Origin of the sequence: Nonomuraea mangrovi, assembly GCF_042681425.1 — a bacterium.
In the GTDB taxonomy this organism is placed as follows: Bacteria; Actinomycetota; Actinomycetes; order Streptosporangiales; family Streptosporangiaceae; genus Nonomuraea; species Nonomuraea mangrovi.
Genome location: NZ_JBHUFV010000036.1, coordinates 1 through 114,150 on the forward strand (window position 1 = coordinate 1; position 114,150 = coordinate 114,150).

Below are 114,150 nucleotides of genomic sequence, written 5' to 3' on the forward strand. Positions count from 1 at the left end.
GAAGGGCGTGTCGGGCGTCTGGAAGGACCTCACCGACAACGTCAACTCGATGGCCAACAACCTGACCTACCAGGTGCGCAACATCGCCCAGGTCACCACCGCCGTCGCCAACGGCGACCTCACCCGCAAGATCGACGTCGACGCCCAGGGCGAGATCCTCGAGCTCAAGTCGACGATGAACACGATGGTGGACCAGCTGTCGTCCTTCGCCTCCGAGGTCACCCGTGTCGCCCGCGAGGTCGGCACCGAGGGACAGCTCGGCGGCCAGGCCCAGGTGCGCGGCGTGTCGGGAGTGTGGAAGGACCTCACGGACAACGTCAACTTCATGGCCAACAACCTGACCAACCAGGTGCGCCAGATCGCCGCCGTCTCCACCGCCGTCGCCCAGGGCAACCTCACCAAGAAGATCACCGTCGACGCCCAGGGCGAGATCCTCCAGCTCAAGGACACCCTCAACACGATGGTGGACCAGCTGTCCTCGTTCGCCGACGAGGTCACCCGCGTCGCCCGCGAGGTCGGCACCGAAGGACAGCTCGGCGGCCAGGCCAGGGTGCAGGGCGTGTCGGGCGTCTGGAAGGACCTCACCGACAACGTCAACTTCATGGCCAACAACCTGACCTACCAGGTGCGCAACATCGCCGAGGTCACGACGTCCGTCGCCAACGGCGACCTGACCCGCAAGATCGACGTCGACGCCCAGGGCGAGATCCTGGCGCTGAAGACCACCATCAACAAGATGGTCGACCAGCTGTCCTCCTTCGCCGACGAGGTCACCCGCGTCGCCCGCGAGGTCGGCACCCAAGGACAGCTCGGCGGCCAGGCGCGGGTCGAAGGCCTCGAAGGCACGTGGAAGCGCCTGACCGAGAGCGTCAACGAGCTGGCCGGCAACCTCACCACGCAGGTCCGCGCCATCGCCACCGTGACGAGCGCCGTCGCACAGGGCGACCTGACCCGGTCGATCGCCGTGGAGGCGCAGGGCGAGCTGGCAGAGCTCAAGGACAACGTCAACTTCATGGTGGCCAACCTGCGCGAGACCACGCAGGCCAACCAGGAGCAGGACTGGCTGAAGTCCAACCTGGCCCGCATCTCGCGCCTCATGCAGGGCCACCGCGACCTCATGGAGGTCGCCAAGCTGATCATGAGCGAGCTGACGCCGCTCGTCTCCGCCCGCTACGGCGCCTTCTACGGCGTCGACACCAGCGGCGAGGAGCACGACCTCATCCTCATCGGCGGCTACGGCGTACGGCCCGACCGCTCGCCGCGCCAGCGCTTCGCCTCGGGAGAGGGCATCGTCGGCCAGGCCGCGATCGAGGGCAGGCCGATCGTCCTCGACGACGTGCCCGCCGGGTTCATCACCATCGACAGCGGGCTCAGTCAGTCCACCCCCGCCCAGATCGTGGTGCTGCCGATCCTGTTCGAGAGCCGCGTGCTCGGCGTGCTGGAGCTGGCCTCCTTCACCAAGTTCGGCGAGGTGCACCTCGACTTCCTGACCCAGCTCGTCGAGACCATCGGTGTGACGATGAACACCATCATCGCCAACTCCCGCACCGAGGACCTGCTGAAGGAGTCGCAGCGCCTGACCCGCGAGCTGCAGGAACGCTCGGACGAGCTCCAGCGCCAGCAGGAGGAGCTGCGCCGGTCCAACTCCGAGCTGGAGGAGAAGGCGGGGCTGCTGGCCAAGCAGAACCGCGCCATCGAGATCCAGAACTTCCAGATCGAGCAGGCCCGCCGGACGCTGGAGGAGCGCGCCGAGCAGCTCGCCGTCTCCTCGCGCTACAAGTCCGAGTTCCTCGCGAACATGTCGCACGAGCTGCGCACCCCGCTCAACAGCCTGCTCGTGCTGGCCAAGCTGCTGACCGAGAACGCCGAGGGCAACCTCACCTCCCAGCAGGTCGAGTTCGCCCGCACGATCCACGGCGCGGGCTCGGCGCTGCTGCAGCTGATCAACGACATGCTCGACCTGTCCAAGGTCGAGGCGGGGCGCATGGACATCCATCCCGCCCAGCTGTCGCTGCCCAAGCTGGTCGACTACGTCGAGGCCGCCTTCGCCCCGCTCGCCCAGGACAAGGGCCTCGCGTTCATCATCGAGGTCGATCCCCGGGTGCCGCAAGAGCTGCGCACCGACGAGCAACGCCTGCAGCAGGTGCTGCGCAACCTACTGTCCAACGCGGTCAAGTTCACCCCGAAGGGCGAGGTACGGCTGCGCGTCGTGCCCGCCCCGCACGAGGTCGACTACGACGACGACACGCTGCGCTCGGCCAACGACCTGATCGCCTTCCAGGTGGTCGACACCGGCATCGGCATCGCGCCCGACAAACTGGAGATCATCTTCGAGGCGTTCCGCCAGGCCGACGGCACCACCAGCCGCAAGTACGGCGGCACGGGCCTCGGCCTGTCGATCTGCCGCGAGATCGCCAGGCTCCTCGGCGGCGAGATCCACGTCGACAGCGAGCTGGGCTCGGGCAGCACGTTCACCCTCTACATGCCGACCGACTACGCGGGCCCGCTGGTCGCCCGTGACGGAGGGGCCGCCCGCAGGCAGGTGCTGACCATGCAGGTCGAGCAGCAGAGCCCGATGGTCGTGCCCGAGCCGCCCATGCCGCTCGACCTGCCGCTGCCCGAGGTGGTCCAGTCGTCCAACGGGAACCAGTGGCAGGGCGACGACCCGCTCAACGGCGCCAAGATCCTCATCGTCGACGACGACATCCGCAACGTGTTCGCGTTGACCAGCGTGCTGGAGCGGCACGGCTCCACGGTCGTCTACGCGGAGAACGGGCGCGAGGGCATCGAGCAACTCGAACGCAACGAGGACGTGGCCCTCGTCCTCATGGACATCATGATGCCGGAGATGGACGGTTGGGCCACGACGTCGGCCATCCGCCGCATGCCGCAGTTCGCCGATCTGCCGATCATCGCGCTGACCGCCAAGGTCATGCGGGGCGACCGGGAGAAGAGCATCGCCTCAGGCGCCTCGGACTACGTGCCCAAGCCGGTCGACGTCGACCAGCTGCTCGAACGGCTGCGTGGCTGGCTCAGCCGCGGGCGGGTGTCCGACTCGGCGGAAGAGGCGTAACACATGGCAGACCGAGCCAAGATCCTCCTGGTCGACGACCGTGAGGAGAACCTCATCGCCCTGGAGGCGATCCTCAGCTCGCTCGACCTGACGCCGGTGCGCGCCAAGTCGGGCGAGGAGGCGCTCAAGGCGCTGCTGGGCACCGAATTCGCGCTGATCCTGCTCGATGTGCGGATGCCCGGCATGGATGGGTTCGAGACCGCCGCCCACATCAAGCGGCGGGAGCGCACCCGCAACATCCCGATCATCTTCCTGACCGTCGTGGACAGCGCCCCCGACTACGCCTTCCGCGGTTATGCCGCGGGCGCCGTCGACTACCTCACCAAACCGTTCGACCCGTGGGTGCTCAGGGCGAAGGTGTCGGTGTTCGTCGAGCTCTACAACATGCACAAGCGGCTGACCGAGCAGGCCTCGCTCCTGCGGGAACGGCTGGCGGGCGAGCTGCCGCCGGGCAGCAGCACGGCCCAGGCGGCCGTGCTGCCGGAGCTGTCGCGGCGGCTGACGGCCGTGGAGGACGAGCTCGACCGGGTGCGCGAACTGGCCAAGAAGTCGGCCGACCCCTCGCTCGCCGCACCCCTGTCGGACCTGTCCGACCGCGTGTCCCACCTCCGGGCCGGCTTCGACGCGCTGGGCTGACCGCCGAGGCCCCCTCGGCGCGTCCGGCTCCCCCGACCTCTTGGGGGAGCCCCCGGGCAGCTCGCCGACCTGCCGCGACCGCGTACCACCATGCTGCTTCTCTGATCGCTCAGGTCCATGGCCGGCGGTCACTGTCCGGACGCAGCGAAGGTGACAGCAGGACCTGCGCCCGATCTGGGCACCATCACTTCGACGGGCGTCGAAAGTCCGGCTGGCGCAGCCCTTCGAGCGGCTCGGCGGCGAACGTACCGGCTCCTCGGGGCTTGGCCTGTCGATTGTGGCGGCCGTGGCCGCCGCCCACGGCGGCCGGCTCGCCCTGCTTGCCCGGCCGGAGGGCGGCCTACGCGTGTCGATCGCCCTTCCGGCCGCGAAGGTGCCGGTGAGGGCGTGAGGATCTTGGTGGTCGAAGACGACGACGCCCTCGCCGAGGTCGTCGCCGAAGGGCTACGCGACCAGGGGATGGCCGTTGACCTGGCCTACGACGGGCTCACCGCCGTCGCCAAGCTGGACCTCACCGCGTATGACGTGGTGCTCCTGGACCGGGACCTCCCCCAGCCTGCACGGCGACACCCTGTGCCAGATGATTACCGACCGGGCGGACCGGCCGATGGTGCTGATGCTGACTGCGGCCAGTGCGCCCGGCGACCGGGTCAGCGGGTTGACCCTGGGCGCGGACGACTATCTTGCCAAGCCCTTCCACTTCCCGGAGCTGATCCTGCGCATCCAGGCGCTGTGCCCGCCGCAAACCGGACGCGCGACCCCGCATGCTGCACGTGGCCGGGATCGCGCTGGACCCGGTACGCCGCACCGCCGTTCGCGACGGGCGGCAACTTGACCTCTCAGTGAAGGAGTTCGCCGTGCTCGAGGCGCTGCTGCGGGCAAGCCCGGGCTTCCTGAGCACCGAAACCCTGCTCGAGCAGGTATGGGACGAAAACGCCGACAGTTTCACCAACACCGTGACGGTCACGGTGGGCAGGCTGCGGCGCAAGCTCGGCGACCCGCCGCTCATTGCGACGGCTCGAGGAGTCGGCTACCGGATCACTTGATCAACGACCTGCGGCGGTACCTGGGCGAACCGGACCGGCCGACGCACGGATCTCGGCAGAAGCGCGCATCGGCCAACCGAGGTCATCTCGGCCGCGGTTCATGGAGGGTGGCTCGATGCCCGCTGCAGCACCACACCTACCTCCGCTCTTGACGAATCAAATGAACGAATTTTTAATTCGTTTATGGGGCGTATCGCGGGCGTTACGGCCGCCGAAACGCGCGAGCGGTTGTTGCACGCGGCCGCCGACGTCTTCGCCCAGCGCGGGTACGACGGCACGCGGGTGGCCGACATCGCCGCGGCCGCGGGGGTGAGCAACGGCGCGCTGTACGCACACTTCGGTTCCAAGGCCGAGCTGCTCGTGGCCGCGCTGCGCGCGCACGGCCCGCGGCTGCTCGCCGACCTGCTCGCCGCCGATCCCGACCGGTCCATCACCGACCTGCTCCTCGTCATCGGCCGCCGGCTCCCCCGCCGCCGCGACGCCCACGGCTACCTCATCGTCGAAGCGCTGGTGGCGGCCCGTCGCGACGAGGACGTCGCCCTGCCGATGCGCGACTACGTCGGCGAACGCGCCGACTGGCTCTCGGGACTCGTCCACGTCGCCCAGACCGGTGGCGAACTCGACCCCGCGCTGTCACCGAACGCGCTCGCCCACTTCTGCCTCCTGCTCGCGATAGGCAGCGCCCTCGTCCCGCCCGACCTGCACGCGGTCGACGACGAGGAGTGGACCGCGTTGCTCACCCGCGTCGTGGCCGCCCTCGCCCCTGCCGACACCACAGCACAGAGGGGAGCACCGCAATGAAAGTGAAGATCGATCCCGGACGATGCCAGGGGCACGGCCGCTGCTACGACCTCGCGCCCAGTCTGTTCGGCGAGGACGAGGAGGGCTACGGCAAGGTCGTCGGCGACGGCGTCGTGCCCCCGGGCGAGGAGCAGCCGGCGCGGCTGGCCGTGTCCAACTGTCCTGAGAGAGCCATCGAGATCCTCTAGGAGCCGTGACATGACCGTCGACGACCGCTTCAACGAGCAGGGGTTCGAGGACGGGCTCCGCGACCGCTCCCTCGGCGCGCGCAGCGAGGTCATCACCGGCCCGGTCTTGGACTGGGCGACCGACTTCTCCCACGCCGAGCCCGAGTGGGCGGCCGACCCGTACCCCATCCAGGACGATCTGCGGCAGCGCTGTCCGATCGCCCACACCGAGCGGTTCGGCGGTGGATGGCTGCCGACCCGCTACGAGGACGTCGCGGCCATCGCCTACGACACCGAGCGCTTCTCCTCCCGTTCGATCATCGTGAGCAACGTCCGGCCGCCGCGCGAGCTGGCACCGGTGGGCGCGGTGCCACCGATCTCCTCCGATCCGCCGTTCCACCACGACGCGCGCAAGCTGCTCCTTCCGGTCTTCACCAAGACGGCGGTCGCCACGCGGGAGCGGGCGACGCGGGCGTTCTGCCACTCGCTCATCGACGCGCTGGAGGGGCAGGACGTCGTCGACGCCGCCCGCGACTACGCCCAGCACATCCCGATGCGCGTCATCGCCGACATGCTCGGCTTCCCGCCCGAGGACGGGCCGCAGTTCCGCGAGTTCGTCGAGAACGCGCTCGAAGGCGTCGACCTGCCGCCGGAGGAGCGCGTCACGCGGGTGGAGAAGCTGTTCACCTACCTGCTCGCGCAGATCAGGGACCACGTCGACCACCCGCGCGACGACCTCACCACCTACCTGATCAACGCCGAGCTGTACGGCAGGAAGCTGGAGCCGTCGCACGTGGCGGGCACGATGTCCCTGCTGCTCATCGCCGGAATCGACACGACATGGAGCGCGATCGGCGCCTCGCTGTGGCACCTGGCCAGGACGCCGTCCGACCGCGAGCGCCTGGTGGCCGAGCCCGGCCTGCTGCCTACCGCGATGGAGGAGCTCCTGCGGGCCTACGCGCCGGTCACGATGGCGCGGCTGGTCAGGGACGACATGCACTGGCGCGGGGTCGACATGAAGGCCGACGACTGGATCCTGCTGTCGTTCCCCGCCGCCAATCGTGACCCCGCGCAGTTCGACCTGGCTGACGAGGTCGTCATCGACCGGGAGGTCAACCGGCACGCCGCGTTCGGCCTCGGCATCCACCGTTGCGTCGGTTCGCACCTCGCCCGCATGGAGCTCCGGGTCGCCCTGGAGGTCTGGCTGGAACGGGTCCCGGCGTTCAGCCTCGAGGATCCGGCGGCCGTGACCTGGTCCACAGGCCAGGTCCGGGGACCGCGCACGCTCCCGCTCCGCGTCGGCTGACCGTGCCGAGGGCCCGGCGAGCACCGCCTCGTCCTTCTGGCGGGTCTGGAGAACCGCTGGCCAGGCGCCGTTCCGCACTCGCCAGTGGATCCCGTCGATCAACTGGCGCCTGCTGAACGACGACGGCCGTCCCGGCCGCTTGTCGATCCAGACCGGCCCCGCCCCGGCAGTCCGGGCTCGCACGCAGCGGGCTTCGATACAGGTCCTCTAGCGGCGGGCGCGCTCCAGCGCGTCCCAGAAGCCGCGTCGCAGCGCGTGCCGTACCTCGTCGTGCAGCAGGAAGTCGATCGGTAGCGAGGATCCCTGCAGCAGGCGCGCCTCCAGGTCGGACGGCATGCGCGGTTTGCGAGCCAGCACCGCCTCCAGCCACAGCGCGGGCGCGTCGCGGGCGACCGACTCGCCGAAGTCGTGCCCTTCCTTGTGCGCCGCCTTCACCGCGTCGGCCAGCGTGGTCGCCGCGCCGGTGGCGGTCGCGGGGGCGGGGGCGACGGGCGCGGGCTGCGGGCCCGTGTAGGGGCCGAGCTGTGTGGGCTGGTAGGTGCCGCCGCCGGCGGGCGAGGGGAACTGGCTGGTGCTCTGCGTCGGCCCCGTCGGGCTGTGCGAGACGGTCGGCGCGGCCGGCGCGGGCTGCGGCTGCGGAGGGGCGGGCTGCGGGGGCGGCGCGAGCGGCGGTGCCTGCGGCGCGGACTGCGGCTCCGGCTGGTAGCTGGGATAGGCGGACAGTGCGGGCTGCGGGGGCGTCTGCGCCCGGCTGGGAGCGGGCGTGGCGGCGGGGGTGACGGGCGGCAGCGGCTGGCTCTGCGTGGGAGCGTTCGCCAGGTGGGAGGCGTGACTGCCGGACTGCACAGGCGGCACGGATGGCACGGACGGCGCGGACGGCTGGAGCAGCGGCGACGGGGACAGAGGTGAGGGGGCGGGGGTCGGCGGCAGCGCGTGGGAGGCCTGGCCGTTGCTGACGGGCTGGACGCCGTTGGACGCCTCGGTGAAGCCCGAGACGAGGTTGACGTAGGGACGCAGGTGGCCGCCGCCGATCTCGATGAGGTCGTCGCTCTCCTGGCGCAGCGACCGCGACACCGCCCAGCCGCCGTCGGCGGTGATGTGGACGACGGTGACGCGGATGCCGAGATCCTGGGCGTCACAGACCACCTGGGTGAGGTCCTCGTCGCCGCTGACCACGACCGCGTCGCAGATCGCGCTGTTGCGGGCGAGCGTCATCAGGTCGCGGTGCACCTGTGCGTCGACGCCCTCACGGCGGCCAGGCCTGATGCGCGACAGGCGGAGCTTCAGCCCCGGGATGTCGGCGAGCACGTCGTGCTCCGGCGTGCGCCTGCCCTCGACGGTCGCTTCGTACCAGTAGCAGCGCAGCAGCGGCAATCCGGTGCGCTCGCGCGACAGGTTGGTCATCAGTTGCAGGAGGCCCGGATAGTCCCACGAGACGGCTTCGCGATGGCGGGTCCCATGCACGGCCATCGCGCCGTCGGCCAGCAGATAGCCAGCGTCGACGAACAGCGCGCAGCGATCCACTGACACCGCCCCTTTCTCCAGGCCCGACCCCTACCGGCTCTGCACCGCCAGAGCCGGACTCGGCGGCCCTCTCTCAGGGTAATGAAGCATCTGATCGTTGGAGGGTGAATCCCGGCGAATCGGCGGGACGCCAGCGGATTCACGCAGACCGTACCAGTTTGTCCTGTTCTCGGTCACGACCGCGCCGGTACGCTCACGGCCGCCACGCCGAAGAGCACGACATCGCGTTTCGTGGAGATCTTCAGCGTAGGACGGTCCGCCAGCGTGGCCCTGAACGAGTCGACATCGACGCCGAATGTCATCCCCGTCGCGCCGTTGGAGGAGCTGTCGAAGACGTTGCCCGCATCGTGGTCGCCGCTCTCGGAGACGCCCGCCGACACCCGGTCTCCCCGGAGGTCGGCGTCGCCCTCCCAGGTCACCAGCTCGATGTCGGCGGGGCTCGCCGCGGGGATCAGCCCGCTCAGTGGCAGTTCGAGGAGCGGTTCCTCGGCGCCGACGACCGTGGCCGCGTCCAGGACCACCGCCTGGCTGTACGGCCTGCCCGGATCGGTCGCGATCACCACCAGGCTCCATCCGGCGTGCTCGGAGACCCCCTCCCGCATCGGCGCGTCGGCGGCCCACCACGCCCCCGTGCGCGGGGTGTCGCTGACCAGGTCCGTCACGTCGGCGAAGGCCTGGTAGCCGGGCCCCGTGGGCAGTTCCCTCTCCGTGACCTCGTCAGGAAGGACCGTCCGGTAGCGCCTGGCCCCCGCCGCCCTGAACTTGATCGGGCCCGCCTGTTTCACGCTGCCCGACCAGTAGAGCCCCGCCCAGACGACCTGGCCTCCGTCGGGCATCTCCAGGCGGGCGCCGCTGGAGGACTTCGTCGACGCCACGCCGTCGGCGTCGAGGGCCACCATCGGCCACAGGTCGTTGTCGCGCCTGCCACGTTCCCTCCGCTGCCGCGTCTCTCCGCAGCCCTCGCGCTCGTCAGGGCAGGTCAGCAGCGTGTTGCCGACCGCCCTGACGACGACCTTGCCGTCGGTGGCGAACCGCGCGGGCGCCCCCTCGGCGCGCACCCCCGCGCTGGCGCTCGCGGAGACGCTGACCTCGCCGGACGAGATCCGTACGGCGGGGCCCCCTCCCTCAGGTGCGTGGGCGGCCACCTCGACGCGCAGGAAGACGGCCGTCGCCCTGCCCGCGGCCAGCGGGCCCCTGACGCACCTGGCCCCGCCGCCCTGCGGCTCGCACGACCAGCCGTCGACCGTGCCGACGGGGTCGACCGTGCCGGCCGCGTTGCCTCGGGCCCCGGCCGGGACCAGCGTGACACCCTCCGGCAGGTCGACCAGCGCGACGAGCTCCTCGCTCGCCGCCTTCCCGTTGTTGCGCAGCCGTACCGCGACGATGCCTGGCTCGGACTTGACCAGGGCGCCGAGCGGCTGGATCGAGGCGCGGAGCCTGGAGGCGCCCTGCCGATCGGAGGGGACGGCCGCCTCCACGGGCGGCGGCACCAGCCGGGGGCTGGGTCTCGCCCCCGTCCGCGAGGGCTCGGGGTCGGGCCGCACGAGCGGATGTTGCGGGACGACCGTCGGGAGCGCCCGGGGCGGTGGCAGGGGTTTGTCGTCGGAGGCCGGCATCAGCACGGCGGCCGTCGCGACCGCCACCGTGACGCCGCCCGCCAGCGCCACCTGCCGGCTCTTGGGCGCCCGCCTGATCCAGGCGAGCGCGTAGAGCAGGCCGCCACCTCCCGTCACGCCCGCCTTGGCAAGGCCCGCGACGTAGGCGGCGTAGAAGGGGCCGACGAACAGGGGACCGACGGTGACGCGCAGGCCCTGGTCGACGTCGGTCAGCTCGAGGAAGACCGCGCGGCATTCGCCGCACTCGCCGATGTGCTCGTCGACGGCCCTGCCGTCGCGCCTGGCCAGCCCGCCCCGCACGTGGGCGCCCATCTTGCCGAGCACCGGCCTGCACGCCTGGTGCGGCGCCCCCGCCAGGTGCATCTGCAGGTACGCCTGGCGCAGCCCTTCCCTGGCCCGGTAGGCCAGCGCGGCCACGCCGTTGGCCGACAGGCCGAGCAGCGGGGCCACGTCGGCGGGCCTGGCGTTCTCCACCTCGGTGTGCCACAGCACGAGCCGCCACCGCTCGGGCAGTGACAGGAACGCCCTGGCGATCAGCGACTTCTCCAGACCGGTGAGCGCGGGATCGATGAAGGGCACCCCGGGGTCGAACACCTCGATCCGTCCCGTGGCCACCTGGCGGCTCTCCACGCGGTCCCTGTCGTAGACCGTGCGGCGCACGACCGTCAGCAGGTACGGCCTGAAGGCCACCTCGGGCCCTCCACCGCGCCCCACCAATTCGATGATCTTGGTGAAGGACTCCGCGACCACGTCCTCGACGACGTCGTCTCCGTTGACCATCTGGCGGGCGAGAGAGCGGGCGGCGCCGACGTGACGCGTCCAGAGCTCTCCGAACGCGCTCGCGTTGCCCGCGCGAGCCGATTCAAGGAGATCCGCATCACTTTGCGGCGATTCGACACTCATAGTTACCTCACGATTACCTGGAGTTGCCACGCGAATCATTCCGCATTCCGCGTCATGACTAACTCCAAAGACCGTCTTTGGCTGTGAGGCGTCTTCGAGAGGAGGAGTGGCGCTTCCTGAAGACGCGCCGCGCATCAGATGGACGGAAGGAATCCAGGGGTCTTGGCGCCCGGTGGCGCCAAGAGAGCATGGCCGCGGGCTGGGCGGTGCCCGACGACTGGTGGACGCCGGCCGTCGAGCAGGCTGGGCGACCTGCGCTGCGAGGACCCGCTCACCGGCCTGGTCAGCCTCGCCTACCTGCGCACCAGGCCGGCCGAGATCTACCGCGAGGGCACCGCCCGGCTGCGGCCGGAGGGCGTCGTCGACGTCATCGCCCTCCCCGGTCGCTATCGGGACGCGCCGGCGACTTTAAGCTTGTGGACATGACTGACCGCGAGAACCTGCTGGCCGAGATCCTCAAGAAGGCCGTCGTGCACGGCAAGGTCGTGCTCTCCTCGGGCATGGAGGCCGACTTCTACCTCGACCTGCGGCGGATCACGCTCGACGGGGTGGCCGCACCGCTCGTCGGAAGGGTCATGCTCGACCTCACGGCCGACCTCGACTACGACGCGGTCGGCGGCCTCACCCTCGGCGCCGACCCGGTCGCGGGGGCCATGCTGCACGCGGCCGCGGCGCGGGGCCGTACCCTCGACGCCTTCGTGGTGCGCAAGGCGCAGAAGTCGCACGGCATGCAGCGCAGGATCGAAGGCCCCGACATCGAGGGCCGCAGGGTCCTCGTCGTCGAGGACACCTCCACCACCGGCGGCTCGCCGCTGACCGCCGTCGCGGCGGCGCGGGAGGCGGGCGCGCACGTCGTCGCCGTCGCCACCATCGTCGAGCGGGGCGCGGCGGGCAAGATGGCCGAGGAGGGCATCGAGTACCTCAGCGCGTTCACCCTCCAGGACCTGGGGCTGAACGCGTGACGGAGAACGTCTCCCGCTGACCCGCCTTGCCCGCCGGGCGGGGCGTGCCGTTCACGGTGATCTCGACCGTGCCCGCGTCCTCGACTGCGACGTCGAGCTCGGCGTCGAAGAAGGAGATCCGCTCGCCGCCGCTCAGGTCACGGTCGTTGAGCACGTCGCCGCCCGGCACCCGTACCAGCACCGGAGGGCACGCCTCGGCCGTGCACACGATGGAGAGCGTCGGCACCTTCGCCGTCGCCGTGGCCGACTCCTCCGGCGTCGCGGACGGTCGCGGCGTGGGGGCAGCGGCGGACAGCGTGCCCACGAGCGCGCGGGCCCCGGCGAGGACAAGGGCCACCAGCAGGACGACCCCCAGGCCGATCAACGCCAGGCGAGCCATCCCCATCGGATCGGATCGATGCCGTCCCACAAGGGGGAGGGTAGCCAACGGGGTGGCCGCCCTCCGAGTGGCATCACGGAATGCGGTGGTGTTTGCCCTGCGGCTCGGGAACCTTGCGGCCGCCTGCCCTGCGGCTCTTCACGACCTCGATGATGATCGGGATCACCGAGATGAGCACGATGAGGAAGACACCGGGCAGGATGTACTTGTCGATCTTGTCGGGGTCGACCTGGTTGCCCAGGAAGTGGCCGATGAACAGCATGCTCTCGACCCACAGGAACCCGCCGACGACGTTCCAGACGAAGAACCTGCGCGCGGGCATCTCGAGCACGCCCGCCACCGGGTTCATGAACGTGCGGACGATCGGCACGAACCGCGCGATCATCACGGCCTTGGCGGGGCCGAACTTCTCGAAGTAGTACTCGGCCTTCTCGACGTACTCGCGCTTGAACAGCCGCGAATCAGGCTTGTCGAACAGCCTGCGCCCGACCTTCGCGCCTATCAGGTGCCCCAGCTGCGCCCCCGCCACCGCGCACAACGGCGTGCCGATGACCAGCACGGGGAACGACAGCGGCTCGATGCCGATGCCCTTGGCCGCCGCCGCGGAACTGAAGATGCCCGCGGCCACCAGCAGCGAGTCGCCCGGCAGGAAGAAGCCGATCAGCAGACCCGTCTCCGCGAAGATGATGGCGAGCACGCCGATCGTCGCGAAGGCGCCGAGCATGGTGAGCCACCACTGCGGGTCCACGAGGTCAAGGATCGATTCCACGGGCAGAGCCTACCTGGCAGGCGGCCACCGACGGGCGTGCGTTGTCACTACCCCAGCGGGTAGGGAGCCGGAATACTGGGCACCGCGAAGCCAAAAGACATTCCAGGGAGATGAACCATGCCTATCGCTACTCCAGAGGTCTACGCCGAGATGCTCGACCGGGCCAAAGCGGGCGGGTTCGCCTACCCGGCGATCAACGTGACCTCATCGCAGACCTTGAACGCGGCCCTCCGCGGATTCGCCGAGGCCGAGAGCGACGGAATCATCCAGGTGTCCACCGGTGGCGCCGAGTTCCTGTCCGGCACCACGGTGAAGGACATGGTCACCGGATCGGTGGCGCTCGCCGAATACGCGAGGGTGGTGGCCAAGAACTACCCGGTGACCGTGGCGCTGCACACCGACCACTGTCCCAAGGACAAGCTCGACGGGTTCATGCGGCCGCTGATCGAGCTGTCGCTCCAGCGCGGCGGCGACCCCATCTTCAACTCCCACATGTGGGACGGCTCCGCCGTACCGCTGGAGGAGAACCTGTCGATCGCGCGCGAACTCCTGGAGAAGTGCCACCGCGCGAACATCATCATGGAGATGGAGATCGGCGTCGTCGGCGGCGAGGAGGACGGCGTCGTCGGCGAGATCAACGAGAAGCTGTACACGACCGCCGAGGACGCCCTGGCCACCGCCGAGGCCGTCGGCATCGGCGACCGGGGCCGCTACATGCTCGCCGCGACCTTCGGCAACGTGCACGGCGTCTACAAGCCCGGTCACGTCAAGCTGCGCCCGTCGGTGCTCAAGGAGATCCAGGACGCGGTCGGCGCCAAGTACGGCAAGGAGAAGCCGTTCGACCTGGTCTTCCACGGCGGCTCCGGATCGCACCTCGAGGAGATCCACGAGGCGATCTCCTACGGCGTGGTGAAGATGAACATCGACACCGACACGCAGTACGCGTTCACCCGCCCGGTCGCGGACCACATGTTCCGCAACTACGACGGGGTGCTGAAGGTCGACGGGGACGTCGGCAACAAGAAGGCCTACGACCCCCGCTCGTACGGCAAGTCGGCCGAGGCGGGCATGGCGGCTCGCGTCGTCCAGGCCTGCCAGGACCTCATGTCGGCGGGAACGAAGCTCTGACCGCACGGGCCCTCGCGCGCTCCGCGGGTGAGGGCCCATGCTTCTTCGTGCGGGGAGCCGGCTCCCCGCACCACGGACGCCCGACCCGGCGCCCCGGACACGCCGGACACGCCGCCTGGTTCTCTGGACACGCCGGACGTCGCCTGGCGGCCCTGGGCGCGCCTGCTGGCGGCCCGCCTCGGCCCGGGCGTCCGTCCGGCTCGGCCGGAGCGTTGGGCGGCACCCTCGAGAGTGGGCGCGTCATCCGACAGGGGCGTGGAAACGCATGCTTGAACCGTGGAAGATCCTGCTGGACGGCGACCACACCGAGGCGGTCTGGGCGGAGATCACCAGACACGCCGAAGGGCTCCCGGCCGAGCGGCTCGAGGTCCTGAGAGACGATCTGCGCGGCTGGGCCGGGAAACGCCCGATGCCGGAACGCTGGTGGCGGGAGTCACGGCGCGGCGAGCACCACCCCTGGCACGCGCTCTGCGACCACTACGTCCTGTGGCACCCGAGGATCGGCCCGGACGATGACGACGACGTCGATCCGCCGGAGGGCGAGCCCGATCTCGAGCACGGCGTCGCGACGGGGGCGGTGAGTCCCGACCTGCGGTGGCTCGTCCTCGCGGCGGAGCCGGAGGGTGACCGCCGCGGCGGCGACATCGGGTTATGGGATACCGCCGCCGGATCGTGGCGACCGATGTCGGCCTCCGGCCATGACGACCGGCTCTCGGCCCACGACGTGCGGTTCAGCCCCGACGGCTCCCTGGTGGCGATCGGCATGCGCGCCGGGGGCGATCGCATACGCCTGGCGGTGTGGCGTACCGGTGATTCGGAACTCCTGTGGTCGGCGGGCCCTGGCGAGGCGGACGACACCGACCTCTGGCGGTTCGATCCACGTGACGGGTCGAAGGTCGTCGTGGCGTTCAGCGGAGACAGCCGACGGCTGGTCAGCGTGGACATCGTCGCCGCCGAGGCCGGGAAGGGACGCGTCGTGGTCGTCGAGTCCGAGACCGGCGAGGTCCGGTTCGGCGCCGCGGCCCGTGTCCACGGGTCGCCGGTTCTGGACCACACGGGAGAACGGCTGGCCTACCTCGGCCAGGACGGGAACCTGGTGGTCCAGGCGGTCGCGTCAGGAGAGATCCTGGTCGACCACCCCATCGGCGGTCCCACGGACGAGCCCGCCGACCGGCCCACCGGGGGTCTCACCGGGCGACTCACCTGCGGGCTCACTGGCGGACCCACGGACGAGCACAAGCGCGAGCCCACCGGCCGGCCCACCAGGAGTCTCACTCAGTGGCTCGCTGGGGGGCTCGCCTTCTCGCCGGATGGGGGCACGCTGGCGATCGGGGGCGAGGGAGCGGTCGGGCTGTTCCGCTTCGAGACAGGGGAGTTGGAACACTTCGAGAGCTCCGGCGAGCGAGCGGACGTGCTGTGGCCGCGGCAGGGCATGCGCGTCGTCCATCACGAAGGCGATCGCGTCACCGTGACCTCCGGCGTCGAGGGCGAGGTGCTGTGGTCGAGCCGTCCTGAGGACCTCCACTCCTTCACACCCGCGGGAACCGAGCTGGTCACGACCCGGCTCGGCCCCGGCGGAGGCGAGACCACCGTCTGGTTCCCCCGCGATCCCGGCACACAGATATGACACCCACGGCCACCGCGCCGGCCGCCACCCCCACCCGACCTGGGCGGAGGCAAGACCACCATCTGGTCCCCCGGCGACCCCGGCACACAGATATGACACCCACGGCCACCAGGCCGGCCATCACCCGGGCCGGCCTGGGCGGAGGCGAGACGACCATCGGGTTCTCCCGCGACTCCGGCACGGAGGTATGACGCCCGCGTGGGCCGGGACCGGCGCGTCCTCTCGGTCGGCTGCGACAGGGGCTGAGTCGCCGGCGCGGTGAGCAGCCGCGTCCTCAGGCGGGCCGCGTCGTCCTCCGCGTCGGCGCCAGGCCGGCACGCGTGCCCACGTTCGGCGATCGCTGCGGGTGAATTCTTGGGGCGGGTCGGTGAACATCGTCGCCTCGCTCTCGTTCACCCACCGTCAACTTGTCTAGCTTAGTGCGCATGCCTATAGCGACATTTCGCACATTTCATGCTGGGCGAATCCTCTGCACATTAGTCGCCTCACTGATCGTTGCATTGGGAATCACCGCTGGTCCAGCCTCTGCACACCTGAGCCGGCAGCACGCCGAGCTGGTCGTCCACTCCACCACAAGCGCGACAAGCGGTCGCTTGGTTGTGCACAAAGACGTGGTCAAGCCGGATCAGGCGGGAGCCTGGGCGAAGGGGCTGCTCGAGGGTGGGTGCCCGGTCACTGCGCAGGGGATCTCCGGTGACACGGGCGGCATTCCCGGTGGTGTGGTCATCGAGCTCGCGTGGCCGTGCCAGGTGGACAAGCTGGATCTCGGCGGCGTGCTGAAGTCCGGCGGACTGTCGGAGATCATCACCGAGTTCGACGGCACCACCGTGAACGTGACGACCGAGCTGCCCGTCGTCGACGGCGTCGGCGCGCACGCCGCCGCCGCTTCGGTGTCGACCGGCCTGGTCGCCGCGGGTCTCGCCCTCACCGTGATCCTCGCGCTCCTGGGCGGCGTCCTGGCCGCGTCGCGGCGTCGCCGTACCGGCTCGCGTGCGACACGGACGCCCAGGCGTACCGTCGGCGCGGCCGTCGCGGCGGTGCTGACCGCGGTCGTGCTCGCCCCGGGTGCCGCACTCGCCGACCCGAGCGAGGCGGCCCCGTCCGCGGCCCCGTCCGCAACCACGGCCCCGATCACGGACGGGATCCCGGCAGCGGACCAGACCCCGGCCCCCGATCCCGCCACGGCCACGAGCACGAGCACGACACCGAGCGCGACGCCGAGTACAGGCGCGACGCCGAGCGCGGGCGCCGCCGGTGGCGGGACGCTCGCGATCACGACGGCGAACCCGAGGGCCGGACAGCCGGTCACGTTCAGCTACACCACCGACAAGCCAGGCGCGCTCAACTGGGTCGGGCTCTACGCGGCCGGCGACAAGCCGGGCCAGGTCGCCTCGCGTACCTGGGTGCGGGCACCTCTCGCGTCGGGGACGGTCACCCTGTCCACCGGCGCGCTCGGTGAAGGCGCGTGGAGCGCGCACTTCTTGGCCAACGACGGCTACGAGCCGCTCGCCGATCCCGTGACGTTCACGCTGACCGGGCCCGGGGCCGAGCCTGTGACCGTCGAGGGCGCGGTCTTCGCCGACCAGGACGCCGACGGCGTCAGGGACGAGGGCGAGAAGGGTCTGGCGGGCGTGTCCGTCACCGACGGCGCGGTCTGGGCGACCACCGGCGCCGACGGCGGCTACACGCTGACCGTCGACAAGGCTCGCAGGGAGACCGACCTGGTCAACGTCGTCTCACCGGACGGCTACACGCCCGTGCTGCGCGACGACTACGTGCCCACCTACTTCCGCGAGGTGAAGGACGGGCAGCGCCTCGACTTCGCGCTGGTGCCGGACACCAACGCGGCCGACCCCAGAGAGAAGTGGCTGATGGTCTCGGACGTCGAGGTGGGCAACCGCACCGACGCCGAGGCGAAGAGCGCGCTCCCGCAGTGGCAGGGGCACGTCGAGGCGATGTCCGAGGTGCACCGCGCCACGCTGACGATCACCACGGGCGACCTCACCGTGACCGACTACGCCGAGGAGCCGCGCCGCCAGGGCGGCTACGACATGCTGAGAGAAGGCCTGCGCAAGGGCGCGCTCGGCATGCCGTTCTATCCGGTCATCGGCAACCACGACGTGGGCGGCACCGCGACCTCCACCGGGTACGGCGGCAGCCTGGAGTACTGGCGCAGGAACCTCGGCCCCGAGTGGTACAGCTTCGACCGCAACGGCCGGCACATCGTGGTGCTCGAGGACAACTACGACGCCCGTGGCCTCGTCCCGCAGCTGGCCTGGCTGCGCGAGGACCTGCGCAGGCACGCCACGGGCAAGCAGGTGCTGGTGTTCGCCCACCGCTCGCTGTTCACCCGCTGGGGTCCGGGCGCGGGGATGCAGCCGACCGTCGACGAGCTGGCGAAGTACGACGTGCGCATGTTCGCGGCGGGCCACAACCAGCAGGCCGAGTACAGGCGCGGCGCGTTCGCCAGGTCGGTCGAGGTCAACAACATGGGCACGTACGGCATCGACGCCGCCAGGCCCGACTACAAGGTGCTGGACTTCAGCGGCATCACGGGGAAGGACACCGGTTACGTCACGGGCACGCGCCGCCAGTTCGAGGTCGACGACGACGTCGCACTGGTCAGCCCCACCCAGGACAGTGTCCACAGCGCGTGGTCGGGCGTGCCCGTGGAGCTGTACGCCGAGGACGACGGCCGCACCCCCGCGACGGCCTCGCTGACCCTGCGCCTGCGCGGCACGACCGTCTGGCGGGAGAAGGCGATGCCGTTCGGCCGCGCCACCTCGCCCAAGGGGATCGTCAACTGCTACACACCCCCCGGCGGTACGGCGGAGCCGTGCCCTCAGGCGCACGTGTCGTGGACCAGGGTGAGCGAGCGGATCAAGGGCCTGCTTCCCGGCACGTACACCGCGGAACTGGTGGTCAAGGACACGGCGGGCAAGACCTGGCCCACGGTCAGGACCACCTTCAAGGTGACCGGCGACCCGCGCTCCGGCAGGCCGTCCACCGGCCAGGACTGGACCAGGCAGGGCGGTGACGAGGAGGGCCGCTCGTCGGCCAAGGACGACCCGGGCGCCACGCTCGACCTGCGCTGGGCGGCCAACACCGGTGAGCAGTTCCACCTCAACGGGGCCGCCGTCTGGGACGGCAATGTGATCGTGGCCTCGCAGGCCTTCGACTCGCCGTACAGCATGATGCTCGCCTACGACGCGCGGACCGGCGCGGAGAGGTGGCGCACGTACCTGGACGGCGACGCCGAGTCGTTCCCGACCGTGCACGACGGCAAGGTCTACCTCACCACGGGAGTCGGGCGGGTCTACGCCCTCGACGCGAAGACCGGCAAGGTGGTCTGGGAGACGATCGACGCCGAGCAGGTCACCGGGAAGACCGTGCGTCGCTACGGCCGCGCCGGCGGTCCCGTCAGCGTCTTCGACCTGCCCGACGGCCGCGCTGTCGCCGTCTACCAGGAGTGGGACGGCGTGCGCTGCCGCGACGCCAGGACCGGCACCCGCCTGCCCGGCGGGTTCAGCGCGCCGGGCGCGTGGGGCGAGTTCCACAGCGTCGCCGTACGGCGGGCCGGCTCGACCACCGCCTACCTGCACTCGGGCTCCAGCCAGTCGCTGATCGCGATGGACCTGGCCACCTGCAAGCAGCAGTCCTCGGTGGACACGGGCGGCGACCTCTTCAGCCAGTCCTCCCCCGTGTTCACGGACACCCAGATGGTGACCGCGACCACTTCCGGCGTACGCGGTCACGACCTGCAGGCGGGCGGCAAGGTGCTGTGGCAGGCCAAGCTCGGTACGGCCGCCGTGTGCGAGCCGGGGCCGCCGCCGGTGACCAGCCCGGCGACCAGGGGCGCGATGGCCTACGTGGCCAGCATGGACGGCGTGGTCAGGGCCTACGACACCGCCTCGGCGACGCCGGGGAAGCCGGTGTGGGAGACGCCGCTGGGATACCTGCCCGGGGAGAGCCCGATGGATGACAAGTGGCGGGTCGCGGCCGGGTGCGCGGGCGCCGGGCCCGGATCACCGGCGATGCACGCGCTGGCGACGGAGACCGTGGTGTACGCCACGACCTGGGACGGGCGCGTGGTGGCGCTGGACCGGGCGAACGGGCGGAAGCTGGCCGAGCACGACCTGGGCGGAGGTGTGGCGTCGGCGCTGTCGGTGAGCGGGAACGTGCTCTACGCGCTGACTGACGACGGCTCCATCCACGCGCTGGTCACCAGGAAGTCGCGCGGCCACGGCGGTTCCAGTCAGTGATCGTGCTTCTGACACGGGTCCTGGCTCGCGTGCTCGCGGTGGCGGGCGTCGCGGCTGTGGTCCTGCTGGCGGCGGCGGGCCAGGGGTGGGCGCACCCCTTCGGCCCGCCGCTGGTGGCGAAGGTCACGGCGGACCGCGACGTGGTCGAGGTGACCTGGTCGGCGGCCGAGGACGACCTCGCGGCCCTCGTCCGGACCGGCCCCGTCCCTGACTATCTCGGCGCGCACATCGGGGTGGCGCAGGGCGGAAGGACATGTGCGCTGGAGGCGGTGAGGGCCGAGGCCCTCGCCGCCTCCGGGGCGGTCCTGCGTTTCCGGTGCCCGGCGCGGGTCGCGGCGGTGACGCTGACGATCACCATGCTGACCGATGTGAACCCGAACTACCGGACGGTGTCCACCACGCCGGCAGGCGGCGGCGCCCTGCACACGGCGACGGCTCCGGCCCACGTCCTCACCCTCGCGGGCGGTCCGGGAACCTCGGATCCGCCTGCCCCGGTGGGGGCCGCGTCGGTCTGGGCGGCGGAGCTGTCGTCGCTGGTGGAGTCGGACGCGGTACTCCCGCTCGCGCTGCTGGTGGCGCTGGTGGCGGGCGCGGCGCACGCATGCGCGCCCGGCCATGGCAAGACGCTGACGGCCGGGTACCTCGTCGGCGGCAACGGCCGTGCCAGGGACGCGGTGTGGCTGGGCGTGGTCGTGGCGGTCATGCACACGGTGTCGGTGGGCGTGCTGGCCGTCGGCTGGTGGATCGCGATGGACGCGGCGCCGGACCTGGGTGTGGTGACCCGGTGGCTGCAGCTGGCCTCGGCGCTCATCGTGCTGGCGGTGGGCGTCGGCCTCGTCCACCGCCACCTCCGCGGCCGCCGCACCCATGACCATCACGGCCATGGGCACGGCCACGGACATGGACACGGCCACGGCCACGGACACGGGTCCGGGTCCGGGTCCGGGCATGGGTCCGGGCATGGGTCCGGACACGGTCACGAGGTCGGGCATGGGTCCGGGCACGGTCACGAGGTCGGGCACGGGGCTTCGTTGCTCACCTGGCGAGGGATCGTGACCATCGGCGCATCCGGAGGGCTGCTTCCCTCGCCCTCGGCCTTCCTCCTCCTGCTCACCGGTCTGCTCACCGGCAGGGCGGCCTTCGCCCTCGCCATGGTGGCGGCGTTCGGCGCGGGGATGGCGATCACCCTGGCGGGCGTCGGCCTTGCCGTCCTGCGCGGGCGGGATGTTCTCGCCGGCGTGACCACGCGGCCCTGGCTGCGGAAGTGGAGCCTGCGCCTGCCGCTGGTCGCGGCCTGCCTGGTGGTCGCCGGCGGGGTGGCGGCCTCCCTCCTGGCCGCCGTGTCGCTGATGAGCGCCTGACGCGCCGCCCGGCCGAGATCGTCCCGCGGGCCGAGGGCGGCGCGTCGGGGCGGGGGCGGCGCGTCGGGGCGGGGGCGGCGCGTCGGAGACGGGGTCAGGCGGGTCGGGTCGCCGGCGGCGTTCCCGGGGACGCGGCCGGTGGCGGGATGACGTGGGTCGCGGATCGGGTCGCCGGTGGCGGTGGCGTTCCCGGGGACGCGGCCGGTGGCGGGATGACGTGGGTCGCGTCGGGGGCCGCCCACTGGTGAGCGGTGCCCTGGTGGACGGCGGCGTAGACGTGGTCGCGCAGGGCGTTCGCCTCCTCGTCCGACAGGGTGCGCGCGGGATCACGCAACACGATGCGCAGCAGGACGTTCTTGTGGCCCGGCCGTGCCCCCAGACGTTCCACCGCGGCTGGAGGCAGGTCGCCGATCGAGGTCTCGGAGACGACGCGGATCTCCTCGATCGCGTCGGCGTGGGGGCCGAGGGCGTCGCGGACCGCTCCCCCGAGGGTCTCGGCGTCGGCGTCGGCGGGCACGGCCACCGACAGGTCGCGGGAGATCGGCGGGTGCTTGGACACCGGCCGGTAGGGGTCCAGGTCGAGCATCTGGCCGGCGATGCGCGCGTCGGCGGCCGTCAGCAGGCGGATGTCGGGGATGCGCTTGCGGAGCATCAGCAGCCGGTCCAGCCCGAGGCCCATGGCCAGGCCGCTGACGGTGGCGTCGAGCCCTGCCCCTTCCAGGACCCGGCGTGAGGCCAGGCCGCATTCGGCGATCTCGATCCACTCCTCGCCGACCCGGACGTCGATCTGGCGGCCGTCCGCGGTGTAGGGGTGGGATGCCGGGATGGTCCGGTACGGCAGGCCGGGAAGGATCGAGCCCACGACGGCGGCGATCATCTCCTCGAGGTCGCCGGCGTCCATCGGCCGGCCTGTGACGATGCGCCAGAGGTCGAGCTGGTGCGGGGTGCCGGTGTGGATCCGGTCGACGACGTCCCGCCGGTAGACCAGCCCTGGACAGGCCAGCAGGACGTCACGCCAGCCGTACCCGCCGCCGGCGGTGTTCTGGGCCGCCAGCCCGCGGAGGGCGGGCGGGATGGCGGCGCTGGTGTGGCTGCGCAGCATGCAGGTCTCGCTGGCGTAGCGGGTGTAACGGGCGTCTCGCGTGACGGCGTCCGGCGGATAGCCGAGCCGTTCGTAGTTGTCCTCGACGGGGACCAGGGGATGGGCCCTGACCACCCGGACGTCGTTGCGCCATGAGGCCTCAAGAGCCCGTACAAGAGTGTCGACGACGAGTTGGATGGCGTGCGGTCCTTGGGACGGGTCGCTCAGGTCGCGGACCGTCAACGCGCGAGCGAGCTCGCCGGCGTCGAGCACGTGGGAGGGGACGGTGAGCACAGGAGAAGACATGGGAATCCGATCGGTTCGCAGCGGACGGGGGTCTCCCCCGGCCGGCCCGCCGCTGGGCGTCGATGCGGCCGCCGTCTTCCTGTGGTCAGGTCAGAGCACGCCGATGCGCCCCAGCGGCCGGCATCGCCGGCCGGGGGCGGATAAATCGCCTAGTGCCCGACATGGTCACGACCCTAACATCCGCCGCACGCCGATGATCGGCCCTACGGCGAGCGGAACCATGGCCGGGACCCGCTCCGCCGCGCATCGGGGCACGCCCCCGCCGCGGCCGGCCATCAGGGCACGCCGCCCGCGGCCGGCCATCAGGGCACGCCGCCCGCGGGCCGGCCATCAGGGCACGCCGCCCGCCGGGGCCGTTACGGCACGCCGTCCGGCAGGCTCAGTCGAGGAGGGCGGCCGCCTTGAGGTCGTCGAAGATCAGCTGATCCACCGGGGCGATCCTGTCGCGGTCGGCGTACGTCAGCCACGCGACCTCTTCGATCTCGCTGCTGGGGGTGAGCGTGCCACGATAGTCGCCGCTGTAGCAGGTCATGCGAACCAGCACGCCGTCCGGATGACCGTGGGCCTGCGCCTCGTAGACGCCCAGGTGGGCGATGGTGTCGGGCTGGAGCTCGACGGCGAGCTCCTCCTCGATCTCCCGCAGCAGCGTCTCGGTGTCGCTCTCGCCCTCCTCCCGCTTGCCGCCGGGGATGTAGTAGGTCTCCTTGCCGCGGGAGCGCGTGCTCAGGATCTTGCCGTCCTCCAGCCGCACCCACGCCACCTTGTCGATGACCGCCGACATCGTGATACCTCCCGTGCTCTGGAGCCGTCCGGCCCCACCGCACCCTATCGACCATTGATCGTTTGGCGGGGCGAACGTCAAGAGGCCGAACGGCCCAGGGCCGCCATGTGCCGCTCGGCTGGCACGTGACCAGCCGGGGGATGCGCGCGGGGCCCGAGGAGGGCGGCGACCGCGTCGCAGGGTTGACCTGGAGTGTGCTCCACGTCCCAGACTCCCGTTCAGAGGCCGGGGAGACGATCCGGCCGCACTGGAGGGACGCCATGAAGTACCGCACCATCGGCACCGACCCGAAGACCTGCCGCGAGGTGAGCGCCCTCGCGTTCGGCGCGATGCTCCTCGGCTCGGTCACCGACGAGAAGACCTCCTTCGCCATCCTGGACCGGTACGTCGAGGCCGGCGGGACGTTCATCGACACCTCCGACAACTACGCCTTCTGGATCGACGGCGGTCAGGGCGGGCAGAGCGAGGAACTGCTCGGCCGGTGGCGGCGCAGCCGCGGTGTCGGCGACGAGATCGTCATCGCCACCAAGCTGGGCGCGCGGCCGCTGGCCCCCGGCACCGGTTACGTCGACAACGCGGAGGGGCTGTCGGCCAAGGTGATCAGGGAGTCCGCCGAGCGCAGCAGGGAACGGCTCGGCGTGGACAGGATCGACCTCCTCTACGCGCACATCGAGGACCGCACGGTGCCGCTGCGCGAGACCGTCGAGGGCTTCGCCGAACTGGTGGCGGAGGGGACGGTCGGGCTGCTCGGGGTGAGCAACCACGCCATCTGGCGGGTGGAGCGGGCCCGCGCCATCGCCGCGGCGGCCGGGCTGCCCGGCTACGAGGTCCTGCAGTACCAGCACAGCCACCTCCGTCCGCGCTTCGACGTGCCCGAGTCGATCTTCGAGGACGGCAGCCTCGGCCACGCGGGCGCCGAGCTGCTGAGCTACCTGCGTGCCGAGCCCGAGCTGACCCTGGTCGCCTACTCGCCGCTGCTCGGCGGCGCCTACGCCAGGGCGGACAAGCCGCTGCCACGCGACTACGACCACCCGGGGACGCCCGCCAGGCTGGCCGTGCTGCGCGAGGTCGCGAACGAGACGGGGGCCACCGTGAACCAGGTGGTGCTCGCCTGGCAGATCGGTGGGAGGTTCCCGGTGATCCCGCTGGTGGGTGCCTCCTCCGTGGCGCAGCTGGAGGAGAGCCTGGCCGCCGTCGACCTGGAGCTCACGGAGGAGCAGCGAGGACGGCTGGACGCGGCCAACTAGGCCGTCGCCGCAGGTCGGCCCGACCCTGCCCGCTTCCCCATGGGGTCACGACAGGTCGGCCTGACCAGGCCCGCTTCCCCCATGGGGTCACGACAGGTCGGCCCGACCAGGCCCGCTTCCCCCACAGGGTCACGACCCCCGGGCCGCGCTAGGGGTCGCGGGCCGGACGCCCACGAGTTTGGTGAGGAATCGATCGACCTGCTCCTCCAGCGGCGGCCACGGGAGGTCGGGCTGGTTGACGCGCATCGACACGGCGCCGTGGACGGCCGCCCTCAGGTCCAGTGACACCACCGCCGCGTCGTCGGCGGGGGCGAGCCCGGCGTCCATGCATCGCCGGACCGCGGCGGTGGTGCGTTCGGCCAGCTCCTGCTTGAACGACATGGCCGTCCGCTGATTGAGGGTGCTCTCATGGAGCACCTTGTAGAGGCCGGGGTGCCGCTGGACCCACGTGCCGAGCAGAAGGACCCGGGCGCGCAGCCCGGCCACCGGGTCGTCGGCGCCCGCCTCGGCCTGGTCGACGGCCCGCACGAGGTCGTGGTGAAAGCGTTCCAGCGCCGCTAGCACGAGCGCGTCCCGGTCGGCGAAATGGATGTAGACCGAGGTCGCGGCGATGCCGACCTCGCGGGCCACGGCGCGCAGGGACAGCGCCTGATCGTCCGCGAGCTCGTCGAGCATCCGGAGTGCCGCGGCGACGATGTCCTCGCGCAGCCGTTCGCCCTGGCCGCGCGGGTTACGGCCGCGGCCGCCGCGTCGCGCGCCGTCCTGGGTCGGTGAGGTCACGTCCATGATCTGCCATTGTATGCGGACGCCCGTTGCACTACAGTCGTAGCGCTACAGTCGTTGTGTCAGAGAGGAAGATCATGAACTTTTCCACCACGGCACAGGTGAAGGCACTGGACCCGGTGTTCGCGGAGATGAGCGCGGCGACCGACCACGCGGTCTGGGAGGAGATCCCGGAGCTGACGATGCGCGAGAAGGTCCTGCTGTCCGTCGTCGCCGACGTCTGCCAGCAGACCCTCGGGCTGCCGTTGGAGCTGCACGTGACGATGGGCCTGGAGCACGGCGTCTCCGCCGACGATCTGCGGGAACTGCTTCGCTTCATCTCCTACGACAGCGGCTACCCCGCGGCCCTGGCGGCGTTGGCGCGCCTGACCGAGATCGAGAGGGAGCGGGGCCTGGCCGGCCCCACGGGAGAGGGCCACCCGATCGACGCCGGCGGCTCGGGAAGCCCGATCCCCGCTCCCACCAGGCAGGCTGTCCGCAACCTCGACGCCCGGTTCGCCGACTACATGGACCTGCAATCCCGCATGCGCGCCGGCATGCGGCGGCTGAGCGTGCGCGAGCGCGCGTTCGCGACGATGACCGTCGACGTGCTGTACCAGACGCTGGAGGAGAGCTTCCGCGTCCACGTCACGCGCGCCCTCAGCGCCGGCGCCACACCGGACGACGTGCGCGCCGTCGTGCGGTTCTCCGCCCGGTTCGGCATGACCAAGGCCTGGCGCGGGCTACGCGTGCTCGAGGCGCTCTTCACCGAGACCGGCACCGTCTTCGCCTGACCCTGCCGCACGGGCGGCCCCGGCCCGTCCAGGCCGGGGCCGCCCCAAGGTCACGGCCCCGGACCGGGGACCAGGCCGGGGCATCCCACGGTCACGGCCGGACCGGCGGTGACCAGGCCAGGGCCGTCCACGACCCCGCACCATCTCCGGGCGAGGGGCGCGCAGGGACGAAGCCCGCGGCGGAGTGGACGCTCGACGTACTGCGACAAAGATCTCCTAGCCACTTTCCGTGCCTGACGGGTATGACTTGTCCTATGGATAACCTTCTCGCCGGGCCGCCCCCGACTCACCTGCCGGACCTGCCCGAGGCCCGAGAGGCGCTGGAATCCGGCGCCAAGGCGTCCGACGTGGCAGCTCGCTTCCCCGCCTACCCGGCGGCATGGGCCGCGCTCGCGGAGGAGTACTTCGCCAATGGTCACGCCGTGACCTCCTACGCCTTCGCCCGCACCGGCTACCACCGGGGACTGGACCAGCTCCGCCGTAGCGGATGGAAGGGGCACGGGCCGATCCCGTGGGAGCACGAACCCAATCGCGGCTTCCTGCGCTGCCTCTACGCGCTGTCCAGGGCCGCTCAGGCGATCGGCGAGAAGGACGAGGCCGAGCGGTGCCTGCAGTTCCTGAAGGACAGCAGCGCCGAGGCCTATGACGCGCTCGCCAAGAGCTAGCTCTTGGGACGTTTGGGCATACTCGGGTAGTCTCTCCACGCAAGAGCCCCTGTCGCACTTGCGTCAGGGGTTTTCGTTTTGCTCGGGAGAGATAACCATGCCGGCTGTCGTTGTCTTGGGCGCCCAGTGGGGCGATGAGGGCAAGGGGAAGGCCACCGACCTGCTGGGCGGTGCCGTCGACTACGTGGTCCGCTACCAGGGCGGTAACAACGCGGGGCACACCATCGTCATCGGCGACCAGAAGTACGCCCTTCACCTCGTGCCCACCGGCATCCTGTCGCCTGACGTGGTACCCGTGATCGGCAACGGCGTGGTGATCGATCCCGGCGTGCTGCTGTCCGAGCTGGACGGCCTCGCCGAGCGCGGGATCTCCGCCGAGCGGCTGCTGATCTCGGCGAACGCCCACCTGATCATGCCGCACCACAAGGCGCTCGACAAGGTGACCGAGCGCTACCTCGGCAAGGCGAAGATCGGCACGACCGGGCGCGGCATCGGTCCCGCCTACGGCGACAAGATCTACCGCATGGGCATCCGCGTGCAGGACCTGCTCGACCCGGGCATCCTCGCGCAGAAGATCGAGGCGGTGCTCGGCGAGAAGAACCAGGTGCTGACCAAGGTCTACAACCGGCGCGGCATCGACGGGCAGAAGGTGCTGGAGGAGTACCTCGGCTACGCGGAGCGCCTCAAGCCGCACATCGCCGACACCTCGCTGGTGCTGAAGAAGGCGCTGGACGAGGACAAGTTCGTGCTGCTGGAGGGCGGCCAGGGCACGCTGCTCGACATCGACCACGGCACCTACCCGTTCGTCACGTCGTCCTCGCCGACCAGTGGCGGAGCGTGCGCGGGCGCGGGCATCCCGCCGAACCGGCTCACCCGGGTGATCGGCATCCTGAAGGCGTACACGACACGCGTCGGCTCGGGCCCGTTCCCGACGGAGCTGACCGACGAGATGGGCGACTGGCTGCGCACGACGGGCGGCGAGTACGGCGTGACGACCGGACGCAACCGCCGCTGCGGCTGGTTCGACGCGGTCATCGCGCGTTACGCCACGAGGATCAACGGAGTCACCGACTTCTTCCTCACCAAGCTGGACGTGCTGTCGGGGCTTGAGCGGATCCCCGTGTGCGTGGCGTACGACGTCGACGGGGTGCGGCACGACGAGATCCCGATGACGCAGACGGAGTTCCACCACGCGACACCGATCTACGAGGAGTTCCCCGGCTGGCAGGAGGACATCTCGAAGGCCCGCTCCTTCGAGGACCTGCCGCCGAACGCCCGGGCGTACGTGCGGACGCTGGAGGAGCTGAGCGAGTCGCGCATCTCGGCGATCGGCGTCGGCCCTGGCCGCGACCAGACGATCGAGCTCCACTCCCTGGTCTGACCCGCCCCGACCGGCCCCGCGCCTGCCTCCCGACACGCGAGAGGCGGGCGCCGGTGCCCGATGCGAGGCCAGGCCGCATGTGCCCCACGCAGGGCCGGGCGCCGGTTCCCGATGCGAGGTCCGGCGCCGGTTCGCGCCATCCGTGCGCCGGCGCCGGTGGCCTCGGGCGGCCGGCCGATCGTCCCGTACGGCAAGCCGGGTCAAGCCCACCATGGTCACCGGCTGACGTCCGTCCATCACGCCGCTCCTGCGACGCCGCCGGCCCGCCGCGACGTCCGGGTCACCCGGCCTTGCGGGGACGACGTGACGGCGGGGACCGGAGTCCTGCTGGAGCACGCGTGATGGACGGACGGTCGGCGGTGACCACGGTGGGCCTTCCCGTGCGATAGCCGTACAACGGCAGCCGTGGACGACCCGCCGGACGGAAGCGGAGAGACCGGGACAAACAGCTACCGGCGTGGCAGGCGCGCCAACGCGCCGGGCGGACGGTAAGGTCCCCCGTGTGCATGTCGAAATTCACGGTCACCGAGGTGCGAGAGGCCTCTGGCCCGAGAACACCCTGCCCGGGTTGAGCCATGCCATGGAGCTCGGCGTCCATGCGCTGGAGCTCGATGTCGCGCTCACCGCGGACCGGCGCATGGTGCTCACGCACGACCTCACCGTCTCCGCGGTGACGAGCGCGGACACGCGGCCGCTGACGGCGCAGGACCCGATGTTCCCCTACGTGGGCAAGCCGATCAACGCGCTCACGCACGCCCAGCTGCGCATGCTGGACGTGGGGGTGCGGCTGCCGCGGCATCCCGACGACCCGTTCGCGCTCACGCAGAAGCCCATGCCGGAGACGCGCATGCCGACGCTCGGCGCGGTGCTCGGGCTGGTGAACGCCTACGATGCCGACGGGGTGCGGCTGCACGTCGAGCTGAAGTCCGATCCGACGAGGCCGGAGCTGACGTCGGACCCGCTGGAGTTCACCGAGGCGGTCGTGGCCGAGCTCGACAGGCACGGCAGGCTCGCCAACGCGGCCATCCTCAGCTTCGACTGGCGCATCATCGAGCACGCGGCCAGGCTGGCGCCGGACACCCGGCGGTTCGCGCTGATCGAGCTCGACACCCTGGACTGGAACGGCGACCTCGGCGACGACATCCCCGCCGCGGCGCGCGCCGCGGGCGCCACGACGCTGTCGCCCGAGTACGACATGGTGGACGAGGCGCTGATGGCGCAGGCGGCGGCCGCCGGGCTGACCGTCGCGGTGTGGACGGTGAACGACGCGGCCACGGCGGGGCGCATGCTCGACCTTGGAGTGGCGGGCATCGTCACCGACTATCCGGACCGGATGCGCCAGGTGTGGGAGGAGCGCGGGCTCGCCCTGCCCCGCCCCGTCGGCCCTCTCAAGCCGGTCGGCGTCTGACCTTCACCCCGGCCGGTGACCTTCACCCCGGCCGGTGACCTTCGCCACCCGGCCGGGAGCGCCGGTCCTGCGGCCTGGATGGCCGCCCCTACCCGCCAGGAGCACCGGTCCTGCGCCTTGGACGGCCCGCCCATCTCGGCCAGGAGCGCCGGTCCTGAGCCAGGGAGCGCCGCGCCGATCCTGCGCCATGGAAGGCCGCGGCGTGTCCTCGTGTTCCCCGGGGGTCAGAGCCAGCCGTTGCGGCGGAAGCCGCGGTAGAGCAGCGTGCAAGCGGTGACCATGATGGCCAGGACAGCCGGGTAACCCCATGCCTGCTTGGTCTCCGGCATGAAGTCGAAGTTCATGCCGTAGACGCCCGCGATCATGGTGGGCACGGTCAGAATCGCCACCCACGACGAGATCTTGCGCATGTCCTCGTTGGCGAGGGTGTTGGAGCGGGCGAGCGCCGCCTGCAGGATCGAGTTCGCGAGCTCGTTCGACGACTCGACCTGCTCGCACACCCTGGCGAGGTGGTCGCTGACGTCGCGAAAGTACTCGCGCATCTCGCTCGGGATGATGCGACGCTGGGGCAGCGAGGCCATCGGGGGCTGGAGCGGGGTGACGGCGCGCTTCATCTCCAGCATCTCCCGCTTGAGCTGGTAGATGCGGTTGATGTCGCGGGAGCTGACGTCGGCGAAGACGGTGGCCTCGACCTCTTCGAGTTCGAGCTGCATGAGGTCGGCGACCTGGAGGTAGCGGTCGACGACGTGGTCGGAGATCGCGTGCAGCACGCCGGTGGGGCCGCGGTTGATCAGCTTGGGCTTGTCCTCGAGCTTCTCGCGCACCTCGGTGAGCGGGCAGTGCCGCCCGTGCCGTACGGTCACCACGAAGTCGGCGCCGAGGAACACCATGATCTCACCGGTGGCGATGATCTCGCTGGTCGCGGTGAGCTCGTCGTGGTCGAGGTAGGCGATGGTCTTCAGCACCATGAACAACGAGTCGCCGTAGCGCTCGATCTTGGGGCGCTGGTGGGCCTTGACCGCGTCCTCGACCGAGAGCGGGTGCAGGCCGAACACCTCGGCGAGCCACTCGACCTCGGGAGCCTCGGGCTCGTGCAGGCCGACCCAGACGAATGCCTTGGCACCCTCGTTCTCGAGGTTGTGCTGGCGGACGAGCTTGAGCGACTCGACGATGCCGTCGGCGCAGATCTTCTTGCCGTTGATGTAGGCGCCGTACTCGACGATGGAGTCGACGGGCGGTACGCACTCACCCATGGGCCTGGCCAGCTGGCGAGCGGTGTGCACGGGCACGGGGTGACGGTTGATGCGACGGAAAATGGTGGACGAGCGCATGGCAGTCCCTTCCCGCCCGACCTGGCACGGTCCACGCAGGACGAAAGATCACCTCAATCTGGAGATGCGTGGAGGCACGATCAGGCTGCCGAATTGGAGTGGTCGGGGGTGCGCACGATGATCGTGCGCGGGCGAGTACTGCTGGGATCACCAGGATTCATCCCGGACCACCTCCAATCACACAAGACGCCGCAAAGCCGACCCAACCTACCACAGGCTGGGGAACCCCCCACACCCTACTCGGTGCCGAGTCCGTCGATCACGTAGAACCTCACAAAGATTCCTCCCGATTCCCGCACATCCGCTTCCCTCACGGGCGGTCTCGCCCGGCGCACGCACCTTGTACGGCACGCACGTGGCATCTCTTGTATGGCGCGCACGTGGCATCTCTTGTATGGCGCGCACGTGGCATCCACGGATCCTGTACGGCACGCACGGGAGGGCGCCTCCGTCCGCACGGGGCTCGGCCCGTCCAGGGACGCTCCTCGTGCGGCGAGGGCCGGCCTCTCGAACGGCGCCCGGTCACGCGCCTCCTTCGAGACACGACCGTGCGGGCGGTCCTGCGGCGGAGATCCTTCACGAGGGGGGCCACGGCCGTGCGGTCGGGCCATGCAGATGGGCGCGGGCCGTGCGGTGGCGGGCCGTGCGGACGGAGGCGCCCTCCCGCGCGGTGGCGGATCGTGCGGTGGCGGGCCATACGGGTGGCGGGCCATACGGGTGGCGGGCCATACGGGTGGCGGGCCGTACCGGTGGCGGGCCGTACCGGTGGCGGGCCGTACCGGTGGCGGGCCGTACCGGTGGCGGGCCGTACCGGTGGCGGGCCGTACCGGTGGCGGGCCGTGCGGGTGGCGGGCCGTGCGAGGTGGGCGCGGGTCCTGCGAGGTGGGCGCGGACCGTGCGGATGGCGCGGGCCGTTTGGATAGGCGATGGTCGCCGGAAGGGGGTGCGATCGCGCGGGTGGTCCGGTGGGGCGTTCCCGGGAGGGCGGAGGGGTCCGTGCGGGCGGGTCGAACGCGGGTGAGAACGGTGGCGTGCGAGCTGGGAGAATGGGTGGGTGCGCGTTCTTGTGATTGGATCCGGCGGGCGGGAACACGCCCTGTGCCGCTCGCTCAAACTCGACCCCCAGGTTTCCGAGCTCCACTGTGCGCCCGGCAACGCCGGCATCGCGGAGATCGCGACCCTGCACGACATCGTCCCCACCGACCCGCGGCAGGTCGCCGAGCTGGCCGAGAAGCTGGGCGCCGACCTGGTCGTCGTCGGACCCGAGGCGCCGCTGGTGGCGGGCGTGGCCGACGCGGTGCGGGCGAGCGGTATCCCGTGCTTCGGCCCCGGACGCCAGGCGGCGATGATCGAGGGCTCGAAGGCGTTCGCCAAGGACGTCATGAACGCGGCGGGCGTTCCCACCGCGCGGTCGCGCACCTGCGCGACGCGCGAGGAGGCCCTGCAGGCGCTGGAGGAGTTCGGCGCGCCGTACGTGGTCAAGGACGACGGGCTGGCCGCGGGCAAGGGCGTGGTCGTCACCGGCGACCTGGAGGCGGCGCTGGAGCACGCGGGCGCGTGCGAGCGGGTGGTGATCGAGGAGTTCCTCGACGGCCCCGAGGTGTCGCTGTTCGCGCTGTGCGACGGTTCGACGGCGGTGGCGCTGCAGCCGGCGCAGGACTTCAAGCGCGCCTATGACGGCGACGAGGGCCCGAACACCGGCGGCATGGGCGCCTACACGCCGCTGCCGTGGGCGCCCGAGGGCCTGTCGGAGCAGGTGATGCGCGAGGTCGTGCACCCGACGGTGGAGGAGCTGGCGCGGCGCGGCCTGCCGTACAACGGGGTGCTGTACGTGGGTCTCGCGCTGACCTCGAAGGGGCCGAAGGTCATCGAGTTCAACGCGCGGTTCGGCGACCCGGAGACGCAGGTGGTGCTCGACCGGCTGCGGACGCCGCTGGCGGGCGTGCTGATGGCGTGCGCGACGGGCACGCTGGCGGAGCAGCCGCCGCTGGCCTACCGGGAGGGTTCGGCGGTTGCGGTGGTGGTCGCGGCGGAGAACTATCCGGCGGACCCGGTGAAGGGCGACGTGATCACGGGCCTCGAACCGACCGAGCACGCCTACGTCCTGCACGCCGGCACGGCGGTGAAGGAGGGGCGGACGGTCTCCGCGGGAGGCAGGGTGCTGGCCGTGGTCGGCACGGGCCATGACCAGGAGAGCGCCAGGAACAACGCCTACGAGCTGGTCGGCAGGGTGCGACTGCGCGGCTCCCACCACAGGACGGACATCGCCCGATGAAGCACCTCCACTCCGGCAAGGTTCGCGACCTCTACGAGACCGACGAGGGCCTGCTGCTGATGGTCGCCTCCGACCGGCTGTCGGCCTTCGACTACGTGCTCGAGCCCGAGATCCCCGACAAGGGGGCGATTCTCACGCAGCTGTCGCTGTGGTGGTTCGAGCAGCTGAAGGACATCGTGCCCAACCATCTGGCGGGCACCGCGCCCGACGCGCGCAGCATGGTGTGCAGGCCGCTGCGGATGGTGCCCGTGGAGTGCGTGGCGCGCGGGTATCTGGCGGGCGGGGGCCTGGCCGAGTACCGCCGCGACGGCGCGGTCTCCGGTGTACGGCTGCCGCAGGGCCTCGAGGACGGCTCGCGGCTTCCCGAGCCCGTCTTCACGCCGTCCACCAAGGCCCCGCTCGGCGAGCACGACGAGCCGATCTCCTTCGACGAGGTGGTCGCGCGGGTGGGTGAGGAGACGGCGGAGGAGTTGCGCAGGATCACGCTCGCCGTCTACGCCAGGGGCGCGGAGATCGCCCGCGAGCGCGGCATCATCCTCGCCGACACCAAGATCGAGCTCGGTTGGGATTCCAACGGAGTTCTGACGCTCGGCGACGAGGTCCTCACTCCTGACTCTTCGCGCTTCTGGCCGCTCGACGAGTGGGAGCCGGGCCACGCTCAGCCCTCTTTCGATAAGCAATATGTCCGTAATTGGCTGACATCGCCGGAATCGGGATGGGACAAATCCTCCGGCGAAGCGCCACCTCCCCTTCCCGACGAAGTGGTCGAGCGGACCCGCCGGCGCTATGTCGAGGCGTACGAACGCCTCACAGGGCACTCCTTTACCGGGTAGTCACGGGGCGAATCGGCCGGGGCAGGCGTCCGCAACGGCTACTGTGGGCGCGTCCGAATCACTTTAGCGAGATCTTTTACCGAGGGAGAGCGGAAGCGAATGGTCCGTTACCGCGTGCGCGGTGGCAACGCACTGCGTGGAACCGCGTTCATCCAGGGCGCGAAGAACGCCGTGCTGCCCATGATCGGGGCCGCTCTGCTCGCGGCCAAGGGCCGTACGGTCCTCCGCAACGTCCCGATCATCGAGGACGTGCGGCGCGCGGTCGAACTGGCCCAGTCCGTCGGCGCGCACGTGGAGCTCCACGAGTCCGAGCGCACGCTGGTCATCGACGCCTCCCGGCTGACCAGCCCGATCCTTCCGGCCGAGATCGCCAGGCGGTTCCGCGGTTCGGTGCTGTTCACCCCCGCGCTGCTCCACCGCCTGGGCGAGGCCGTGGTCGAGGGTGTCGGCGGCTGCAACCTGGGCAGCCGCAACCTCGACTTCCACTACCTCGGCTACAAGCGCCTGGGCGCGATCGTCGACGAGAGCGAGACCGTCATCCACGTCAAGTCCTCAGGGCTGACGGGCGCGACACTCTACCTCGACACCCCCTCCCACACCGGCACCGAGAACCTCATCATGGCCGCCGCCCTGGCCAGCGGCACCACCGTGATCGAGAACGCCGCGCTCGAGCCCGAGGTGCTCGACGTCATCGACATGCTCACCAAGATGGGCGCGAAGATCAGCGGCGGCGGCACGGGGTTCATCACCGTCGAGGGCGTCACCGAGCTGCACGCGGTCGAGCACACCGTGATGCCCGACCGGCTCGACGCGGGCGTGTTCGCCATGGCCGCGGCCATCACCGGCGGCGAGCTGAACCTCGTCGGCACCGGCCTGGACCTGGGCGTGGTCCGCTACAAGCTGGAGCAGATGGGCGTGGAGTTCGCCACGCAGGGCGCGGTGCTCAGCGTCCGCTGCCACAACAGCCCGCTGAAGCCGATCAACGTCATCACCGACACCTATCCCGGCTTCGCCACCGACCTGCAGTCGCCGATGATGACCGTGGCGTGCTTCGCCGACGGCATCAGCTACATCCACGAGCGGATCTTCGACGGCCGGTTCGCGCTGGCCGGTGAGCTCAACAAGATGGGCGCCGACGTCAGGGTCAAGGACAACGCCGCCACCGTTCACGGCCACACCCCGCTCAAAGGCACCGAGGTCACGGCCCACGATCTGCGTTCGGGAATCGCGCTCGTTCTGGCAGGGCTCGCGGCCGAAGGGGAGACGGTCATCGAGTCGGGCTATCTGATCGATCGGGGCCATGCCCATCTGGCCGAGCGAATGCGGGCGTTGGGCGCGGATATTATCCGCGAAGTTCCTTAGGGCTGAGCTGGTGAAACGCTTTCCAGAGTGACTTTCTGGAAAATTTGGGCGTGACATTATGGCCCTCGCGAGCGATCGTTCCAAAAGAGAGCACTGCAATGGACGGCAGGATGGGACGAACATTGGTCGAGCGGACCGAAGAGCCTCCCCGAGTATCACGCCCGGGCGCCATGACACCGGACCTCACGATCGGTGTGGTCGGACCTCACGATCTGGTCGAGCGTGTCATGTTGATGGGTCATGCCGCGGCACCCCTTCCCTGCCGCCTCGTGGCCGCCGCCTACCGCGACGAGCAGGAGGCGGCGGACAAGGTCACCAGGCTCGGGCCGGGGGTGGACGCGTGTCTTTTCGCCAGCCCGGTCCCCTATGACCTGGCAAGGCGGTCAGGGGTGCTGACCATGCCGGCGACGTATGTCCAGCTCGGCGGTGCCGCGCTGGTCGCGGCGCTGGCGAAGGCGGCGATCGACCCACGGCTCGACCCGCAACGGGTGAGCATCGACGTGGTGTCGCGTGCCGACGTCGAGGAGGCCTACACCGATCTGGGCATCCCGGCGACGGACGTGCACAGCCGCGACGAGCCGGGCGCGACAGGCACGATCGCGGCCTACCACGAGAGGCTGGCAAGGCAGGGCGCGACGACGGGGGCGCTGACGTGCCTTCCCGCGGTCGCGGACAGGCTGCACACCGCGGGCGTGCCCGTGATACGGATCAGACCCACATCGGCGGCCGTGCGAACGGCGCTGCATACCGCGGCGCTGCTCGGCGCCCACCACAGATTGGAGGAGTCACAACTCACGGTTGTCCTGGTCGAGGTGCCGACGCTGCGGGAGCCCGTGCGCAGGGCCGCGCCCCGCTACTGGCGTGACGAGCTGCGCCTGTCGTTGCACCGGCTGCTGGTCCAGGAGGCCAACAGGATCAACGCCACCGTCTGGCCCATCGACGACCACAGCTACCTGGTCACCGCCACCCGCGGGTCGATCGCGTCCGCGACGGACGGTTTCAGGGTGCTGCCGTTCGCCGCCAGGGTCCGCGACGAGCTCGGCCTTGCGGTCGAGGTCGGCGTGGGCATGGGCCGTACGACACATGACGCCGAATCCCATGCGCGCGCGGCGCTGGCCCGCTCGCAGGCGGGCAAGCAGGCGCAGGGGTTCGCGGTCGACCGCGAGGGGCGGGCGCTGATCCCGGCGCCGAGGATGCCTCCTCAGGGGTCGACGCCGCTCAAGCCGAAGGGCATCGAGGTGCTCGCGCGGCTGGCGGCGAAGCTGGAGGGCGGCGACACGGTCGTGGACGCCGAGGGGGCGGGGAAGATGCTCGGGGTCACCCCGCGCACGGCTCGGCGGTTGCTGCGCACGCTGGTTGACGAGGGACTCGCGTGGCCGCTTCCGCCGAACCGCACGCCACAACCCGGGCGCCCGCGCCAGCTGTACCGGTTGATCGTGGAGAAGCTCGGCCCGCGCTGACCCGATCCACCAGTCCGGTCCGTCGCCCCCCTTCCCCTTCCCAGGGGCGGCGGACCCCCGCTCGCGTCGGATGATGTACGGCAGGCCCGGCCCCGCGCCACCCTTGGCGCGGGGCCGGCGCCTGTCCAGGGATACGCGTCACCGGGAGCGCGGGGCCGGGCCGGGCGACGGAAGGTCTGCCAGGTCCCCGATCGGGGGGGCGGCCTTACCACATCACAGGGCGGGTGGTTATTGTAAGGAGCCATGGGACAAGACACCACTGACAATCGGCTGCTCGTCTGGGTGGCGCTCGGCATCGTCTACGTGGTGTGGGGGTCGACCTATCTCGGCATCGCGATCGCCGTCGAGACCATCCCTCCCATGTTGAGCGGGGCCATGCGCTTCGTCGCGGCGGGCATCCTGCTGGGCGGCTTCCTGGTGGCCAAGAACGGGACCGCGGCGTTCAGGATGACCCGCAGGGAGTTCGTCGGCGCGGCCGTCGCAGGACTGCTGCTGCTGACGCTGGGCAACGGGCTGCTGGCCGTGGCCGAGCTGCACATCTCCTCCGGCCTGGCGGCGCTGCTCGTCGCCTCCGTTCCGCTGTGGCTGGTGATGTTCAGGTTCGTGGTGAGGGACCGGCCCAAGACGCTCACCCTGGCGGGCGTGCTGGTCGGGCTCGCGGGAGTGGCGGCGCTGTCGCTGACCGGCGGGCACGGGGCCAACTCGACGACGGGCATCATCGTGGTGCTGATCGGGTCGCTGTCGTGGGCGGTGGGGTCGTTCCTGTCGAGCAGGATCTCGATGCCGTCGAACCCGTTCGCCGCCAGCACGATCGAGATGCTCGTCGGCGGGGTGGGACTCGCCGTCCTCGGCACCGGGCTCGGCGAGCGGTTCGACCTGTCGGCGGTGTCCGGGCGGTCGTGGGCGGGACTGGCGTACCTGATCCTGGTCGGGTCGCTGGTCGGGTTCACCTCGTTCGTCTGGCTGCTGGGCAACGCCCCCATCTCGCTCGTGTCGACCTACGCCTACGTCAACCCGGCGGTGGCGGTCGCGCTCGGCGCGCTCGTGCTGAGCGAGCCCGTGACCCTGCGGATCCTGGGCGGCGGGCTCGTCATTCTCATCGGGGTCGCGCTGGTGATCTCAACCGAGCGGAAGCGTCCGCAGGGCGTCACCGAAAGCGTCGACCGTGGCGGCGACGTCCGCCTCGGTGTGAGCGGTGGACAGGAACCATAGCCCTCGCGGCACCATGTTGACACCGCGCTCCAGCAGCGCGGCGTGCAGCAGCGCCATCCGCGCCCGGTCGGTGCGGGCGAAGTCGCGGTAGTCGCGCACGGACTCCGCCTCGGTGAAGTACGTCTGGAAGACCGGCCCTGGGCCGTCCACCAGCATCGGGACTCCCGCCTTGGCCGCGGCCTCGCGCAGGCCCTCCATGAGCGCCCTGCCGCGGGCGTAGAGGGTGCCGTAGACCTCCTCCCTGCGCTCGTCGAGGACGCGGAGGGTGGCCTCGGCGGCGGCGATGCCGACGGGCTGGGAGTTGAACGTGCCCGCGTGCGCGACCCTGCCCGTGGAGATCGTGTCCATCACCTCGGCGCGGCCCGCGAGCGCGGAGACCTGCATGCCGCCCGCCATCGCCTTGCCGAAGATCGACAGGTCGGGGGTGACGCCGAGGTACTCCTGCGCGCCGCCGGGGGCCAGGCGAAAGCCCGTAATGATCTCGTCGAAGATCAGGAGGCTGCCGTGGGCGTCGCACAGCTCGCGGACGGCCCGCAGGTAGCCGGGGTCGGGCTCGATGGCGCCCGTGTTGCACAGGACGGGTTCGGCGACGACGCCCGCGATCTCCCCCCGGTGCCGCTCCATGAGGCGGGCCAGGGCGTCCAGGTCGTTCCACGGGGCGATGACGAGGTCGGCGGCGGGCGGCTGGCCTGCCGTACCGGGGACCGCGAAGGGGGCGTCGGCGGGGCCTGCGGCGTCCACGGGCGGGTGCACGCTGTAGAGGACGGGGTCGAGCCAGCCGTGGTAATGGCCCTCGAACTTGAGGATCTTCGGGCGGCCCGTGTGGCCGCGCGCCAGGCGCCAGGCGGCGTGCGCGGCCTCCGAGCCGACGGTGTTGAAGCGGACCCGCTCGGCCGACGGCACCATCGCGCACAGCCGTTCGGCCACGCGCGCCTCCGCGGCGTGCTGGGCGGAGTAGACGATGCCGCGCGCCACCTGCGCGGTGACGGCTTCGACCACCTCGGGAGGGCAGTGGCCGAGGAGGGCGGGCCCCTGGCCGAGGACGTAGTCGAGGTAGACGTTGCCGTCCACGTCCCAGAGGCGCGCGCCCTCCGCCCTGTCGACGTAGAGGGGCACGCCCGCCGTAGACGAAGGTGAGGGGCCTGCGACGATACGGCGGGCGTCGCTGGAGACGCCGCCCGCGATGAAGCGCTTGGCGTGGGCGTAGAGGTCGCGGCTGACGTCCAGAGAGCGGGTCATGGCGACCATCAAAAGGCGGCGCTTCGCCCGGCGACAAGCAGGAGGGCAAGAAGTGGGTCGTCAGCGCAAATTTCGGTGCTTGTGAGCCTCCGAGCGCGCTGATGGGCTTGCTGCCATGTTCCTTGGACGCATCAGGCGGAGCGCCTCCGCCCCCGTCGAGCTGGTGGCCCTGCGCGGCGGCGCGCTGGTCAGCCTGGCCGACCTCGGCACCGACGACCCCGTGGCCCTGCTGAACTCCTACGGCCTCGACCGCCTCACCGAGGAGGTGTCCAGGCGCAGGCCCGTGCTCGACGAGGCCGACGTGCTGTTCGAGCCGCCGGTGGCCACCTGCACGAAGATCTGCTGCCTGGCGCTGAACTACGTCGCGCACGCCGAGGAGAGCGGCATGCAGGTGCCGCCCGAGCCCGTGCTGTTCTTCAAGCCGCCGTCCGCGCTGACCGGGCACAACCAGCCGGTGGTCGCCCCCGCGCGGACCGGGCACCTGGAGCACGAGGTGGAGCTGGCGGTGGTGATCGGCAAGGTCACCAGGGACCTGCCCGCCGAGCGCTGGAGCGAGGCGGTGGCCGGGTACACGGTCCTCAACGACATGACCGCGCGCGACCTGCAGCTGGCCAACATCGCGCGGAACGTGCCGTGGGACCAGTCCAAGGGCTTCGACACGTTCGCGCCCGCCGGGCCGTACCTGGCCACGGTGGACGAGGTGCCCGACCCGCAGTCGCTCGACCTCACGCTGGAGGTGGACGGCGAGGTCAGGCAGCGGGCCAACACCAAGCAGATGGTGTTCGGCATCCCCCGGCTGATCGAAGACCTGTCGGACGGCATGACGCTGATGCCGGGCGACCTCATCGCGACCGGCACCGTCGCGGGGATCGCCCCGCTCAAGGACGGCGACACGATGCGGGCCACAGTGGCAGGCGTCGGCACGCTCGTGAATACGGTCAAATTTCGGTCCGCCTAAAGTGGAGGCATGAGCTATGCCGTCGCCGCCCTGGTCGACATCGATGACTACGTCGCCTCCTCGCAGGTGCAGGGGCAGGTGTGGGCGCGCCGCCAGCTCCGGCGCGCCGACCGGGCCGTGCACGCCGCCGCGTCAGGACGTCCGGGCGTGACCTGCCGGCCGCAACCGCCGGAGGAGTGGCTGGTGCTGCTGACCGGCGCCGATCCCGAAGCGCTGATGTCGGAGGCGGCGGCGCTGGCGGAGGAGGTGCGGGCGCGGATCGTCCGCGAGACGGCGTGGACGGCCACGGTCAGCCTCGGCCTTCCCAGCCTCGCCCATGGGGAGGCCGAGCGGGAGGCGCGCAGGTCCAACGACTACAAGCTCGTCCTCGGCGGCGACCGCGTGATCGCCCCGGCTGCCGCGCGTCCCGCCCTGACGGCGCGTCCCTCGCCGGGCGGCGCGGCCTGCCCGCCGGTGGGCCTCACCCCTCCCGTGCGCATCGAGGAGGAGCTGACCAGGCGGGTGAGGGCGGGCGACCGCAACGGCGCGGCCGGCCTGCTGGCCGGATGGGTGGACAGGTGCGCGGCCGAGCGCGACGCCGACCCGAGGACGCTGCGCAACTGGCTCATCGGCCAGCTGCTGTTCGTCGTCGACACCGTCAACAGATCCCGCCTGGCCGACGGGTCGACCGACTGGGTGGAGGCGTGCGCCCGGCTGCCGATCGAGGACATCGTCACGGTCGGAGACATCCACGAGCGCTCCTACCTGCACATCTGGCTCCGTGACACGCTCGCCAGGCTCATGCCGCCGCCACCGCGCACCGACATCCTGGCGATGGCCGAGGCGTACCTGGCCGAGCACTACGCCGATCCTGGGCTGCGCCTGGCGACCGTCGCCGAGGCGGTCTGCGCGAGCCCGTTCTACATCTCGCACCTGTTCGCCGAGGAGCGGAGCACGACGTTCCTGCGCCACCTGACGGGGCTGCGGCTGCGGCACGCCAGGCGGCTGCTCACCACCTCGGCGCTGCCCATCGACGTGATCGCGGCACGGTCCGGCTATCCGAGCGCGAAGGCGCTGCGCGGCGCCTTCCGCAGGCACGTCGGCTGTTCGCCCACCGAGTACCGGCGCGCCGGCATCCGCCACTGAGGAGGAGCCCATGGATCTGGCGATAGACGGCGGGCAGACGGGGCTGCGGCTCGGGCTGTCGTCGTCGGGGCGCGTGCTGGAGACGCGCGAGGTGACGGGCCTGTCGTACGCCGAGGGCTCGCCGGTCACGGCCATCCTCGACCGGATCGGGACCGGGTGGGGCGAGCTGGACACCATCTGTCTCGGCCTGACCATGCTCGTGGACGCGCCCACCGCGCTCACCGACCGGCTCCTCTCGATCGCCAGGCGGGTGCTTCTCACGACAGACGTGGTCACCTCGCACGCGGGCGCGTTCGCGGGCGGCGACGGCGTCGTCCTCGCGGCGGGAACCGGCGCGATCGCCCTCGGCGTGCGCGCCCCTCACCCCCACCACGGCGCCCTGGACGGCCCCGAGGCGGTCCAGGTGGACGGCTGGGGGTTCCTGTACGGCGACGCGGGCAGCGGCTTCTGGATCGGCTCCAGGGGCATGGACGCCGCCTTCAGAGGCCACGACGGTCGCGCCGAGCCGGGCCCGCTCACCGCGAGGGCCCGCGAGGTCTTCGGCGAGCTGAACGGCCTGCCCCGGCGGCTCTACCTGTCCTCCGACGCGGTGGCGCGGGTCGCCCGCTTCGCCGTCCACGTCTTCGAGCTCGCCGCCCACGACGCCACCGCCCGTGCCATCGTCACGTCCGCGGGGGCCGAGCTGGCGGGAACCGTCACCGCGGCCGCTCGGGACTTCCCCGAAGGCACGGCGGTGCCCGTCGCCTGGACCGGCCGCCTGCTCCGCGACCAGACGCTCAGGGACGCGTTCGAGGCCGAGCTGGCCCGGCTGCTCCCCCGCGCGCACCTCGCGCCCGCCGCCGGCGACAGCCTCGCCGGCGCCGCCTTCCTGGCCGCCGCCACCGACCTCGGTCCCTACCGCTCCCTCGTCATGGAGGCACATCGATGACACCCATCAGGCCCGCGTCCGCGACCGCGAGACCCGCCCGCCGCGCGGCCTGCGCGACGTGCGCCCGCTCCGGACGCCCCGGATGCCCGACGAAGCCGATGGAGCCGCAGCCGAACGGAGGAGCCAGGCGATGAGGAGGGGGACGTCGACGGGCCGGACTTCGACGGGCCGGACTTCGGTGGGCCGGACTTCGGTGGGTTACGGGGAGGCGGCGCTCGTCGTGCCGGAGGGGACGCCGATGGGCGGCTACGTGGACCGGGAGGGGCCCTCCACGGGGGTGCTCGACCCGCTTCAGGTCAGCGCCGTGTCCTGGTCCGCGGGCGGCCGCAGGTTCGCGCTGGTCACCGCGGACGTCATCTGCGTCAACGAGGACCTCGCACGGCGGGTCAGGCGGGAGGCGGGTGGTGAGGTGTGGCTGGCGGCCAGCCACACCCACGCCGGGCCCGAGACGGGCTGCGTGCCGGGCGGAGCACCCACGCCTGGACCGTGGCTGGACGCGATCGCCGCCGCGTGCCGCTCCGCCGTACGGGCGGCTGCGGAGGCGGAACGGCCGTGCGAGGGGACGGCGCATCGTGGCGAGCTGCACGGGGTCGGCGCGGACAGGAGCAGGCCCGACGCCGAGGCCGTCGTGCCGCTCGACGTGATCGCCGTCAGGGACGGCGGGCCGGTCGGGGTCCTGGTGGTGCTGCCGGTCCACCCGACCGTGCTGCCCGCCGCCAACCGGATGGTCAGCGCCGACCTCGTGGGAGCCGTGCGCAGGCGGCTGAGGGAGCGGCTCGGAGACGGCGTGTGGGTCATGGTGGCCACGGGCGCGGCGGGCGACATCAGCACCCGTCACACTCGGCGCGGGCAGGACCAGGCCGAGCTGGACAGGATGGGGGACGTGGTCGCCGCCCGCTGCGTCGAGCTGCTGTCGGAGCGGGGAACCCCCGCCTGGCCCTCCTCGGGGGGCGCGGGGCTCGCGTGGGCAGGGCGGCGGCTGACCCTCGAGAGGGCGACGGTCGCGGCGGACGTCGACGCCCTGAAGGCGGACGCCGCGCGGGCGGCGGGCGATCCTGTCGCGGCGCGGCTGGCCAGGAGCAGGCTGGAGGGTCTGCGGGCGCGCACCGGTGGGACCGGCCCGATCGGCGTCGAGGTGAGCGTCGCCAGGCTGGGCGACCTCGCGCTCGTCGGGCTGCCGGGCGAGCCCTTCGTCGCCGTCGCCGACGACATCGCCGGCGCCTCCCGCGAGCGGGCGACCGTGGTGCTCGGGTACGTCAACGGATATCCCGGCTACCTGCCCACCGCCGACGCCTACCGGCGGGCGGAGTACGAGGTGCTGGCGAGCCAGGTCGCGCCAGGGAGCGCCGAGCTGCTGGCGGGGACCGCTCGCGAGCTGCTGGCGGAGCTCAGGCCCTGACCAGCCGGTACGGCTGCCGCGGCCGTCCCGCCTGGGTGCCCTTCACGGGCGGCATCGGCCACGCGAGGCCCTCCTCCGCCAGGCTCTGCAGCACCCGCCTGGCGCTGCGCGGCGCGATGGCCAGCACATCGGCCACGATCTCCGCGTCGACGACGAGCGCCTCGGGCCCGTCGCCGAGCCCCTCGACCAGCCGTTCGAGCAGCTTGGCCGCCTTGGTGGTGACGACGGGCTCGCTCTCGGCCCTCCTGCGCTGGCGCAGCGGCAGGGACAGCACGACCCCGTCGCCGCCGACCAGGTAGGCGGCCGCGGCCCCCACGCCGCGCGCCTTCTCGACGGCGACCATCGCGTTGGCGTCGGCGTCCCGAGCCGTGGTGCCGAGGCCGATGCCGACCTCGACGGCCACGCCCGCGTCCGCGCGGATCCTGTCCATGAAGGGCGCGACGCGGAAGCCGTCGGTGGCCTGGGCGAGCGCGCCGACGGTGGCGGTGACGACGTAGCTGTTCTCGTCGCGCGGCACCACGGTGGCGCCCATGAGCCTCGCGTCGGCCAGCAGCGACTGGTGCAGCGACAGTTTGAGCTCCTGCTGCCAGTAGTTGCCCGGTCCCGAGTAGCTGGGCCTGGCGGAGGCGGCCAGCTCGACCACCACGATGGCGATCTGCGACTCCTCCAGCCTGCTGCCCGTTCCGAGCAGCGCGGCGGTGTTGAGGGCCAGACGCAGCGTGTGGGAGGTCGGCATCATGCGTATCACCGGCACGCCGGCGGCCGTCAGCTTCGTGGCCACGCTCCTGATCGTGGTCAGCGCGGCGGTGGTGGCCCCCTGGCGGTAGAGCTGCTCGTGGAAGGCGGCGAAGCCGCGCGCCGACTCGGGCCTGTCGTACTCCGACAGGTGGACGCCCTCCGTGCCGACCCCGATCTCGCCGTACGCCTCGTCGACGTCGGCGGCGGGCAACGAGTCGATGCTGACCCTCGCCGGGTCGATGCCGTGGGCGATGACGCCGCGCAGCAGGCTGGCGTAGAGGCTGGCACCGCTCATCGGCACGAACGTCGCGGGGACGGGCAGCGCGCCCGCCTGCCTGGCCAGGTCGTGCTGGAGCGGTCCCGTGAACAGCGCCACGTCGATGCTGTCGGCGATCCTGGAGAACTTCTCGTAGGTCTCGTGCTCGCCCGCGTGGGGGGCGCCGACGAGCCGCCAGTCGGCCGCGCCCGGCAGGTCGGCGCCGATCATCATGATCTGCTCGACCAGGTCGTTGGGGCCCACGACCCCGATCGCCACCCTGGACCGTGCCTCCGCACGCAACCGATCCATGATCGTGATCACCCCAGTCCGGATCGCCACTGAAGCAGGCGGGTCATCGTTCCGCCGAGCACCGCCGCCCGATCCTCCTCAGCGAGGCCACTGAAGATTACCCGTCCCAGTGACATCCGCAGATCGATGAAGGGGAAGTCGGAGCCGTACACGACGCGGTCAGCGCCTACCTCTCTCACCATTGTGGCGATGTCGGCGCCGGTGTTGAAGGAACCGCACACCTCCAGCACCACCCCTGGCCGCCGCCGCGCCACCTCGATCGCCGCCTCGAACCCCAGCGGCGTGGCGCCCGCGTGCCCTGCCAGGATCACCACGTCCGGGTAGCGCGCGGCCACCTCGTCCACCATCGGCAGGTCGTTGTACGGCGAGCCCTCGTAGGTGTGCGTCAGCACGGGACAGCCGGTCCGCTGCGCGAACTCCCACACGGGCGCGTAGCGGCCGCCGGTGAGCGGGTAGTCGTGCAGGTCGGGGTGGAGCTTGACGCCGCCGAAGCGCGGGTCGTGGCCCCATTTCGACAGCTCGCCGATGGGGTCCTGCCACGGGTTGACGGTCAGGTAGCCGGTGAACCTGTCGGCCGCCCTCGCCACGATCGCCGCGGTCTGGGCGTTGCCCTCGGCGGCGTCGAGCTGGATGGCCAGATGGCTGGAGACGACCGCGTGGGACACCCCGCACCTGTCCATGACCCTCGCCATCCCCTCGGGCCCCGCGTCGGGGATGAAGAACAGGCTGTACGGGCCCGCGTGGGCGTGCGCGTCCACGATCCGGAGCGCGCTCTGCGGCTCGCGCTTCCAGAGCGCGGCGGTGAGGACGTTCAAGCGACCCTCGCTTCGTCGTGGAGCAGGCCGCGCACGTTGCCCGACCCGATGGCGGCGACGGCGGCGTCGTCGAGCTCCGACCACAGCAGCCTCGTCACGGCCTCGGCGGGGTCCCTGGCGGGCGCTCCGGTGCCGAAGACGACGCGGTGCGGGCCGTACCGGTCGACGAGCCATTCGAGGCCGCAGTGGGAGGAGAGGTTGGCCAGCCCCACGTGGACGTTGGCGGTGCGGGCGAGCACGCCCGCGGCCTGCCTGAGCACGCGGTAGCCGAGGCCGCCGACGACCACGGGCAGGCCCGGATGGGCGCCCGCGATCGACTCGATCGAGGACCAGCCGGCTTGCGCGGCGTCGAGCAGCAGCGGCAGCGCGGCCTCCTCCAGCGCGCGCAGCATCGGGGCGGCGTCGCGGCCCGCCAGGTCGTAGCCGTGGTCGGCGGGGTAGGCGCGGACGGCGACGACGCCCGCCGCCGCGGCGGCGGCCACGAACGCGTCGGGCGCGCCGGTCTCCCCGCAGGTGTCGGGGAGCAGCACCCAGCACGGCCGCAGCCTGGGCTCGCCTTCGACCAGGTCGAGCAGCCTGTGGTTGCCCGTGTCGGGGTCGTGCAGCCATGACAGCGTGTGGCTCACGACGGCCTCGGCGATGCCGAAGCGGTCCATCCTGGCCAGCGCCTCGGCGACAGTCCCCTCGCCGACGTCCCTGCGCGGGTGCCGGCCGAGCAGCGCGTCAGCGTCGATCAGCATGGACCGTCCATCCGTCGGGGATCGTGGGGGGCTCGTCGAGGAACGGGAAGATCCCGACGGTGAACCCGCCGCGGCCGCGCAGGCCGAGAGAGTGGATCTCGCCGTACTCGGCCGTCCTGGTGGCGGGGTCGGGGATGCGCGCGGGACCGTTCCCGAACAGGACCTCGTCGGGCTCCTCCAGCGGGACGACGAGCAGGCCAGGGGCCCGCTCGGTGCGGTACCCCGCCCCGTGGCGCACCCACGGGGAAAGGCCGTGCACCTGCCAGATCGCCTCCGCCTCGATCCGGTCGGTGACCACCCAGTAGCCCTCGTCGCGGACGAAGACGACCGTGCGGTCGTGGCGCGCGCTGTAGCCGTGGTGGTGCCCGGCGAAGACGTCCACCCCGTCGCCCGTCTCGTGTCCTGACGAGAACAGGTCGCAGGCGGCCCTGCGGTCCTCGGTGTACTCCTCGCCCGGCACGAGCAGGGTGTTGTGCGCCCTGGTCGCCTGGTACCAGTCGTAATAGCCGGGGTCGTCGTAGGAGGGCGGTCCTCCTCCCTCCCATGCCAGCGGGACGCCCCATCCGGCGATCACGAAGTCAAGCGCGGCGTGGTGGCTGTGCGGCTCGAGCTCGTGGCCCACGTAGGGGCCGTAGTTGATCACCGTGTGGAAGGTCCCTGAGCGGAAGACGGCGTAGCCGCTGGCCTCCAGGTTGGTCGAGCCCTTCGCGGGCTCGATGCCGGAAGGCCAGACGATGCCGCTGTCCTGCAGGTGCGGCACCCACCCTCCCGAGGTCATGAGCGCGGCGAGCCAGTCGTGCATGGCCAGGTAGCGCGGGTGCGTGGCAAGTCCCGGCTCGACGGCGGCGGCCCGCCTGAGCGCGTCGAGGCACATGCCGTGGTAGCCGGGCGAGCGCTCGTGGTGGCCGCCGTCGGCGCGCACGTCGCGCTCCAGATGCTCCATGATGCGCGCCGTGGCGATCTCGGCCCACTGCGCGGCCTCGGGCAGGTCGGCGAACACCCTGGCGGCGTGCAGCAGCTCGCAGACCGTGGCGAACTGCCAGTTGCCGTGCCTGAACTCGTCGTGCTCCTCGGCCGCCCACCGGGCGCCGCCGAGGACGGTCTTCATCATCTCCTTCCAGCACTCCTCGCCGACCGCCTCTCCGAGGACGGCCAGCGCCTGCGTGACGTACATCGTGCGGGCGCAGACCCCGAGGGAGTACCAGACCACGTCGAGGCCGGGCCAGTCGCCCTCGACCAGGTCGCGGCCGGCGTACCACTGGCGGAACAGGCGCTCCCACTCCGCCGCGTGACGCGGGTCGCCGGTCTCGGCGTAGGCGGCGACCAGCGGGGTCATCCAGCGCAGGTAGTGGAAGCCGTACAGGCGGGAGCGGCCGTGCCCCTTGTCGAGGAAGTCGACCTCGGCCCCGTGCAGCGCGTCGGCCCCGTCGGACGGCAGTCCCGCGGGCACCGGCGCGCGCCACCGCCACGCCCTGCTGTCGCTCCCCAGCGCGGCGAAGAGGTCCTCGTCGGAAATGTGACGCATCCGCGTGGGATGCACGTGCGGTGCCTTCTCCACGGACATCAGAGCTTCACCGGCGCTCCCGTGCGGGCCGACTCGTGGGCGGCGGCGAGGACGGCGGTCACGTGCCGCGAGCTCTCCACGGTGATCAGCGGCTGCGCGCCGGTGCGGGCGCAGTCGACGAAGTGGTGGATGGCGTCGCGGTAGGCGCCCGCGGGCACGCCGTGGACGACGCGCTGCAGCATGTTGCGCGGGTAGGTGTAGGCCTTCTCCGTGGCGAGCTGGATGTTCTCCTTCTGCCTGTCGAGCTGGATGACGCCCGACTCGCCTGTCACGGTGACGTAGCTGTCGACCATGGTCGGGAAGGTGTTCGGGTAGATCCACGCCGACTCGAAGGTGGCCACCGCCCCCCTGCTGAAGCGGGCCTGGATCTGCATGGCGTCGGGCGTCTCGATGCCCATGCCGCGCAGCTTGCCGTACCTGGCCGTGGCGAAGACCTCGACCACCTGGTCGTCGTAGAGCCAGGTCACCAGGTCGACGTCGTGGCTGGACAGGAACCACGCGCAGGTGGTCCTGTCGGCCCAGCCGATCATCTCGGTGGGCACGTGGATGGTGTCGTCCTTGCGGGCGTAGCCGACAACGGGTTCGCCGACCAGCGGCATCTGCTCCTTGGCCTGGGCGTAGGCGGGTACCCACCGGTGGTTGAACAGGCACATCGCGGTCACGCCCGCCTGCCTGATGGCGGCGACCGCGCGGTCGGCGTCCTCGACGGTGGTCGTGAACGGCTTCTCCACGAGGATGTGCGCCCCGGCCCGCGCCGCGGCCACCATCACGTCGGCGTGCAGGTGGTCGGGCGTGGTGATCGAGACGGCGTCGACCAGGCCCGAGGCGAGCAGGTCCGCGTAGTCGGCGAACACCGCCGCGTCAGGGGCGTCGTCGAGCGGCCGGCGGGACACCGCGGTGATCTCGACGTCAGGGTGGGCGGCCAGGACCTCGGCGTGGCCGCGACCCATGATCCCCGCGCCGACGATCCCCATTCTGAGCTTAGGCAAGTGCGTCATTCCATCGCTTCTCTGCTGTGTCGAGCGCCTCCTTGGCGCTCTTGGTCCCCGTCAGGAACGCCCTGACCTCCTCGGAGAGGAGCTCGCCGAGCTCGGCGTCCTTGGCCGTGCCCATCGGGGTGTACTCCAGCTCGGGCAGGCCCTTCACGATCACGCTTCTGGCCACGGCCATCGGGTCGTCGCCCGCGCTTCCCGAGAAGAACGGGTCCTTGGTCGAGGAGACCGTCGACGGGTAGATGGGGACGATCTTGCAGAAGGCCAGCTGGTTGGCGCCGTTGGTGAAGAACTTGATGAACTCGGCGGCGGCCTTCTTGTGCGTGGAGGCCTTCGGGATGGAGAAGGCCTGCTGGGCGAGCAGCAGGAAGCCGCCCGTGCTCATCCTGACCGGCGTGGTGACGGTGAGGTCCCGGTAGACGTCCGGCGCGTTCTTCTGGATGTTGAGCAGCTCGGCGGCGTTGGCCGTGGCCTTGAAGGCGACCTGCCCGTTCTCCAGCGTCTGCGGCAGATTGCGGATGTCCTTGGAGACCGCGCCCGGCGCGATGCCGTGCGCGTCGTAACTCTTCTTGAACCTCTCCAGGATCGCGACGGCCTCGGGGGTGTTGAACGTCGCCGTCTTCTTGTCGTCGGACAGCAGCTTGATCCCGTAGTAGCGCAGCGCGTTGTGGTCGGGGATCGCGTTCATGCCGTTGATCTCGGTGGTGGCGTAGATCTTGTCGGCCAGGGCGAGGGCCTCGTCGAAGCTCTTCGGCGGCGCCTTCTCGTCGAAGCCGGCCTTGCCGACCACCGACGTGCGGTACATGGCGACGGGAGCGCCGCCGTTGTACCAGGGCACCGCGTAGAGCTTGCCGTCCACGCGCAGCGGTTCCACCAGGTTGGGCTGGAAGTCGGCCAGGTCGGCGGGCTTGAAGTGCTCGTCGAGCGGGGCGAGCGAAGGGGCGAACCTGCCGAGGTCGAGGGAGGAGATGTTGACCGCGTCGGGGACGTCGCCGCTGGCCACGGCGGCCAGCAGCTTGGTGGCGCTCTCCTGGCCCGGCACGTCGACCCACTTGACGGTGACCTTCGGGTGCTGCTTCTGGTACTCGCCGATCAGGCCGGTGATGAAGTCGCTGTAGTTCTTCTTCAGGTTGATGGTCCAGAACTCGACCTCGCCCTCGAAGGGCTGGTCGTCGGCGGCCGGAGCGCCCTGGGACGAGGCTCCGGCCACGCAGCCTGAGACGAGCAGGGACAGCGCGAGCGCGCCTGCCGTTAAGACCCCTCTGGTCATCACGGCGCACCTCCCAAGATTATGGCCGTCCTCAACGGCAACTTTCGGCAGAATCTCACCGGAGGGAGGGAGCGTCAATCCCTTTCCTTCGCGAAGGCCGGAGGAAGCCATTCCTGGCACTTCCGAGCTCGTGGACCAACGAGGGGATTGACGGCCTTCTCGAAACCCGCTTACGCTGCACCAAATTCTGGCCGCCGTTATACGGACTTTAGGACTCGCATGGCAGTCGACAGGATCCCAGGGCAGCAGTGGTACACGCCGTACCTGTTCGCGCTGCCCGCGCTGGCGCTGTTCGGGGTGTTCTTCGTCTGGCCGGCCTTCACCGCCGTCCAGCTCTCCTTCATGGAGTACGACGTGGTGTCACCGCCCGAGTTCGTGGGCGTGGACAACTTCGTCAGACTGGTGGGCGACCCGAAGTTCTGGACGGCGACGCTCAACTCGGTGCTGTTCCTGATCGGGCTGTTCCCCCTGCTGGTCGTGGCGCCGCTGCTGCTGGCCGTCCTGGTGAACCAGAAGCTGCCCGGGATCAGGACCTTCAGGATGCTGTACTACCTCCCGGTGGTGACCTCGATGGTCGCCGTCGCGGTGGCCTGGGAGTACGTCTTCCACCAGCAGGGCGTCCTCAACTGGATCCTCACCGGGGCCGGGCTGCTCGACCAGCCGATCCAGTACCTGCTCGACCCGTTCTGGGCGCTGCCCGCGCTCATCCTGGTCGAGGGCTGGAAGAGCATGGGCTTCTACATGATGATCTATCTGGCCGGCCTGCAGACGATCGACAGCTCGCTCTACGAGGCGGCCAGGGTCGACGGCGCCAGCGCGTGGGACAGGTTACGCCGCATCACGGTGCCGCTGATGGTGCCCTACATCGCGGTCGCGATCACCATGGAGATGCTCGACGCGATGCAGGCCTTCACCTCCGTCTACGTGATGACCAGGGGCGGGCCGCAGGACGCGACCCTGACCCTCGGCTACTACATCTGGTCGGCCGGCTTCGAGCACTACGACATGGGCTACGCCAGCGCGGTCGGGCTCGTGCTCTGGGTCGTGATGATCGCGATGGCCATGCTCAACTACCGCATCACCAGGGGGCGAGCATGATGAGACGCGCAGGCATGTACGTCCTGCTCACCGCGATCGCGCTCGCCTTCGTCGGCCCGTTCCTCGTCCTGCTGTCCGCCGGGCTCAAACCGTCGGGCCAGGCGGTCTTCTCCTTCCCTCCTGACATCATCCCCAGGCCGCCGGTCCTCGACTGGGTGAAGGAGGCGTGGACGGCGATCCCGTACCCGCGCTACCTGCTCAACTCGGTCATCTACGTCGGCGTCATGGTGCCGCTCCACATCCTGGTCTCCGCCCTGTGCGCCTACCCGCTGGCCCGGATGCGCTTCCGCGGCAGAACACTGATCTTCCTCGCCATCCTGTCCACGATGTTCCTGCCGGGCGAGGTCATGCTCATCCCCAGGTTCCTCGTGGTCTCCCAGCTCGGCATGGCCGACACGTTCGCGGGTGTGATCCTGCCGGGTCTGCTGTCGGCCTTCGGGATCTTCCTGGTCAGGCAGACCTTCGCAGGCGTGCCGCGCGAGATCGTCGATGCCGCCCGCACCGACGGCTGCCACGAGCTGCGCATCTTCTGGCACGTCATGCTCCCCGCCGCCAGGCCCACACTGGCGATCCTCGGCATCTTCGGCTTCATCTCGGTGTGGAACAGCTTCATCTGGCCACTGGTCGTGCTGAAGGACTCCGCGAAGTACCCCATCGCGCTCGGGATCGCCTACCTCGCCGGGATCACCGGCACCGACGTCCGCACGCTCGCCGCCGGCACCATCGTCTCGATCGTCCCGGTGGTGGTCGTCTTCATGCTCATGCAACGCCACGTCCTCGAAGGCATGCGCGGCGCGGTCAAGGGCTGACGCCGCAGAAGGTGAGCCATCCATGTTGACTCGCAGGCAGTTCGGTCTGGGCGCGCTGGCCATGAGCGCGCTCGGATTCACCGGCGCGGCCGGATACGACTACACCTCGCGGGAGACCTTCGACCTGTTCGACAAGGCCTTTCACGACAGCGGGGCCACCGGGCAGCCCACGCACACCAACGAGCAGGGCGCACTGGGCTGGGGCCAGTCCTACGTGCTGGCCGCCTTCGTCAGGATGTACGAGGCCTACCGGAACACCCACTACCTCGACCGGCTCATCACCAACATTGACCTGGTGCTGGCCGGTCGCGACTCGGTGCGCGGGGTGACCGACTACCGCGGCCTGTCGCTCCCCTCCTGGCGCAACACGAGCTACTCGGCCGGCGGCGTGACCCTGCTGGACGCGGAGGGCCGGCCGACGCTCGAGGTGCGCAGCGCCCTCACCAACGTCAGCGACGCCGTCGTGACCGTGACGGCGGGCAGCAGCGAGGGCCGCTTCACCCTCGTGGTGAACAACCCCAAGAAGAAGCGGGTCTCCACCTTCACCGACCTCACGATGGACCAGGCCGGCCCCGACCACGTGGTGCGACGCGTCCTGGCCGCCTACCCCTCGCCGAACATGGTGACGGCCAAGGTCCTGTCCGGCGGCTCGACGCCGGCCCTCGGCACCTTCGCCATGGCCGCGGCACCGGTGCTCTTCTCCGTGCACACCGGGATGATCACCTACCCGATGGCCTCCTTCGTACGACTCGTCCACCACAGCCCCAGCCTGCGCAGGAATCCGCGCTACCGGGCCAAGGCCGCCGAATACCTCACCGCGGTCAGGGAGGCGGCGGCCGTTCACGAGCGGGAGTGGATGGACGACGGCTACTTCATCTGGCCCAAGCACATGCCGGTCCCCTACGACGGCACCGAGCAGCCCACCAACCAGACCCTCGGCCTGGGCCTGACCTACGCCGAGCTCGCGGCGGCGACGGGTGAGCGGGTCTACCGCGACCGCACCAGGCGCCTGGCCGCCACCTTCGCGGGCGACCTGACGGCCGACGCCGACGACGCCTACGTCTGGCCGTACTGGCCCGCGTTCGGGAAGATGTACCGGGGCTACACCCAGGCCGACGACGTCTCCGAGTGGACCCCGTCGTACGGCAGCCCGCCCGTCGGCGCGCAGCAGCGGGAGGACCTCAGCCACGCGGGGATCGACGTGGAGTTCGCCGCCGTCGCGCATCGCTGGGGCCTGGGCTTCCGAGGGCGCGACATGGCCCGCTTCGCCCGCTCCTACACCAGGAACATGGCCACCACCGACAACGGCGTCGCCACCACCTTCCTCTACGTCGACGGCGGCGGCGGCCTCGCGCCGGCCGGTCAGTACCTCCAGGCCCCGAGGTTCATGCCGGTGGCCCCGTGGGATCCGGGACTCTTCACCCACGCCCGCCAGGTCTACGACGACCACGCCGTCGAGTCGCAGATGGGCTCCACCCTGCTCTGCGTCGCCTACCTCAACTGGTTCGCCAAGCGCCCCTGACCCCCCGGAGGCACGTCCATGCAGCTGTCCCGCAGACGATTCACCCTCGGCGCCCTGGCCATGGGCGCCCTCGGCTCCTTCACAGGAACGGCCCGCGCCGCGGCGGGCCACGACTACACCTCGCGCGAGACCTTCGACCTGTTCGACAAGGTCTTCCACGAGAGCGGCAACGGCGGCCGGCCCACCGACACCAACGAGCACGGCGGCCTCGCGTGGGGCCAGTCGTACGTCCTGGCCGGGTTCATCAGGATGTACGAGGCCTACAAGGACACCCACTACCTGGACCGGTTCATCACCAACGTCGACCTGGTGCTGGCCAACCGCGACTCGGTGCGCGGGGTCAAGGATCACCGGGGGCTCTCGCTGCCCGCGTGGCGGGCCATGGCGCCCTACACCGCGGGCCTCGTCACGCTCAAGGACGCGGGCGGGACGCCGCTGCTGGAGGTGCGGACGGCGCTGACCTACGCCGACAACGCGGTGGCGACCGTACGGGCGGGCACCGCCGAGGGCCGCTTCACCCTGGAGGTGAGGAACAGCAGGACCAACCTGGTGGCCACCTTCCCCGACCTGTCGCTCGACCCGGCCGCTCCCGACTACGCGGTGCGCAGGATCTTCGACGCGTTCCCGACGCCGACGCTGGTGACGGCCAGGGAGCTCAGGCCGTCGCCCGCGGGCGACGCGGCGCCCGTGCTCGGCGCGACCCCGTTCGTCTCGCAGCCGGTGGTGTTCACCGTGCACACCGGGATGATCACCTATCCGATGGCGTCGTTCGCGAAGACCGTGTTCAGGAGCCCGCGGCTGCTGGCCGTGCCGAAGTACCGGAGCAAGGCCGTGGAGTACCTGAGGGCCGCCAGGGACGCGGCGGCCGTCCACGACGACGAGTGGCGCCAGACCGAGGACGGCCACGGGTACTTCGTGTGGAACAAGGGCACGCCGCTCGGCAACGACGGCGCCGAGCAGCCCACCAACCAGAGCCTCGCGCTCGGCCAGACCTACGCCGAGTTGGCCGCCGCCACCGGCGACCCGTTCTACCTGGACCGCACGAGGCGGATGGCCCGCACGTTCGCCCGCGAGCTCGAGGTCGACGCCGACGACGCCTACGTGTGGACGTACTGGCCGACGTTCGGCAAGGTCTACAGCGGGTTCGCCAAGACCGACGACATCTCCGAGTACACGCCGTCGAGCAACCCGGGGCAGGGCATCGAGGACCTCAGCCACGGCGCGATCGACGTGGAGTTCGCGGCGGCGGCCTTCCGCAACCGCCTGTTCTACCAGGGTCAGGACATGGCCCGTTTCGCGCGCACCTACAGCAGGAACCTGGCGACCACCGGAACCGACGGCATCCCCACCGCCTTCCAGCGGGTGAACGGCACGGGCAGCACCACCAGCGCGGGCCAGTACCTGCAGGCGCCCCGCTGGATGGCGGTGGCCCAGTGGGACGACACGGTGTTCAGCCACTCCCGCTCGATCTACGACGCCCGGGCCGTGGAGCCGCAGCTCGGCTCCTACCTGGGCTGTGTCGCCTACCTCAACTGGCACGCCCGTAGGGGGTCATGATGTTGTCGAAGCTGATCGCCGCAGCGACCCTGCTGCTGACCGCCGTCCCCGGCCAGGCTCCCGCCTCCTCGCCGTCGGCTTCGGTCTCGTCGACCGCCTCGGCGGCCGAGAGTGTGTGGCTCACGAAGTACAAGGCGCTGGAGGCGGCGATCGGCGACGCCGTCTACACCGACCCGAGCAGCGCGAACCTGGCGTGGGGCGAGAGCTACATCATGCGCAGCTATCTCGACGTCTACGCCGCGACGCAGGACACCGCCTGGCTCGACAAGATCGTCACGCATGCGGACACGATCATCGCGAACGCCGACGACATCGACAACGACGGCTTCAGTGGCTGGAGCACCAGCCAGTACTCACCTCCCGAGCTGGCCAACACGAGCTTCGAGTCGGCCGCGAGCGGCGACACCACGCTGCCCGCCAACTGGACGAGGTTCCAGGACACGGGCAGCCACATCTACCGGACCACCGACGTGCCGGGCAGCGGCACGGGCACCCAGTCCGTGCGCGTCGTCTCCGACCAGACGAAGTGGAAGAAGCTCCGGCAGAAGATCGGCTCCGACTACGCGGGCGGCACCAAGCACGTCCTGCGGGCCTGGGGCAAGCGGACCGGCTCGGTCGTGGGGCGGGTCGTGCTGCGCGACGGGTCCACGACGCTGTGCATGCTGGAGTACGCGTCGACCGCGTGGCAGCTCAAGCAGACCACCTGCGACATTCCCGCGGGGCGGGCGCCTGAGGTGTGGCTGGAGCACGCGTCCTACACGGTGAGCGGGTCGGCGTACTTCGACGACGTGCGGTTGAACGGGATCTTCCCCTACATCGTGCACGACGCCATGATCGGGATCCCGATCGCGGAGTTCGTCCGCCTGGTGGCCAAGACTCCCGCCCTGTCCGGATACAGCGCGAAGGCCGCGGCGTACCGGGCCTTCCTCGAGAACGAGATCGTGCCGCGCTGGGAGCAGAGCGGCTACCTCGGCAACACCTGGAACGGCACGTCCTACCAGCAGTCGCCGAACGTCGACACGTTCAGTCACGTCAGGAGCTCCAACGACCTGCCGTTCAACATGCCGCTGGGCTTCGCGAACCTGCTGACCGTGCTGCACGAGGTCAACGGCAACCCCACCTACCTCGACAGGGCCACGAAGGTCGCGCAGTGGGCGAAGGGGCATCTGACCGGCTCGGCCGGCGCCTACGTCTGGAACTACGCGACGTACACCACCAAGAAGGAGGACCTTTCGCACGCGAACGTGGACGTGTCCGCCTTCGTGGAGTTCTACCGGCGGGGGCAGGTGTTCACCGCGGCCGACATGACGGCGTTCACGAAGACGCTCAAGTCCAAGATGTGGAACGGGTCGACGAGCGCGCCGGGATTCAGCCTGTACGTGGACGGGACGGGGGCCGCCAACGGCGTCGACTACTTCCTGCACTCGTGGCTGGAGCTGTCGGAGTTCGACCGGCAGGTGTGGACCCTGGCGGCCACGAAGTACACCGGCTTCACGGCGACGAACGCCTCCCACCTGATCACGCTGTCCCGCCTGTTACGCCTGGAATGACCTCGTCCAAGGGCCGTCCTCCCTCGGGGGGGACGGCCCTTTTTCGTTTCCACGGGTGCCGAACGGCGGATCCATCGACCGCGCCCAGCTCGTCGACCGGATCACCGGCGCACTGAAGATCCCCGAAACGGCCGCGCAGGCGGCGCTGACCGAGCTCACCGACGGCCTCCAGGTGGCCCTGCGGCGGTGACGGCGGTCTACTCCTTGGCGAGCAGGGCGCGGGCGGCCGGGACGACGTCGCGGGCCCAGGCGGTCAGCTGGGTGGCGTCGGCCTGCTCCGGCCAGTAGACGAACGAGTCGAAGCCCACGTCGGTGGCCAGGTGGGCGATGACCTCCGCCCACTGTTCCGCCGTGGCCCGGATCGGGGCCTCGCCGCGCAGGACGACCTCGCCGGGGGCGTCGGTGATGTGACCGACCAGCTGGGCGATCCTGGTGATGTCGGACGGCTGTCGCCCGGCCTCGGCGGCGGCCCCGTCGATGATGTCCTGGGACGCCCGCCACTTCTCGTAGGGCAGGTAGTGCGGGATGGGGGCCGCCCAGCCGTCGGCGACGCGGCCGGTCTGCGCGAGCGCTTTCGGACCGACGCTCCCGAACCAGATCCCGATCGGGTGGGCGGGGGCGGGGCCGGCGTGGACGCCGTCCATCGAGTAGTGCTCGCCGGACACCTTGACGCTCTCGCCTGCCCGCCACAGACGCCGGATGATCTCGACGGCCTCCTCCAGCGCGACCTGGTTCTGGCCGGCGGTCCGGTCGGGGCCGCCGAAGGCGGTGATCGCCTGGCGGAAGCCCCCGGCACCGAGACCGAGTTCGAACCGCCCGCCGCTGAGCAGGTCGAGCGTCGCGGCGGCCTTGGCGATCACACCGGGCCCTCGAAGCGGCAGACTCGCCACATCAGGAAATATCCGGATCTGCGTGGTGTCGGCAAGCATGGTGGCGATCAGGCTGAACGTGTCGACCAGGCCACCCGCATAGGGGTGGTCCTGCACACCCAGGAGGTCGAGCCCCTCCCGGTCAGCGAGCCTGGCCAGCTCACGGAGCCCGGGCAGGTCGCCCGAGGAGGGGGAGAGCTGGACACCGAAGCGATAGGACATGACGCGCCTGCCGTCAGGACTTCAGGAAGGCGGCCGCGGCCTGGAGGAAGGCGTCGTTGGCCTCGGGGGTGCCGATCGACACGCGGGCCCCCTCACCGGGGAACGGCCGCACGGCCACACCCTCGACCGCGCAGGCCGCCGCGAAGTCCAGCGTCCGCTCGCCCACCCGCAGCCACACGAAGTTGGCCTCCGACGGCGGCACCGTCCAGCCCTGGGCGATGAGGGCCTCACGGACCCTGGTGCGCTCCTTGACCACCGAGTCCACCCGCTCCAGCAGCTCCTTCTCCGCCGGGTCCGCCAGCGAGGCGACGGCGGCGAGCTGGGCGAGGTGGTTGACCGCGAACGGAACGATCGTCTTGCGGACCGCCGCCGCCACGGGCTCGTGCGCGACGAGGTAGCCGACGCGCAGCCCCGCCAGGCCGTACGCCTTGGAGAACGTGCGCAGGACGCAGACGTTCGGCCGGTCCCTGTAGAGGGTGAGCCCGTCGGGCACGTCGGCGTCGCGGACGTACTCGCGGTAGGCCTCGTCCAGCACCACCAGCACGTCGGAGGGCACCTTGTCGAGGAACGCCTCGAGCTCCGCCCGCCTGATCGAGGTCCCCGTCGGGTTGTTCGGGTTGCAGACGAAGATCATCCGGGTGCGGTCGGTGACGGCCGCCGCCATCGCGTCGAGGTCGTGGTCCTCGCCGTCCAGCGGCACCCGCACGGAGGTGACCCCCGCCAGGTCCGCCAGCAGCGGGTACGCCTCGAAGGAGCGCCACGCGTAGATCACTTCGACGCCCGGCTCGCCGAACGTCTCGAACAGCTGCTGGGCCACGGTGACCGAGCCCGCGCCCAGCGCCACATGCTCGGGCGGCACGCCGTACCGGGCGGCGATCGTCTCGGTGAGCCTGGTCGCGGCCGGGTCGGGGTAGCGGTTGATCTGCCTCGCGCCCTCGGCGATCGCCTCGACGACCGACGGCAGAGGGTCGTAGGGGGACTCGTTGGAGGACAGCTTGAACGACCGGCCGTCGGCGCTCACTACGGCCTTGCCCGCCTTGTACGGGGGCATTGTGTCAAGAATCGCACGGAAACGAGGCATGGCCCCATGGTAGTCGTGGCCGGAACCGCAGGTCTCCCGCCGGTCCACCCGGCGGACCCTCTACCGGCTGACCGGTGCCGCCGGCCCTGATGCCCGCGATCCGGGCCGGTCCGTCACTCCTTCAGCGACCGCAGCATCGGCGGGTGGAGCAGTTCGGCGGGCCCGCGGCGGTACAGCTTCGCCGGACGCCCGCCGTCGCGGGTGGTCGTCGAGCCGGTCTCCACCAGGAAGCCCTCGGCCTTGGTGACCTTGCGGTGGAAGTTGCGCGGGTCGAGAGCCCGCCCCCAGACGATCTCGTAGACGCGCCGCAGGTCCGCCACCGTGAACTCGGGAGGGCAGAACGCCGCCCCCAGCGAGGTGTACTCCAGCTTGGCCCTGGCCCGCTCGATGCCGTCGAGCATGATGCGCCGGTGGTCGAAGGCCATGACGGTGAGCTCGCTGACCGGCACCCACGCCATGTGCGCCTTCTCCGAGGCGGGCAGGTCGGGGGCGAGCCCCAGGTAGGCGACCGACAGGACGCGCTGGCGGGGGTCGCGGTCGGGGTAGCCGTAGGTCTGGAGCTGCTCCAGGTGGACCGGCGCGCCCGGCAGTCCCGCGCGTTCGTCGAGGATGCGGCGGGCGGCGTCGGGCAGGTCCTCATCGAGCTGGATGAACCCGCCGGACAGCGACCACCTGCGCAGGAACGGCGGGTTGTCCCGCCGCCACACCAGAGCGGAGAGCGCCTGGCAACGGACAGTGAGCACGACGAGGTCCACGCTCACCGGGACGCTGGGGACCATGCCAGGCACGTTACACGCTGACGCGCACGTGCAGCGGCTCCGTCGCCTCCAGTCCCGAGGGCGAGCGGACCCCGACCGATACCCAGACGCCCAGCGGGACCTGCGACCAGTCGAAGGGCACCCAGGCCACCACGATGCGGTCGGCCATGGCCTCGTTGGGGGCGTCGGTGGCGTTGATCAGGAGTTCGGCCGAACCGCCAGGCCAGGTGAGGGTGATGGTGCCGCCGCGCTCCAGGTTGTAGCCGCGGATCTCGACGCCGTCCTCCTCGTTCGGCGACGTCCTCACCGCGTCGACCGCGATGGGCCGCAGGTGGTCGGCCATGACCTGGTCCTTGAGCGGGGTGTCGCCGCAGGTGAAGAAGTCACTCCACATGTAGGAGACGACCTTCTGGACGTAGCGTCCCGTCATGGCGACGGCGGCGTCCAGGCGCTTCTTGTCGGTGGCGCCGCGGGTGCCCTGGGGCTGGCACGGCGTGACGGCCGAGGGCTCGAACGATTCGACGTTCGCCCACAGCTCCACCTCGAAGCCCTCCTCGACCAGGAGCTCGCGGGCAAGGGCCATCTCGCGGTAGTAGTCGCGGGTGGAGCCGTGGTAGGCGGTGTCGTAGGTCGTCTCGCCGACGACCGGCCGCAGGCGCGGGTCCACCTCGTTGTCGCGCTGGTCGGGCCAGAACAGGCCGACCTTGCCTGTGCCCCTGCTATCCTGCGGGGCGATGATGCCGACACCCGACTTGGCCAGGGCCTTGAAGCCCTCGGCCACCTGCTTGGGCGTCTGGCCGAACGGCACCCGCTTGCGCGCGTCCATGTAGGGGCTGACCAGGATCGGCTTGCCGGGCAGCTCCTGCTCGATGATGGTGTGCTGCTCGGAGTAGACCTGCAGGGTCGGGTTGGTCGCCATGGTGGCGCCCAACTGCAGCTCGAAGGGCTGGTAGAAGCCGCCGAGTGAGGCTCTGTCCTTGAAGCGGTCGCCGTAGTCCTGCAGGATCCTGCGCGTCAGCGTCACGAGCACGGGGAGGTGCTTCGAGCTGGCCCTGGTGGCCACGGCCGAGTCGCGCGGCGCCATCGGCAGCGAGGGGAAGACCTGCACGCCGAAGATGTCGCCCAGGCGCAGCAGCTCGGTGAGGCTGTCCTCCGACGAGCCGGCGACCAGGATGAGGTCGTAGGCGCGCCCGGTGCTGGTGAAGTCGCAGGTGGCGTCGTCGGAGCCGTCCGGGGCGGCGAGGAGCCGGTAGTAGACGCGCTTGCCGTGCCTGATGGCGCGTTCCATCTGCGGGCAGCGGAGCAGGCCGGGGCCGAAGCTCTCGTCGGTCCTGTAGACGAAGGTGCGGCCGATCCTGTTGTCCGGGTTGGCCTGCCTGAGATCCTGTTCGGCCTCCTGCCAGCAGCCCTCGCAGTCGGTGTAGCGGGCGTCGACCTCGCCGTCCCTGGTCAGGATCCGGCCGTCCTCCACCGTGCGGTACTGCAGGCCGTACCCGATCCTGATGACGGTGTCGCCGCCGGCGGCGTGGATCTCCTCCATCTGGTGGCGCCACGTGCACGGGTTGCTCGACGGGGTGATCCAGTAGCCGGTGACCGCGTACGGCTTGACGTCCTGCAGGTCGAAGGTGCCGCAGGCGTCCTTGTACTCCTTGACGGTCGGCTGCGGCAGCGGCTTCTTCGACGTGGAGGGAACGGCGGAGGCCCGGGTGTCGCTCGAGATCGGCTCGTTGTCGGGAAGGACGACGACCACCGCCGCGATGGCGGCGAGGATCGCCGCACCCAGAAGCACAGTGAGCCAGCGCACGTTCAGGAACCTACCGCCCTCGTGATCTGCGGGGGATAAACCGCTACTTCTTGACGCCCGCCCAGGACTCCAGCTGGGAGACGAACCTGCGCGCCGAGTTCGGCCAGTGGTGGTTGGCGCGGGCGGCGGCGTAACCGCGCGCGCCCATCGCGTGCCGGCCGCGCCGATCGTCCCTCAGCGACAGGACGGCCTGGGCGACGGCCTTGGGGTCCTCCCACGGCACGACGATCCCGCTCTCGTACCGCTCGACCAGCTCCACCGCGCGCGGCGAAGGAGTCGTTATCACCGGGATGCCGTGCGCCATGTACTCCACGATCTTCGTGGGCATGGAGTGGCGGTAGTTGGGCTCGTCGTGCAGGAGCGACAGGCCGCCCAGCGCGCCGTCGAGCCGCTTGAGCGCCTCGTCGTTCGGCATGAAGTCGCGCCACTCCAGCACGCCCTCGGCCACCGCCTGGTTGAGCGCGGGGCGCGACTGCGGGTCGGCGTAGCCGATCAGCTCCACTGCCACCCTGTACGGCTGCAGCAGCCTGCCGACCTCGATCGCCTCCTGGACGCCGCGCGCCCTGGACAGCCAGCCGAGGTAGACCACCCTGTCGTCGCCCGGCGGGGTGACCGAGTCAGGCACCCACGTCTCGTTGGGGACGATCAGGTGCGCGTGCTTGAACCTTCCCGCGTAGGCGGTCTCCGCCAGCAGCAGGTGCAGCCTGCGCTCGGCCGTGCTCTCCAGCAGCCGGGCCAGGAAGCGGACCGGCGGGCGCAGGAACGACGGCAGCCACGGCTTCAGCGACAGCGTCGCCGGGGTGTCCTCGTGCACGTCCCAGACCACGGGCGGCCTGCGGCGGACGCCCCAGACCGAGAACAGCAGCTCGGGGTCGTGGATCATGACCAGGTCGACCTTGTCGCGCAGGCGTTTGAACACCCTGCGCGCGGCCCACACGGCGCGCATGCGCTTGCGCTGGGCCGCTCGGGGCAGGTCGATGCCGTTGACCCACGGCCTGGCGACCACGCCGTGGGCGGAGAAGGACGCCGCGTACGTGACCTCATGACCGGCATCCACGAGGGCGCGGATCTGCCGGTGCAGGATCCGGGCGTCCTCGGGGTTATGCACCACCGTCATGACGAGCACGTGCACTGCGCGCAGCCCCCTGTCGCTACAGCCGCTCGACGCGTTCACCCTCGGCGAGCACGCCTCGGGTGTCCAGCACGAGCCTGGCCTTGTCCTCGACCATGTCGAGGTCGAAGGCGGCGTGCTGCTGCAGCAGCAGCGTCACGTCCGCGTTCACTACGGCCTCGGCCAGGTCCTCCTCACGCGGCACCTCGGTGCCGTCCACCGACCACTTCTTGACGTGCGGGTCCACGAACGTGAGCTCCGCGCCCAGCTCCAGGAGCGCCCGCGCGACGGGCAGGGCGGGGGTCTCGCGCTCGTCGGCGATGTCCGGCTTGTAGGTGACGCCGAGCAGCACCACCTTGGAGCCGTTCACGGCCTTCTTGTGCCGGTTGAGCAGGCGCTGTACGCGGTTGACCACGTACGACGGCATCCGCTCGTTGATCTCCTGCGCCAGCTCGACGAACCTGAACGGATAGCCGAGCTTGCGAACCGTGTAGGACAGGTAGCCGGGGTCCACCGGGATGCAGTGCCCGCCGACGCCGGGACCTGGAAGGAACTTCTGGAAGCCGAACGGCTTGGTCGCCGCGGCCTCGATCGCCTCCCACAGGTCGACACCCAGCTCGTCGCAGAAGATCGCCATCTCGTTGACGAGGGCGATGTTGACGTGCCGGTAGGTGTTCTCGAGCAGCTTGGCCATCTCGGCCTCGCGGGTGCCGCTGACGGGCACGATCTGCTCGATGAACTGGCCGTAGAAGGCGGCGGCCCGGTCGCGGCAGGTGTCGGTGAAGCCGCCGACGACCTTGGGCGTGTTGCGCAGGCCGTACTTCGGGTTGCCCGGGTCGATGCGCTCGGGCGAGAAGGCGAGCTGGAAGTCGACGCCGGCGACGAGACCCGAGGTCTCCAGGAGCGGCCTGGCCACCCCGTCGGTGGTGCCCGGGTACGTCGTGGACTCAAGGACGACGAGCGTGCCCCGCGTGAGGTTGCGCGCGACCGACTTGGTCGCGCCCTCGACGGCCGACAGGTCGGGACGGTGGTCCTCGTCCAGCGGCGTGGGGACGCAGATGACGATCGTGTTGCTGTTGGCCAGTACCGCCTCGTCGAGCGTGGCGCTGAAACCGTTGGCCAGCATGTGCTCGAGGTCGGCGTCGGTCAGGTCGTCGATGTAGGACTGACCGGCGTTGAGCGCGTCGACCTTGCGGGGGTCGACGTCCACGCCGACGACCCGCAGGCCTGCCGCGACGGCCTCCTTGGCCAGCGGCATGCCGACGTAACCCAGGCCGATTACCGCCAGGTCGAAATCCGTCACGACATCGCCTTAGAACACTTCATGGTCGCAAAGGTTATCTCAAGTCCACCTAGCTCACGCCTAATGCGACCGAACCCGTCAGAACAGACAGCGAACTTGTAGGTCATTGGTCGGCAAGAGATCGGTAAAGGTCACGATAAGTCTCGGCAACGCGGCTCCACGTGCGCTTTGCCGCCACCTCCGCCTTTCCAGCCTCACCCATCACAGCTCGTCTGGCGGGATCCTGCCGCAGCTCGGACAGCGCCTTGGCGAGCGCCTCCGGGTCGCCTGGCGGGACGAGCAGCCCCGCGCCCTCGGAGCCGACGAGTTCGGACAGCGCGGGCAGATCGCTGAGCACGACGGGCTTGCCGAGCGCCATCGCCTCGACGGGTTTCAATGGCGTAACGAGTCTGCAGACGCGCAGGTCCTCACGCGGGCAGCAGAAGATGTCGATCGCCGCCTGCGCCTGGAGCGCCTCCTCGGGACCGACCCTGCCCGGCAGGATCGCGGACGTGAGCCCGAGCTCCTCGACCAGCTCCAGCAGGTTGTCCCGCTCGGTGCCGTCGCCGACGATGAGGACCCTGATGTCGTTCCTGAGCAACGCGCCCGCCCTCAGCAGGGTCGCGAAGCCCTCGTAGGCCACGATGCTGGAGACGGAGCCGACGACGATCTCGTCGTCTCCGATGCCCATCGACCTGCGGAAGGCCGCGCCGTCGTAGTCGGCGGTCAGCAGCGAGTCGTCCACCGCGTTGGGCGCCAGGCGGATCTTCTCGCGCGGCACACCGCGCTCGACGATCTCCTGCGCCATCGTCTCGGCGAGCGTGACCACCGCGTCGGCCTCGCGCATCAGGAACGCCTCGCGATCGCGCTGGAGCACGTGGCGCTGGCTGCCGATGCGGATCGGGTCGCGGGAGGCCCAGGTCTCCTCCAGGAAGCCGCGCACCTCGTAGACGAACGGCGTGCCGGTGCGCTCGCGGACGGCGTGCGCCATCGAGCCGTTGCGGTGGTCGGTGGCCGCGTGCAGCACCTGCGGCCGCAGCTTGGCGACCAGCTCGGTGACCCGCTCGGCGCCCAGGATGATCCGCCCGCGCGTCTCGAACGGCATCTCCTGCCTGCCGTCGGGCAGCAGCCGGTGGTACGGGATGCCGTCCAACTCTTCGAAGGGCGTGGCGTCCGCGTGGCCCTGCAGCATCGGCCAGCCCCAGCTGGTCACGACGTGCGGGTCGAGGCCCTTCTCCTTCTGCGCGGTCACGATCCTGTGCGTGCGCACCGTGTAACCCGCCTGCGTGTACGGCAGGGCGTTGGTCACCATGTGCAGGACCCTGCCCGCGACATGCTCGCCGACCGCCACCTTGGGACGCGGCGGGATCGGGTCAGGGCTGATCGCGGCCAGCTCGCCCCGGTAGTAGGCGGCCCTGCGCTTCACGAAGGGGTACTTCGCGTGCGGCTCCAGCACCTCGGCCGCCTCGGTGACGCGCCCGGCGTCCCAGTACGCCTTCGCGTCGTTCCACGGCGCCTTGACCACGCGCATGCCGACCTTGCGGACGGCGCGCCGCACCTTGCGGGCGGCGGGCCAGGCGACCTTTCCCACGACGGGACGCAGCTTCGGGGGAAGCGCGTCCGCCGCCGCCTGCGCGACCCGGACGGGGTCGGATTTCACCTTCGCGAAGACGACGCGGGAAACGATGACGGGGTGCTGGATGAAGCCCTTGAGAAGTCCACCGACTCCGGCCCTGGCCGACTTGGCGGAAACCTTTGGTCTGGCGTCGGATACCACGCGGTGACCGTACCATAGGCAACGTTTTTCCCCTTCCGCTATGAAAGGCGAGGTAGATGAGGGAGAACCCCCTGGTCCTCCATGTCCTCGGCGCCCGTCCCAACTTCGTGAAGGCCGCCCCCGTGGTCCGCGGGCTCGACGAGCTGGGCGTGCGACAGGGCATCATCCACACCGGTCAGCACTACGACGCGCTGATGTCCGACGTGTTCTTCGCCGACCTCGGTCTCCCCTCTCCGGTGGCCAACCTCGGGGTCGGATCGGGGACCCACGCCAAGCAGACCGCGGCCCTCCTCGTCGGCCTCGAAGAGGTCTTCATGGCGCAGGAGCCCGACCTGGTCATCGTCTACGGCGACGTCAACTCCACGCTGGCCGCCATCCTCGTCTGCGCCAAGCTCGGCGTCCCGACCGCCCACGTCGAGGCGGGGCTGCGCTCCTTCGACCGCGGCATGCCGGAGGAGGTCAACAGGATCGTCACCGACTCCCTGTCGGACCTGCTGTTCGCCACCTCGCCCGAGGCGCTGTCGTACCTGGCTGCGGAAGGCGTGCCCGCCGCCAAGACGCACCTGGTCGGCAACCCGATGATCGACAGCCTCTTCGCCGCGCTTCCCTCGCTCGACCCCGCCCCCGTCGTCGAGCGGCTCGGCATACCTTCTCGCTATGCCGTGGCCACGCTGCACCGGCCCGCGAACGTGGACAGTCCCGAGGCCGCTCTCGAACTCGTCTCCGCCGTCCTCGACGTCGCCGCGCAGATCCCGCTCGTGGTGCCGATGCACCCGCGCGGTCGCGCCCAGCTGGCCGCGGTCGGGCTGGTCGAGGGGCCGAACGTCAAGGTCGTCGACCCGCTCGGCTACGTCGACTTCCTCTCGCTGGTGCGGGGCGCGGCGCTGGTCGTGACCGACTCCGGCGGCGTGCAGGAGGAGACGACGATGCTCGGCGTGCCCTGCCTCACCGTCAGGCCCAACACCGAGCGGCCGATCACCGTCACTCACGGCACGAACAAGCTCGTCACGCCCGCGGGGCTGCCGGCCGCCGCGTCCAAGGCGCTGTCCGACGGGGCCGCGACCCCTGCGGGCGAGCTGCCCGTGCTGTGGGACGGCGCCTCCGGACCGAGGATCGCCCGGGTCGTGGCGTCATGGCTGAAGGGGGAGAACCTCTCGCCTGCCTCACGAAACGGGCGGCTGTAGCCGTACCATGACAGACCTCCTTTGACGTTAGGGCGAGCGGATGTCTTCAGAAGAGCCGACCTTCCAGCGACTCGGGCCGATCAACTGGCTCCCTGAGGAGCGCAAGCTCGTCGAGAGATACGAGGCGGAGATCAGGGAGCTGCGGCGGCGGCTGGAGATCGCCGAGGCTCGCGCCGAGTACTCCACGTGGAAACTCCAGGCCACCCAGGCGAAGCGCTCGTTCAAGCTGGGCGAGGCGCTGACGTCGAAGAGCCCTGGCAAGGTCGTGGCGGCGGTGCGCTCGCACGAGAAGGCGCCCGCCGCGCCGCCACCCGTCTCGGAGGTCACCGAGGTGGCGGGCAAGCGCCCTCCGCTGGTCGAGGTGCCGGCGGTCAAGTGGCCGACGGGGCCCGTCAACAGGCCCGACCTGAAGGTCGCGGTCATCCTGGACGACTTCTCCAGGATGGCGTTCCGCTACGAGTGGGACCAGATCGAGTTCGGGCTGCGCGACTGGCCGGCGATCTTCGAGGAGAAGCGGCCCGACCTGCTGTTCTGCGAGTCGGCCTGGCACGGCAACCAGGGCCGCTGGCGCTACCAGATGACCGGGACCAACGCGCCCAAGCAGGAGCTGAAGGACCTGGTCGAATGGTGCCGCTCCGAGGGCATCCCGACGGTCTTCTGGAACAAGGAGGACCCGCCCAACTTCGACTTCTTCATCGACACGGCCAGGCTGTTCGACTACGTGTTCACGTGCGACGGCGACATGGTCCCGAAATATCGTGAAGTTCTGGGACATGACCGGGTCGACGTCCTGCAGTTCGCCGCCCAGCCGCGCGTGCACAACCCCATCCAGCAGAAGCAGGGCCGCCTGCACGACGTGGTCTTCGCGGGCATGTACTTCCGCGACAAGCACCCCGAGCGCCGCGAGCAGATGGAGACCGTGATCGACCCGATCAGGGAGCTCGGCCTGCACATCTTCGCGCGCAACGGCTCCGTCGACGACAAGTACGCGTGGCCGGAGAAGTACGAGCCGCACATCGTCGGCGAGCTGCCCTACGACCAGATGCTCGCGGCCTACCGCATGTACAAGGTCTTCCTCAACGTCAACTCGGTGCTCGACTCGCCCACCATGTGCGCGCGCCGCGTCTTCGAGCTGTCGGCCTGCGCCACCCCCGTCGTCTCCGGCTGGTCACGCGCGATCGAGGAGACCTTCGGCCCGCTCGTTCCCATCGCCCGCGAGCCCATCGAGTCCTTCAACCAGGTGCTCCACCTGATCAACAGCCCCGAGCTGCGCGCCCGCATGGGCCACCTCGCCATGCGCGAGGTCTTCGACAAGCACCTGTTCTCCCACCGCGTCGACCAGATCCTCGGCTTCATGGGGCGCCCGACGCAGTCTCGCTCGCGCTCCATCTCCGTCGTCCTGCCCACCAACCGCGCCGCGCAGATCGAGCACGCCATCAGCTCGGTCGCCAAGCAGCGCCACCGGCCGCTCCAGCTCGTCATGGTCCTGCACGGCCTCGACATCGACCCCGTCGTCGTCGCCGACAAGGCCCGCATGGCGGGCATCTCCGACGTCGTCGTCCTGCCCGCCTCGGCCGAGATGTCACTGGGCGCGTGCATGAACATGGGCATCGCGGCCGCCGACGGCGAGCTCGTCGCCAAGATGGACGACGACAACCTGTACGGCGAGCACTACCTGTCCGACCTGGTGCGGGCGTTCGACTACTCCGAGGCCGAACTGGTCGGCAAGGGCGCCCACTACACGTACTTCGAGGGCACCAACACGACCATGCTGCGGCTGCCCGGGCTCGAACACCGGTACACGTGGCTGGTGCAGGGCGGCACGTTCCTCGGCACGGCGGACATGTTCCGCTCGTACGGCTTCGCGGACATCACCCGGGGCGAGGACACCCACCTGGTGCGACGCCTCAAGGAGGACAAGGTCAAGATCTATTCGAGCGACCGGTTCAACTTCGTGTACTGGAGGAGCGCGGATTCGTCCATGCACACGTGGCAGGCCGACGACATCAAGCTGAACAGGGTCGCCCAGTTCTCCTTCGTCGGACACCCCGAGTCCCACGTCATGCTCTGATCCTCTGAGCCTCTGAGCCTCCGCCGGCGGGGATCCGAACCACCCTCACGGGCCCCGCGAGCCGGTGTCCGCGAGCCGGTGTCCGCGAGCCGGTGTCCGCGAGCCGGATCGCTGCCGATGGCGGACTTCGGGAGCAGCCGGGAGGGTGCGAGGCGCTACCGGGCGAGGCGGCGGAGAGACCGGTCGAGGACAGGGCCCCTCCGCCATGGTCGCCTGCTCAGCGCTCGTCCGGTGGCCTGAAGATCACTCGGTCGTCTACATAGCAATCGCAGTTGCCGCAGCCTGGGACCACGTCGGTCCTCCCCTCACCTGTCTCTCTCGACCGTACGACAAGCGATCCGCTCCTTGGCTGACCGGGAAGGTCAGACTAGCGTTCTCGGCCACCCCCACCGGGGGCGAGGCCCTGGTCGCAGGTTCCGCCGGGGAAGACGAGGCCCCGTTCGTAGGCGAGGACGGCCGCCTGGGTGCGGTCGCGGGCGCCGAGCTTGTCCAGGACGTTGCGGACGTGCGTCTTGACCGTCTCCTTCGAGACGTACAGCGTCGCCGCGATCTCCGCGTTGTTCTGCCCGAGCGCGATGTGCCGGAGCACGTCCAGCTCGCGCGGGGTCAGCTCGGCGTGCGCGTGCCGCTTCGCCGTACCGTGGTGAGGGGAGGCGATGCGGCGCAGCGCGTCGGGGAAGAGCACCGCGTCGCGGGAGTGGACCAGCCGGACGGCGTCCACCAGCTCCCCTGCGGGCGCGCGTTTGAGCACGTAGCCGGCGGCGCCTGCGCGCAGGGCGCCCCAGACCAGCTGGTCGTTCTCGAACGTCGTGACCACGACGACCCGCGTCGAGGGCGAGCGGCGGGCGAGCTCCTGGGTGGCGGCCAGCCCGTCCATGCCCGGCATGCGGATGTCCATCAGCACCACGTCCGCGCCCGCGCCCGCCTCGACGGCCGCGCGGCCGTCGCACGCCTCGCCGACGACCTCGATGTCGTCGTGGACGGAGAGCATCGTCGCCCATCCCGAGCGGATCAGCTTCTCGTCGTCGGCCAGGACGACGCGGATCACAGGGGCAGCGTCGCCCGGATGTGCCACGTGCCGTCCACCTCCTCGTGTGTGCAGGTCCCGCCGACCAGACGGGCGCGCATGCGCATGCCGGTCAGGCCGCGCCCCTGCCTTCCCGTCGTGCCCGCCGACGCGTTGTCGACGGTCAGGACCAGGTCGTCACCGACGGCGACGCCGAGTGTGACCGGGCCGCGTCCGTGGCGCAGGGCGTTGGTGAGCGCCTCCCTGGCGATCGCGAAGGCGGCGCGCGAGGTCGGGACGGGGACGCGGTCGAGCCGGCCGACGCTCGCGTGCACGTCGAGGCCGCGGGTGAGCGAGTCGAGCGAGTCGAGTGTCGGCGCCTCGGCGGCGTCGCCGTCGTCGAGCACGCGCAGCAGCACGTCGAGGTCCTGCTGGGCGTCGCGGGCCGTTGTCACCAGGTGGTCGAGCGACTGGTCGGCCACCTCGACGCCCGCCTGTGTCCGCCGCAGCGCCGCCTGGGCGGCCATGGCCTGCACCAGGACGACGCTGAGGGCATGGCCGACCGAGTCGTGGAGCTCCAGGGCGAGGGTCTGACGGCGGCCGAGCTCCTCCAGCGCGCGGGACGGCTCGGCGCGCAGCAGCCGGCCCGCCGCCCACCGCTGGCCGAAACCGGAGGCGACCAGCGCGACCAGCACGGCGGCGGTGAGCAGGAGGACCTCCGCCCGGTCGCCTGGAGCCTCGCGCGCCTGGTCGCTGAGGCGGACCAGTCCTGGCGACAGCAGGAGCACGCCCGCGCTGAGCGTGGCGCCGCCGTACAGGTGCAGGCTCGTCAGCACCGCCAGGTAGAGCCGGTCGGCACGCTCGGGGACGTCGACGCCGAGCAGCTCCGCCAGCGCGGCCGTCTCGATGCGCCGGATCAGCGGCACCGTGGCGAGCAGTACCGTCGCCGGCAGGCAGGCAGCCCACAGCATCAGCACGCGTCCCGGCGTCAGCTCGGACAGGATCACGAGGCCGAGCGCCACCGCGACCGGGGTCAGCAGCGCGGCGCCCAGCAGCTGGTAGGTGCCCGCCCCCACGGCGCGGGCGACGAGGCCTCTCACAAGGCCCGACGTTAGCCGACGGCCCGCCGCGCGGCCTCCCTCGGCAGGGGGAGGCGGACCGATCCGCTCGTTCCTAGCGTGGGGTGACATGACGAGAACTGATCGGATACTCGGCGCGATCCTGTCGCTCGCGGTGACCGCCGTCGGGATGCTGTGGTGGACGACCCCGTCCAGCTATCCCTTCGGCGCCCGTGACCGCGTGACCGTGTCGTTGTCGCACCTGATGGAGCACGCGGTGGCGGGCCCGATGACGGTCGCCGCCGGGCTCGTGGGGCTGGCGCTGGTCTTCGCGCCCCTGCCGGTGGTGCGGGTGGGAGCGGCCGCGCAGGTGCTGTTCTTCGGCGTGGTGATGTCCGACGCCGGCATCATGTCGGCACTGGCGTACGGCATGGCGCTGCTGGGGCCCGTCGTGCTCGTCGGCGTCGTGGTGCTGGCCTGCGTCCGCGGGAGGCCGTCGGGCTACGCCGGGCTCGCGGCGCTGGTCGCCCTGGTGTCCGCCGGCGCCTTCACCGGCGTGATCTCGCTCGACATCGTCACGCTCACGGCGGGCAACATCGTCGCGAACTTCGCCTCCTACGCGGGGCGGCTGGGCTGGACGGCGGCCAACGCTGCGGCCTTCGCCGTGTGGCTGACGATCGCGGTGAAGGCGTTCGGGAGCGGCGAGCGGCCGCGCCTGCTCCGTCCCGAGTCCGTCGCCCGGTGGGGTCGCGTCGCCACCATCGGGGCGGCGCTGTGCCCGCTGCCCTACGCGCTGTACCGGCTCACCTGGCTGACGCCGTGGCCCACCGACTCCGCCCTGACCGGCCCGCACATGGACCCGGGAACCCGGCTGCAGGGTGTGGTCATCGCGATCGGCGCGCTGATCGGCGCGGCGCTGACACTCGGGCTCGTCAGCAGGTGGGGCGAGGTGTTCCCACGCTGGGTGCCGGTCTACCGCGGCCGTCCCGTCCCCGTGCGGCTGCCCGTCGTCGCCGGCGGGCTGGTCGCGGGGGCGTGCTGCCTGGCCTCGACGGGGCTCGCGGTCAACGCCGTCGAGCGGGGGGAGCTGCTCCAGCTGCTGCTCTGGCCGTACCCGCTGTGGGGCGCGCTGCTGGCCGCCGCGGTCGCCGCCTACTGGCTGCGCCGCACAGCGGTACGGCTCAGCCCGAAAGATCTTCCCGCGGCGTGTCGTGAGTGACGGTTACCAGAAGCGGGGCTGGCCCGGGATGGTCTCCAGGTCCGCGAGCACCAGTTCGCGGTCCTCGTCCTGGGCGATGGCCCGGGCGGCGGCCAGCGCCTGCTCGGTCCAGACCCTGGCCTGCTCCCTGTCCCCCGCCACCGCGCTGGCGCGGGCGAGCGACTCGTACGCGAAGGCCAGGTCCCAGTCCCCGATGCCGTGGGCCCGGCAGATGTCCAGGCCACGATGGGCGTGGTGGAGGGCAGGCTCGGCGCGCCCCAGGACCGCGTACACCCGTGAGCACTGCCATTCGCCCCTGCTGCGATTGACCGGGGCGCCGATCTCGCCCCAGTGGTAGCGGGAGGCGTGCGCCATGTGCAGCATCCGGTCGTCGTCCTCGACCGTGCGGCCCTCCTTCTCCAGCATGCGCCACACCCCGTTGAAGAGGTCGACGGCCAGCCGCCGCTCGTCTCCCGCCTGGGCTCCCTGTCCGTCCTGTTCCGCCATGAGTTCCGTGGCTCCGTCCTCGAGGAGATGGTCGGTTCGCCGGAGGTCTCGCGGACCCACCGCGATCGGCTCGACTCCACCATCCCGCATGCGGGACGTCGCCGCGAACCCCGCGGCGGGGCCCCGATCACAGAGCCGACGCGCGGAGGCGGGCCCGGGCCTCTGTCATGACCGCCAGCCGGTCGTCGCGGTCGCGGACGCCGGGCCGTACGTTGTCGCGTTCGGCCCGCTGGTGCAGGATGACCAGTTCGGTGGCGGCCCGCTGGTAGTCGGCCATGGCGCGGCGGGCCGGCGGCGTCCGGACCTGGTGCAGGGCCTGCCAGCGGCCTCGTCCCGACGAGAGCATGTCGACGTCGTCGGACGTGACCGCTCCTGTGTCCTGGTAGCGGGGCAGGTGGCGGCCGATGGCGGCGACCAGCCGCCGGTGTTCGGTGACGATCACGGCGGTCAGCACGAGGACGACCGCCGCGCACACCACGTAGGCCTGCTTCCGCCCGTCCGCGCCGGTGGCGGAGAAGACCGCGTCTTTCCACAGGATGTGGAGGAGGACGGCGCCCGCGCAGGTCGCGAGGGCGATCGGGAGCCTTGTCCCGCCCCGGGCGACGACCGCGTAGGCGATCCCCAATCCCATCAGCGAGGCGCAGAGGGGATGGGCGATCCCCATGCCCAGCCCTCGCTGGACGATCATGGTGAGCAGGTCGTCCCGGCCTCCCTGCGCGAACGCGGCGAGGTAGTGGACGACGTTCTCGACGGTCGCGAACCCGAGGCCCGCCATGGCGGCGTGCACGATGCCGGCGGTCAGCGAGGTGATCGCGCTCCTGCGCCACCACATCAGCCACAGGAGCGCCGTCCCCTTGGCCATCTCCTCGAACAGGGGTGCCGCGCCGCCGGCGGTGGATCTCGTGAGGACGGTGGCGGCGAGGAAGGCGACCCCTCCGCCCCACGCGAACGCGAAGACGAGGTTCAGCCGCACTTTCGGCGTGAGCTGGTCGATCGCGAGCACGACGACGAGCAGGACGGGCAGGGGCGCGAGTGCGACGGCGAGCGGCAGAGCCAGGTCGGTGAGGGTTCCGCCGGTCCTTGTCATGAGCCAGGCCAGGTGGCCGGAGGCGCACAGCGCGGAGATCACGATGGCGACGATCAGGCCGCCGTCCCGTCCGGGCGGCCGCAGGCGCAGACCGGGCAGCGGCGCCCGCAGCCTTGGGGTGTGGCTCACCGTGGCCTCCTCTCCTCGACCGGAATCCATGACTCTTTCTACCGATTTGTGGTTGCACGTCCCTTTTAACTGGCTTGCTGGAGCCTGGAACCAGAAAGCAGCACCGCCCAACGGAGAGGGCGGTGCTGCTTTCTCTTTCGGCCGGGAAGGAACCGGGGCGACAAACGCTTCCCCGTGCCACGGCTGATCCCGACGATCCGGTGCGCGCATGGCCGGTCACCGGCGTCTTGCCGCACATCGAGCGGGACGCGAGCCCCTCAGGGGCGAGTGGCCGTCATGATCTTTTGCGCACGGGTCGCCAGCCTAGGTGATCAACTTCCACTCCACTACCAAAACACCCAAATCCACCGGTCAATCGCAACCAGCGGCAAGTCGGACGTGGATGAGCGAGGTCCGACCGGCCCGATCGTCATCCGGCCAGGGGGCGTCGTGGCCGGGGGCCCCGTCTGACAGCCCAGGGAGAAAACCTCGCGGACCCCGGGAGGAAGGGGTGGATTCCCCATCAATACGCTCCCCTGACGGCCATGGAACCGTACGATCTTCTAGCGCCACTCCGCTGACTTCCAGCGCCACTCCACCAGCGACCTTTCTCAGGAGCACCAGCATGGCCGGCGAGCAGCCCCCTCACCCTCGGTCGGACCTGGCCGCCCGGATCAAGTCCGACATCCCCCATGCCGCGCGCATCTGGAACTACTGGATGGGGGGCAAGGACAACTTCGAGGCCGATCGCGCCGCGGGCGACGCCGTCGCCAAGGTCTACCCCGACATCGTGACCATGGCCACGGAGTCGAGGAAGTTCCTGCACCGCGCCGTGACCTACCTGGCCGCCGAGGCGGGCATCGACCAGTTCCTCGACATCGGCACCGGCCTGCCGACCATGCAGAACACCCACGAGATCGCCCAGGCGATCACGCCCGCCTCGCGCATCGTGTACGTGGACAACGACCCGCTGGTCCTGGTGCACGCTCGCGCCCTGCTCGTCAACACCACCCCCGAGGGCGTGACGACATACGTCGACGGCGACTACCACGAGCCCGAGCAGATCGTCTCCGACGCCAGGAACGTGCTGGACTTCACCAGGCCGATCGCGGTCATGTTCATGGGCGTCCTCGGCTACGTCGCCGACCTCGACGAGGTGCGGTCCATCGTGTCGAGGGTGATGGCGGCGGTCCCTTCGGGCAGCCACCTGGTGCTGTGGGACGGCACCGACACCGGCGAGGCCGTCAACGAGGGCAGCGACAAGCTCGCCGAGTCCGGGGCCGTGCCGTACCACCTGCGCACGCTCGACCAGCTCGCCGGATGCTTCACGGGTTTGGAGCCGGTGGAGCCGGGGCTGGCCCCCATCTCGCACTGGAGGCTGCCGGAGAGCGCGGTCGCGGTCGCGCCGATCGACGCCTACGGCGCGGTGGCCCGCAAGCCGTGACCGCGCGACCCCTCCCCGGGGCGTCCCCCATCGGGAACGCCCCGGGCAGGAGCGGTCAGGAGGTACGGGAGTCGGTCCATTCCGCGCGCACGACGGTGGCGCTGTTCCACACGGTGCCGGGTTCCAGGCCGGCCTGGAACCCGCCCGGCTTCACCACGACGCTCTCGCGGCCGAGTGCCACGCCCGTCTGCTCGTCGATGATCAGCCGGTCCTGCAGGAGACCCTTGCGGCCGTCGGCGCCGCCGGTGTGGGACTCGGTCTCCATCGCGATCGCCGTACCGGATCGCCCCTGCGCGTCGGTGACCTCGCCCACGGCGGTGACGGACGGCAGCGCGGCCAGCATCCGGAAGGCGGCCCCGCGCACCTTGGCGCTGACCGGCATGTCGGTGATGAGCCCTGCGGTCACCTGGAACAGCCACGCGTCCTCGGCCATGGGCGCGTCCGACTCGGTGCTCTTGCCCTCGTAGTACTTCAGCAGCCAGGCCTTCAGCCCCACCTCGTCGTCCGGCAGCGCGGCCAGGTCGGCGAGTGTGACGTTGCGGCCGAGCCAGAACACCTCCTTGCCTGCGTGGTGGCCGGTGTACGGCTTGTTGGCGGCCAGGGGGAGGGTTCTCCCCACGGGCTTGCCCGGCACGGCGATCTCGACCTCGGCGGGCGAGCCCGCGGCCGCCCACTTGGCCCTGTCCTCGTCGGTGGCGGGCTTGGCGCCGAGGTACTGGGAGCGGGACCACTGCCCCCTCTTGCCGACCCACATCTCGTTGCGCTGCTCCATCACCATCACGTAGCCGTCCGGGGCCGTGACGAGGTTCCTGCCCAGCGTCTCGGTGTGCCAGAACTCGCCCGACGTGGCCGGCTGCCGCTCGGCGCTGGTGGCGGCGACCAGGAGCACCTGCTGGGCGGTGAGCTTGACCGGAGCGCTGGACGCGGGCGCGGCCGACGGCGCGCGCGGCGCCGTACCTCCTCCGGTGCCCGCGGCGAGGACGGCGACGGCCGTGGCCGCGGCGGCGGCTCCCGCCAGGCCCAGCCCCCACACCAGGCGCGGCTTCGTGCGGCGCCGGAAGGGCGTGCCCTGGGACATGGTGGGAGACATGGCGTGGGCGAGCTCGGACCGTCTGGTCCGCTCGTCGACAGGGACGTCACCCAGGTGCGCGGGGCGGGCGGCGCGCAGCTCGTCGATCGGGTTCATGACCACTCCTCCTTGAGGCCGAGCCTGGACATGGCGGGGGCGGTGGGCTGCTCCATCTCGCGCTGCAGGCGCTTGCGCGCGCGGTGGAGGCGCACCTTGAAGGCGGGTGCCGAGCAGCCGACGACCTTGGCCGCGTCGCGGGTCGAGAGTCCCTGCCAGGCGACGAGGATGAGCAGCTCGCGCTCGTCCTGGGTGAGCCTGGCCATGGCCTTGAGGACTCCGAGGCGCTCGGCCACCTGGTCGGCGACGTCGCCCGAGACCCATTCGCGCAGCTCCCGGTTGAGCCCTTCGCGCTTGATCTCGTCCCTGATGTTGTCGCGCAGGACGTTCCTGGCGATCCCCAGCAGGTACGGCAGCGCGTGGGCGGGCAGCCGGTCGAGCTTGCGCCACGCGATGGCGAAGGTCTCGCTCACCACCTCGTCGGCGACCTGCCTGCCGGCGCGCGCGACCACGTACGCCCACACGCGCTGGCGGCATTCGTCATAGATGGTGATGAACCGTTCTCGCTCATCGGTCACCGCCCAACTCCCTCATGTCTCGGGTGTGCTGACACAGAGAAGTGGTTCGAGAGGGTCGATGGTTACAGGGCATGTTCGCATCCGCGGCTCCCCAGAGTGTGGCCAAGACCCTCATCTGCGGAAACGAGCCCGTCCTGATCCGCCTCTCATGAGGGCAGCGCGTACTCCTTGAGCTTGATGGAGTTGGCCGCCTTGGTGCTCAGCCTGTCGAGAAAGCCGATGAGGAAGCTCGAGGCCAGCACCTTGTAGATGCGGTTGCGGCGGCGGACGTTCTTGGGCGCGAAGAACCCGCCCGCGCCCTCGGCGACCCGCTGGCAGGCCTTGGCGTAGCCGCGGATCTGCTCCTCGTACCGGGCGAAGGCGACCGTGTGGTCGCCGCCGGCCGCCGCCAGTTCGCCGGCGAGCACGTAGGAGGCGACGAGGGACATGCCCGCGCCCATGCCCCCCATCGTGGCGCCGTACCCGGCGTCGCCGATGAGCGCGACGCGGCCCTTGGTGTAGTGGTCCATGCGGATCTGGCTGATCGAGTCGAAGTAGAAGGCGTCCGACTCCTCCAGGTGGGAGAGCAGCTCCGGCAGCTCCCAGCCCGCCCCCTCGTAGGCCTGCGCCAGCAGCCGCTTCTGGGTGGCGACGTCACGGTGGTGGTAGTCGAGGGAGTCCGAGGCGAAGACGCACACGACGGTGATCTTGTCCTGGTCGTCCTCGGCGGCGTAGACGAGCGAGCCGCGGCCCGGCTCGCTGTACATGAGCGACCTGCCGCTGACGCCGAGGTGGTTGGGCGCGTCGAACAGGGCGGCGTAGTACCCGGAGCTCTTCAGGAACCGCGACTCCTCGCCGAAGGTGAGCCTGCGGACGTTGGAGTGGAGCCCGTCGGCGCCGATGACCAGGTCGAACCTGCCCTTCCTGCCGCTGTCGAGGACGACGTCGACGCCGTCGGCGGTCTCGGTCATGGCGGCGATGGAGTCGTTGAACAGGTACTCGGCCCTGTCCTTCGTCAGGTCGTAGAGCAGGTGCGACAGGTCGCCGCGGGTGATCTCGACGTTGCCGCCGGTGAAGGAGGCGGGCAGGCTCAGCTGCTGCCTCCCTTCGGCGTCGATGAAGACGAGCGGGCCGCCTTCGGTCCGGCGGCGGTGGACCTCCTCGAGGATGCCCATGCGCTCCAGCATGGTCATGTGCGCCTCGCCGCGGAAGTCGACCGCCTGGCCGCCCTCCCTCAGGGCGGGGGCCCGCTCGACGACGGTGACGGCATAGCCGTACCTGAGAAGCCAGTGGGCCATGGCGGGCCCCGCGAGGCTGGCACCGGAGATCAGGACGTGCTTCGTGGTGTTCGTCATGGGTGAAGAGTCGCCGGGGCCGCTGACGGGCCACGCACCGCCCGCGCACCGCCTCCCCGTGACCGGCCCCGCGGCCCGCCAGACGGGCCGCCGGACAGGCCCGTCGGACAGGACCGTCAGGCGGCGGCGTCAGGCGGGGCCGTCAGGCGGGGCCGAACCAGGTGGTGAGCGCCTCGGTGAGCGAGCCGTCGCCTGCCGCCCACGCGACGTGCCCGTCGGGCCTGACCAGCAGGGCGTCGGCGGGCGCCGCCTCGCAGGCGCCCCTGACGGTCTCCACCCGGCCCGCCCACTCCTCGGGTACGGCCCTGCCGTCGAGCACGAGCAGCAGCCCCCTGCCCGACCGCATCAGCTCGGCCACCCTGAAGGACCCTTCGGCGGTCTTGACCGTCAGATCGGGGACGAAGCGCCCCACGAGGTCGTGGGCCGAGCCGAGGTCGTAGCGCAGGCCCGCCCCTGAGATCAGATCCGTCAGCCGCCTGTTGGCGTCGTCCGCCTCCAGCAGCATCGCGAAGAGCTCGCGCACCGCGTCGGCGTACGGCCCCGGCCGCATCATGGCGACCTGCGCCCTGGTGTTCTTCAGCACTCCTGCGGCGACCGGTCCGCGCTCGGCGGTGTAGGTGTCGAGCAGTTCCCGCCCCGCCTCCCCCTTGATCACCGCGGCCAGCTTCCATCCCAGGTTGAACGCGTCGCCGAGGCCGAGGTTGAGCCCCTGCCCCCCGAAGGGCGAGTGGACGTGGGCGGCGTCGCCCGCCAGCACGACCCTGCCGATCACGAACGACTCGGCCAGGCGGGCGTTGTCGGTGAAGCGGGTCAGCGACCGGGCTTCGAGGACGGTGACCTCGCTGCCGCTGACCCTTCGCAGGATGGACTGGAACTCCTCGACGGTGATGGCGGCGTCGCGGTCGGCGGGCGGCCCCTCGAACTCGACCACCAGCACCCTGCCGGGAACCGGCCCGTTGACGACCAGGCCGCCCGGCAGCCTGTTCCAGCCCATGGGGGCGAAGTCGGGGTCGTCGAGTTCGGCCAGCGCCTGGTAGCCCGTGATGACGCCGTCGGTGCCGGGGAAGGGCACGCCGGAGAGCTTGCGGACCGTGCTGCGGCCGCCGTCCGCGCCGACGAGCCATCCCGCGCGCAGCTCGTAGGGCCCTTCGGGGCCTTCGACCTGGACGGTGACGCCCTCCTCGTCCTGGGTGTAGCCGGTGAGGGTGTGCCCGCGCCTGATGTCGGCGCCCTGGGCCGCGGCGTGGTCGTCGAGGAGTTCCTCGAGGACCTGCTGAGGAACGAGCGTCGCGGCCTTCGAGGAGTAGGCGCTCTCCCTGAGCACCCACATTCCCGCAAAGTGCCCGCGCGGCCCTGAGCCCCGCTGCCCGCCCGTCCGGACCCGCTGCCCGCCCGTCTGCGGGAGGGCGAAGGAGGGGATGCGCTCGGCCAGGCCGCGCAGGTCGAGCGCGTCGACCGCGCGGGGCGCCAGCGACCCGGCCTTGACTCGCGGGTCGATCGAGGGCAGCGGTTCGAGCACGATGACCTCGATTCCGCGCAGGCGCAGCTCGGCGGCGACGGTCAGCCCCACGGGACCGGCGCCCGCGACGACGGCGCTCCCCGGGACGGCGCTCCCCGGGACGGCGCTCCCCGGGACGGTGTTCCCCAGGTCGGTGCTGTTCGTGGCGGTGCTGCTCATGACGGCCTCCAGAGAGTGGATCGGGTGAGAGCCACCCTCGGGGGGCGAGCTGGCAACGGCCTGTCAGCTCTCTGTCATCTTCCGTCGCCATTCATGGCAAGCGTCAACTTTTCGTAAGCTTCGCGGCTTTGGTCGGCTAGACCGGCGTATTTCACTTTTCGTGCGACTACAAGCAGGCTCATCACGACTGTTCCCACCCTGATCACCACCGAGCCCACCTCCAGACTCTGTCCGCCTCCGGTGACGGCCGTGATATGGGCGCGCGACTGGTCACCGAGCGGCGGCAGGTCGATCGTCCTGGTGACGTAGCTGACCGACTCCCCCTCCACGACCGCCTGGTACGAGGCGCAAGCCGCGGGCAGTTCCGCGGGGTAGGCCGACGGCAGGTCCACCAGCGCCTGGGTGACGGAGCCTTCATCGGAGCTGTAGGCGACGACGGCGGCGGGGGCGGTGCGCACGTCGGCGAGGTCCAGGTCCAGCCGTGGCGCGCACGAGGTGCCCTGCCGCATGGCTGCCGCTCCCTCCCTGGTGGCGCGGAGCGTGCCGTAAGCACCCGATTCGGGACCGTACGCGACGCGCATGCCAGGCGGAGCGGGAAGGAGGGCCGCGCCGAGATCGCGGACGGCGGTCCGGATGGGGGAGGCGCTCGGCGCGGGCCCCCGCGCGGTCGATTCCAGACCACATCCGGAAATGCATATCAGCACCGCGCATATCCCGGAAAATGCTTTCAACATGCTTTCTCCATTTCCCTGACTTCCCTCCTTTCTAGGGCATGGGAAAACACCTCCGAGGAGATCGGTGAATACGCGTAAAATGTTCGTGGGAACGCCGCGCGCCATGGGGCGGCATTTTCCCCCTCTCGTGATGATCGCGGCATGGAGATCAATCCTCGCCGGGCGCGCGAACTCGGCATGAGCCGGCCCATCTCGCGCCGCGACTTCTTCGACGGCGTGGCCATGGCCGTGGGAGCCGCCGCCCTGGGATCCTTGACGGGCTGCGGGATGGACGCCGCCGCCCCTGGCCGGATCGGCACCGATCGCCTGGAGGTCCCAGGCCAGGTCACCTTCCCCCCGGGTCTGACAGGACTGCAGGGCAACACCCCTGCGGCGCTGAGCGTCCCGCACGCGCTCCGCGACGACAGGTTCTGGCAGTACGCGGGAGAGGCCAGGCCCACGGGCGAGAACTACGACCTGGTGGTGGTCGGCGGCGGCATCAGCGGTGTCAGTGCCGCCTTCGAGTGGCTGCGCAACGACCCGAACGCCCGCGTCCTCATCCTCGACAACCACGACGAGATCGGCGGGCACGCGCGCCGCAACGTGTTCGCCCCCAAGGGCCGCATGGGACCGCTCATCGGGTACGGCGGCTCACAGTCGATCGAGGCGCCCTCGGTGTGGACGGCCGAGGGCAAGAACCTGCTCTACCTGCTCGACGTCGACCTGGCGAAGTTCAGGACGTACTTCGACAGGAAGCTCTACAGCGACTTCGGGATGACCGACAGCGTCATGTGCGACAGGGAGAGCTTCGCCACCGAGAAGCTCGTCAGGCTCACCGGCGGGCTCACCCCCGAGCGACTGGCCGCGCAGCTGCCGATCGGGGACCGGGCCAGGAGGGACCTGGTCAGGCTCTACAAGAACCCGCCCGACTACCTGCGCGGGCTGTCACGCGATCAGAAGGAGAAGCGCCTGGCCGCGCTCACCTACTCCCGCTATCTCCTCGAGGTCGCAAGGGTCCACCCCGACGTGGAGCGGTTCTTCAGGACCACGTCGAGCGACGAATGGGCCTACGACACCACCGCGTTCGGCGCGATCGACGCGTGGGGCAGCGCCAAAGGCTGGGACTATCCCGGCTTCCAGGGCCTCAAGCTGCACCGCGACAAGCCGTCCAGGTTCAACTCGCCGAGCGTGATCAAGCAGTGGGACGCGGACGACCCGGACATCTATCACTTCCCTGAGGGCAACCAGGCGCTCGTGCGGATGATGGTCGGCAGGATGATCCCCGGCTTCACCGACGCGACCGACATGGACGGGATCACCACCGCCGCCTTCGACTACGGCAAGCTCGACCTGGCGGCCAACCGGGTGCGGTTCAGGCTCTCCAGCCCGGTGGTCTCCGTCGCCAACGACGGCGGCGCGGACAAGGCCACCAGCGCCACGGTCGGCTACTTCGACGGCAACGCGATCAGGACGGTCGGCGCGGGCGCGGTCATCATGGCCTGCTGGAACATGGTGATCCCCTATCTCGTCCCCGAGCTGCCCGGCGAGCAGCGCGAGGCGCTGCGCAAGGCGGTCAAGATGCCGCTGCTGTACGCCACGGTGCAGCTGCGCGACTGGACGGCCTGGCAGCGGGCGCGCGTCACCCGCACGCGCTGGACCGGCGCCTACTGGTGTGTCTCCGAGCTCGACCACCCGGTCAGCATGCCGGGCTACACGTGCTCGAGGGACCCCAGCGAGCCGATCAACGTCCACATGGTCGCGACTCCCGCGCAGTCGGGGATGGCGCCGTCCCAGGGCGCGGTCGCCGGCCGGCACGTCCTGATCAATACACCGTTCAGCTTCATGGAGTACACCATCCGCGACCAGCTCACCCGCCTGCTCGGCGCGGCAGGCTTCGAACCCGAGCGGGACATCGAGGCGATCACCGTCAACAGGTGGGGCCACGGCTACGCGCCGGAGTACTGCAGGCCGTGGAACGACTTCTACCCCGACGGGCCGTTGCCCGCGGACATCGCCCGCAGGCGGTGCGGCAGGATCGCCATCGCCAACTCCGACTCCGTCCCCGCCGCCTACGCGGACGCGGCGATCAGCGCGGCTTACAGAGCGGTGGCCGAGCTGCAGCGATGAGACCCTGGCTGCGGATCTTCCTGATCGGGTTCGTCCTGTGGGCGGCCACCCTCGTCGTCACCGAGTGGACGTCCAACTCCAACCTCGTTCCCACGCTCGTGCTGCTGGGCAGCTTCCTGGTGCCGGTGACGTTCGTGGTGTGGGCCTACGAGCGCGGCAGGAGCGCCGAGGTCACGGTCGAGCTGCTGTTCACGGCCTTCGTCGTGGGCGGCGTGCTCGGCGTGCTCGGCGCCTCCCTGCTGGAGAGCTGGCTGCTCAGGCCGTCCCTCGCGGTCTACCTCGGGGTCGGGCTCATCGAAGAGGGCGTGAAGCTGATCGCGCTGATGGTCGTGACCAGGAAGATGGCCCGCCGCACCATGAGGGACGGCCTGGTGCTCGGTGCGACGGTCGGCTTCGGGTTCTCGGCCTTCGAGAGCGCGGGCTACGCCTTCAACGCGCTGTTCACCCCCACCGGCCTGTCGCTGGCGCAGCTCGTGGAGACCGAGGTGCTGCGGGGCGTCCTCGCGCCGGTCGGCCACGGCCTGTGGACGGCGATCGCCGGCGGCGTGCTGTTCGGCGCCGGCGGCCGCCTCACCGGCCGGGTGCTGCTCGCCTACCTGGGCGTCTCCCTGCTGCACGGGTTGTGGGACTCGATGAACGCCATCGCCATCGCGCTCACCCTGCTCCTCACCGGGAAATCGTGGCAGTTCGACCAGCTCCGCATCGGCAGGGTCCCCGAGGTGACCGAGACCCAGGTGCACCTCTACACCGTCCTCGACCTGGGAGGCCTGCTGGTCGTCTCGGTGGCCGGGCTGCTCTGGCTGCGGGCTATCGCACGGGCCGCCGCAAAGCGGTGAACGCCCAGGACATCCTGGGCTCGACCGCCCAGCCGAAGGCCGCGCGGACCGGCGGCGTGCACAGCACGGTCGCCACGACCACGCCGAGCGCGATCGACAGCGGCACGCCCAGGCCGAGGCGCTCGGCGACCTTCACCACGAACCCGTGCAGCAGGTAGGCGTACATCGTCGCCGCGCCGAGGCCGGAGAACCAGGTGCGCCGCCGCGGCGTCACCGCCATGAACGCGGCGACGAGCACCGCTCCCGCGGCCAGCAAGCCGAGCCTGATCAGGCTGCCCGTCAGGTCGTCCACGCCGATCGCGTCGTTCGCGTGCCGCCACCTGATCCACTCCGTCGGCACGAGGTCGTGCAGGGCGAGCGCGGCCACCAGTCCCGCCGCGAGCGCCGCCCCTCCGACGACCTTCATGGACGGCCTGCGCAGCAGCTCGAAGTGCTCAGGTCTCAGCATGAGACCGAGCACGTAGAACGGCAGCAGGCCCAGAGTGCGGTTCATCGACAGCTCGTCGGGCAGCGCGCTCGTCCCCGACAGCAGTGACAGACCCACCGCGACGGCCAGCGGCCAGCGCAGCTGCTGCCAGACCGGCGTGGACAGCCGCCAGAGGAACAGCGACATCAGGAACCACGTGAGGTAGTAGGGGTCGAGCAGGCTCAGCTCCAGCTTGCCGTACAGCAGGAGCCTGGGCACGGAGTAGGCCAGCTCGAAGATCACGTACGGCACCGCGAGCGTGGCGATCAGCTTCCTCGCCTTGCCCGACGAGAAGGTGAAGTTGCGCGACAGGTAGCCGCTCAGGGTGATGAAGAGCGGCATGTGGAAGACGTAGACGTAGAAGTAGAGCGCGTGGGCGATCGGCTCCTCACGCAGGTCCTCGATCATGTGCCCGCAGACGACGAGCACGATGGCCAGGTACTTGGCGTTGTCGAAGTAAGGATCCCTGTCGCTCACAGCCCACGGACCCTAGTCAGGCCACGGCGAACGACGGGTGTCCTGCGGCCGAACCCTTGTCGGCGGCTCGGCGCCCCAAGGACCTGTCAGCGACCGGATCCGGAGCGTGACGCGAAAGCACAGGTCAGGACGCCCTCATCAGAGCCCGGTGTCACGACTCCCCCCGAAGGCCCCGATAATCCCGCTAATCATCACGTTCCTCCACTGCGCCACAGACATAATCGGTGCTAGTCTCCTGTGCGATCTTCCGAGGTGTATTTACACAAAGCGTGGAAATCGCCTCGGTACTCCGAGGTTGGGACATGAGCTCGAGAAACCGGTCGATTCGGTTCAAGATCTTTCTGTTGCTGCTCCTGCCGCTCCTGTCCCTGAGCGCGCTCTGGGGCTTCGTCCTCAACCTGACCGTGAGCGACGGCCAGGCCCTGCTCCGTGCCAACAGGCTGTACGAGACCATCGGTGTCACCTCCACCGACCTTGGGCTCCAGCTCCAGTCCGAGCGGGCCGCCTCCGCGACCTCGGGCGGCAAGCGCGGCCGCGAGCTCACCGCGCAGCGCGAGCGCACCGACACCTCGCTGGCCGCCTTCAGCGCGGCCGTCGCGGCCACCGACGACGACCGGCTGCGGAAGACGCTGCACGACACCACCGAGGAGCTCGACAGGCTCGACTCCATCCGCGCCGCGCTCGACGCCGGCCTGGAGACCCGCCTCCACACCATCAACGCCTACAACCAGCTGCTCGACACGCTGTTCCGCCTCTACGAGCAGCTGACCTCGGTCCCCGACCTGCCGATCTTCCAGCAGGCCAGCGCGCTCCAGGCGATGAGCAACGCCCGCGAGATCATCTCCAGGGAGAGCGCGCTCGTCGGCGCCGTGCTCACCAACGGCAAGATGGCCGAGGCCGAGGCGTCCGCCTTCACCGAGTACGTCGCCACCCGCAAGTTCCTGCACACCCGCGCGCTGTCGACGCTCGACGCCGAGCTGCGCGTGCCGTACGAGAAGTTCTTCGCGACCTCCGCCTTCTCCAGGTTCACTCAGGCCGAGTCGCGGATCGCGATCTCAGGCGATCCGCCGCTCAACACCGAGGAGTGGACCGAGCCGGTGGCCGAGGTGTCGAAGCAGCTCGACCGGCTCGGCGCGAATTCCGCCCGGATCCTGTCCGAGCGGTCGGCGAGCGTGTCCACCACGGTCCTCGTGCGCATCGCGGTGGCGGGCGGTGTCGGCCTGCTGGCCGTCATCGCCTCGATCATCATCTCCGTCAGGTTCGGCCGCCGCCTGTCCTCCGAGCTGGCGGGGCTCAGGACGGCGGCCCTCGACCTGGCCGAGGTACGGCTCCCGCGGCTGGTCTCCAGGCTGCGCGCGGGCGAGGACGTCAACGTCAGGAAGGAAGCGCCTCCGCTCAAGGTCAGCGGCGCCGCCGAGATCATCGACGTGGCCAAGGCGTTCGCCTCCGTGCAGCGCACCGCGGTCGAGGCCGCGGTCGGCCAGGCGAACCTGCGGCGCGGCATCAGCCTGGTCTTCCTCAACCTCGCCAGGCGCAAGCAGGGGCTGCTCCACCGGCAGCTCGGCCTGCTCGACGGCATGCAGCGCCGTACGCACGACCCTGACGAGCTGGAGGAGCTCTTCCGCCTCGACCACCTGACCACGCGCATGCGGCGGCACGCCGAGGGTCTGATCATCCTGTCCGGCTCGGCGCCCGGACGGGCGATGCGCAGGCCGGTGCCCGCGATCGACGTCGTCAGGGCCGCCGTCGCCGAGGTCGAGGACTACACCAGGATCGCCGTCCAGCACATGCCGCAGGCCGCGCTCGACGGCTCCGCCGCGGCCGACCTCGTCCACCTGGCGGCCGAGCTGCTGGAGAACGCCACCCTCTACTCCCCGCCCGACACCATCGTGCAGGTGCGCGGCGACTCGGTCAGCAACGGATACGCGATCGAGATCGAGGACAGGGGGCTCGGTCTCTCCTCCGACGAGTACGCGCGGCTGAACGGCCTGCTCGTGGCCCCGCCCGAGTTCGATCTGGCCGACAGCGACAGGCTCGGTCTGTTCGTCGTGGCCAAGCTCGCTGCCAGGCACGGCGTGAGCGTGTTGCTCCGGGCCTCGCCGTTCGGCGGAACCACCGCTATCGTGCTGATCCCGCGCGGTCTGCTGGTGGAGCGGCCCGCACTGCCGACCGCCGAGCCGCCCAAGCGCGACAGGAAACCCCTTGCGCTGGTCGGCGGCACGACCACGACCCACAAGGGTCTGCCGAGGCGGGTAAGGCAGGCCAACATCGCACAGCAACTGAAGGCCCCCGAGCCAGAGCCAGAGTCACGCCCAGAAAGATCGCCAGACGAGGTACGCGACCTGTTCTCCGCCTTCCAGCGGGGCACCGAGCGCGGCCGAGAAGAAGAAGCCCAGGAGGGGGACCTATGACGACACCCACTGCGAACACCGGCGAGCTGAACTGGCTCCTCGACGATCTCACGACCAGGGTGGGCGCCGTCAGACAGGCGGTGATCCTGTCCACTGACGGCCTTGCCGTCGGCTACTCCCGTGGTCTCGCCCGTGAGGACGCCGAGCACCTGTCGGCCGTCGCCGCCGGGTTCCAGAGCCTGGCCCGCGGCGCGGGGCGGCACTTCGGCGGCGGCGACGTGCGCCAGACCATCGTGGAGATGGAGGCGGCGTTCCTGTTCGTCACGGCCGCCGGGCAGGGCACCTGCCTTGCCGTACTGGCCAACTCCGACGCCGACGTCGGCCACATCGCCTACGAGATGGCGATGCTGGTCAAGCGGGTCGGACAGCACATCTCAACTAATCCCCGCGTGTCATGAACCAGTGGATGGACGAGGAAGCCGGACCGTTCGTCCGGCCGTATGCTCTGATCCGGGGTAGAACCCGCTCGTCAGGGGAGAACCTCGACCTGATCGCGACGGTGACCGCGACGGATCCCGCAGCAGAGGGGTCCGCCGCGGGGCTCGGGCCCGAGCAGGACGCGATCCTGCGCGTGGCCCGCACCCCCATCTCGGTGGCCGACGTGGCCGTCGAGCTCGACCTGCCGGTCGGGGTCGTCCGGGTGTTACTGGGCGACCTGCGCGACAACGGCCTCATCTCGGTGGCCTCCTCGGCAGGGCCACGTCCGAGTGAGCGCATTCTCAAGGAAGTGATCAATGGACTCCGGGCTCTCTGAGGATCCCGTAGCGCTGAAGATCCTCATCGCCGGCGGATTCGGCGTGGGGAAGACCACCCTGGTCGGCGCCATCAGCGAGATCAAGCCGCTGCGCACGGAAGAGGTGCTGTCCGACATCGGCGTCGGTGTCGACGACCTCGACGGCGTCGAAGGCAAGACCACCACCACGGTCGCCATGGACTTCGGCCGGATCACCATCCGCGAGGGCCTGGTCGTCTACCTGTTCGGCACCCCCGGACAGGAACGCTTCTGGTTCATGTGGGACGAGCTGTCCTACGGCGCGCTCGGCGCGGTCGTGATCGCCGACACCCGGCGCCTGACGGACTGCTTCCCCTCCATCGACTACTTCGAGCAGCGCGGCACACCGTTCGTGGTCGCCGTCAACTGCTTCGACGGCGCGGCCACCCACAGCGTCGAAGATGTGCGGATCGCCCTCGACCTGGACGACGACGTGCCCGTGCTGCTGTGCGACGTGCGCAGGCGCGCCTCCGCCAAGGAGGTCATGATCTCGCTCGTCGAGCACTCGCTCAGGACTCTCACAGGGCCCGGAGCCCGTTGATCACTTCACGCAGCAGACTCTCGGTGGGAGAGGCGGCCGCCGGCACCGGCGGCCGCACCAGGATCAGCCCGTGATCGAGCAGGTCGCCCAGCAGCACCCGCACCACGCCCACCGGCAACCCCGTCTCGGACGCGACCTCCACCACAGGTCCCGTACGGCCCAGCACCACGTACTCGAGCAGCCGCCGGTGCTGCGAGCCCAGGTGGGCTTCGGAGGGCACGGGCACCCCCGTCGAGGTGATCACGGAGAGCAGGTCGAACGATGACGACGACGGCCTCGTGCGCCCCCTGGTCATCGCGTAGGGCCTGACGACAGGCCCGGCTTCCTCGTCCACCCACTCCATCTCGGCCCCCGTGCCGCGATCGTCGGTTCCCTCGCTCCGCTCGCTCATGTCCCATCCTGTTCGCTGTCCTGACGGCCGCGCTGCCACCCGGACTGCAGGGACGACAGCAACGCCCTGGTCTCTTCGGGGGAGCGCTCGTCGGCGGGCTGTTCTTGGGGTGGGGGGCTGGGTTGTGCCAGGCGGGGAGGCAGGTTGGCCTGCCGCACCCTGCGGGGGAGCGACGCGGGTGCCTCCTCGGCGGGCTCGGCGAGCACTGGAGCGGCCAGCGGCCGCACCTTGACGGCCTCGAAGGGCCCACGGGGCCTGGCGTCCTCGAACGGCCCCCTGACCGCGGACTCGGGCTCCGGCACGTCGATCCGTTCGACCCTGACGTCGACCCTGCGGGAGGTCCGGGTCCTGCGTGGCAGGTCGGCCGCGCCCTCCTTCTTGATCGGGCGGACCCTGTCCTGGATCGAGGGCCCTTCGATGGACGCCAGCGCCTCGGTGAGCGCGTTGGGGATGAGCACGATCGCCGTCGTCCCGCCGTACGGCGACTGCTTCAGTGTCACGCTCACGCCGTGTCTGGCGGCCAGCATGCCGACGACCGCGAAGCCGAGCCGCTCGGTCTGGGAGGCGTCGAACTCCTGCGGACCCGCGAGGCGCGCGTTGATCGCCTGCCGTTCCTGGACGGGCAGGCCCAGCCCCCGGTCCTCGATCTCGATCGCGTAGCCTCTGGCGACCATCTCGCCCCGGACGGACACCTCGTTCTCCGGCGAGGAGAAGACGGTGGCGTTCTCGATGAGCTCGGCGAACAGGTGCATGAGGTCGGCCACGGCGCCGCCCGAGACGCCGCACTCGGGCATCGGGTAGACGCGGACCCTGGTGTAGTCCTCGACCTGGGCGGCCGCGCCGTTCAGGACGTCCTCGACGGGGATGGTGCCGCGCCACTTGCGGCCCGCCGTACCGCCTGACAGCAGCACCAGGCCCTCGGCGTGGCGGCGCATGCGGGTGGTGAGGTGGTCGAGCCTGAACAGGCTCTCCAGGGCCTCCGGGTCCTCGGCCTCGCGCTGCATGCCGTCCAGCAGCTTGAGCTGGCGCTGGAGCAGCCCCTGGCTGCGGCGGGCGAGGTTGCGCAGAGCCAGGGCGATGCCCTCGCGCATCCTGGCCTGCTCGACCGCGGCCTCCACCGCCGTGCTCTGCACGCTGTCGAACGCCGTGACCAGGTCCTTGATCTCGCTGGTGGCCGACGGAGCGACGACGATCGGCGGCGCCTCGGCCGCCACGTCGACGGTCTCACCGCCGCGCAGCCGCGCGACCACGCGCGGCAGCCTGATCTCGGCCACGTCCAGCGCCGTACGGCGGAGCGTGGCCAGCTCGGTGGTGACGACGCGGCCGACCCTGATGGAGATGAAGATCGAGAAGCCGACCGCGATCAGGCCGAGCGCGCCCGCGACGATCGCGCGCACCAGGATGGCCATGCCCGCGGGCTCCATCCTGCCCAGCAGCACGTCTCCTGCGTCCCACGTGCCCTGCGTGTAGTTCTTCAGCACGGGGTCGGCCGACGCGCGCCAGTCGGAGACGTCGTGCCTGACGCCTGACAGCATCGAGGTGAGCGAGCCCTGCATGACGAGGTACTGGGGCGAGCCGGCCAGCGTGTCGAAGGGCCTGCGCAGCTCGCTGTCCAGCTCGATCCGCGCCTTGTCGAACTGCAGCGTGCGCGCGCCCTCCAGCTTGGCCATGAGCTCGCGGTCGGGCGCGGTGAGGTTGCCGCCCGTGGCGACGACCAGCGTGTGCTGGCGGTGCAGCAGCTCGCGTGCCTGCTCGGCCGCGATCAGGCCGTTGGCCTGCTGGTAGAGGCTGATGTCGGTGCTGAGCGCGAACGTGCCGTAGAGGCGGTAGATGGCGTCGGAGATCGCGGCGTAGTCCGTCACGAGCCGCGAGGGGGCCATCAGGCCCTCGTCGGCCAGCCTTCTGATGTCGTCCAGCCGGTCGATCTGCGCGAAGACCACCCTGAGCTGGGCTTTCATGTCAGGGGAGAGGACAGCCTGGGTGTCGTCGGCGTTCGCGCTCGCGGCGAGCTTCCTGCGCGCCTTGTCGGTCTCGGTGCGCGCCGTGGCGAGCGCGCTCGCGCCCGACCCGAAGCGCGCCAGCCGCTCCGCGGTGGCCAGCCGTTCCCGCTGGAGGTTGTATACCACGCCGTCCGCGCCGTTGATCACGCCGGTCCAGATGGTGTCGACCTTCAGCAGGTTGAACGCCTCACCGACGGTGGTGCTGGCCGCGAACCCCCACAGCGCGACGAGGGACACCAGGGGGACGACGAGCAGGGTAGCGATCTTGAATCGTATGGATCTGCTCGATGCCATGACACCCGCTCCCGTATAGAGATCGCGGGAGAGAATAGCACCGAGCTAGGCGAAAATCTTCGCTCATTCGTGAGAAAGTTGTGACATGTCAGGAAATCGGGGCTAGTGAGGTTGCCCTCATCCGGACCCACTGGAGACGGACCAACCGCGCCGCCAGCAGCGCGAGCAGCGCCACCTCGGCCGCCAGCAGACCCCGCTCGACCAGGCCGATCATGACCCTGTCACCCGGCAGCGCCACATAGGTGATCGCCAGCACACCCAGGCCGCCCGCCAGCGCCAGCCACTCCACCGGCCTGGCCACGGCCTTCCACCGTTCGTCCGCGGCCAGCCGCGGCACCAGCAGCGCCGCCGCGGCCGGCAGGCTGACGAACGCGGCCACCGACACGTAGCGGTGGATCTGCGCGGTCAGCGTCATGTCCATGCCGATCGGCGTGGTGGGGATGATCGCCGCGACGATCAGAGCCCCGCTCCACACCATCATGAGCCGTTCGGGCATGCCCCTGACGGGCGCCCCCGCGACCCGCAGTCCGGCAAGCAGCGCGAACGAACCCAGGCCCATCGCCGCCATCGCCATCTCCGTGACGCCCCCGCGGTCGGCCACGGCGTACTCGCTGATCGTCACGTTCATCGGGTCGAGGTAGGGGTCGGGGTCGAACTGACCGACCACGAGCGCGACGACCGAGAACAGGATCAGGGAACAGGCGAGGAGCGGATACAACCTCTTCAGAGGGGCCATATGTCGACAATGGCGCGGCGCGGGCGACGCGCCATCCGGCGTCACCCCTGAGGAACCCCCGACCCGACCCCGAGCCCGCCCCCTGAGGACCCCAGGCCACGCGGCCGGCCCGGCGCCACGCCTCAGAGGGCCTCGCGGCAGGGGGCGCAGACCTGGGTGCCTGAGGTGACCGTGCCCGTGCAGACGTCGGGCTGCTCGGGGTGCCTGAAGCACAGGCACTGGCAGGCGGTCTCCTGCTCCTCGACGTCCCAGATCCCCTCGGTCTGCTCGCCGATGAAGCCGGCGTTGTCGAAGAAGTCGGCCAAGGGCCGCAGCACCGCCTCCCCCAGCGGCCGGAGAACCTGCATGAACGTGGCGGCGATGGGGCCGAAGGTGTCCGACATCTCCCGCAGGAGCTCTGGCGTGCTGTCCGTCTTCTCCTCCGGAGGAGCCCAGCGCATCGAGTCCGCGCTCAGGCTCTCCCAGTCCTCCACCACGCCGTCGATGGCATCGAGTACGTGATCAGGGTCGCTTCGCATGGTCGTGCTCCAAACAGACTGTTCGGATACCACCAGGTTACGCGAAGGACACGCCCACGCCCCCGCGCGTCCGAGCACCGTAGCGCTCGATCTCGGCGGCCAGGTCCAGCGGCTTGATGGCCGAGCGGCCGGCGAGCACCTCCTCGGTGATGAGCTCGGCGGGCAGCAGCCACGAGACCTCGAACTCCAGCCCGTCGGGGTCCTTGGCGTACAGGGCCTTGGTCGTGGAGTGGTCGGACGCGCCCGCCAGCGAGCCGAGCTCGCTCAGCTTGACCGCGATGCGCTGGAGCTCCTCCAGCGTGTCGACCTCCCACGCCAGGTGGTAGAGGCCGACGGTCGAGCGGCCCGCGGAGGAGGGGCCCGCCTGCGCGCCGATCTGGAACAGCCCGAGGTCGTGGTCGTTGCTGGAGCCACCCGCCTGCAGGAAGGCCGCCCCCGGCATGCTCATGACCACGTCGAAGCCGAGGGCCTCGCGGTAGAAGGCGACGCTGCGCTCCACGTCGCGCACGTAGAGAACGGCATGGTTCAGGCGTTGTACTGGCATGACACCCAATATAGATGAGAGTTCAAGTAAACTGTAGAGCATGACCCGATGGCTGGACGACGACGAGCAACGCACCTGGCGCAACTACATGGCGGTGACCCAGCTCGTCCAGGAGGCGCTCGACCGGCAGCTCCAGCGCGAGGCGGGCATGCCGCACACCTATTACATGATCCTCGTGGCCCTCTCCGAGGCGCCCGGCCGCTCGATGCGCATGCACGAGCTGGCCCGCAGGGCGCAGTCCTCCCAGAGCCGCCTGTCCCACGCGGTCGCCCGGCTGGAGGAGCGCGGCTGGGTACGCCGCGACCCGTGCGCGGCCGACCGGCGCGGCAACGTCGCCCAGCTCACCGACGCCGGGTTCGCCGCCCTCGCCGCCGCCGCGCCCGGCCACGTCGAGGAGGTACGGCGCAGCCTGTTCGACGCCCTCACGCCCGAGCAGGTCGCCCAGCTCGACGACATCTGCACGGCGGTGCGGAAAACCCTGGAGTCGTAGCGCGAAACTGTCGGCGGCACGCCGTACCGTACCCCGGGGGAATTCTCGAGAAGGGCGAGCCATGCACGACGACAAGCAACTCTTCCAGGCGGTCCACCTGATCGCGGCCAGGTTCGCGGGGCAGCCCGTGCACGTGGTCATGGCCGCGTTGAGCAGCCACCTCCCTCAGGCGCCCGGCATCTCGGGCCCCGAGATCCGCAGGATCGCCGAGGAGATCAGCGTGGGCCGCGACCCGTCGGGGCTGTGACGCCTTGACCTCCCGGGACATTCGTCTCAGGATTAGGCGGTAGTCCAAACTAATTGGGAGCCGCCATGTACGAGCCCACCCCTGAAGACCGCTTCACCTTCGGCCTGTGGACGGTCGGCTGGCAGGCGCGCGACCCGTTCGGCGACGCCACCAGGGCACCGCTCGACCCGGTGGAGAGCGTGCACAGGCTGGCCGAGCTCGGCGCCTATGGCGTCACCTTCCACGACGACGACCTGCTGGCCACCGAACCCGACAGGGACAGGGCGGTGGCCGCGTTCAGGAAGGCACTGGCCGAGACAGGGCTGAAGGTGCCGATGGCGACCACCAACCTGTTCACCCACCCGGTGTTCAAGGACGGCGCCTTCACCAGCAACGACCGCGACGTGCGCCGCCACGCCATCCGCAAGGTCATCCGCAACCTCGACCTGGCCGCCGAGCTGGGCGCGACGACCTACGTGTGCTGGGGAGGCCGCGAGGGCGCCGAGTCCGACGCGGCCAAGGACATCAGGTCCGCGCTGGCCCGCTACAAGGAGGCCATGGACGTCCTGGCCTCCTACGTGATCGACAAGGGCTACGACATCCGGTTCGCGATCGAGCCCAAGCCCAACGAGCCGCGCGGCGACATCCTGCTGCCGACGATCGGCCACGCGCTGGCGTTCATCAACTCCCTCGAACACCCCGAGATGGTCGGGCTCAACCCCGAGGTCGGCCACGAGCAGATGGCGGGCCTCAACTTCGTCCACGGCATCGCGCAGGCGCTGTGGCACGGCAAGCTCTTCCACATCGACCTCAACGGCCAGCACGGGCCGCGCTACGACCAGGACCTGGTCTTCGGCCACGGCGACGTGAAGAGCGCGTTCTTCCTGGTCGACCTGCTGGAGCACGGCGGCTACGACGGCCCGCGCCACTTCGACTACAAGCCGCCGCGCACCGAGGACGCCGCTGACGTGTGGGTGTCCGCGGCCGCCAACATGCGCACCTACCTGATCCTGAAGGAGAAGGCCGCGGCGTTCAGAGCCGACCCCGAGGTGCGGGAGGCGATGGCCGCCAGCAGGGTGTCCGAGCTGGCCGTCCCCACGCTCGCGCCCGGCGAGACCTACGACGACCTGCTGAGCGAGGAGGCTCCCGACGCCTCGCGCGGCTACCATTTCAGCCGCCTCAACCAGCTCGCGATCGAGCACCTGCTGGGCGTGCGGGGGTGACGCTCGTCGCGGGAGTCGACTCCTCCACCCAGAGCTGCAAGATCGTCATCAGGGACACCGCCACCGGCGATCTCGTACGGCAGGGCCGCGCCTCCCACCCAGACGGCACCTCGGTGGACCCCGCGCACTGGTGGACGGCGCTCCAGACGGCCATCACGCGGGCGGGCGGCCTCGACGACGTGGCCGCCATCAGCGTGGCCGGCCAGCAGCACGGCATGGTCTGCCTCGACGAGTCGGGCCGGGTCGTGCGCGACGCGTTGCTGTGGAACGACACCCGCTCCGCCGCCTCCGCGGCCGACCTGGTGGCCTCGTTGGGCGCGGAGGCGTGGGCCGACGCCGTGGGCAGCGTGCCCGTGGCCTCGTTCACGATCGCCAAGCTGCGGTGGCTGGCCACCCACGAGCCCGACCACGCCGCCCGCACCGCGGCCGTGTGCCTGCCGCACGACTGGCTCACCTGGCGGCTCATGGGCTCCTGCGGGCTGGAGAGCCTGACCACGGACAGGGGCGACGCCTCGGGCACCGGCTACTGGTCGCCCATCACCGGCGCCTACCGCGAGGACCTGCTCAAGGCCGCCTTCGGCACCGTCCCCCTTCTCCCCCGCGTGCTCGGCCCCCTCGACTCCCCCGGGACGACCGGCCGCCTCGAGCCCTCCACACCGCCCACCCCGGGCGCCTCCACGGGGTCCGGCGGCATCACCGGGACCTCCACAGGGTCCGGCGGTATCACCGGCGTCTCTTCGGGAGCGGCCCGCGTGGCGGACATCCCCAAGGGGATCCTGCTCGCCGCGGGCACGGGCGACAACATGGCCGCCGCCCTGGGCGTGGGCGCGCTGCCCGGCGACGTCGTCGTGTCCATCGGCACGTCCGGCACCGCGTTCGCGGTCGCCGACACGCCCAGCCGTGACGCCGGGGGCGCGGTGGCGGGTTTCGCCGACGCCACGGGCCGCTTCCTGCCGCTGGTGTGCACGCTCAACGCGGCCAGGGTCCTCGACGCGGCGGCCGCGATGCTCGGCGTCTCGCTGGACGAGCTGGGCTCGCTGGCCCTGCAGGCGCCTCCGGGAGCAGACGGGCTGACGCTGGTGCCGTACCTGGAGGGTGAGCGCACACCCAACCTCCCCAGGGCCACGGGCGCCGTCCACGGCCTGCGCCTGACCACGTCCACGCCCGCCCATCTGGCTCGCGCGGCGGTCGAGGGCATGCTCTGCGGCCTCGCCGACGCCCTCGACGCGCTCGGCCTGTCCCCCCAGCGGGTCCTGCTGATCGGCGGCGGCGCGCGGTCCGAGGCGGTCAGGCGCATCGCCCCCACCGTCTTCGGCCGTCCCGTGATCGTCCCGCCTCCCGGCGAGTACGTCGCCGACGGAGCGGCGAGACAGGCAGCATGGCTGCTGTCGGGCGGCGCGGAACCCCCTGCCTGGTCGACGGGCTCGCCCGCGATCCACGACGCCGACCCCACCCCGGGGCTGCGCGAGCGCTACTCGGAGGCCAGGGCGATGACGTTCGGCAACGCCTGACGCTCGCGCCGCGTGAAACCGTACGGCGTCGCCCACGTCCGTCCCCAGACCTGACGCCATCGGTCGTCCATCCGCTCGCGCTCCTCCGGGCTGGGCGAACGGGCGTATCCACGCGGCGCGACACCACAGCGCGGACACACCTCCGTCGCCGGCCGGGGCGTCTCGCAGGCCAGGCAGGCCCGCCGATCGGTCGCCCCCACCGCGTATGCGGCGACGAGCCTCGCGATCACCGCGACCAGGCCGTCGCGTGGGTACACGTCCAGATCGGGGCAGTGGAGCAGACCCGACCATCCGGGTGGATACGCCTCGTCGGCCCCGCGGGGGATCCGGTGCCCGCGGGACTTCGACTCCCGCCTGCGCAGCGCGACCGTCTCCATGTGGAGCAGCCACAACCGGCGGGCGGCCTCCAGCTCGTCCAGCGCTCGTTCGAGGGACTCGGGATCGTGCTCCAGCCGTTTCGGGATCCGGGCGCTGACCGTCAGGTGATGCCACGTGGCGCGGAAGCCGTAGGGGGAGAAGCGGCGCGCGCACTCGTGCAGCGCGGACAGCCGATGACCGATCGGGAGGCTGCGGTCGCGGACCTTGCGGGCCGGCGAGGGGAATCCGGGCACGTAGCGCAGTCTCACAGCATGCTCGTTCTGCTGCCACGGCGGAGCGGGCGGGGGAAGCCCGTCAGGCCGACTCGGACAGGTCGCTGGACTCTTCGAAGGAGTCGGTGAACGCGCGGTACGTCGGGCACGGCCAGCGCCACATGCAGCTTCTGCACCGCAGGATCGGATGGGCGGCGTCGCTGGTGATGCCGCCCGCGTCGCGCGGCTGGTGCAGGTCGAGCAGCCGCAGCCCGAGCTGGGCGAACATCAGCAGGTCGTCGCGGGCGTCGGCGAGGAAGTCGAGGTCCTCGGATGACAGTCGGGTGCGGACAGGAACGAACCCATCCAGATTGACCAGGCTGCGCAGGCGTCTGGTCTCCTCACGCCACGAGGCGGACTTCTCGGCGCGCAACATCAGGACCTCGAGGCGCTCGCGTAGCCGACGGCGGTGCGGGTCCTCTAGGTGATCATCGTTCATCTACTTCCTCCCCCGACGGGCCGGGCGCGCACCGGTTTCGTAGTGTCAAGCTTCGCGTACTCTGCGTTTTCATGAGGCCCAAACGGGGGACAAAAACCCGACCGCCCCCTATCGGCGTGAGAACGTGACCCAGAGCCTCAGCGCCGCTAGCCTGCCCATGTGGAGCTCAAGGTCTCGACTCGATCACATGCCGGCCACGCCCTCGTGGCGATCGCCGGTGAAATCGACCTGTACACGGCGCCCCGCCTGCAGTCGGAGTTCACCCGGCTACTGCAGGAAGGGCCCACCCGTGTGGTCATTGACATGTCCCTGGTGGATTTCTGCGATTCCACAGGGATGAACGTGCTGCTCTCGGCGCTCAAGCGGATGAGGGAGCGAGGCGGACAGTTCGAGGTCGCCGCGCCTCGGCCTGCCGTACGGAAGATTCTGCAGGTCACGGGCCTCGACTCGGTCTTCACCGTGCACGAGGAAGTGCCTGAGGAGCTGTTGATCTCCGAGGGATCGTGACGGACACAGCGGTCGTCATCCCCGCCAGGGACGAGGCCGAACGCATCGGCGCGACCGTGGCCGCGGCCATGGACCTGCCGGGCGTCGACCTCGTCGTGGTCGTCGACGACGGCTCGACCGACCAGACGGGCCGGGTCGCGCGCGCGGCGGGCGCCAGGGTCGTACGGCACAGCCGCAACCGCGGCAAGGCCGGCGCCATGGAGAGCGGTGCCGAGGCGGTGCGGCTGCTCGACGGGCCGACGCCCAGGCACCTGCTGTTCCTGGACGCGGACCTCGGCGACACCGCCCGAGCCGCCTCCGCCCTGGTCGAGCCCGTACGCGCGGGGGCGGCGGACATGACCATCGCGGTCTTCGCCACCCGGGTCAAGCTGGGCGGCCACGGCATCGTGGTCCGCCTGGCGCGTGACGGGATCAAACGGGCCTCCGGTTTCACCGCCGCCCAGCCGCTCAACGGGCAGCGCTGCCTGACCAGGGACGCCTTCGAGGCGGCCCGCCCGCTGGCGCACGGGTTCGGCGTGGAGACGGCGCTGACCATCGACCTGGTGCGCAAGGGGTTCAGGGTGGCGGAGGTCGAGGTCGACATGGCCCATCGCGCGACCGGGACCGACTGGCGTGCGCAGGTGCACAGGGCCAGGCAACTTCGGGATGTGGCGCTGGCGCTCGCCGCCCGCGAGCCGGTGATCAGGGACAACCTGGCGAAGATCCGCCTCTGAGCCCTTCCCCGCCGGACCACGGCCCACCGGTCTGACCCCGCCGCGCCCGCCCAGAGGCGTCGTCGGGAACTCCTGGGGCGATGGAGGACGGCGGGACGAGGGTGGCCGGGGTCTCCCGAGGGCCGGGGTTGTCGACCCCAGGCGGGAAGGTCCCCGGCTCGGCGGCTGGAGGCGACCCGGTTTCTCGGAGGTTCTGTACGGCGGGGCGTGAGTGCTGCTGATGATGTGCTGGAATTTCCGGGTGACATCGCAGGCGGGAACCGAGCCCAGGCCCACGCCGGCCGTGTTCGGCGCCTCCGTGCTCATCGCCGTGTCCGTCCTGCTGACGGCCACGATCGGGCTGCTCGGCCCCTCGGCGATGGTTCCCGAGCTGGCGGGTCCCGGATGGCAGCCGCCGTACTCGCTGGACCTTCACCCCGCGCCCCACCTCGTCGTCGCGCTCGGGGCGCTCGCCATCGTCGCCGGGGGGCTCGGGCTGCTCGCGGCGCTCGGCGGCCGCTGGATCCCGCCCGTGCGGTTCGTGCGCGGGCTGGTCATGGCGGGCTGTGCCGCCGCCGTGGTGCTCGCCTTCCTTCCACCCTCGGGCTCGGCCGACCATCTCAACTACGCCGCCTACGGGCGCATGGTCACGCTGGGCCTCGACCCCTACGTCCAGGGCGCGGTCGACCTCCCTGGCGATCCGGTCGCGGCGGCCGTGGAGCGGCCCTGGCGGGAGGAGCCCAGCGTCTACGGCCCCGTCGCCACCGCGGTGCAGGCGCTGGCGAGCTGGGTCGGCGGAGACTCCGTCCGGCTGACGATCTTCGTGCTCGCGCTGGTCAACTCCGCCGCGTTCATCGCGACAGGGCTGCTGCTCGACCGTTTCACCCGTGACGACCCGGCCCTGCGCTGGCGGGCGGCTCTGCTGTGGACGGCCAACCCGCTGCTGCTGTACCAGCTCGTCGCCGGGCTGCACGTGGACACGCTGGCGATCGTGTTCATGGTGGCCGCGCTGGTGCTGAACGGCACGGCAGGAGCGGGGGTGATGCTGGGGCTCGGGGTCGCGGTGAAGCTCAACGCGGGCCTCGTCGCGCTGGGCCCCGCGTGGGAGTTGCGCCGCCGTCCCAAGCGGCTCGCGCTGGTGGCGGGGTCGGCGCTGGCCGTGGCGGGCGCGGGCTATCTGTGGGCCGGCGGCCACGCCTTCGACCAGGTGAGCAGGGCGGGCAAGGCGATCTCGCTGGCCTCGTTCTGGAGGCTCGTCCAGGGCTTGCTGCAGGCCGTCGTCGGCACCGGCAGCGCCTACAGGGGCGAGATCCAGGTCGGCGCGTTCGTCGTGATGGCGCTGCTGGCGTGGGCGCTGTTCAGGCTCCAGCGGCCGCCCGCCGACGCGGTCAGGGTGGCGGCGGTGCTGGTCGTGGCCTATGTGTTCGCCACGCCGTACATCCTGCCCTGGTACGACGGGCTGGCGTTCGCGTTGGTGGCCATGCTGGCGGCCACGGGAGTGGAGCCGTTCCTTGTCGCCCATCTGACGCTGCTGTCGCTGGCCTACCTGCCGGCCAGGGTCGAGGGCCAGTCGCCCGATCTGGCCTGGCTGACGACCGTCGTCAGGTCGCAGGTGGCGCCGTGGACGCTGCTGGCGTTGACGGCGGGTCTTGGGTGGTGGGCGTGGCGAGCTGGAGCGCGCGCACGCAGGCGGCCAGAGTGAGCGGCACGGCGACCGTCAGCGCCATGGCGGGGATCGCGATGCCGGAGTCGTTGACGAGGAATCCGACGAAGGCGCAGGTCAGCGCACCGAACAGTCCGGCGCGCAGGGTCGGCGCGAACCCGTAGGCGCGGCCGAGGGCCGAGGCGCCCCACCGCGAGGGCCGGTCCAGCACGAGGAACAGGAACGCCAGCGCCACGAGCGACAGCAGGGTCAGCTGCCAGTTGCCCACGGTGATGCCGATCATCGAGCTGAACTTCCGCCACACCACGGTCATCGCCTGCCCGTCGATGATCTGCTGGACGAACGTGCCGAGGTGGGTGCGCTGGTCGGCGGGCCGCAGCCAGTCGGCGAAGGCGATGGCCCCGATGAGGGCGGCGCCCACGAGGCCGACCAGGAGCAGCTTCAGCAGCGACACCTTGCGGCCCGACAGCAGGATGAGGAAGACCGCGAGCCCGATCACGAACGCGGGAACCCCGCCGAAGTCGGCGCCCCATCCCGGCCAGCCGTCCGCGAACACGGCGAAGCCGCCGTAGGCGGCGCACAGCAGTACCACCAGGGTCCTGCCGAGACGGCCGAGCAGCCATTGGGCGACGCCCGCGAGCGCCAGGATCGTGCCGGTCGCGCACACGGCGAAGGCGATGTTGCTGAAGCCGTAGAAGCGGCCCCCGGTGACGGGCTCGTAGCCGGTGACGGCGTTGACCTGCAGCTTCGAGCCGGTCATCACGTCGATGACGAGTGTCAGCGAGGTGATGCCCGCGACGACGGTGAGCGGCCCGAGCACGTGCGAACGCCATGGACCCGCGAAGGCGAGCCCCGTGATGAGCCCGGCGAAGGCGAGGATGGTGACGATCAGCGCGATCATGGGTCCGGCCACGCTCCACCACGGCACGAGCTGGGCGAGGAAGGTGGACACGGCGACGGCCCCGCTGAGCACGGCGACCACCTGGACGGCGACGAGCACCCGCGAGGACGCGGCGTCGAGCTCGGTCCCGGACGACGACGACCTGCGGCGGCGCAGGACGATCGCGGCGAGGGCGTAGAAGAGCACCTGCACCGCCACGAAGACGGCGAAGAACGGCCCTCGCACCTCGCGGAGCACCTTGCTGGCGAGGTTCTGGTCGGCGAGCACGGCGACGGTCTCCTCGACGGAGGCCGGCGCGGCGCCGTCGTTCTCCCATGTCCGCCCGACCACTCCGTCGGGGCGCTCGATCCCGAGCAGGCGCAGCGCGGTGGCGGTCAGGTCGGTGATCGTGACCAGCGCGTCCTGGCGGGTGGAGGCGGCGGTCAGCAGCCCGTGGCGGAACGGGCCTCCCTTGGCGACGGCGACGTGGAGCTGGGCCGCTCCCGAGGTGTCGGACAGGCCGGCGACGAGGATCGTGGTATCGGCAGGGAGCCTGTCGACGAAGGCGCCGATCTGGTGGTCGGCTTCGAAGACGGCCGTGACACGATCCATCGTGTCGAGATCCGCGGGGATGCCGTCGGCGTCGCGCCGCTCGGCGCTCCAGCTCTCGGCGAGCGCGTCCGCCTCCATCACGAGCAGGTCGAAGGAGGCCGGATCGGCCAGCGCCTCGGGGGTGTCCGCGTAGTGCGGCACGCGTCCCGCCTTGTCGGCCGCGCCCAGCGCAGCGCCGGGGCCGACGGCCGCCACCGTGCCGCCCGCGTCGGCGACGGCCTGGCCGAGCGTGCCCAGAGCCGCGTTGTAGCCGGTCGTCCCCTGGAAGCCGGTCAGCGCGGCCCAGCCGGGAACGACCCCGCCGGCGGGAGGGCGGGGCGGCTCGCAGCCGGGGGCGCCGGCCCGCTGGCCTGCCGAGACCGTCAGCCACCCGGCCATGGGGCACGAGGTGCCCCTGTTCGGCGGCGGCACCACCCGGGTGGACAGCGAGGCGGACGCGCCCTCGCCGACCAGCCGCCACAGCGCCGGGGTGATCTTGGGGTCCAGCGGGTCGTTCCATTGCAGCCCCGGCACCCCGATGATCGCCACCCGGCCCCGCTCGGGGGCGTCGGCCGCGAGCGAAGGGCTCACCCCCATGACGGTGGCGAGCACGGCGAGCAGGCCCAGGCACAGGCGTGCCAGGGTACGGTGCGGCATGGCGGGACCCCCGGTGGTCGGCACAGTCGACGCTCTCGATCGGTTGGAGCCACGGTAACGTGCCACATCGTGACAGGTGGTGCGGTGCCCTCGTTCGGGCGACGGTGGTGGCTGTGGCCGCTGGCCGCGGTCCTCGTCGCGCTGGCGGTGTGGCCGCTGGTCGAGACGTGGCTGACCAACGCCGACGACCAGCGCCTGGTGGACCTCGACGTCTACCGCACGGGCGGGCGGATGGTGCTGGAGGGGCAGGCCGTCTACGACTTCATCACCCCCGCGCCGCAGCTGCTGCCGTTCACCTATCCGCCGGTCGCGGCGCTGCTGGCCGTACCGCTGGCGTGGATGTCGTGGGAGACCGCGCAGTGGGTGTGGACGGCCGGCGTCTTCGCCGCGCTGGCCGTGACGGTGGGCTTCGCGTTCCGGCAGGTCAACAGGAACCCGCTGGTGTTCGCGTTCCTGATGGTGGCGTGCGCCTACCTGATGCCGATCCGCGACCAGGTGCGCTTCGGGCAGGTCGACATCCTGCTCGTGGCACTGTGTCTGGCCGACTGCGCGGCGAAGCGGCCGTGGTGGCCTCGCGGGCTTCTGATCGGGCTTGCCACGGCGGTGAAGCTCACCCCCGGCGTCTTCCTGATCTACCTGCTCGTCACGAGGCAGTGGAAGACGTTCTGGATGGCGACGTTCAGCACGGCGCTGTTCACGGTCATGCCGTTCGCGGTCATCCCGCGCGACTCGGCCGACTTCTGGTTCAGGGCGCTGCTCGACCCCGAGCGCCTCGGCGCCAACGCCGCCACCACCAACCAGTCGATGCGCGGCATGCTGATCAGGCTCTACCTGGGCGAGGGCGTGACGACGGCGCTGTGGCTCGCGCTCGTGGCCGTCGTCGGGTGGTACGGCTTCCGCTTCGCCCGCGAGGCGCTCGACAGGGGCGACCTCATGACCTCCGTCGCGCTGGTCGGGCTGATGGCCGTGCTGCTGTCGCCCGTGGCGTGGATCCACCACCTGGCGTGGGTGGTCGTCGTCCTGGGCGCGCTGGTGGGCAACGGCCACGACGTCGTACGGCTGCGCGTGGCGGCCGGCGTGTGGCTCTTCTACGTGGTGCCGATCCCCTGGTGGGGGGTGGCGATCAAGGCGGCGGACATCCCGGTCGTCAGCCCCGTCATCGGAAAGATCGTGCAGAACGGGTTCGGACTCGGCGCGATCGCCCTGGTCTGGCTGTTGGGCGTCTGGTTGCCCAAACGACGCCAGATCTTGTGACACTCTTGGTGATGTGCTGATTACTCTCTGGATCGTCGTGGGCGTCCTCGCCGGGGTCAGCGGCGTCGTCATCGGCTATCTCGCGCTCAGGCAGGCGCGCGCCGCCGTCGACGACTGCCAGCAGATGATCACCAGGCAGGCCAGCGAGAGCAAAGGGGATCTCAAGGCCATCCGCGACGTGGCGGTCTACCGCTACGACGCGCTCCAGGAGATGACGGGCCGCCTCTCGTTCTCCATCGCGATGATCAACGGACTGGGCGACGGCATCGTGCTCACCTCCATCAACGGGCGCTCCGAGACCCGTACCTACGTGCGTCCCGTGGTCGGCGGCAAGGGCGCCCAGCCGCTGTCGCCCGAGGAGGAGGAAGCCGTGCGGGCGGCCAGGCTCGGTCTCGGCCCCGAGTTCGAACCACAGATGGCGAGGCGTTGACTACTCTGTAGTCATGTCTCTTCGACTCGCCTATCTCGGGCCCGAGGGCACCTTCACCGAAGAGGCCCTGCGGCTCATGAAGCCCGGCGCCGAGCGCCTGCCCTGCGCGACCGTCAGCGCGGCGCTCAACGCGTGCCGCGCGGGCGAGGCCGACGGAGCGGTCGTTCCCCTGGAGAATTCGCTCGAGGGCGCGATCACCACGACGCTCGACGAGTTCGCCTGGGGCGAACCGCTGCTCATCTCGGCCGAACTGCTGCTGCCCGTGCAGTTCTCGCTGCTGGCCAGGCCCGACACCGAGCTCAGGCACATCAAACGCGTCTACACCCACCCCGCCGCGATCACGCAGTGCAGGGGGTTCATCGCCCGCGAACTGCCCGACGCGGTCGTCGTCGCCGCGCCCTCCACGGCCGCCGCCGCGCAGGAGGTGTCGCTGCCGGGCTCGCCGTACGACGCGGCGATCGCGGCCCGCATCGCGGGCGAGCACTACGGCCTGGTCGAGATCGCCGCCAACATCGGCGACAGGTCCGACACGGTCACCCGCTTCGTGCGGGTGTCCCGCCCCGGGCCGCTGCCCGAGGCGACCGGATCCGACCGCACCACGCTCGTGGTCTTCCTCGCCGACGACCACCCCGGCGCGCTGCTTGAGATGCTGACCGAGTTCTCCGTGCGCGGCGTCAACCTGAGCCGCATCGAGTCGCGACCGACCGGCGAGGGCATCGGGCGCTACTTCTTCCACTTCGACTTCGAGGGGCACGTGTCCGACGCGCGCGTCGGCGAGGCGCTCTCGGGGCTGCACAGGATCTGCGGCGAGGTCCGTTTCCTCGGCAGCTATCCGCGGGCCGACGGCGTGGCTCCCCAGATCAAGCGGGGTACGGCGGACGCCGACTTCGCCGAGGCCGGCGACTGGCTGACCAGGATCAGGTCCGGCCAGGTCTGAGCGCCTGCACCCGCGGGAGCAGCGGCCACGACCGGCGGTGATGCCGCCGGGGCGGAGCGTGCTCGCCGTACCCGATCAGAAAGCAGGCGCGGGCGGACACGGTGGGTCGGTAGCCTTGGTCTGTGATTGACCTGCGTACCCTTCGTGAGGACCCCGACCGGCTACGGGCTTCGCAGCGTGCCCGCGGTGAGGACGACGCCGTCGTCGACACGCTGCTCGACCTGGATGAGCGCCGCCGCGCCGCGCTGACCTCGTTCGAGTCTCTGCGCGCCGAGCAGAAGTCCATGGGCAAGTCGGTCTCCAAGGCCTCCGGCGAGGAGAAGCAGGCGCTGCTCCAGCGGGCCAAGGATCTCGCCGCGCAGGTCAAGTCGGCCGAGGCCGAGGCCGAGAAGCTCGGCGCTGAGCTGCAGGAGCTGCTCGGGACCATCCCCAACATCGTCTCCACCGAGGCACCCCACGGCGGCGAGGACGACTACGTCGTGCTGGAGACCGTCGGCGAGCCGCGGGAGTTCGACTTCGAGCCGCGCGACCACCTGGAGCTGGGCGAACTGCTCGGCGCCATCGACATGGAGCGCGGCGCGAAGGTCTCGGGCTCGCGCTTCTTCTTCCTGCGCGGCGTCGGCGCCCGGCTGCAGCTCGGGCTGCTCAACATGGCCATGCAGCAGGCGATCGAGGCGGGCTTCGTCCCGATGATCACGCCGGTGCTGGTCAAGCCCGAGACCATGGCGGGCACCGGTTTCCACGTCGCCCACGACAAGGAGATCTACCGCCTGCCCGAGGACGACCTCTACCTGGTCGGCACGTCCGAGGTGTCGCTGGCGGGCTACCACGGCGACGAGATCCTCGACGGCTCGGAGCTGCCGCTCCGCTACGCGGGCTGGTCGTCCTGCTTCCGCCGCGAGGCCGGCTCCTACGGCAAGGACACCCGCGGCATCATCCGTGTCCACCAGTTCGACAAGGTCGAGATGTTCTCCTACTGCAGGCCCGAGGAGGCCGACGCCGAGCACCAGCGGCTGCTCGCGTGGGAGAAGGAGATGATGGCCAAGATCGAGGTGCCCTACCGCATCATCGACACCGCGGCCGGCGACCTGGGCATGTCGGCGGCGCGCAAGTTCGACTGCGAGGCCTGGATCCCGACCCAGGGCCGGTACCGCGAGCTGACCTCGACGTCCAACTGCACCGAGTTCCAGGCGCGCAGGCTGGGGTCCAGGTTCCGCGACAAGGACGGCAAGCCGCAGTTCCTCGCCACCCTCAACGGCACGCTCGCCACGACCCGGTGGATCGTCGCCATCCTGGAGACCCACCAGCAGGCCGACGGCTCGGTCGTGGTGCCGAAGGCGCTGCGTCCTTACGTGGGTCTCGACGTGCTGGAGCCCGTCAAGTAGCCGTGGTCGTCCGCGGCCCCGCGCCCTTCACGCGCAGGGCCGCGACGCATCCGGCGGTCGCGGCCGCGAGCCCGAACAGCACGGCCAGCCCCACGGCGGTCCCGTACCGGTCGGGCCATCCCGAGCTCCACCCGTGAAACGGCAGGGCGACGCCGAGCGCCGTGAACACCCCCGTCCCGAACGCCACGGTGAGTCGCCGAACGGTCAGCCCCACCGCACCTGTGATCGCCAACAGGACGATCAGCGTGACGGCGAGCGCCATCATGCCGAGCAGCCCCATGAGCAACGCCCACGTTCCCACGCCCGCTCCGAGCGGGAGCAGCGTGGCGCATCCACACGCGGCGAGCACGCAGGCGACCATGACGGCAACCGCTCGGCGGGGAGTGCCGACGCCCAGCGCCAGCGCGAAAGCACCGAGCCCGGCCAGCACCGCGACCGCCGTCTCCTCCCCCACGTGCGAGCCGAACCGGTCAAGCGGCGTGGCGTCAGCCTCAGAGAGACTCCCCGCCGCCGTGAATCCCAGCCTCCGCCAGGTGCCTGCGGGGTCCCTGACCGCCACACCGTCGAGGCCGTTGGCGACCACCACGACGTGTTGGCCACCCGGCAGGTCCTGAACCGCGAGCGCGACGGATGCTATGGAGATGACGGGGTCGTAGGACGCGCGTCCGAGCAGATCGAAGGGCTCGGGGGCCAGGGCCCGCTCCAGGAGCGCCACCCTCCCGCCGGACACCTCCCACGACGGCTGCCATGACACGCCGCCGTCGTCGGACTGTTCGACCTTCATCAGGCCCTTGACGATCCGGTAGCACCGTTGTGCCCGACCGGGCACACAGGCGGTCGACTGGCCAAGTATCTCGCGCCGGGAGGCGGCCGACCGGCCGGGACCCTTCGATTCGTCGCGCCGGGCGCTCCAGGTGCGGCCGCCGTCGAAGGAGACGTTGTCGGCCGCGCTCCCGTGCACGATCGCGACGATCCCCTTCCCTTCGACACGGACGTCCTCGACGGCGGGAACGGGCGGCGCGATCGAAGTGGCGGTGACGGCGAGGGTGGCGAGCGGGATCGCGAAGACGATCCTCAACCGTGTGGGGACGGTGTCGGCGTGCCGGCGGACCCACCAGGCGAGAGCCAGGGCGGGGAGGGCCAGCAGGTCCGTAGGATCCGCCAGGACGCGCGAAGAGCCGGCCACGAGGGTCCAGGCCTGGGACGCCACCTCCGCGCCCGTTTCGGTGCATTTGACGACCGCGAAGACGCCCCCGGTGAGGAGGAGCGCCACGAGGTCGGCCCTGCGGCGCAGCACGAGGGCCAGCAGGGGCGGCGCCACCACCAGGCCCGCGACGTCGCTCAACTTGCCTGTGAGGAACCCGGGCCAGGCCTGCTTGAGCAGGTGGTCGTTGACCAGCAGCACGATCACCGCGACGACGGTCACGGGGTGGCACGACCAGGCGTACTTCATGACCGGTTAGAAGGCGATCGGCCCGTCGCGGTTCGCCGGATCGTCAATCGATCAGGTAACGCTGGATGGTCGGGCCGAGCCAGGCGACGATCTCGTCGTGGGTCATCGCGACCACGGGAGGCAGGCGCAGGATGTAGCGGGTCAGCGCCATGCCGAGGATCTGGGAGGCCGCCAGGCCCGCACGGACGGGCGCGGTGGACGGGTCGGGGCACAGGCGGGCGGCCACGGGGCCGAGCTGGCCGGCGAAGATCCCCCGCATGCGCTCGGCGGCCGCCTCGTTGGTGACGCCGGTGCGCAGCAGCACCTGAAGCGCCTCGTCGCTCTCCCACAGCGCCAGGAAGTGCCTGACCATCGTGGACCCCACCTCCTCGCGCGCCATCGTGGGCAGGTCGGGGAAGTGCAGGTCGAAGTGGGCGGCGGCGGCGAAGAGCTTCTCCTTGTTGCCGAAGTACCGCATCACCATGGCCGGGTCGATGCCGACGTCCGCGGCGATGGCCCTGATCGTCGCCTTCTCGTAGCCGTCGGCCGCGAAGCGTTCGCGGGCGGCGGCCAGGATCGCCGCCTTGGTGTCCTCGGACGTTCTCCTCATGTCAACAACTGTAGGCCAACAAGTGTTGACATCGCTACCCGAGCGGGGTCATAGTGATGCCAACAAGCGTTGACCTGAAGGAGTGCGAGATGAACAGCACCACGGACGTCCTGGTCGTCGGCGCGGGTCCCACCGGGCTCGCCGTCGCCGTGTCCCTCGCCCAGCAGGGGTTCGACGTCACCGTCGCGGACGACCAGGCCGAAGGCGACAACACCTCCCGGGCGGCCGTCGTCCACGCCCGCACCCTCGAGGTGCTGGAGCCGCTGGGCGTCACGGAGGCCATGACCGCGCGGGGCATCCACTCGCCCCGCTTCACGATCAGGGACAGGGACAGGGTGCTCGTGCCCGTCGACTTCAGGCCGCTGCCGACCGCCTACCCCTACACGCTGATGATCTCCCAGGCCGACACCGAGAAGATCCTGCTGGCCAGGTTCGAGGAGCTCGGGGGGCGGGTCGTCAGGCCGTACCGGCTGGTGGGCGTGACGCAGGACGGCGAGGGCGCGACGGCCACCTTCGACGACGGCGGCAGCGTGCGCGCCAGGTTCCTGGTCGGCGCGGACGGCATGCACAGCACCGTGCGCGAGCAGGTGGGCATCGGGTTCAGCGGCGGGACGTACGCCGAGTCGTTCTCCCTGGCCGACGTACGGCTCAGCGGCGGCGTCCCCGACGACGAGGTCGAGCTGTTCTTCTCCCCCGAGGGCCTGGTGGTGGTCGCCCCGCTGCCAGGAGGCGCGTTCAGGATCGTGGCGACCGTGGACCAGGCGCCGGAGAAGCCCGACGTGGCCTTCGTGCAGCGGCTGCTCGACACGCGCGGGCCCGTCAAGGAGAGGGCCGTGGTCCAGGAGATCGTCTGGGGCTCGCGCTTCAGGGTGCACCACAGGGTGGCCGACGCGTACCGCTCGGGGCGGGTGGTGCTCGCGGGCGACGCCGCCCACGTGCACAGCCCGGCCGGCGGGCAGGGCATGAACGCGGGCCTGCAGGACGCGACGGCGCTCGGGGAGGCCCTGGGCGAGGCGCTGCGGACCGGCTCGGCGGACCCGCTGGACGGCTACGCGGCCAAGCGGCGGCCCGTGGCCGAGCAGGTGGTGAAGTTCGCGGGACAGCTCACCGGGCTGGCGACCGTCAACAGGCGGTGGCGCCCGCTGCGGAACGTCCTGCTGAGGACGCTGGCCGTGCTGCCGGTCTTCAGGAAGAGGCTGGCGTGGCGGCTGTCGGGGCTGGTGTACCGCTGAACGCGCCGCGTCCCCTGCCCCGGCCGGCGCAGCTGGAGGAGCGTCTCCCTGGACAGGCGGTCAGCGGTGACCGGGGTGGGCGCTGCCGTGCGTGCCGTAACGCCCGACATGCCCCAGGAGACGAGAAAGAGCGGGGACCGGATGGTCCCCGCTCTCACCTCGTAGCTATCAGGTCAGATGGCACGGACCTGGGAGGCCTGCGGCCCCTTCTGGCCCTGCGTGATCTCGAACTCGACCCGCGCCCCGTCTTCAAGGCTGCGGTAGCCGTTGCCGACGATCTCGGAGAAGTGCACGAACACGTCCGGCGCACCGCCGTCCGGGGCGATGAAGCCGAAGCCCTTCTCGGCGTTGAACCACTTGACGGTTCCCTGAGCCATAAAAGCTCTCCCTCAGGATGTGAATCTATGGGACCCGCACCTCGCGAATCCCGGTTGGTCGTACAGCAAGCACCCGGGGTGGCTCAGACAATCTCATGCCGGTTTTCACTACGGGATCAGCTAATACAACGCCATCACATCTAACACCATTCGGCCGCGTTGGTGTTCCCCTCCCTAGGAAGATTTCTGGGGAGCGGCATCACAGTGCAAACTGGAACCTGTTATGCCGACCCACTCTTCGACCCCTCGACTCGTCGCCACCGACCTCGACGGGACCGCACTTCGCGCCGACGGAACCGTGTCCTCACGTACCGCCGCCGCCTTCTCCGAAGTCGAGCGGGCAGGCTCGATGCTGGTCTTCGTCACCGGCCGTCCGCCCAGGTGGATGCGCGTGGTCGCCGACGCCGTACGGCATCGCGGACTGGCCATCTGCGCCAATGGGGCCCTGCTCTACGACCTCCACACCGAACGGATAGTCGAGTCGCACCTCATAGCGGCCGACGTCCTCGAAGAGGTCGTCGCTCAGCTTCGAGCGAACGTGCCCGATCTGACATTTTCGGTCGAGTACGAAGGCGGATTTGCGCATGAGTCGGATTTCGGACTCGGTGGCATCGGCAGCAAGGCGGTGAGGGGCCTCAGGGCCGGCGCCTCGACGCTCACCTCGCGTCCCTGCGCCAAGCTCCTCGCCCTCCATCCGGGAATGGACCCCGACAGCCTCCACGAGGCCGTTCACGAGCTCGTCGGCCATCTGGTGACCACCACCCATTCCAGCGGCAGGGCGCTCGTCGAGATGAGCGCGCAGGGCGTCACCAAGGCCTCCGCCCTCGCGACGCTGTCCTCTGCCCACGGGATCAGGCCCGCCGAGGTGATCGCGTTCGGGGACATGCCGAACGACCTGCCCATGCTGGCCTGGGCAGGTCGTTCGTACGCCGTCGCCAACGCCCACCCCGCCGTGCTCGCCGCGGTCGACCATGTGACCGCGGCGAACGACGACGACGGTGTGGCACGCGTGCTGGAAGAGATCTACAGGTAGGGACCCGAGCCACTGGCCCGCTGCGGGTCCTGCGACATCCCTCCAGGCAGCGCCTTGCGCATCTGCTCCAACTGGGCACGGGCCGCCATCTGCTGCGCGAACAGCGTGGTCTGGATCCCGTGGAACAACCCCTCAAGCCAGCCGACGAGCTGGGCGTGCGCGATGCGCAGCTCCGCGTCGCTCGGCGGCGTGCCGTTGTCGTCGGTGAACGGCAGCGAAAGCCGCTCGAGCTCCTCGACCAGCTCGGGCGCGAGACCGTCCTCAAGCTCCTTGATCGAGCTCTCGTGAATCTCCTTCAACCGCTTGCGGCTGGCCTCGTCGAGAGGTGCCGCCCTGACCTCCTCGAGCAACGTACGGATCATGCTGCCGATGCGCATCACCTTCGCGGGCTGCTCGACCAGGTTGGTGACCGACCGCTCTTCCTGCTCACCACTATCGCCCTGGGCGCTGAAGCCCTCGGGTCCCACCACCACGATGTGGGGGGTGTTCTCCTCAGCGTTCATAGCTCTCAACCTACTAGCAGGATCTTTCCGAAGTGTTCCCCGGAATCGAGGATCTCGTGGGCACGGGCGGCCTCGGCCATGGGGACCCTGGCGTACACGATCGGCCTGATCGCGCCCGCCGACACCAGCGGCCACACGTTGTCGGCGACCCCGCGCACGATCGCGCCCTTCTCGTCCGTCGGCCTGGACCGGAGCGTGGTGCCGTGGACGGCGGCGCGCTTCCTGGTCAGCGCGTGCAGGTCGAGCTCGCCCTTCGTGCCGCCCTGCAGTCCGATCACCACCAGACGTCCGCCCGTTTTAAGGGCTTTGACGTTCCCTGGAAGATATTTGGCGCCGATGATGTCGAGGATCACATCCGCCTGGACCTTCTCCGCGAAGTCCTCCGTCCGGTAGTTGATCGCCTCGTCCGCGCCCAGCTCCAGGCACCGCTCCGCCTTCTCCTGCGACCCGACCGTCACCACGACGGGCGAGCCGAACGCCTTGGCGAGCTGGATCGCGGTCGTGCCGATGCCGCTGGCGCCGCCGTGCGCCAGCAGGGTCTCACCGCGCCTGAGCCTGGCGGTCATGAAGACGTTCGACCAGACCGTGCAGACCGCCTCCGGCAGCGCCGCGGCCTCGTCCAGCGGCAGCCCCTCCGGCGCGGCCATCACCTGCTGCCATGGCACGGCCACCCGCTCGGCATAGCCGCCGCCGCTCAGCAGAGCGCAGACGCGGTCCCCGACCGCGAACCCGACGGCGTCAGGGCCGACCTCGGAGATCACCCCCGAGCACTCGAGCCCCGGATAGGGCGAGGCGCCGGGCGGAGGGTCATAGAAACCCAGCCGTTGGATCACATCGGCCCTGTTGACCGCTGAGGCGGTGATATCGATCACGACTTCGCCCCGCTCGGGACGCGGATCCGGCACCTCCCGCCACTCCAGAACCTCTGGTCCGCCGGGCCTGGTGATGACAATCGCTCGCATGCGACCCACGGTAGCCGGGCGGTGAAGTTGCGGGTTGGCTGCATTCAATGGAACACAGGGCGTTAATCTGCAATGTGTTTGCTGCACCTTTACACCCGTCCCGAGGGGGAACACGGTGGCAAGGCACGATCGTGAAGAATCTCTCGAGGAACAGCTCGCCTGGCTCGACGCCATCAAGGAGAACGACGAGGAACCAGTCAAGGTCAGCGCCAAGACCGGCTCCGTCTCCGTGACCACGGACGACACCGTCGTTTCGCCGTATCCCAAGGATCCATGGCTGTCGGTGCCCACGGAGCAGGACACCCCGACCCCGCCGCTGTTCCGCGCCGCGGTCGACTCGGTGTACGGCCCCGAGGCCGCGGAGGAGCTGCCGGCCGAGGAGGCCGAGGCCGCCGAGTGGTTCGAAGCGTCGGTGGAGGCGGAGAAGCCGCCGACGTTCGGCAGGGACGACGACGACGCCTTCATGGCCCCGTTGAAGCCGCTTCCCCGCCCCGACGACACCGACTCCTACCGGATGACGGCCTTCGACAAGCCCCTGGCGGCCGAGTCCGAGGGCAGCATGTTCGACCCGCTGCCGCCGGAGGAGCGCACGGACCCCTCGTGGCCGCAGCCGCCGTGGCCGCAGCCGTCCGCTGAGAGCTTCGAGGGCATCGCGGACGTGGAAACGGTCCAGGGCGAGGTGGTCGACACCCAGCCGTCGTTCGAGCCGCCGCGCCAGGACGAGCCCGCCTTCGGGCGGTTCACCTTCGGCTCGCGCCCCGAGTCCGAGCCCCTCGAAGCCTCGCGCCCCGAGTCCGAGCGTTCCGAAGCCTCGCGGCACGAGGTCGAGCGTTCCGAGGAGGTCGAGCGTTCCGAGGTCGGGGACCACGACTCCGAGCGCCGCGACATGGAGGCCCGGGACTCCGAGCGTGACGACGCCCGTGGTCACGAAGTCGAGCGACATGAAGTCGAGAGGCACGAGGTCGAGCGGCAGCCCTTCGAGCACCGCTTCCAGCGCCGCGACGAGCGGCCATGGGCCGAGGAGCCGTCGGTGGAGGTGGTCGTGCAG

General features: G+C 70.7%; 100 protein-coding genes and 1 pseudogene (1 of these 101 only partly in view). 56 read left to right on the plus strand and 45 right to left on the minus strand.

Annotated features, from left to right (window positions below; genetic code table 11):
* The 7 genes and pseudogenes from ACFSKW_RS24940 to ACFSKW_RS24970 form a co-directional block, all read left to right on the plus strand.
* On the plus strand, positions 1 to 3,073 hold a 3,073-nt coding region (locus tag ACFSKW_RS24940; protein WP_379574819.1), incomplete at its 5' end, for a HAMP domain-containing protein.
* A gap of 3 nt (positions 3,074 to 3,076) precedes the next feature.
* Positions 3,077 to 3,709 (plus strand): response regulator, encoded by a 633-nt coding sequence (locus ACFSKW_RS24945; protein ID WP_379574820.1) that lies wholly within the window; start codon positions 3,077 to 3,079, stop codon positions 3,707 to 3,709.
* A gap of 211 nt (positions 3,710 to 3,920) precedes the next feature.
* A complete protein-coding gene (locus tag ACFSKW_RS24950; RefSeq protein ID WP_379575001.1) occupies positions 3,921 to 4,100 on the plus strand; it encodes an ATP-binding protein in 180 nt (59 codons plus the stop codon).
* Positions 4,097 to 4,755: pseudogene (locus ACFSKW_RS24955) on the plus strand (response regulator transcription factor). The gene ACFSKW_RS24950 and the pseudogene ACFSKW_RS24955 overlap by 4 nt, the downstream one beginning before the upstream one ends.
* A 183-nt stretch (positions 4,756 to 4,938) precedes the next feature.
* Complete coding sequence (locus ACFSKW_RS24960) at positions 4,939 to 5,556, plus strand: TetR family transcriptional regulator (protein ID WP_379574821.1); 618 nt, start codon at positions 4,939 to 4,941, stop codon at positions 5,554 to 5,556.
* On the plus strand, positions 5,553 to 5,744 hold the full coding sequence (locus ACFSKW_RS24965) for a ferredoxin (RefSeq protein ID WP_379574822.1): 192 nt from the start codon (positions 5,553 to 5,555) through the stop codon (positions 5,742 to 5,744). The genes ACFSKW_RS24960 and ACFSKW_RS24965 overlap by 4 nt, the downstream gene beginning before the upstream one ends.
* A gap of 10 nt (positions 5,745 to 5,754) precedes the next feature.
* A complete protein-coding gene (locus tag ACFSKW_RS24970; protein ID WP_379574823.1) occupies positions 5,755 to 7,029 on the plus strand; it encodes a cytochrome P450 in 1,275 nt (424 codons plus the stop codon).
* A gap of 207 nt (positions 7,030 to 7,236) precedes the next feature.
* On the opposite strand, the gene ACFSKW_RS24975 is transcribed toward ACFSKW_RS24970, so the two are convergent.
* Both ACFSKW_RS24975 and ACFSKW_RS24980 read right to left on the minus strand, forming a co-directional pair.
* Positions 7,237 to 8,553: an NYN domain-containing protein gene (locus ACFSKW_RS24975; protein WP_379575002.1), complete on the minus strand. Its 1,317-nt coding sequence runs from the start codon at positions 8,551 to 8,553 to the stop codon at positions 7,237 to 7,239.
* Positions 8,554 to 8,726: 173 nt separating this feature from the next.
* Positions 8,727 to 11,207, minus strand: coding sequence for a sigma factor (locus tag ACFSKW_RS24980; RefSeq protein WP_379574824.1), 2,481 nt, complete (start codon positions 11,205 to 11,207; stop codon positions 8,727 to 8,729).
* A gap of 287 nt (positions 11,208 to 11,494) precedes the next feature.
* Here ACFSKW_RS24980 and ACFSKW_RS24985 point away from each other — a divergent pair, with 287 nt between their 5' ends.
* Complete coding sequence (locus tag ACFSKW_RS24985; RefSeq protein ID WP_379574825.1) at positions 11,495 to 12,034, plus strand: orotate phosphoribosyltransferase; 540 nt, start codon at positions 11,495 to 11,497, stop codon at positions 12,032 to 12,034.
* Here the strand turns inward: ACFSKW_RS24985 and ACFSKW_RS24990 are convergent.
* Together ACFSKW_RS24990 and ACFSKW_RS24995 are read right to left on the minus strand one after the other, a co-directional pair.
* On the minus strand, positions 12,003 to 12,443 hold the full coding sequence (locus ACFSKW_RS24990) for a hypothetical protein (protein WP_379574826.1): 441 nt from the start codon (positions 12,441 to 12,443) through the stop codon (positions 12,003 to 12,005). The genes ACFSKW_RS24985 and ACFSKW_RS24990 overlap by 32 nt on opposite strands.
* Positions 12,444 to 12,486: 43 nt before the next feature.
* Positions 12,487 to 13,182, minus strand: a complete 696-nt coding sequence (locus tag ACFSKW_RS24995) for a DedA family protein (protein ID WP_379574827.1) — start codon at positions 13,180 to 13,182, stop codon at positions 12,487 to 12,489.
* A gap of 117 nt (positions 13,183 to 13,299) precedes the next feature.
* On the opposite strand from ACFSKW_RS24995, the gene fbaA reads away from it, so the two are divergent.
* The 4 genes from fbaA to ACFSKW_RS25015 all read left to right on the plus strand — a co-directional run bounded on the left by fbaA (position 13,300) and on the right by ACFSKW_RS25015 (position 21,560).
* Positions 13,300 to 14,310: a class II fructose-bisphosphate aldolase gene (fbaA, locus tag ACFSKW_RS25000; RefSeq protein WP_379574828.1), complete on the plus strand. Its 1,011-nt coding sequence runs from the start codon at positions 13,300 to 13,302 to the stop codon at positions 14,308 to 14,310.
* Between the two features lie 265 nt (positions 14,311 to 14,575).
* On the plus strand, positions 14,576 to 15,937 hold the full coding sequence (locus tag ACFSKW_RS25005; protein ID WP_379574829.1) for a WD40 repeat domain-containing protein: 1,362 nt from the start codon (positions 14,576 to 14,578) through the stop codon (positions 15,935 to 15,937).
* A gap of 599 nt (positions 15,938 to 16,536) precedes the next feature.
* The gene (locus ACFSKW_RS25010) at positions 16,537 to 20,199 is read left to right on the plus strand and encodes an outer membrane protein assembly factor BamB family protein (protein ID WP_379575003.1); all 3,663 of its coding nucleotides are present in this window, start codon (positions 16,537 to 16,539) and stop codon (positions 20,197 to 20,199) included.
* Between the two features lie 2 nt (positions 20,200 to 20,201).
* The gene (locus tag ACFSKW_RS25015; protein WP_379574830.1) at positions 20,202 to 21,560 is read left to right on the plus strand and encodes a hypothetical protein; all 1,359 of its coding nucleotides are present in this window, start codon (positions 20,202 to 20,204) and stop codon (positions 21,558 to 21,560) included.
* A gap of 94 nt (positions 21,561 to 21,654) precedes the next feature.
* Here ACFSKW_RS25015 and srmL read toward each other — a convergent pair whose 3' ends face one another.
* Complete coding sequence (gene srmL, locus ACFSKW_RS25020; protein ID WP_379574831.1) at positions 21,655 to 22,947, minus strand: PheS-related mystery ligase SrmL; 1,293 nt, start codon at positions 22,945 to 22,947, stop codon at positions 21,655 to 21,657.
* Between the two features lie 379 nt (positions 22,948 to 23,326).
* Complete coding sequence (locus tag ACFSKW_RS25025) at positions 23,327 to 23,728, minus strand: NUDIX hydrolase (protein WP_379574832.1); 402 nt, start codon at positions 23,726 to 23,728, stop codon at positions 23,327 to 23,329.
* A gap of 260 nt (positions 23,729 to 23,988) precedes the next feature.
* Between ACFSKW_RS25025 and ACFSKW_RS25030 the strand changes: the two genes are divergently transcribed.
* Entirely contained in the window at positions 23,989 to 24,975 is a 987-nt protein-coding gene (locus tag ACFSKW_RS25030) for an aldo/keto reductase (RefSeq protein ID WP_379574833.1), read from the plus strand.
* A gap of 129 nt (positions 24,976 to 25,104) precedes the next feature.
* Here ACFSKW_RS25030 and ACFSKW_RS25035 read toward each other — a convergent pair whose 3' ends face one another.
* Positions 25,105 to 25,761, minus strand: coding sequence for a TetR/AcrR family transcriptional regulator (locus ACFSKW_RS25035; protein ID WP_379574834.1), 657 nt, complete (start codon positions 25,759 to 25,761; stop codon positions 25,105 to 25,107).
* 74 nt (positions 25,762 to 25,835) lie between these two features.
* Here ACFSKW_RS25035 and ACFSKW_RS25040 point away from each other — a divergent pair, with 74 nt between their 5' ends.
* The 4 genes from ACFSKW_RS25040 to ACFSKW_RS25055 all read left to right on the plus strand — a co-directional run bounded on the left by ACFSKW_RS25040 (position 25,836) and on the right by ACFSKW_RS25055 (position 29,985).
* Positions 25,836 to 26,531, plus strand: a complete 696-nt coding sequence (locus tag ACFSKW_RS25040; RefSeq protein ID WP_379574835.1) for a carboxymuconolactone decarboxylase family protein — start codon at positions 25,836 to 25,838, stop codon at positions 26,529 to 26,531.
* Between the two features lie 254 nt (positions 26,532 to 26,785).
* Complete coding sequence (locus ACFSKW_RS25045) at positions 26,786 to 27,196, plus strand: DUF3151 domain-containing protein (RefSeq protein ID WP_379574836.1); 411 nt, start codon at positions 26,786 to 26,788, stop codon at positions 27,194 to 27,196.
* A gap of 97 nt (positions 27,197 to 27,293) precedes the next feature.
* Positions 27,294 to 28,577: an adenylosuccinate synthase gene (locus ACFSKW_RS25050; protein WP_379574837.1), complete on the plus strand. Its 1,284-nt coding sequence runs from the start codon at positions 27,294 to 27,296 to the stop codon at positions 28,575 to 28,577.
* A 502-nt stretch (positions 28,578 to 29,079) separates the two neighbouring features.
* Positions 29,080 to 29,985, plus strand: a complete 906-nt coding sequence (locus tag ACFSKW_RS25055; protein WP_379574838.1) for a glycerophosphodiester phosphodiesterase family protein — start codon at positions 29,080 to 29,082, stop codon at positions 29,983 to 29,985.
* 224 nt (positions 29,986 to 30,209) lie between these two features.
* Here ACFSKW_RS25055 and corA read toward each other — a convergent pair whose 3' ends face one another.
* Entirely contained in the window at positions 30,210 to 31,274 is a 1,065-nt protein-coding gene (gene corA, locus ACFSKW_RS25060; protein ID WP_379574839.1) for a magnesium/cobalt transporter CorA, read from the minus strand.
* A gap of 1,096 nt (positions 31,275 to 32,370) precedes the next feature.
* Between corA and purD the strand changes: the two genes are divergently transcribed.
* The 5 genes from purD to ACFSKW_RS25085 all read left to right on the plus strand — a co-directional run bounded on the left by purD (position 32,371) and on the right by ACFSKW_RS25085 (position 38,458).
* Entirely contained in the window at positions 32,371 to 33,591 is a 1,221-nt protein-coding gene (gene purD, locus ACFSKW_RS25065) for a phosphoribosylamine--glycine ligase (protein ID WP_379574840.1), read from the plus strand.
* Positions 33,588 to 34,424: a phosphoribosylaminoimidazolesuccinocarboxamide synthase gene (locus ACFSKW_RS25070; RefSeq protein ID WP_379574841.1), complete on the plus strand. Its 837-nt coding sequence runs from the start codon at positions 33,588 to 33,590 to the stop codon at positions 34,422 to 34,424. The genes purD and ACFSKW_RS25070 overlap by 4 nt, the downstream gene beginning before the upstream one ends.
* 99 nt (positions 34,425 to 34,523) lie before the next feature.
* Entirely contained in the window at positions 34,524 to 35,786 is a 1,263-nt protein-coding gene (gene murA / locus ACFSKW_RS25075; RefSeq protein WP_379574842.1) for a UDP-N-acetylglucosamine 1-carboxyvinyltransferase, read from the plus strand.
* Positions 35,787 to 35,956: 170 nt separating this feature from the next.
* Complete coding sequence (locus ACFSKW_RS25080) at positions 35,957 to 37,246, plus strand: transcriptional regulator (RefSeq protein WP_358129195.1); 1,290 nt, start codon at positions 35,957 to 35,959, stop codon at positions 37,244 to 37,246.
* 243 nt (positions 37,247 to 37,489) lie between these two features.
* The gene (locus tag ACFSKW_RS25085; RefSeq protein WP_379574843.1) at positions 37,490 to 38,458 is read left to right on the plus strand and encodes an EamA family transporter; all 969 of its coding nucleotides are present in this window, start codon (positions 37,490 to 37,492) and stop codon (positions 38,456 to 38,458) included.
* Here ACFSKW_RS25085 and ACFSKW_RS25090 read toward each other — a convergent pair.
* Positions 38,366 to 39,697, minus strand: a complete 1,332-nt coding sequence (locus ACFSKW_RS25090; RefSeq protein ID WP_379574844.1) for an aspartate aminotransferase family protein — start codon at positions 39,695 to 39,697, stop codon at positions 38,366 to 38,368. The two genes, ACFSKW_RS25085 and ACFSKW_RS25090, sit on opposite strands and share 93 nt — an antisense overlap.
* 115 nt (positions 39,698 to 39,812) lie before the next feature.
* Here ACFSKW_RS25090 and ACFSKW_RS25095 point away from each other — a divergent pair, with 115 nt between their 5' ends.
* From ACFSKW_RS25095 to ACFSKW_RS25110, 4 genes are all read left to right on the plus strand, one after another.
* Positions 39,813 to 40,655, plus strand: coding sequence for a fumarylacetoacetate hydrolase family protein (locus ACFSKW_RS25095; protein ID WP_379574845.1), 843 nt, complete (start codon positions 39,813 to 39,815; stop codon positions 40,653 to 40,655).
* A gap of 9 nt (positions 40,656 to 40,664) precedes the next feature.
* A complete protein-coding gene (locus ACFSKW_RS25100) occupies positions 40,665 to 41,780 on the plus strand; it encodes an AraC family transcriptional regulator (protein WP_379574846.1) in 1,116 nt (371 codons plus the stop codon).
* 10 nt (positions 41,781 to 41,790) lie between these two features.
* A complete protein-coding gene (locus ACFSKW_RS25105) occupies positions 41,791 to 42,708 on the plus strand; it encodes a BadF/BadG/BcrA/BcrD ATPase family protein (protein WP_379574847.1) in 918 nt (305 codons plus the stop codon).
* A 193-nt stretch (positions 42,709 to 42,901) separates the two neighbouring features.
* A complete protein-coding gene (locus ACFSKW_RS25110) occupies positions 42,902 to 44,107 on the plus strand; it encodes a hypothetical protein (RefSeq protein ID WP_379574848.1) in 1,206 nt (401 codons plus the stop codon).
* On the opposite strand, the gene ACFSKW_RS25115 is transcribed toward ACFSKW_RS25110, so the two are convergent.
* From ACFSKW_RS25115 to ACFSKW_RS25140, 6 genes are read right to left on the minus strand one after another with little or no spacing between them, the layout of a single operon-like run.
* Entirely contained in the window at positions 44,097 to 45,413 is a 1,317-nt protein-coding gene (locus ACFSKW_RS25115; RefSeq protein ID WP_379574849.1) for a GTP cyclohydrolase IIa, read from the minus strand. The two genes, ACFSKW_RS25110 and ACFSKW_RS25115, sit on opposite strands and share 11 nt — an antisense overlap.
* Before the next feature lie 8 nt (positions 45,414 to 45,421).
* Entirely contained in the window at positions 45,422 to 46,228 is an 807-nt protein-coding gene (locus ACFSKW_RS25120; RefSeq protein ID WP_379574850.1) for an amidohydrolase family protein, read from the minus strand.
* Positions 46,225 to 46,968, minus strand: a complete 744-nt coding sequence (locus ACFSKW_RS25125; protein ID WP_379574851.1) for an amidohydrolase family protein — start codon at positions 46,966 to 46,968, stop codon at positions 46,225 to 46,227. The genes ACFSKW_RS25120 and ACFSKW_RS25125 overlap by 4 nt, the downstream gene beginning before the upstream one ends.
* Complete coding sequence (locus ACFSKW_RS25130; RefSeq protein WP_379574853.1) at positions 46,952 to 48,493, minus strand: heparinase II/III domain-containing protein; 1,542 nt, start codon at positions 48,491 to 48,493, stop codon at positions 46,952 to 46,954. Before ACFSKW_RS25130 ends, ACFSKW_RS25125 begins: the two co-directional genes overlap by 17 nt.
* Positions 48,494 to 48,531: 38 nt before the next feature.
* Positions 48,532 to 49,530: a Gfo/Idh/MocA family protein gene (locus ACFSKW_RS25135; RefSeq protein WP_379574854.1), complete on the minus strand. Its 999-nt coding sequence runs from the start codon at positions 49,528 to 49,530 to the stop codon at positions 48,532 to 48,534.
* On the minus strand, positions 49,514 to 50,794 hold the full coding sequence (locus ACFSKW_RS25140) for an ABC transporter substrate-binding protein (protein WP_379574855.1): 1,281 nt from the start codon (positions 50,792 to 50,794) through the stop codon (positions 49,514 to 49,516). The genes ACFSKW_RS25135 and ACFSKW_RS25140 overlap by 17 nt, the downstream gene beginning before the upstream one ends.
* Positions 50,795 to 51,013: 219 nt before the next feature.
* On the opposite strand from ACFSKW_RS25140, the gene ACFSKW_RS25145 reads away from it, so the two are divergent.
* The 6 genes from ACFSKW_RS25145 to ACFSKW_RS25170 are packed head-to-tail and all read left to right on the plus strand — an operon-like array spanning position 51,014 to position 57,520.
* Positions 51,014 to 51,892, plus strand: coding sequence for a carbohydrate ABC transporter permease (locus ACFSKW_RS25145; RefSeq protein WP_379574856.1), 879 nt, complete (start codon positions 51,014 to 51,016; stop codon positions 51,890 to 51,892).
* Positions 51,889 to 52,701, plus strand: coding sequence for a carbohydrate ABC transporter permease (locus tag ACFSKW_RS25150; RefSeq protein ID WP_379574857.1), 813 nt, complete (start codon positions 51,889 to 51,891; stop codon positions 52,699 to 52,701). The genes ACFSKW_RS25145 and ACFSKW_RS25150 overlap by 4 nt, the downstream gene beginning before the upstream one ends.
* Positions 52,702 to 52,723: 22 nt before the next feature.
* A complete protein-coding gene (locus ACFSKW_RS25155; protein WP_379574858.1) occupies positions 52,724 to 54,223 on the plus strand; it encodes a hypothetical protein in 1,500 nt (499 codons plus the stop codon).
* 18 nt (positions 54,224 to 54,241) lie between these two features.
* Positions 54,242 to 55,780 (plus strand): hypothetical protein, encoded by a 1,539-nt coding sequence (locus ACFSKW_RS25160; RefSeq protein ID WP_379574859.1) that lies wholly within the window; start codon positions 54,242 to 54,244, stop codon positions 55,778 to 55,780.
* Positions 55,777 to 57,330, plus strand: a complete 1,554-nt coding sequence (locus ACFSKW_RS25165) for a hypothetical protein (protein ID WP_379574860.1) — start codon at positions 55,777 to 55,779, stop codon at positions 57,328 to 57,330. Before ACFSKW_RS25160 ends, ACFSKW_RS25165 begins: the two co-directional genes overlap by 4 nt.
* A 55-nt stretch (positions 57,331 to 57,385) precedes the next feature.
* Positions 57,386 to 57,520, plus strand: coding sequence for a hypothetical protein (locus ACFSKW_RS25170; protein WP_379574861.1), 135 nt, complete (start codon positions 57,386 to 57,388; stop codon positions 57,518 to 57,520).
* 7 nt (positions 57,521 to 57,527) lie between these two features.
* Here ACFSKW_RS25170 and ACFSKW_RS25175 read toward each other — a convergent pair whose 3' ends face one another.
* From ACFSKW_RS25175 to ACFSKW_RS25205, 7 genes are all read right to left on the minus strand, one after another.
* Positions 57,528 to 58,421, minus strand: a complete 894-nt coding sequence (locus ACFSKW_RS25175) for an LLM class flavin-dependent oxidoreductase (RefSeq protein WP_379574862.1) — start codon at positions 58,419 to 58,421, stop codon at positions 57,528 to 57,530.
* 13 nt (positions 58,422 to 58,434) lie between these two features.
* Positions 58,435 to 59,502 (minus strand): histidinol-phosphate transaminase, encoded by a 1,068-nt coding sequence (hisC, locus tag ACFSKW_RS25180; protein ID WP_379574863.1) that lies wholly within the window; start codon positions 59,500 to 59,502, stop codon positions 58,435 to 58,437.
* 113 nt (positions 59,503 to 59,615) lie between these two features.
* Positions 59,616 to 60,281: an NUDIX hydrolase gene (locus ACFSKW_RS25185; protein ID WP_379574864.1), complete on the minus strand. Its 666-nt coding sequence runs from the start codon at positions 60,279 to 60,281 to the stop codon at positions 59,616 to 59,618.
* Between the two features lie 10 nt (positions 60,282 to 60,291).
* Positions 60,292 to 62,064 carry a DUF4434 domain-containing protein gene (locus tag ACFSKW_RS25190; RefSeq protein WP_379574865.1) on the minus strand — a complete coding sequence of 591 codons (1,773 nt, stop codon included), beginning with the start codon at positions 62,062 to 62,064 and terminating at the stop codon, positions 60,292 to 60,294.
* Between the two features lie 43 nt (positions 62,065 to 62,107).
* Positions 62,108 to 63,196 carry a glycosyltransferase gene (locus tag ACFSKW_RS25195; RefSeq protein ID WP_379574866.1) on the minus strand — a complete coding sequence of 363 codons (1,089 nt, stop codon included), beginning with the start codon at positions 63,194 to 63,196 and terminating at the stop codon, positions 62,108 to 62,110.
* Between the two features lie 19 nt (positions 63,197 to 63,215).
* Positions 63,216 to 64,478 carry a nucleotide sugar dehydrogenase gene (locus ACFSKW_RS25200; protein ID WP_379574867.1) on the minus strand — a complete coding sequence of 421 codons (1,263 nt, stop codon included), beginning with the start codon at positions 64,476 to 64,478 and terminating at the stop codon, positions 63,216 to 63,218.
* A 103-nt stretch (positions 64,479 to 64,581) separates the two neighbouring features.
* Positions 64,582 to 66,234 carry a glycosyltransferase family 4 protein gene (locus ACFSKW_RS25205; protein WP_379574868.1) on the minus strand — a complete coding sequence of 551 codons (1,653 nt, stop codon included), beginning with the start codon at positions 66,232 to 66,234 and terminating at the stop codon, positions 64,582 to 64,584.
* A 56-nt stretch (positions 66,235 to 66,290) separates the two neighbouring features.
* Here ACFSKW_RS25205 and wecB point away from each other — a divergent pair, with 56 nt between their 5' ends.
* Complete coding sequence (gene wecB / locus ACFSKW_RS25210; protein ID WP_379574869.1) at positions 66,291 to 67,418, plus strand: non-hydrolyzing UDP-N-acetylglucosamine 2-epimerase; 1,128 nt, start codon at positions 66,291 to 66,293, stop codon at positions 67,416 to 67,418.
* Positions 67,419 to 67,458: 40 nt separating this feature from the next.
* A complete protein-coding gene (locus ACFSKW_RS25215; protein WP_379574870.1) occupies positions 67,459 to 69,489 on the plus strand; it encodes a glycosyltransferase family protein in 2,031 nt (676 codons plus the stop codon).
* A 367-nt stretch (positions 69,490 to 69,856) separates the two neighbouring features.
* On the opposite strand, the gene ACFSKW_RS25220 is transcribed toward ACFSKW_RS25215, so the two are convergent.
* Both ACFSKW_RS25220 and ACFSKW_RS25225 read right to left on the minus strand, forming a co-directional pair.
* Complete coding sequence (locus ACFSKW_RS25220) at positions 69,857 to 70,537, minus strand: response regulator transcription factor (RefSeq protein ID WP_379574871.1); 681 nt, start codon at positions 70,535 to 70,537, stop codon at positions 69,857 to 69,859.
* Positions 70,534 to 71,595, minus strand: a complete 1,062-nt coding sequence (locus ACFSKW_RS25225) for a sensor histidine kinase (protein ID WP_379574872.1) — start codon at positions 71,593 to 71,595, stop codon at positions 70,534 to 70,536. The genes ACFSKW_RS25220 and ACFSKW_RS25225 overlap by 4 nt, the downstream gene beginning before the upstream one ends.
* 88 nt (positions 71,596 to 71,683) lie before the next feature.
* On the opposite strand from ACFSKW_RS25225, the gene ACFSKW_RS25230 reads away from it, so the two are divergent.
* Positions 71,684 to 72,772: a hypothetical protein gene (locus tag ACFSKW_RS25230; RefSeq protein WP_379574873.1), complete on the plus strand. Its 1,089-nt coding sequence runs from the start codon at positions 71,684 to 71,686 to the stop codon at positions 72,770 to 72,772.
* 3 nt (positions 72,773 to 72,775) lie between these two features.
* On the opposite strand, the gene ACFSKW_RS25235 is transcribed toward ACFSKW_RS25230, so the two are convergent.
* Positions 72,776 to 73,258, minus strand: coding sequence for a hypothetical protein (locus ACFSKW_RS25235; protein ID WP_379574874.1), 483 nt, complete (start codon positions 73,256 to 73,258; stop codon positions 72,776 to 72,778).
* Positions 73,259 to 73,385: 127 nt separating this feature from the next.
* Positions 73,386 to 74,474 carry a PrsW family intramembrane metalloprotease gene (locus tag ACFSKW_RS25240; protein WP_379574875.1) on the minus strand — a complete coding sequence of 363 codons (1,089 nt, stop codon included), beginning with the start codon at positions 74,472 to 74,474 and terminating at the stop codon, positions 73,386 to 73,388.
* Positions 74,475 to 75,078: 604 nt separating this feature from the next.
* On the opposite strand from ACFSKW_RS25240, the gene ACFSKW_RS25245 reads away from it, so the two are divergent.
* Entirely contained in the window at positions 75,079 to 75,897 is an 819-nt protein-coding gene (locus tag ACFSKW_RS25245) for an SAM-dependent methyltransferase (protein ID WP_379574876.1), read from the plus strand.
* Positions 75,898 to 75,952: 55 nt separating this feature from the next.
* On the opposite strand, the gene ACFSKW_RS25250 is transcribed toward ACFSKW_RS25245, so the two are convergent.
* From ACFSKW_RS25250 to ACFSKW_RS25270, 5 genes are all read right to left on the minus strand, one after another.
* Positions 75,953 to 77,083 (minus strand): CU044_5270 family protein, encoded by a 1,131-nt coding sequence (locus ACFSKW_RS25250; protein ID WP_379574877.1) that lies wholly within the window; start codon positions 77,081 to 77,083, stop codon positions 75,953 to 75,955.
* Entirely contained in the window at positions 77,080 to 77,601 is a 522-nt protein-coding gene (locus ACFSKW_RS25255; RefSeq protein ID WP_379574878.1) for an RNA polymerase sigma factor, read from the minus strand. Before ACFSKW_RS25255 ends, ACFSKW_RS25250 begins: the two co-directional genes overlap by 4 nt.
* Positions 77,602 to 77,747: 146 nt before the next feature.
* On the minus strand, positions 77,748 to 78,935 hold the full coding sequence (locus ACFSKW_RS25260; protein ID WP_379574879.1) for an FAD-dependent monooxygenase: 1,188 nt from the start codon (positions 78,933 to 78,935) through the stop codon (positions 77,748 to 77,750).
* 142 nt (positions 78,936 to 79,077) lie between these two features.
* Positions 79,078 to 80,613, minus strand: coding sequence for an FAD-dependent monooxygenase (locus ACFSKW_RS25265; RefSeq protein WP_379574880.1), 1,536 nt, complete (start codon positions 80,611 to 80,613; stop codon positions 79,078 to 79,080).
* Between the two features lie 74 nt (positions 80,614 to 80,687).
* Entirely contained in the window at positions 80,688 to 81,122 is a 435-nt protein-coding gene (locus ACFSKW_RS25270) for a hypothetical protein (protein WP_379574881.1), read from the minus strand.
* A 366-nt stretch (positions 81,123 to 81,488) separates the two neighbouring features.
* On the opposite strand from ACFSKW_RS25270, the gene ACFSKW_RS25275 reads away from it, so the two are divergent.
* On the plus strand, positions 81,489 to 83,453 hold the full coding sequence (locus tag ACFSKW_RS25275) for an NAD(P)-binding protein (protein WP_379574882.1): 1,965 nt from the start codon (positions 81,489 to 81,491) through the stop codon (positions 83,451 to 83,453).
* Positions 83,450 to 84,289, plus strand: a complete 840-nt coding sequence (locus ACFSKW_RS25280; protein WP_379574883.1) for a PrsW family intramembrane metalloprotease — start codon at positions 83,450 to 83,452, stop codon at positions 84,287 to 84,289. Before ACFSKW_RS25275 ends, ACFSKW_RS25280 begins: the two co-directional genes overlap by 4 nt.
* On the opposite strand, the gene ACFSKW_RS25285 is transcribed toward ACFSKW_RS25280, so the two are convergent.
* A complete protein-coding gene (locus ACFSKW_RS25285) occupies positions 84,261 to 85,232 on the minus strand; it encodes an acyltransferase family protein (protein WP_379574884.1) in 972 nt (323 codons plus the stop codon). The two genes, ACFSKW_RS25280 and ACFSKW_RS25285, sit on opposite strands and share 29 nt — an antisense overlap.
* Before the next feature lie 302 nt (positions 85,233 to 85,534).
* On the opposite strand from ACFSKW_RS25285, the gene ACFSKW_RS25290 reads away from it, so the two are divergent.
* The 4 genes from ACFSKW_RS25290 to ACFSKW_RS25305 are packed head-to-tail and all read left to right on the plus strand — an operon-like array spanning position 85,535 to position 88,956.
* On the plus strand, positions 85,535 to 87,643 hold the full coding sequence (locus ACFSKW_RS25290; RefSeq protein WP_379574885.1) for a sensor histidine kinase: 2,109 nt from the start codon (positions 85,535 to 85,537) through the stop codon (positions 87,641 to 87,643).
* The gene (locus ACFSKW_RS25295) at positions 87,640 to 88,041 is read left to right on the plus strand and encodes a roadblock/LC7 domain-containing protein (protein WP_358129306.1); all 402 of its coding nucleotides are present in this window, start codon (positions 87,640 to 87,642) and stop codon (positions 88,039 to 88,041) included. Before ACFSKW_RS25290 ends, ACFSKW_RS25295 begins: the two co-directional genes overlap by 4 nt.
* An 8-nt stretch (positions 88,042 to 88,049) precedes the next feature.
* Positions 88,050 to 88,397, plus strand: coding sequence for a DUF742 domain-containing protein (locus ACFSKW_RS25300; RefSeq protein WP_379574886.1), 348 nt, complete (start codon positions 88,050 to 88,052; stop codon positions 88,395 to 88,397).
* Positions 88,378 to 88,956, plus strand: a complete 579-nt coding sequence (locus ACFSKW_RS25305) for a GTP-binding protein (protein ID WP_379574887.1) — start codon at positions 88,378 to 88,380, stop codon at positions 88,954 to 88,956. Before ACFSKW_RS25300 ends, ACFSKW_RS25305 begins: the two co-directional genes overlap by 20 nt.
* Here the strand turns inward: ACFSKW_RS25305 and ACFSKW_RS25310 are convergent.
* The 5 genes from ACFSKW_RS25310 to ACFSKW_RS25330 form a co-directional block, all read right to left on the minus strand.
* Positions 88,934 to 89,347 carry a DUF742 domain-containing protein gene (locus ACFSKW_RS25310; protein WP_379574889.1) on the minus strand — a complete coding sequence of 138 codons (414 nt, stop codon included), beginning with the start codon at positions 89,345 to 89,347 and terminating at the stop codon, positions 88,934 to 88,936. The two genes, ACFSKW_RS25305 and ACFSKW_RS25310, sit on opposite strands and share 23 nt — an antisense overlap.
* Complete coding sequence (locus ACFSKW_RS25315) at positions 89,344 to 91,641, minus strand: sensor histidine kinase (RefSeq protein ID WP_379574890.1); 2,298 nt, start codon at positions 91,639 to 91,641, stop codon at positions 89,344 to 89,346. The genes ACFSKW_RS25310 and ACFSKW_RS25315 overlap by 4 nt, the downstream gene beginning before the upstream one ends.
* Positions 91,642 to 91,729: 88 nt before the next feature.
* On the minus strand, positions 91,730 to 92,377 hold the full coding sequence (locus tag ACFSKW_RS25320) for a DUF998 domain-containing protein (protein ID WP_379574891.1): 648 nt from the start codon (positions 92,375 to 92,377) through the stop codon (positions 91,730 to 91,732).
* A gap of 122 nt (positions 92,378 to 92,499) precedes the next feature.
* On the minus strand, positions 92,500 to 92,895 hold the full coding sequence (locus ACFSKW_RS25325; protein WP_379574892.1) for a hypothetical protein: 396 nt from the start codon (positions 92,893 to 92,895) through the stop codon (positions 92,500 to 92,502).
* A gap of 37 nt (positions 92,896 to 92,932) precedes the next feature.
* The gene (locus ACFSKW_RS25330) at positions 92,933 to 93,439 is read right to left on the minus strand and encodes a VOC family protein (RefSeq protein ID WP_379574893.1); all 507 of its coding nucleotides are present in this window, start codon (positions 93,437 to 93,439) and stop codon (positions 92,933 to 92,935) included.
* A gap of 40 nt (positions 93,440 to 93,479) precedes the next feature.
* Between ACFSKW_RS25330 and ACFSKW_RS25335 the strand changes: the two genes are divergently transcribed.
* The 4 genes from ACFSKW_RS25335 (at position 93,480) to ACFSKW_RS25350 (ending at position 96,889) form a co-directional block, all read left to right on the plus strand.
* Entirely contained in the window at positions 93,480 to 93,929 is a 450-nt protein-coding gene (locus ACFSKW_RS25335; RefSeq protein WP_379574894.1) for a MarR family winged helix-turn-helix transcriptional regulator, read from the plus strand.
* Positions 93,930 to 93,990: 61 nt separating this feature from the next.
* On the plus strand, positions 93,991 to 94,176 hold the full coding sequence (locus ACFSKW_RS25340) for a hypothetical protein (RefSeq protein WP_379574895.1): 186 nt from the start codon (positions 93,991 to 93,993) through the stop codon (positions 94,174 to 94,176).
* Positions 94,177 to 94,241: 65 nt separating this feature from the next.
* A complete protein-coding gene (gene xylA, locus ACFSKW_RS25345) occupies positions 94,242 to 95,378 on the plus strand; it encodes a xylose isomerase (RefSeq protein ID WP_379574896.1) in 1,137 nt (378 codons plus the stop codon).
* Complete coding sequence (locus ACFSKW_RS25350) at positions 95,375 to 96,889, plus strand: xylulokinase (protein ID WP_379574897.1); 1,515 nt, start codon at positions 95,375 to 95,377, stop codon at positions 96,887 to 96,889. Before xylA ends, ACFSKW_RS25350 begins: the two co-directional genes overlap by 4 nt.
* On the opposite strand, the gene ACFSKW_RS25355 is transcribed toward ACFSKW_RS25350, so the two are convergent.
* Both ACFSKW_RS25355 and ACFSKW_RS25360 read right to left on the minus strand, forming a co-directional pair.
* On the minus strand, positions 96,850 to 97,515 hold the full coding sequence (locus ACFSKW_RS25355; RefSeq protein WP_379574898.1) for a hypothetical protein: 666 nt from the start codon (positions 97,513 to 97,515) through the stop codon (positions 96,850 to 96,852). The genes ACFSKW_RS25350 and ACFSKW_RS25355 overlap by 40 nt on opposite strands.
* A gap of 46 nt (positions 97,516 to 97,561) precedes the next feature.
* Positions 97,562 to 97,957, minus strand: coding sequence for a hypothetical protein (locus ACFSKW_RS25360; RefSeq protein WP_379574899.1), 396 nt, complete (start codon positions 97,955 to 97,957; stop codon positions 97,562 to 97,564).
* A gap of 159 nt (positions 97,958 to 98,116) precedes the next feature.
* Here ACFSKW_RS25360 and ACFSKW_RS25365 point away from each other — a divergent pair, with 159 nt between their 5' ends.
* From ACFSKW_RS25365 to mptB, 3 genes are all read left to right on the plus strand, one after another.
* Positions 98,117 to 98,464 (plus strand): STAS domain-containing protein, encoded by a 348-nt coding sequence (locus tag ACFSKW_RS25365; RefSeq protein ID WP_379574900.1) that lies wholly within the window; start codon positions 98,117 to 98,119, stop codon positions 98,462 to 98,464.
* A complete protein-coding gene (locus tag ACFSKW_RS25370) occupies positions 98,458 to 99,177 on the plus strand; it encodes a glycosyltransferase family 2 protein (protein WP_379575004.1) in 720 nt (239 codons plus the stop codon). Before ACFSKW_RS25365 ends, ACFSKW_RS25370 begins: the two co-directional genes overlap by 7 nt.
* Positions 99,178 to 99,418: 241 nt before the next feature.
* On the plus strand, positions 99,419 to 100,858 hold the full coding sequence (gene mptB / locus ACFSKW_RS25375) for a polyprenol phosphomannose-dependent alpha 1,6 mannosyltransferase MptB (protein WP_379574901.1): 1,440 nt from the start codon (positions 99,419 to 99,421) through the stop codon (positions 100,856 to 100,858).
* Here mptB and ACFSKW_RS25380 read toward each other — a convergent pair.
* Positions 100,758 to 102,947 (minus strand): hypothetical protein, encoded by a 2,190-nt coding sequence (locus ACFSKW_RS25380; RefSeq protein WP_379574902.1) that lies wholly within the window; start codon positions 102,945 to 102,947, stop codon positions 100,758 to 100,760. The two genes, mptB and ACFSKW_RS25380, sit on opposite strands and share 101 nt — an antisense overlap.
* Before the next feature lie 69 nt (positions 102,948 to 103,016).
* Here ACFSKW_RS25380 and ACFSKW_RS25385 point away from each other — a divergent pair, with 69 nt between their 5' ends.
* The 4 genes from ACFSKW_RS25385 (at position 103,017) to serS (ending at position 106,953) form a co-directional block, all read left to right on the plus strand.
* Entirely contained in the window at positions 103,017 to 104,201 is a 1,185-nt protein-coding gene (locus ACFSKW_RS25385) for a glycosyltransferase 87 family protein (protein ID WP_379574903.1), read from the plus strand.
* A gap of 13 nt (positions 104,202 to 104,214) precedes the next feature.
* Complete coding sequence (locus ACFSKW_RS25390) at positions 104,215 to 104,631, plus strand: DUF4446 family protein (RefSeq protein ID WP_379574904.1); 417 nt, start codon at positions 104,215 to 104,217, stop codon at positions 104,629 to 104,631.
* 13 nt (positions 104,632 to 104,644) lie between these two features.
* Entirely contained in the window at positions 104,645 to 105,568 is a 924-nt protein-coding gene (gene pheA / locus ACFSKW_RS25395) for a prephenate dehydratase (protein WP_379574905.1), read from the plus strand.
* A 122-nt stretch (positions 105,569 to 105,690) separates the two neighbouring features.
* Positions 105,691 to 106,953: a serine--tRNA ligase gene (gene serS, locus ACFSKW_RS25400; protein ID WP_379574906.1), complete on the plus strand. Its 1,263-nt coding sequence runs from the start codon at positions 105,691 to 105,693 to the stop codon at positions 106,951 to 106,953.
* On the opposite strand, the gene ACFSKW_RS25405 is transcribed toward serS, so the two are convergent.
* Together ACFSKW_RS25405 and ACFSKW_RS25410 are read right to left on the minus strand one after the other, a co-directional pair.
* Complete coding sequence (locus ACFSKW_RS25405; protein ID WP_379574907.1) at positions 106,946 to 108,406, minus strand: hypothetical protein; 1,461 nt, start codon at positions 108,404 to 108,406, stop codon at positions 106,946 to 106,948. The two genes, serS and ACFSKW_RS25405, sit on opposite strands and share 8 nt — an antisense overlap.
* A 43-nt stretch (positions 108,407 to 108,449) precedes the next feature.
* On the minus strand, positions 108,450 to 108,995 hold the full coding sequence (locus ACFSKW_RS25410; protein WP_379574908.1) for a TetR/AcrR family transcriptional regulator: 546 nt from the start codon (positions 108,993 to 108,995) through the stop codon (positions 108,450 to 108,452).
* 89 nt (positions 108,996 to 109,084) lie between these two features.
* On the opposite strand from ACFSKW_RS25410, the gene ACFSKW_RS25415 reads away from it, so the two are divergent.
* Entirely contained in the window at positions 109,085 to 110,227 is a 1,143-nt protein-coding gene (locus tag ACFSKW_RS25415) for an FAD-dependent oxidoreductase (protein WP_379574909.1), read from the plus strand.
* A 173-nt stretch (positions 110,228 to 110,400) separates the two neighbouring features.
* On the opposite strand, the gene ACFSKW_RS25420 is transcribed toward ACFSKW_RS25415, so the two are convergent.
* Positions 110,401 to 110,604, minus strand: coding sequence for a cold-shock protein (locus ACFSKW_RS25420; protein ID WP_183652851.1), 204 nt, complete (start codon positions 110,602 to 110,604; stop codon positions 110,401 to 110,403).
* 223 nt (positions 110,605 to 110,827) lie between these two features.
* Between ACFSKW_RS25420 and ACFSKW_RS25425 the strand changes: the two genes are divergently transcribed.
* Complete coding sequence (locus ACFSKW_RS25425) at positions 110,828 to 111,637, plus strand: HAD family hydrolase (RefSeq protein ID WP_379574910.1); 810 nt, start codon at positions 110,828 to 110,830, stop codon at positions 111,635 to 111,637.
* Here ACFSKW_RS25425 and ACFSKW_RS25430 read toward each other — a convergent pair.
* Together ACFSKW_RS25430 and ACFSKW_RS25435 are read right to left on the minus strand one after the other, a co-directional pair.
* Entirely contained in the window at positions 111,628 to 112,140 is a 513-nt protein-coding gene (locus tag ACFSKW_RS25430) for a bacterial proteasome activator family protein (protein WP_379574912.1), read from the minus strand. The genes ACFSKW_RS25425 and ACFSKW_RS25430 overlap by 10 nt on opposite strands.
* A 5-nt stretch (positions 112,141 to 112,145) precedes the next feature.
* Positions 112,146 to 113,102, minus strand: a complete 957-nt coding sequence (locus ACFSKW_RS25435; RefSeq protein WP_379574913.1) for an NAD(P)H-quinone oxidoreductase — start codon at positions 113,100 to 113,102, stop codon at positions 112,146 to 112,148.
* Positions 113,103 to 113,217: 115 nt separating this feature from the next.
* Here ACFSKW_RS25435 and ACFSKW_RS25440 point away from each other — a divergent pair, with 115 nt between their 5' ends.
* Positions 113,218 to 114,150, plus strand: partial view of a MinD/ParA family ATP-binding protein gene (locus ACFSKW_RS25440; protein ID WP_379574914.1) — the 5' portion only. It continues 1,011 nt past the right edge of the window; only the first 933 of its 1,944 coding nucleotides appear in the window; it begins with the start codon at positions 113,218 to 113,220; its stop codon lies beyond the right edge, outside the window.

Coding starts and splice junctions, on each gene's coding strand:
- ACFSKW_RS25045 (WP_379574836.1), top strand. CDS start 26,786: ATGGATAACCTTCTCGCCGGGCCGCCCCCGACTCACCTGCCGGACCTG.
- ACFSKW_RS25360 (WP_379574899.1), bottom strand. CDS start 97,957: ATGAACGATGATCACCTAGAGGACCCGCACCGCCGTCGGCTACGCGAG.
- ACFSKW_RS25290 (WP_379574885.1), top strand. CDS start 85,535: ATGAGCTCGAGAAACCGGTCGATTCGGTTCAAGATCTTTCTGTTGCTG.
- ACFSKW_RS25025 (WP_379574832.1), bottom strand. CDS start 23,728: ATGTCGGCGGTCATCGACAAGGTGGCGTGGGTGCGGCTGGAGGACGGC.
- ACFSKW_RS25140 (WP_379574855.1), bottom strand. CDS start 50,794: ATGACCAGAGGGGTCTTAACGGCAGGCGCGCTCGCGCTGTCCCTGCTC.
- ACFSKW_RS24965 (WP_379574822.1), top strand. CDS start 5,553: ATGAAAGTGAAGATCGATCCCGGACGATGCCAGGGGCACGGCCGCTGC.
- ACFSKW_RS25235 (WP_379574874.1), bottom strand. CDS start 73,258: ATGGCGGAACAGGACGGACAGGGAGCCCAGGCGGGAGACGAGCGGCGG.
- ACFSKW_RS25085 (WP_379574843.1), top strand. CDS start 37,490: ATGGGACAAGACACCACTGACAATCGGCTGCTCGTCTGGGTGGCGCTC.
- ACFSKW_RS25160 (WP_379574859.1), top strand. CDS start 54,242: ATGCAGCTGTCCCGCAGACGATTCACCCTCGGCGCCCTGGCCATGGGC.
- srmL (WP_379574831.1), bottom strand. CDS start 22,947: ATGTCTTCTCCTGTGCTCACCGTCCCCTCCCACGTGCTCGACGCCGGC.
- ACFSKW_RS24980 (WP_379574824.1), bottom strand. CDS start 11,207: ATGCGCGGCGCGTCTTCAGGAAGCGCCACTCCTCCTCTCGAAGACGCC.
- ACFSKW_RS25050 (WP_379574837.1), top strand. CDS start 27,294: ATGCCGGCTGTCGTTGTCTTGGGCGCCCAGTGGGGCGATGAGGGCAAG.
- ACFSKW_RS24960 (WP_379574821.1), top strand. CDS start 4,939: ATGGGGCGTATCGCGGGCGTTACGGCCGCCGAAACGCGCGAGCGGTTG.
- ACFSKW_RS25040 (WP_379574835.1), top strand. CDS start 25,836: ATGAACTTTTCCACCACGGCACAGGTGAAGGCACTGGACCCGGTGTTC.
- ACFSKW_RS25310 (WP_379574889.1), bottom strand. CDS start 89,347: ATGAGCGAGCGGAGCGAGGGAACCGACGATCGCGGCACGGGGGCCGAG.
- ACFSKW_RS25260 (WP_379574879.1), bottom strand. CDS start 78,935: ATGACGAACACCACGAAGCACGTCCTGATCTCCGGTGCCAGCCTCGCG.
- ACFSKW_RS25435 (WP_379574913.1), bottom strand. CDS start 113,102: ATGCGAGCGATTGTCATCACCAGGCCCGGCGGACCAGAGGTTCTGGAG.
- ACFSKW_RS25265 (WP_379574880.1), bottom strand. CDS start 80,613: ATGAGCAGCACCGCCACGAACAGCACCGACCTGGGGAACACCGTCCCG.
- ACFSKW_RS25175 (WP_379574862.1), bottom strand. CDS start 58,421: ATGTCCTATCGCTTCGGTGTCCAGCTCTCCCCCTCCTCGGGCGACCTG.
- ACFSKW_RS25130 (WP_379574853.1), bottom strand. CDS start 48,493: ATGCGTCACATTTCCGACGAGGACCTCTTCGCCGCGCTGGGGAGCGAC.
- hisC (WP_379574863.1), bottom strand. CDS start 59,502: ATGCCTCGTTTCCGTGCGATTCTTGACACAATGCCCCCGTACAAGGCG.
- wecB (WP_379574869.1), top strand. CDS start 66,291: ATGAGGGAGAACCCCCTGGTCCTCCATGTCCTCGGCGCCCGTCCCAAC.
- ACFSKW_RS25230 (WP_379574873.1), top strand. CDS start 71,684: ATGACGAGAACTGATCGGATACTCGGCGCGATCCTGTCGCTCGCGGTG.
- ACFSKW_RS25330 (WP_379574893.1), bottom strand. CDS start 93,439: ATGCCAGTACAACGCCTGAACCATGCCGTTCTCTACGTGCGCGACGTG.
- ACFSKW_RS25325 (WP_379574892.1), bottom strand. CDS start 92,895: ATGCGAAGCGACCCTGATCACGTACTCGATGCCATCGACGGCGTGGTG.
- ACFSKW_RS25125 (WP_379574851.1), bottom strand. CDS start 46,968: ATGCTGATCGACGCTGACGCGCTGCTCGGCCGGCACCCGCGCAGGGAC.
- ACFSKW_RS25100 (WP_379574846.1), top strand. CDS start 40,665: ATGAGCTATGCCGTCGCCGCCCTGGTCGACATCGATGACTACGTCGCC.
- ACFSKW_RS25185 (WP_379574864.1), bottom strand. CDS start 60,281: ATGGTCCCCAGCGTCCCGGTGAGCGTGGACCTCGTCGTGCTCACTGTC.
- ACFSKW_RS25145 (WP_379574856.1), top strand. CDS start 51,014: ATGGCAGTCGACAGGATCCCAGGGCAGCAGTGGTACACGCCGTACCTG.
- ACFSKW_RS25035 (WP_379574834.1), bottom strand. CDS start 25,761: ATGGACGTGACCTCACCGACCCAGGACGGCGCGCGACGCGGCGGCCGC.
- ACFSKW_RS24970 (WP_379574823.1), top strand. CDS start 5,755: ATGACCGTCGACGACCGCTTCAACGAGCAGGGGTTCGAGGACGGGCTC.
- ACFSKW_RS25420 (WP_183652851.1), bottom strand. CDS start 110,604: ATGGCTCAGGGAACCGTCAAGTGGTTCAACGCCGAGAAGGGCTTCGGC.
- ACFSKW_RS25135 (WP_379574854.1), bottom strand. CDS start 49,530: ATGACGCACTTGCCTAAGCTCAGAATGGGGATCGTCGGCGCGGGGATC.
- ACFSKW_RS25280 (WP_379574883.1), top strand. CDS start 83,450: ATGAGACCCTGGCTGCGGATCTTCCTGATCGGGTTCGTCCTGTGGGCG.
- ACFSKW_RS25070 (WP_379574841.1), top strand. CDS start 33,588: ATGAAGCACCTCCACTCCGGCAAGGTTCGCGACCTCTACGAGACCGAC.
- ACFSKW_RS25300 (WP_379574886.1), top strand. CDS start 88,050: ATGGACGAGGAAGCCGGACCGTTCGTCCGGCCGTATGCTCTGATCCGG.
- ACFSKW_RS25335 (WP_379574894.1), top strand. CDS start 93,480: ATGACCCGATGGCTGGACGACGACGAGCAACGCACCTGGCGCAACTAC.
- ACFSKW_RS25275 (WP_379574882.1), top strand. CDS start 81,489: ATGGAGATCAATCCTCGCCGGGCGCGCGAACTCGGCATGAGCCGGCCC.
- ACFSKW_RS25425 (WP_379574910.1), top strand. CDS start 110,828: ATGCCGACCCACTCTTCGACCCCTCGACTCGTCGCCACCGACCTCGAC.
- ACFSKW_RS25115 (WP_379574849.1), bottom strand. CDS start 45,413: ATGGATCGGTTGCGTGCGGAGGCACGGTCCAGGGTGGCGATCGGGGTC.
- ACFSKW_RS25315 (WP_379574890.1), bottom strand. CDS start 91,641: ATGGCATCGAGCAGATCCATACGATTCAAGATCGCTACCCTGCTCGTC.
- ACFSKW_RS25410 (WP_379574908.1), bottom strand. CDS start 108,995: ATGAGGAGAACGTCCGAGGACACCAAGGCGGCGATCCTGGCCGCCGCC.
- ACFSKW_RS25165 (WP_379574860.1), top strand. CDS start 55,777: ATGATGTTGTCGAAGCTGATCGCCGCAGCGACCCTGCTGCTGACCGCC.
- ACFSKW_RS25095 (WP_379574845.1), top strand. CDS start 39,813: ATGTTCCTTGGACGCATCAGGCGGAGCGCCTCCGCCCCCGTCGAGCTG.
- ACFSKW_RS25150 (WP_379574857.1), top strand. CDS start 51,889: ATGATGAGACGCGCAGGCATGTACGTCCTGCTCACCGCGATCGCGCTC.
- murA (WP_379574842.1), top strand. CDS start 34,524: ATGGTCCGTTACCGCGTGCGCGGTGGCAACGCACTGCGTGGAACCGCG.
- ACFSKW_RS25080 (WP_358129195.1), top strand. CDS start 35,957: ATGACACCGGACCTCACGATCGGTGTGGTCGGACCTCACGATCTGGTC.
- ACFSKW_RS25320 (WP_379574891.1), bottom strand. CDS start 92,377: ATGGCCCCTCTGAAGAGGTTGTATCCGCTCCTCGCCTGTTCCCTGATC.
- ACFSKW_RS25090 (WP_379574844.1), bottom strand. CDS start 39,697: ATGACCCGCTCTCTGGACGTCAGCCGCGACCTCTACGCCCACGCCAAG.
- ACFSKW_RS25155 (WP_379574858.1), top strand. CDS start 52,724: ATGTTGACTCGCAGGCAGTTCGGTCTGGGCGCGCTGGCCATGAGCGCG.
- pheA (WP_379574905.1), top strand. CDS start 104,645: ATGTCTCTTCGACTCGCCTATCTCGGGCCCGAGGGCACCTTCACCGAA.
- ACFSKW_RS25250 (WP_379574877.1), bottom strand. CDS start 77,083: ATGAACCCGATCGACGAGCTGCGCGCCGCCCGCCCCGCGCACCTGGGT.
- fbaA (WP_379574828.1), top strand. CDS start 13,300: ATGCCTATCGCTACTCCAGAGGTCTACGCCGAGATGCTCGACCGGGCC.
- ACFSKW_RS24985 (WP_379574825.1), top strand. CDS start 11,495: ATGACTGACCGCGAGAACCTGCTGGCCGAGATCCTCAAGAAGGCCGTC.
- ACFSKW_RS25405 (WP_379574907.1), bottom strand. CDS start 108,406: ATGAAGTACGCCTGGTCGTGCCACCCCGTGACCGTCGTCGCGGTGATC.
- ACFSKW_RS25340 (WP_379574895.1), top strand. CDS start 93,991: ATGCACGACGACAAGCAACTCTTCCAGGCGGTCCACCTGATCGCGGCC.
- ACFSKW_RS25215 (WP_379574870.1), top strand. CDS start 67,459: ATGTCTTCAGAAGAGCCGACCTTCCAGCGACTCGGGCCGATCAACTGG.
- ACFSKW_RS25295 (WP_358129306.1), top strand. CDS start 87,640: ATGACGACACCCACTGCGAACACCGGCGAGCTGAACTGGCTCCTCGAC.
- ACFSKW_RS25270 (WP_379574881.1), bottom strand. CDS start 81,122: ATGCGGCAGGGCACCTCGTGCGCGCCACGGCTGGACCTGGACCTCGCC.
- ACFSKW_RS25305 (WP_379574887.1), top strand. CDS start 88,378: ATGGACTCCGGGCTCTCTGAGGATCCCGTAGCGCTGAAGATCCTCATC.
- ACFSKW_RS25030 (WP_379574833.1), top strand. CDS start 23,989: ATGAAGTACCGCACCATCGGCACCGACCCGAAGACCTGCCGCGAGGTG.
- ACFSKW_RS25415 (WP_379574909.1), top strand. CDS start 109,085: ATGAACAGCACCACGGACGTCCTGGTCGTCGGCGCGGGTCCCACCGGG.
- xylA (WP_379574896.1), top strand. CDS start 94,242: ATGTACGAGCCCACCCCTGAAGACCGCTTCACCTTCGGCCTGTGGACG.
- ACFSKW_RS25005 (WP_379574829.1), top strand. CDS start 14,576: ATGCTTGAACCGTGGAAGATCCTGCTGGACGGCGACCACACCGAGGCG.
- ACFSKW_RS25105 (WP_379574847.1), top strand. CDS start 41,791: ATGGATCTGGCGATAGACGGCGGGCAGACGGGGCTGCGGCTCGGGCTG.
- ACFSKW_RS25245 (WP_379574876.1), top strand. CDS start 75,079: ATGGCCGGCGAGCAGCCCCCTCACCCTCGGTCGGACCTGGCCGCCCGG.
- ACFSKW_RS25380 (WP_379574902.1), bottom strand. CDS start 102,947: ATGCCGCACCGTACCCTGGCACGCCTGTGCCTGGGCCTGCTCGCCGTG.
- ACFSKW_RS24945 (WP_379574820.1), top strand. CDS start 3,077: ATGGCAGACCGAGCCAAGATCCTCCTGGTCGACGACCGTGAGGAGAAC.
- ACFSKW_RS25430 (WP_379574912.1), bottom strand. CDS start 112,140: ATGAACGCTGAGGAGAACACCCCCCACATCGTGGTGGTGGGACCCGAG.